Source organism: Stenotrophomonas sp. C9D9 (assembly GCF_056491205.1).
Genome location: NZ_JBSZIF010000006.1, coordinates 1,068,333 through 1,166,432, shown reverse-complemented (window position 1 = coordinate 1,166,432; position 98,100 = coordinate 1,068,333). Strand labels below are relative to the sequence as shown.

Below are 98,100 nucleotides of genomic sequence, written 5' to 3'. Positions count from 1 at the left end.
CCACAGGGCTAATTACCCATACCAGCGGCACATGGTGCCAGGCAAGTGAGGCGCCTCGTGGCGTGTTCGGCGCTACCGTCACCGTAAGCGTGGCAGACCTGAGCGGCGGTTCGTTGACTATCCGTTGGTGGGGTAAACGCCACCATCACCGCAGGGACCGGACGGCGATATGTCAATGTGGTGGCGCCCAGCTCTGGCACTGGCAATCTTCTGGTGAAGTTCACCGGCACATGGGTGACGTATCGAGAGGGTTGCGGTTGTACGCGGTAGTGGATATGTCTGGATTTTTTTGCAGCAGGTAGTAGCGTTCGGTATCGCTAATTCAATGCCAGAGGTTCTGGCAGAAAAAGCTATCCCCAGTCAGTTGCACCAGCAACACCAAATCAGGACGCTGGCGCAGGCATCATCTTGCTGAATGGGCTCCCCTCTGGGCCCACCTATCTACTCGGCGTAAAACGTTCGTCTATCGCCTGTCATGCGTGCAACTCCATCCATTGTGATCTACAGCAAGACGACAGGAGCAAGTGGAAAGGGGTCCGAGAGATGGACAACGCTGCGGCAGACGTGAATGCAAGCGTGGCGGGTCCTTCCGATTCCAACTTCTTTGCATTCGGCAGCAGCTCACAGCGATTGCAGGCATCAACCTGCAATTCCAATGGTTCGGCAGACGCGGAGATCACGTCATGATCTATCAGCTCACAGAGTCGCCCGATATGGTGATGCGGCTGCCCGACAACTGCACAGTATCCAAAGGGCATGGATTTGGGACGAGTATCAGAGCGTGGCTAGCGCTGGGGAATAAGCCAGATCCCGTTCCCCCTCCGTATGAGCCTCACTCGCCAGAGCACTATCGAGCCATCCGAGCATGGGCATGGGAGTGGATGAGCCACGGTTATACGAGAGCGGCGCTACGACGGCATAGAAAGCTGCTGCAGCTACGCAAGCAGTACGGTCGCGCATTATAAGTCCGAGGCGGCGGCGATGATTGCGTGGCGTGATGCGGTGAACCTTGCTCTCGAGCAGTTGGTGATGATTCCACCGACTGGCGTTGAGACGCCGGGGAGCAGGTGCGTGCGTTGCTGCCTCGAGCCAGAGGCGTTTCCACTGGCCAGAGAAGGCGGAGCTTCCGCTTGATGCGGGAAGTCCTGCAATCGTGATCTAGGCTACTTGCTGCAGCAAGTCCTCGCGGTTGTTCCGCGGCGTGTTCACCGCGGCTCGACACGGTAGAAGCCTCCATCGCCGGTGGCTCACTGGCCAGTAGCATCGCCATGGCGTCGTCGGGGCTTGCGGCCATCCACTCATCGATCTGGCCAGCCTGCAGCCAGACCGGCATACGGTCGTGAATGTGGGCCGAGACGCCGCCGCTGTCGCCGGTGATGATGGTGAAGGTTCCCAAGTTGCCGTCGGGCAGTAGGGGGCTGGTGTCCTCCCACAGGCCGCGGCCAGCAGCGGGCCGGTGGCGTGGATGAACCAGGGGTCTTTCTTCCCGTCCTCGGGGTCACCGCCAGTAGTAGCCGGCCATGGGGATCACGCAGCGGCGCTTCTTGCCGACCGGAAGGCTGGCTTGGTGGCCACCGTCTCGATTCGGGCATTGATGGTCGAGCCCTGCAGGCCCTTGGCCTTGGCCCAGAACGGCAGCAGGCCCCACGCCAGCCGGGTGACCTGCCGGCCTTCGCCGCGATCGAGGATCACCGAGGCGCGCTGTGTCGGCGCCAGGTTGTAGCTGGACTGGATCTCGGGCAGCCGGGGGCAAGGTCAGCCAGCCCCGGCTGGCCGAAGTCCGATCACGGGGAGCTGGACGACGCCGCACATGGCCGAGGGTAGCCCTGCCGGCCGTGGCCGGGGCGTGATCCCGACGGTTCAGTCGTCTAACGCTTCCTTGTCGCAGCCTTTGCGACCGCCAGCCGTATCCTTCCGGCCATGCTTCCCCTCGCACGGCTACCAAGGCTTCCGCGCTGCCCCGATCCCCACCGGCTGGGTCCAGCTGGGCGATACTTGGGTGCTGTGGTGGAGCGGCCGGCAAATCGCCAACGTCAGACGCGGAAAGGATGGTGCTGTGCGCGTGCGTCTGGATGCCCGGAAGATGTGGCAGATAAGGAAGTTCCGAGCCGCCAGCATCGCCCAGGGCAAGCGCTACGCCGAGCGGTGGTGTGCGGTCAGGCTCTACCCGGAGATGCGCCTGCGCGCGGCTGTGGCCCGGCTGCTCGGACACCACGCCAGCCAAACCAACCCCTCGAACCGCTTCCCGGCCTGCCAACCCGCGAGCAGCAGGATCAGGCCCGGCGCACTGGCCGAGGCAACCGCCCTCGCCACAGCGCGGGTCAAGGGGGGGGGGGGGGGGGGGCGTTAAACGCCGGCGACCAAACCTGCCCAAGCCCACACGCAAGGCGTGGGTGAGGGCAGGGCTGCAGCAGATGCGGGGGAAGCGCGGGGCGTGTAGGCGTGCATCCGGCCCGCACTTCACCACGTTTCCATCGCGCAGGCCGTCGAGGTAATCGGCCCAGACCTGCATGATCCGCACGCGCTCCTGCAGGTGCGATGTGCGGGGGTTTGCTATGCCCGGCCGTTGGGATCCTTCACCGCGTGCGCAAGCTGGTGCTCGATGATGTCTAGGGGCGGAAGTGCAGGAAAAAAGTCTGCATCCAAGATGGTGCGAGCCGTCGCGCGGAAGCCGTGGCCGGTCATCATCGTGCGGTCGATAACCCATGTTGCGCAGCGCTGCGGTAACGGCGTTCTCCGACATTCGGACGCTTTGCATCGCGCGGCACCAGAGAACACCCGCTTGCTGCCGGCCGGAGTGATCGGCTTGATGTCCTCCAGGATCTGCAGCGCCTGCCTGGACAGCGGCAGGCCAAGTGCGCAAGAGCGCATCTTCATCTTGCTGCAGGGATGGTCCACACGGCCGCTTCGAGGTCGAATTCCTCCCATTCCGCATGCCGCAGTTCGCCAGACGCAGGAACACCAGCGGCGCCAGCCGCAGCGCCGAGAAGACGGGTGATGGCAGACCCGCTGTATGCCTCGATGGAGCGCAGCAGGCCTCCCAACTGCACGGGGTCGGTAATCGCTGCGTGGTGGGCTTCTTTCGGCGGCGCGAGCGCTCCCTTCAGGTCGGCAACCGGGTTTCGCTCGGCCCGGCCAGTGGCCACGGCGTACCGCATGATCTGGCCGCAGTTCTGCATGATCCGGTGCGCAGACTCGATCGCGCCGCGCTCCTCGATGCGCCGGGCCACCCGGAGGAAGTGCGGACAAGAGGAAAAGTCGGCGACAGAACGCGACCCGATCCACGGGAATACGTCGTTCTTCATCCAGGCCTCGACCTTCTCCGCGGGATAACTGGGCACCCAGGGGCGCGCGGCCAGCCACTCATTGGCGATGGTCTCGAAGCTGTCCGAGCCGAGGGCGGAATGGGCGAGGGCAGCGGCCTTCTTCTGCGCGCCCGGATCGACGCCTCGGGCCAACAGCCGGCGGGCTTCGTCGCGGGCCTCGCGCGCGCGCGCCAAGGAGACATCCGGGTACAGGCCGATCGACAGCAGCTCTCCTTGCCGGCGATGCGGTTACTTCCAGCGCCAGCTGCGCGCGCCGGTCGGGGTGAGATAGAGGTACAGGCCGCCACCGTCGGTGATCTTCTGCGGCTTGTCGCTGGGCTTGGCGCGCCTGATGGCTGTCGAAATCTGAGACAGAGGCATTGGGGGTATCGCTCAGTGGGTGCGGTCGGATACCCCTTAAATACTCCCACCGTCTCATGGATTGAAACGGATTGCCCCGGTCTGCTGCGGACAATAAAAAAGCCCGGAAACCCTTGTGATGCGGGGGTTTCCCGGCTTCTACGGTCCTTGACGAACCGTTCGTTGGTGGAGGTGGGCGGAATTGAACCGCCGTCCGAAGGCACTCCATCCCCAGCACTACATGCTTAGCTCACCGTTGGATCTCGTCCCCGAACAGCACGGTGCGCGAAAGCGCATCCCGGGAACCAGCCTGTTGTGTTCTAGTGCCGGACTGACAGGCAGCCACCCAGCGCGATTCCATGATAGTGACTTACACCGCGAGCATGGACACAAGCGGTTTCGAGGCTTAGGCCTTAAGCGGCCAGAGCGTAGTTGTCGTCGTTGGCAACTAGAGTTTTGCAGCTGGATTTACGAGGAAAGCTAGCCCCTGCGGCATGCGCCAGGCGACTTGACACCCCCCGTCGAAACCAATCACCCCCGGTTTCTACAGTGCTGCAAGGTACAGGGCCGTTCCGGTGTCGCCACGGGCAGGGCCTGCCCAACGATGCGAATGTTACGGCAATCTTGCTGAACAGTGTGCACGCAGTGGCTTCACGTAGAGGCAGCAGTGCATTCCCAGAAGAGAGCCACGCGGCGGGTCGCCTGGCACATTGCCATGCCTGGTTCGACATGTTCGAATCCGTGGGTGCCTCTCCAGGATTGCGCGATGGCCGTTTTCATCAGTTCCGGCAGGATGCGGTTGCGATGGATGGGGATGGTGGCCGTGGGGGCCCTGGCACTGCAGGCCGAGACTGTCGCGGCCGCAGAATCCTCGCGTGCGTCGGTGGAGGTGGCGTACAGCCCCCCGCTGGACCTGTTCGACCTACGACAACCTTCCGGATTGGCTGCCGAGCTATACCACTGCGGCCTACCAGCAGGAATGGCAGCGGCACTTTGGTCTGGACGAGCGTGATCGCCACTTGCTCGCCGGCTACGCTGCATTCCGCCGGCGTACGTCACCATTGGCAACGGGACGATGAGGGCCAAAGGGCACGCCGGCTGATCGCCTGTTCGCGGGCTCCGATACCCGCACGGGTGATTCATATACGCGCCATTTCCTCGCTGCGGCCTCTTTCGATGCCGCCACTGAGAGTGCGATCGCCGCCCAGACTCCGACGATCAGGCGCTGCTGAGGCAGTATTACGCGCGCTTCGCGCCGCGTGCACGGCGCCTGTTGACGGCGGCGCAACCGTTCACGAGCAGCAGGACGCGCTGCCCGTCAGCTCACGTCGCCTCCAGTGGGCAGGCTTGCGGATGAAATGAAAGCCTTCTTCAAGGTGGATGCTCCCCCGACCTTCCAGGTTCGTTTCCTCGGTGGCCGGATGCCACGCAGACGCAGGCAAAGCTCCGTGGCGGTTACATTTTCCTGTTCTCGACGTTCGAATGCCGAAAAAGAACTGGGCACCGATCGTGATGCATGAATACGGCCGATTTTCTTTCCGCGGGACAACCATTGAAGCAGCGGCAGCTGTTGCGCTGGGGCGTTTGCTGCGCTATGTCCGGAAGCATTGACGTTGCCCAATCCGTTGAATGCCCTGGAGGAGCCGCTGGCCATCTACTGGGGCCAGTATCGGTTCCAGCATCAGGTGCGTGGCGGAGAGACGCTGTCGGGCGGCGTCCTCGTGGTACATCCAGCCGCGTGCGGATCGTGCGGCGAAGGCATTTGCCATTGCGTTTCCGGCGGGACGGCCCGCACGACGCCTGGAGGTCGGCCCGCTGCTGGATGCGGCGGCATCGGTGTGTGCTTACGCCAAGGTTGGAGGGGCATAGCGTTGGGGTGCTGTGGCAGGGCCAAGGCAGGATCGATGGCATCGGGACTTCGGCGTGACCTGCGCGCGGGCCGTAATGTGCAACTCTGTTGCAGTGCGCCGGTCATAAGCGGATTGGTAACTCATTGGCACGAATTTGCGACACACTGGAAGAACCACCATCCGAGCCAGGACAGACGCGGAGACTGTGGGTGACCGAGGCCAGAACAACGCAGCCTGCGACAGCTGGTCGGAACCGCGGGGCTTCGACTACCGGGGGCGGGCGTTGCCCCCCGGCTGGGTCTGGGCCGTGCTGGGCGTGCTGCTGGCGGACCACTTGGTTGACCCAAAGTTGCCGGCCACGGCCACGGCGACTGGGGTTTGGGTGAGCAGGCGAGCGCGGTGGTGGTGCATTGGCCGCAGCGCGACCGCACCCACTGGCTGGGCTGGCGCCTGCCGGCGCTGGGGCGGTGATGGCGGCAGGACCCACTGGGGGGCCGGAGGTGCTGTCGCAGTGGTTCGAACATGGCCTGGCCGTGGTCCTGATGTCGCTGGCCAGTCTCAGCATCGGTGTGCATGTCGGCAGTCACGGCAGCTGGCGCGCCAGTTGCAGGGCGCCGATTCGCTGGATGACGCCCAGCTGGCCCTGTTGCCGGCCGACGCGGCCCGGATGGCGCAGCAATGGCGCGCGGGCGATGACCGTCATGCGCTGGAACTGGCGGTGGTGATGCACCTGGCCGTGATGCACACGGGCTGGCACCACGCATGCGCGGGCGGGGGCCTGCTGGCAGGCTGACCGCAGGCAGCTCCAGCGCCGACGCGACTACGAGCCCGACAACGACTTGCGCAGGTGGACCCGCTCGTGCCCGGGCGGGCAATCGGAAAGCGCCGATAGACGGTGTAGCCCTGCCGCAGGTAGAAGGTTTCGGCCTGCCGAGTCTCGAAGGTATTCAGCATCACGTTGCGGGCGCCATGGTGGCGCGCGGCGGTTTCTGCCTCCGCCAGCAGGCGCTGGCCAATGCCTTGGCCGCGCAGTTCCAGGGGAGAGAGGGTCCACCCACAGCACGTGCACCTGCAGCCAGCCGGCGCAGACGTCAGCCAGCACGCCACCGGGCAGCGCGCCGTGCTGGTCATGCCAGGCCGGCGGACCGGAATGTCATCGAACGCATCGCCGCCCTTGAGCCTGGTTGAAGGCCAACAGGCACGCGCACAACGTGCGCGATTCATGGCGCTGGCGGTCACCGATGGCGCCGATGGGGGCGGTCATGCGTCACGGTTGCCGCGACGCATCACACGCTGTTTCTCGATCGCCCGAGTCGCGGTCCTTGGCAGCAGCGCTTGTCGTGGGTCTGCTTGCCCTTGGCCAGCGCGACTTCGCAGCTTGATCTTGTTCTTGCTCCAGTACATCGCGGTGGGCACGATGGTGTAGCCATCGCGCTCGACCTTGCCGACCAGCTTGTCGATCTCGCTGCGGTGCAGCAGCAGCTTGCGCTCGCGCCGAATCATTGGCCACCACGTGGGTGGAGGCCTGGATCAACGGGGTGATCTGCGCGCCGATCAGGAAGATCTCGCCGTGTTTCACATAGGCGTAGGCGTCGATGATGTTGCCGCGGCCCGCGCAGGATCGACCACTTCCCTCCCTGCAGGGCCAGCGGCCTCGAAGAGCTCTTCGATGTGGTACTCGTGGCGGGCACGCTTGTTCAACGCGATGGTTTTGTTGGCCGTCGCGCTCTTTGCTTTATCCTTGCCGCTGTTCTTGCTCATTTCCGGTATTCTCCCGATTCGGGCCCGCCCGGTCGATTGCCGAAACGTCCTGTATTCATGCCTACTATCCGCCGCAGCGCCCTGGTCGAACGTTCGCGCCACGCGCAGTGTTCGACCTGGTCAACGACGTCCAGGCCTATCCGCGCCGTTTCCGCTGGTGCTCGGCTGCCCAGATCCTGGAGCAGGGCGAGGACCGCCTGGTGGCGCGCCTGACGTGGGGCCTGGGCTTGTTTCATACCTGGTTCCAGACCGAGAACACCCTGCAGCGCCCGCACAGCATCGACATGCAGCTGCGCAATGGCCCCAGTTCAAGCAGCTGCACGGCCGCTGGGAATTCCATGCACTGGCCGAGGATGCCTGCAAGGTCACCCTGACCCTGGAGTTCAAACCCAGCTCACGCCTGCTCGGTCGGCACTGGCGATCGGCTTCCAGGGGCTGGCCGATCGCATGGTCAACGATTTCGTCCGCGTCGCCGACGAGGGCTGAGCGATGATCGAGGTCGAGGTGGTGCTGGCCTGGCCAGCAGCGCGTACTGTCGCGCCACCAGGAGCTGGAAGAGGGGGCGACCGTGGCCGACGCCATCGCCGCCGCCGCGTTTGAAGGCAGTGCCGATTGTCCGGCCGCCGCCGTGCATGGCGTGCTGGAGCAGGCACGTCCACGCAGGCGCTGCTGGACGGGGAAGGTACACATCGAGCTGCTGCGCCCGCTGCTGGCCGACCCCAAGGACAACCGCCGGCGTCGCGCGCTCGGCGGTTGATCCCGGCAACCCGTCCTTGCGGACGGGCAGGGGCCTCAGCGGCCCTTCTTCTTCTTGTCCTTCGGCAGGTTGCGGCCGAACTGGCGCACGGTCTGCTGGCCAGGGCCTTGTCGTTGCCCGGGAAGTAGTCGCCTTCCCAACGGGTCACGGCGTCATTCTCGAAGAACGCCACGCAGTTCTTCACTTCGGTACGGCCGAGGGCGGTTCACGCGCTGGCTGGAGGTGTAGTCCCAGCCGCGGCGCTGGGCGTGGAACGGGTCGGGAATGGACGGGGTGCCCAGCAGCGCGGTGACCTGCTGCTTGCTTTGCCCGACCTGCAGCTTGGCCACGGCATCTTCCCGGGATCAGAGTTACCCTGATAGATCGGGGTTGCTTGTAATGATGCGCCGCACCCGGCAGTGGACAGAGGCGACGGCAGCGACCGACGGGAGATTGCGCATCGGGACTGGCGGTTGGGGAAATCAAACCGATGATACACTCCCGACATGCCACCGCGACCCAATCCGAGGCAGCTGGCGCTAAATCGCCAATGAACGGAGACCTATGGAAACCCACGACCTGCGTAAAGTCGGCCTGAAGGTGACCCATCCGCGGATGCGAGCTGGCGCTGCTCGAGCAGCGCAATGCCCAGCACCACATGACCGCCGAAGACATCTACCGCCAGCTGCTGGAGCATGGCGACGAGATCGGCCTGGCCACGGTCTACCGGGTGCTGACCCAGTTCGAGGCCGCCGGCCTCGTGCTCGAAGCACGATTTCGAGGGCGGGGAGGCCGTCTACGGGCTGACCGTGGCGGCCACCACGACCACATGGTCGACGTGGACAGCGGCAAGATCATCGAGTTCGAAAGCCACGAGATCGAGGAGCTGCAACGCAAGATCGCGGCCGACCACGGCTACGAGCTGGAAGAGCACTCGCTGGTGCTGTACGTTGCAAGAAGCGCAAGTAAGCCGATCCGGCCAGCTGGATGCGACGAAACCCCGGGCTTGCCCGGGGTTTTTCGTTGGGTGGGGTCAGATCCCTTTCCCCTGGGAAAGGGATCTGACCCCAGGGGTTTCGGATGCGCCCAGCAACACCTCCAGATCCACCGCCTCGGCCATGGCCCGGTTACCTGCATCGCCCGGATGCAGGTGGTCGCCGGAGTCGTAGGCGGCGGCCATCCGTGATGGATCGGCCGGGTCGCGCAGCGCCGCATCCAGGTCGATCACCGCATCGAACGGGCTGTCGCTGCGCAGCCAGGCATTGAGCTGTTGGCGCAGGGCCTCCTTGTCCGGCTGGTAGTAGTCGTCCAGCGGCGTGCCGGGCAGGGCGTCGGCGAAGGCGTCAGGGTGGCGACGAGGATGCGTAGACCCCGCCGATGGGCCTGTTCGGCCAGGGCGCGATAGCCGGCCTGCAGTTCGGCCAGGCTGGGCCGGGGCTGCGCGCGGGCAAAGGCGGTGCCGGGCCAGCTGATGTCGTTGATGCCGATCAGCACGATCACACTGTCCACGCCGGGCTGATCCAGTGCGTCGCGCTGCAGGCGGGCCAGAACCGACTCGCCCATGCCGTCACGCAGCAGCCGGCCGCCGGAGATGCCGGCGTTGACCACCGCCACGCCCCGCGGTGCCAGGCGTGCGGCCAGGTGGTCGGTCCAGCGCAGGTCCTGGTCGAGGCTGGCGGTGGCGCCATCGGTGATCGAATCGCCGATCACCACCACGCTGCGCGCGCTGGCGCTGGCCTCGACCTCGATACCGGTCAGGAACAGGCGGGCGGTAGTGGAACTGGCACCCTGCAGGTCGCGCGCCAGGGTCTGGTTGCCGCCGGCGATCCAGCTGGTCTGGCGCCCCTCCCAATGGAAGGTCTGCAGTGGCGTCGGCCCCGGCACAAAGACATTGACCTGCAACGCCTGGCGGTCTTCCGTGGCCACCGCCAGTGGATCGCTCAGCCGTTCCTGACCGGGCTCGATCGATACGCCGGGCTGGCCGTCGAAGCTGAGCGGCTGCGGGGTGACACCCGCGTGTGCGGCCACGCTGGCCGCCCCGATCCGCAGCGGCTCGGTGCCGTAGGCATTGCTCAGCCGCACCCGCAGCCGGGGCCCGCCCAGGCTGATGCGCGCGGTCTGGCGGAAGGTCTGGTCCTGCAGCGTGGCCGGAACCAAGGGTCGGGAACAGGAAATCGGCGCCCCAGACCGGTTGCGGACTGGCCTGCCAGCTGGCGACCCAGTGCGGGTCCGGGGCGGCGCTGGCTGCGCTGGACAGGGCGATCAAGGCGGTCGCGGTGAGCTGGCTGAAGCGGTTCATCGGGCAATCCCGGGAGGAGGGACGGCCATGGTGATTCTCCATCGATCTGTGAACTAGACTGCGCATGGATAATCATCTGTGAACTGGATTCATCGCCATGGCGCGACCCGACATCGAACCGATCCGGCGAACTGGAAGTGTTCGTGCGGGTGATCGAGACCGGTGGCTTCTCCGCCGCCGCACGCACCCTGGACATGACGCCGTCAGCGGTGAGCAAGCTGGTGGCCCGGCTGGAGCAGCGGCTGGGTACGCGCCTGCTGCAACGCTCCACCCGCCAGTTGCAGCTGACCCCGGAAGGCTGCGCGTTCTACGAGCGCGGCCTGCGCGTGCTGGCCGACCTGGAGGAGGCCGAGCGCTGTGCCAGCGCCCATGCCGAGCCGCGTGGGCGGTTGCGGGTCAATTCCAACGTGCCATTCGGCCAGCATTTCCTGTTGCCGCTGCTGCCGGCGTTCCTCGAACGCAACCCGCAGGTAGGCGTGGACCTGACCCTCAACGACGAGGTGATCGACCTGCTTGAGCAGCGCACCGACGTGGCGGTGCGGGCCGGTCCCCTGAAGAGCTCCAGCCTGGTGGCGCGGCGGCTGGGTGCGACGCGGATGATGATCGTGGCTGCGCCCGCCTACGCGCTGCAGCACGGGCTGCCACGCACGGCTGAGGAGCTGCAGTCGCATAACCGGCTGGATATCGGCCATGCGCGGGCGATGCAGGGCTGGCCGCTGTTGCAGGACGGTCGCGAACGCATGCTGCTGCCCAGTGGCAATGCGCGCGCCAGCAACGGCGATGCACTGCGCCAGCTGGTGCTGGGTGGGCTGGGCATGGCGCGGCTGGCAGCGTTCCAGGTGCAGCAGGATATTGCCGCCGGGCGCTTGTTGCCGGTGCTGGAGGAAGCCAACCCCGGTGACCTTGAAGAGGTGCACGCCGTGTTCCTGGGGCAGGGCGGCTACCTGCCGCTGCGGGTGCGCGCCTTCCTCGATTTCCTGGTGGAAAAGGTCGATCTGACGCGGCCACGGGGGTAGTGCGGGCCGCTGGCCGCAACCTCACGATCTTCGCCGACCCCCATCGGGTTGCCGGCCAGCGGCCGGCTCTACCGCGCGGAAGCCGGGCCCATGCTCGGCTCGGCCCGCGTTACACCTGCAGCAGCTTGCGGGCGGCGGCGCGCGCTTCCTTGCTCACTTCCACGCCACCGAGCATGCGCGCCAGTTCTTCCTCGCGCGCCTTGCTGTCCAGCTTTTCCACTGCGCTCTGGGTCATGCCTTCCACCGGGGCCTTGCTGACCCGGTAATGGGCATGACCCTTGGAGGCGCAAAGTGTACCTGTGGCAGGTGGGTCACGCACAGCACCTGGCGCTTTTCGCCGAGGGGCGCGCGAGCTTTCTGGCCAACAATGTCAGGCCCCTGCACCGCCGATGCCGGAGTCGACCTCGTCGAACACCATGGTCGGCACCGCATCCAGGTCCAGCGCAGCCACTTCAATGGCCAGCGAGATACGTGACAGTTCACCGCCCGAGGCCACCTTGCGCAGTGCGCGCGGCGGCTGGCCGGCGTTGGCCGCCACCAGGAATTCCACGCGCTCGGCACCCTGCGGGTCGGGCTTGCCGGCGTCCTGCGGTTCCAGCTCGATCAGGAACTGGCCGCCGCCCATGCCCAGCTCGGCGATGATGCCGGTGGTGGTGGCCGACAGTTCGGCAGCGGCGCTGCGACGGCTGGCGGTCAGCACCTCGGCCTGTACGCGCCAGGCGGCGGCGGCCTTGTCGATCTCGCCGGCCAGGCGCTGCAAGCGTTCGTCGGCGCCGCCGCGCAGCTGTTCCACTTCGGCATGCATGCGCTCGCGCTGCGCGCCCAGCTCGTCCATCGGCACGCGGTGCTTGCGGGCCAGGTCGTGCAGGCGGCCGAGGCGACGCTCGTTCTCCTCGAACTGCTCCGGGTCGGCATCAAGGTCGTCGTGCACCCGGTCCAGCAGCGACAGGGCTTCGTGCAGCTGGATCGAGGCATTCTCGATCAGGCCGTCCACCTCGCCCAGGCGCGGGTCGTGTTCGATCAGGCGCGACAGTTCGTGGCGCACCTGCTGCAGCAGGTCCAGCGCGGAGCTGCCGTCGTCGCCATTGAGCTGGTTGCTGGCCGCCTGGCAGGCGCTCAGCAGGGCGCTGGCATGGGCCTGGCGGCGGTGGCTGGCACCGAGTGCGACGATCGACTCCGGTTCCAGGTCTTCGCGGTCCAGTTCGCGCAGCTGGTGTTCCAGGAAGCCGATCCGGTCACTGACGTCGCCCTGTTGCGACAGCGCCAGCGATTCATCGACCAGCGCCTGCCATGCGGCAGCGGCGCGGCGCACCTGGCGGCGCTCGTTCTCGTTGCCGGCATAGGCATCCAGCAGGGCCAGCTGCGATGGGCGCGCCAGCAGGGCCTGCTGTTCGTGCTGGCCGTGGATTTCCACCAGCAACGAAGCCAGGTCACCCAGCTGTGCCAGGGTCACCGGGCGGCCATTGATCCAGGCCCGCGAGCCGCCGTCGGCGCGGATCACCCGGCGCAGCTGGCATTGTTCCTCGTCGTCCAGCTCGTTGTTGGCCAGCCACTGGCGCGCGGCCTGCAGCTGGTCCAGCGCGAACTCGGCCGAAAGCTCGGCGCGCGCAGCGCCATGGCGGACCACGCCACTGTCGGCGCGCAGGCCGGACAGGAAGCCCAGCGCGTCGACCATCAGCGACTTGCCGGCGCCGGTCTCGCCTGAAACCACGGTCATGCCTGCGCCCGAACTCCAGTTCGGTGGCGCGGACGACGGCGAAATCCTTGATCGAAAGATGTCTGAGCATGGGTAAGGGGGTGTCAGCAGCCGCGCAACGCTAGCACGCGGGCGAGGGAGGTCCGAATGACTTGCCAAGGTGATCCGCCGCCATTATCTAGTGTCCGTGTCTCACAGGTTGATTCCATGCACGGTTCTCCCGACCAGCTTGCCCCGCGTGCGCGCCATCTGCTGCGCACGCTGATGCGCGCGTTACATCCAGGACGGTGAGCCGGTCGGCTCGCAGACGCTGGCGCGCGTGGCCGGCCTGGAAGTCAGCCCGGCCACCATCCGCAACATCCTGGGTGACCTGGAAGACCTGGGGCTGCTGGCCTCGCCACACACCTCGGCCGGGCGCATCCCGACCGCGCATGGTTACCGGGTGTTCGTCGACAGCCTGCTGCAGATGCAGCCGCCGGGCGAGGGCGAACTGGCCCGCCTGCGCCAGGAGCTGGCCGGCGGCGGCAGCACCCAGGCCCTGCTTGGCAGCGCCTCGGAGCTGCTGTCGGCGATGAGCCACTTCGTCGGCGTGGTCAGCGCGCCGCGGCGCGAGCAGTTCGCGTTCCGGCAGATCGATTTCGTGGCGCTGGACGGGCGCCGGGTGCTGGCGATCCTGGTGTTCGCCGACAACGAGGTGCAGAACCGGGTCATCGAGACCCGCCAGGAGTTCGCGCCGGGGCAGCTGGAACAGGTCGCCAACTACCTCAATGCGCATTTCGCCGGCCTGCCGATGGCCGAGATCCGCACCCGCCTGCTGCTGGAGCTGCGCGATGCCCGCTCGGAGCTGGAGCAGCTGCTGGCGCACAGCATCGAACTGGCCGAGCAGGCCCTGCAGCCGGCGGCCGATGACATGCTGGTGGCCGGCCAGACCCGCCTGATGGGGGTGCAGGACCTGTCCGACCTGGAACGCCTGCGCGAGCTGTTCGAGCTGTTCTCCAGCAAGCGCGAGATCCTGCAGTTGCTGGAGCGCACCATCCAGGCCCCGGGGGTGCGCATCTTCATTGGCGAAGAGACCGGGATGATGCCGTTGCAGGGGGTCTCGCTGGTCACCGCCCCGTACACCGCCAATGGCCAGGTGCTGGGCGTGCTGGGCGTGATCGGCCCCAAGCGGATGGCCTACGACCGCATGATCCCGCTGGTCCAGGCCACCGCCGATGTGCTTGGCGCGGCCTTTTCGCCGGCCGGGCGCACTCCCGGAACATCCGACGCTTGAAACGCAGCATCCCGCCCACACTAGGGTGGGTGGAGGCGGAGACTGACCGCCAGGGACCCAGACATGAACCACGAACATCCAGATATCGAATCCCAGCAGACTGCCGCCGATGCGGCCGCCGCCGCCGGCGTCAACGACGAAGTGGAGCGCCTGCGCGCCGAAGTCGAGCAGATCAAGGCCGATGCGCTGCGTGAGCGCGCCGACCTCGAGAACCAGCGCAAGCGCGTTGCCCGTGACATCGAGCAGGCCCGCAAGTTCGCCAACGAGAAGCTGCTGGGCGAGCTGCTGCCGGTATTCGACAGCCTGGATGCCGGCCTGAAGGCTGCCGGCGATGACCCGCATCCGCTGCGCGAGGGCCTGGAGCTGACCTACAAGCAGCTGCTGAAGGTTGCCGCCGACAATGGCCTGGTCCTGCTGGACCCGACCGGCCAGCCATTCAACCCGGAGCACCACCAGGCGATCAGCCAGGTGCCGGCCCCGGGCGCCGCTCCCGGCACCGTGGTGACCGTGTTCCAGAAGGGCTACCTGCTCAACGAGCGCCTGCTGCGGCCGGCGCTGGTGGTGGTGGCCGCCGACTGATCGATCGGACCGGGCGATGCCCGGTCCCGGTCGTGCCGGGCCATGCCCGGCAAGGTTTTCCAGGCGCTGAACACAGCGTTCGGGAGATGGCTTGAATGTTCCACGAGCCTCCCCCACATCGTATTCATCCACCGGCCGAACGGCCGGACTGACCCCAACAAGCATCCTCAGGAGTCTCCCCCATGGGCAAGATCATTGGTATCGACCTCGGCACCACCAACTCGTGCGTGGCGATCATGGACGGCGGCAAGGCCCGCGTCATCGAGAATTCGGAAGGCGATCGCACCACCCCGTCGATCGTCGCCTACACCAAGGACGGCGAAGTCCTGGTGGGCGCCTCGGCCAAGCGCCAGGCCGTCACCAACCCGAAGAACACCTTCTACGCGGTGAAGCGCCTGATCGGCCGCAAGTTCACCGATGCCGAAGTGCAGAAGGACATCGCCCACGTCCCGTACGGCATCCTGGCCCATGACAATGGCGACGCCTGGGTGTCGACCAGCGATGGCAAGAAGATGGCCCCGCAGGAAATCTCGGCCAAGGTGCTGGAAAAGATGAAGAAGACCGCCGAGGACTTCCTCGGTGAGAAGGTCACCGAAGCGGTCATCACCGTGCCGGCCTACTTCAACGACAGCCAGCGCCAGGCGACCAAGGACGCCGGCCGCATTGCCGGCCTGGACGTCAAGCGCATCATCAACGAGCCGACCGCGGCCGCGCTGGCCTATGGCCTGGACAAGGGCGACAACAAGGATCGCAAGATCGTGGTGTACGACCTCGGCGGCGGCACCTTCGACGTCTCGGTGATCGAGATCGCCAACGTCGACGGCGAGAAGCAGTTCGAAGTGCTGGCCACCAACGGCGACACCTTCTTGGGCGGCGAAGACTTCGACAACCGCGTCATCGAGTACCTGGTTGAAGAGTTCAACAAGGACCAGGGCATCGACCTGCGCAAGGATCCGCTGGCCCTGCAGCGCCTGAAGGATGCTGCCGAGCGCGCCAAGATCGAGCTGTCCAGCGCCCAGCAGACCGAAGTGAACCTGCCGTACGTCACCGCTGACGCCTCGGGCCCGAAGCACCTGAACATCAAGCTGACCCGCGCCAAGCTGGAAGCACTGGTGGAAGACCTGATCAAGAAGTCGATCGAGCCGTGCCGCGTCGCCCTGAACGATGCCGGCCTGCGTTCGAGCGACATCAGCGAAGTGATCCTGGTCGGTGGCCAGACCCGCATGCCGAAGGTGCAGCAGGCGGTGACCGAGTTCTTCGGCAAGGAACCGCGCAAGGACGTCAACCCGGACGAAGCCGTGGCACTGGGTGCTGCGATCCAGGGCGGCGTGCTGGGCGGCGACGTCAAGGACGTGCTGCTGCTGGACGTGACCCCGCTGTCGCTGGGCATCGAGACCATGGGTGGCGTGTTCACCAAGATCATCGAGAAGAACACCACCATCCCGACCAAGGCCTCGCAGGTGTTCTCCACCGCCGAGGACAACCAGTCGGCCGTGACCGTGCACGTGCTGCAGGGTGAGCGCGAACAGGCCCGCTTCAACAAGTCGCTGGCCAAGTTCGACCTGTCCGGCATCGAGCCGGCCCCGCGCGGCCTGCCGCAGGTGGAAGTGTCCTTCGACATCGACGCCAACGGCATCCTGCACGTGTCGGCCAAGGACAAGAAGACCAACAAGGAACAGAAGGTCGAGATCAAGGCCGGTTCGGGCCTGTCCGAGGAAGAGATCGCGCGCATGGTCGCCGACGCGGAAGCCAACCGCGAAGAAGACAAGAAGTTCCAGGAGCTGGTGCAGGCCCGCAACCAGGCCGACGCCCTGATCCACGGCACCCGAAGTGCCATCACCGAGCACGGCAGCAAGGTCGGCGGCGAAGTGATCGGCAAGGTCGAGGCGGCCCTGGCCGACCTGGAAACCGCGATGAAGGGTGACGACAAGGCGCAGATCGAAGCCAAGTCGAAGGTGCTGGAGGAAGCTGGCCAGTCGCTGTTCGCCGCTGCTTCGGCCGACCAGGGCGGTGCCCCGGGTGCCGACGCCGGCAACGCCGGCAAGGCGCAGGACGACGTGGTCGACGCCGAGTTCACCGAAGTCAAGGACGACAAGAAGTCCTGATCCGGACCGACACGGGACGCTGGCCATCAGCGTCCCGTTGTCGCATCAGGGTCCTGACCGCCCACCGGCGTGTCGGGGCGCCCGACGCAAGAGCGGACCTGGTTCCGCTCTTCCGCTTTGACGAATCCCGACTTTCCGGAACCCGATTCACGATATGAGCAAGCGCGATTACTACGAAGTGCTGGGCGTTGCCCGCACCGCCACCGACGACGAGCTGAAGAAGGCCTACCGTCGCTGCGCGATGAAGTTCCACCCTGACCGCAACCCGGGTGATGCGGCGGCCGAAGCCTCCTTCAAGGAGTGCAAGGAAGCCTACGAAGTGCTGTCCGACGGCAACAAGCGCCGCATGTACGACAGCCACGGCCACGCCGCGTTCGAGCACGGCATGGGCGGCGGTGGTCCGGGCGGCCCGGACATGAACGATATCTTCGGCGATATCTTCGGCAACATCTTTGGCGGTGGCGGCGGTGGTCCGCGCCAGGCCCGTCGCGGTGCCGACATCGGCTACGTGATGGAGCTGGACCTGGAAGAGGCCGTGCGCGGCGTCGAGCGCCGCATCGAGATCCCGACCCTGGCCGAGTGCGGCGACTGCGATGGCAGTGGCTCCGAAGATGGCAAGGTCGAGACCTGCAACGTCTGCCATGGCCGTGGGCAGGTGCGCATCCAGCGCGGCATCTTCGCCATGCAGCAGGCCTGCCACAACTGCGGTGGCCGTGGCCAGATCATCGCCAAGCCCTGCAAGACCTGCCACGGCAACGGCCGTGTCGAGGAAGACAAGGTGCTGTCGGTGAAGGTGCCGGCGGGCGTCGATACGGGCGACCGTATCCGCCTGCAGGGCGAAGGCGAGGCCGGTCCGGCCGGTACGCCGCCGGGTGACCTGTACGTGGAAGTGCGCGTGCGCGAGCATGCGATCTTCCAGCGCGATGGCGACGACCTGCACTGCGAGGTGCCGATCCGCATCTCGCAGGCGGCGCTGGGTGACACCGTACGCGTGGCGACCCTCGGCGGCGAAGCGGAAATCCGCATCCCGGCCGAGACCCAGACCGGCAAGCTGTTCCGCCTGCGTGGCAAGGGCGTACGTTCGGTGCGCAGCCGCAGCGAGGGCGACCTGTACTGCCGCGTGGTGGTGGAGACCCCGGTCAACCTCACCAACGAACAGCGCAAGCTGCTGGAACAGTTCGAAGCCACCTTCGTCGGCGAGGAAGCGCGCAAGCATTCGCCGAAGTCGGCCACCTTCATGGATGGCGTTAAGGGCTTCTGGGACCGGATGACGTCCTGAGTTTTTCGACGGAAGCGATGAGCTATAGCGCCGGGCCATGCCCGGCGTTGTCGTTTGTGGTGCAGTAGATCCACGCCATGCGTGGATGCCGTTCAAGGGATCATCGGAAAAATGCCGCCGGCGTCTGCCCCAGCTGCCGCTTGAACATGCTGGTGAACGCGCTCGGGCTGTCGTAGCCCATCGCCAGCGCCACATCGATGACCTTGTCGCCGACCGCCAGTCGCTCCAGGGCGGCCAGAAGCCGCGCCTGCTGCCGCCACTGCCCGAAGGTCATGCCCAGTTCGCTGGCGAAATGGCGCTGGATGGTCTTCACGTCCACCTGCAGCGCCTGCGCCCAGTCCTGCAGCGTGGCATCGTCGCCAGGATGCTTCTGGATGTGCTGGCAGATCCGCTGCAGGCGCGGGTCGGTGGGCGAGGGCAGGTGCAGCGGCAGCACGTCCATGCGGTGCAGTTCGTCCAGCAGCAGGCGCACCACGCGGCCGTCGCGGCTGTCGTCCACGTGCGCGGACTCGATCAGGCTGGCGGCCAGCAGCAGTTCGCGCAGCAGCGGCGCCACCTGCACTGCGAACGCCCCATCCGGCAGTTGCGGTGCAAAGTCCGGTTCCACGTACAGGCTGCGCATGTGCACTTCGGCGATGCAGTCCACCGCATGCGCCATGCCGGCCGGAACCCAGATCGCGCGGGTGGAGGGCACGACCCAGCGGCCGCCGTCCGCGCGCACCACCATCAGACCGGACATGGCGAAGACCAGTTGGTGACGGCGATGCCGGTGGGGCGCGATGTGGGTGCCGGGCGGGTAGTGGCGGGCGCGGCTGGTCACCGGGCGATGTACCGGCACCTCGTTCCACGGCGCGGTCTCGCGGATCGGGCAGGGAGTGTCCTTTTTGCGATATGCCATGACCCGAACGCGGCAGAAGGGAGTGGGGGCCCACCGTAGCATGCGTGGCTCGCCCCCAACCTGACTGTGTCCATGTCGACCCTGGCTTCTCCCGCAACGACCTCACGCCCGGTGGCTCCCGGCGTGCTGGCCGCCATCTCCACCTCGCATGTCGTCAACGACATGATGCAGTCGCTGATCCTGGCCATCTATCCGGTGATCAAGGGCGGCTTCAACCTCAGCTTCACCCAGATCGGCCTGATCACGCTGACCTACCAGCTCACCGCGTCGATCTTCCAGCCGTTGATCGGCATGGCCACCGACCGTCGCCCGGCACCCTATTCGCTGCCGATCGGCATGGCCTCGACCCTGTGCGGCATGCTGCTGCTCGGCTTCGCGCCGAACTACGCGGTGGTGCTGATGGCGGCGGCAATGGTCGGCATCGGTTCGGCCATCTTCCATCCCGAGGCCTCGCGCATTGCGCGGTTGGCTTCGGGCGGCCGTCACGGCTTCGCGCAGTCGGTGTTCCAGGTCGGCGGCAATTTCGGTACGGCGTTGGGCCCGCTGATTGCAGCGGCGGTGATCGTGCCGTATGGCCAGCATGCCGCATCGTGGTTTGCCGGCGCCGCCCTGATCGGCATCGCTCTACTGACCTATGTCGGCCGCTGGTACGCGTTGCATCTGGGCACGCCACGACCGGTCAGCACGGCTGCGATGGTGCCGCGGCATCCGCCGCGCACCGTGGCCAAGGTGCTGGCGATCCTGCTGGTGCTGATCTTCAGCAAATACTTCTACATGGCCAGCATCGGCAGCTACTTCACCTTCTACCTGATCCACCATTTCGGCATTCCGGTGGCACAGGCCCAGTTGCACCTGTTCGCGTTCCTGGTGGCGTCCGCCGCTGGCGGCTTCCTCGGCGGCCCGCTGGGTGACCGCATCGGCCGCAAGCCGATCATCTGGACCTCGATCCTCGGCGTGGCCCCGTTCGCGCTGATGCTGCCGCATGCGGACCTGCTGTGGACCACGGTGCTGGCGGTGCTGATCGGCTTCGTGCTGTCCTCGGCGTTCTCGGCGATCGTGGTGTACGCGCAGGAAATGATGCCGCACCGCATTGGCATGGTGTCCGGGCTGTTCTTCGGCTTTGCATTCGGCATGGGCGGGCTGGGTGCTGCCGTGCTCGGCCTGCTGGCGGACAAGACCAGCATCGAGTACGTCTACCAGCTGACCGCGTTCCTGCCGTTGCTGGGCATCGTGGCGGCGTGGCTGCCGCCGTCGCGGCCTGCGCACTGAGGGGTTTCGGTTTGCAGGGCTTGCAGCCCTGCACCTGCCGAAGCCAAGGCAACGTCAAAAGCGGGCTATCCGTGGGTTGGCGGGGTGGGTCCGGTTGAGGGGGACGCTGCAAGTACGTCCATGTAAGCTCGGTCGCCGCATCCATGCGGCTCACGCCCCCTCAACCGGACCCACCCCGCCTTCGACAGTTTTCCGTGATCTGTCGGAACAGCTCTTGGGGGTCAGATCCGTTTTCCGAAGGAAAACGGATCTGACCCCATTTTTGTCTATCGATATCTGAAAGATGTGTCGACCAAGGTCGACACCTACCAACAGACATCCGGAGTCTGTCAGAGGTGGGGCGGTGTGGGTGGGCAGGACCGTTGGCGCCATGGATGGCGCCATCGAGCCCCATGGATGGGTTTACGGCGTGTCCTGCCCACCCACACCGTCCCGCCAACTCACGGAATGCCGCTTTGGCTTTTGACGTTGACGTTGACGTTGATTCTGCAGGTGCAGGGCTGCAAGCCCTGCCGAAACCCCCTTGGGCGTAGAATGCGGGCATGAGCGAATCTCTCGATAACCACCTCGTCCACGGCCGCCGCCAGCGGCCCGACGGCCCGTCGCCGATCGATGTCATCTCGGTCCAGTCGCAACTTGTCTACGGCCACGCCGGCAACAGCGCCGCCGTGCCGCCGATGCGTGCACTCGGCGTGCGCGTCGCGGAAATCCCGACCGTGTTGCTGAGCAATGCGCCGTTCTACGACACCACCCGCGGCCGCGTGCTGCCCGCCGACTGGTTCGCCGACCTGCTGCTCGGCGCCCGCGAACGCGGCCTGCCGCAGCGGGCGAAGATGCTCGTCTCCGGCTACTTCGGGCAGCACCGCCAACGGTGCCGCCTTCGCCGACTGGCTGGACAACATCCTGCCGGCCTGCCCGCAGCTGCGTTACTGCCTGGACCCGGTGATCGGTGACACCCATACCGGCCCCTACGTGGAACCGGGCCTGGAAGCGATCTTCGCCGAGCGCCTGCTGCCGCATGCCTGGCTGGTGACGCCGAACGCCTTCGAGCTGAATCGCCTGACCGGCATGCCGGCACTGGCCGAGGCCGATGCCATTGCCGCCGCGCGCACGCTGCTGGACCGTGGCCCGCATTGGGTGATCGCGCACAGCGTGGGCGGCAACCCGGGTGAACTGGTGACCCTGGCGGTCGGTCGCGAGGAAACCTGGCGCTGGACCTCACCGCTGCTGCCGGTGGATGTGGCCGGCACCGGTGACGTGCTGATGTCGCTGGTGGTGTCGTTCCTGCTGCGCGGTGAGTCGATGCAGCAGGCGATTTCGCGTGCCATCGCTGGCACCCATGCGGCGCTGGAGGCGACCCTGGACAACGGTTTCGAGGAGTTCGACGTGATCGCTGCTGCGCCGGCGGCGCTGGCCGAAGGAACGCGCTTCCGCGCTGAACGCGTGGCATGAGCGGCCTGGATCCACGCACGCCGCGCACGGTCGGCATCATCGGCAGCGCCGGTGCCTATGGGCGCTGGCTGACCCGCTTCTTCCAGCAGCACCTGCAGCTGCAGGTGATCGGACATGATCCGGCGGACCCGGACTCGCACACGCCGGAACAGCTGCTGGCGCAGGCCGATGTACTGGTGTTCTCGGCACCGATCCGGCACACGCCGGCATTGATCGCCGAGTACGTGCGGAAGTCGGCGGGCCGCGAGCAGGGCAGGCTATGGCTGGATGTGACCTCGGTAAAGGAGGCACCGGTGCAGGCGATGCTGGCCTCGCAGGCCGAAGTGGTCGGCCTGCACCCGATGACCGCGCCACCGAAGGCGCCGACGCTGAAGGGCAGGGTGATGGTGGTCTGCGAAGCGCGCCTGCAGCACTGGCAGCCGTGGGTCGATACGCTGTGCACGGCGCTGCAGGCCGAGTGCGTGCGCGCCACGCCGCAGCACCACGACCAGATGATGGCGCTGGTGCAGGCGATGGTGCATGCCACCCACCTGGCGCAGGCAGGCGTGCTGCGCCAGTACCAGCCGCAGCTGGGCGATCTGGCCGCGATGATGCCGTACCGTTCGGCGTCGTTCGAGCTGGATACGGCGATCATCTCGCGCATCCTGTCGCTGAATCCGGCGATCTACGAAGACATCCAGTTCGGCAACCCGTACGTGGCACCGATGCTGGAGCGGCTGGTGGGGCAGCTGCAGGCCCTGCAGGTGCAGGTCGGGCAGGGCGACGACCGCGCACGTGCTGCATTCCGTCAGCACCTGCTGTCGGCCAATCACGCTGCCTTCGGCGAGCAGGCGCTGGCGGACGGCAACTACACGTTCGAACGCGTGGGGTACCTGCTGGCCGACCTGACCGAGCGCAACGCGCTGTCGGTGCACCTGCCGGAGGACCGGCCTGGCTCGCTGCGCGAGCTGCTGAACGTGTTCGAGCAGCATGGCATCAGCCTGGCTTCGATCCATTCCTCGCGTACGCCCGGCGGTGAAGTGCACTTCCGCATCGGATTCGTGGCCGGCAGCGACCCGGCGGCGATCACCCGGGCGGCAGCCGACGTGGACGCCAGCGGCATCGGGCGGGTGCTGGGCTGAATTCATCCACAGGCGGTGTGGATGGTTTCTGAGCAAACGTGTGGATAACCCTGCGCAGCCCTTGTCAGGCAAGGCTGTCAAGATGCTTGGCGAAAAATTGATCACGCCTTTTTGTAGCGTCGAGCCGTGCTCGACTGCTTTTCGCAGCCGCGCCCGTCAGGCGCAACGATAAACCCAGTGCCCACCAAGGTGGGCACCCACCAGGCAGGGTGGCAGCGCTAGATCATCAACCGCAGTTCGCCGCCGCTGGTAGTGAATTCCCGGCCATTGCGTACCAGATGACGCCCGTCATCCAGCTCGTAACGCGGCGTGGCTTCAGAGTGATGCCCGCTGCCATTCGCCTCGGGCTTGAACTCGATGATGATGTGGCTTTCGCCGTTGCTGTCGACTGCAGGGAACTGACGGAATGACATCACGTACCTCCTTCAGCGGATGCTGCTGATGCGAGGCCAGCTTGGTCCGGCCGATGTTAGCCGGCCGTCATCAATCGATGAACTGCAGTCGTGCCAGTTCAGCGTACAGTCCGCCTTCGGCCAGAAGCTGGGCATGGGTGCCTTCGGCGACGATACGGCCCTGGTCCATCACCACGATGCGGTCGGCCTTGAGCACGGTGGCCAGGCGGTGGGCGATGACCAGCGTGGTGCGGCCAGCCATCAGACGCTCAAGCGCCTGCTGCACACCATGCTCGCTCTGCGCATCCAGCGCGCTGGTGGCTTCATCCAGCAGCAGGATCGGCGCATCCTTCAGCAGTGCGCGGGCAATCGCCACGCGCTGCTGCTGGCCACCGGACAGGCGCGCACCGCGTTCGCCCAGCTCACTGTCGTAGCCCTGCGGCAACGCACGCAGGAAGCCATCGGCCTCGGCCGCACGCGCGGCAGCTTCGACCTCGGCGTCACTGGCCTGCAGGCGGCCGTAGCGGATGTTGTCGCGCGCACTGGCCGCGAACAGCGTCGGCTGTTGCGGCACCAGCGCCAGTTGCGCGCGCAGCTCGGCCGGATCGACCTGGCGCACGTCGATGCCATCGACGCAGATGTGGCCGCTGGCCGGATCGTGGAAGCGCAGCAGCATCGACAGAACCGTGCTCTTGCCCGCGCCCGACGGGCCGACCAGCGCCACGGTCTCGCCCGGGCGCACATGCAGGTTGAAGTGGTCCAGCGCGGCCTGGTCCGGACGTTGCGGGTAGTGGAACACCACGTCGTCAAACTGGATTTCGCCGCGCAATGGTTGCGGCAGAACGTGGGGCTGCGCTGGCGCGCGGATCTCGATGTCTTCCTGCAGCAGCTCGCCAATGCGGCCCATCCCACCGGCTGCACGCTGCAGTTCGTTCCACACTTCGGCCAGCGCACCCACCGAGCCGCCGCCGATCAGCGCGTACAGCACGAACTGGCCCAGCGTGCCAGCACTGAGGCGTCCGTCGATGACATCGTGCGCGCCCAGCCACAGCACGCCAACGATGGCGCCAAACACCAGCAGGATAGCGCTGGCGGTGACCAGTGACTGCGCACCGATGCGGCGGCGCGCGGCACCGATGGCATCGCCGAGTGCCTTGTCGAAGCGCCCGCGTTCATAGGGCTCGCGTGCATGCGCCTGCACCGTGCGTACGGCGCCCAGCGTCTCGCTGGCCAGGCTGTTGGCATCGGCGATGCGGTCCTGGCTGCTGCGTGCAACCGTGCGCAGCTTGCGCGCACCGATGATGATCGGCAGCACCGCCAGCGGGATGCCGAGCAGCGACCATGCCGCCAGCCGCGGGCTGGTGACGAACAGCATGGCCAGGCTGCCGACCACGGTGACGCTGCTGCGCAGCGCGACCGACATGGTCGAGCCGACCACGCTGCGCAGCAGTTCGCTGTCAGCGGTCAGGCGGGAGACCAGTTCGCCGCTGCGGCTGCGGTCATGGAATCCGGCACCGAGCTGGATCAGGTGTGCATACAGGCGGCTGCGCAGGTCGGCGACGACCTTTTCGCCCAGCAGCGACACGAAGAAGAACCGTGCGGCCGTGGCCAGTGCCAGCACCACCGCCACCAGCATCAGCAGGGCGAAGGCGCGGTTGATCCGGCCACCGCTGGTGAAGCCGTGGTCGATCATCTGCTTCACGGCGGGGGGCAGGCTCAGCGTGGCGGCCGAAGACACCGCCAGCGCCAGCAGCCAGGCGGTGAACAGCCCGCTGTGGCGGCGCACGAACGGCCACAACGTCCGCAGGCTGCCGAGGCGGCGCAGCGGTGGGGTCGAGGCGGGGGCGTCGTCCTTGTCAGTCATCCTGGTCGTCGTCTTGTATGCGGATACGGTCACGGGTGGCGTCGCGCAGGCGGATTTTCAATGCATCGACCTGATCGGCCGGCAATTCGACCCGCAGGCACACGCCGTTGGCATCGAACTGTTCATCGCGCTTTTCGGCGCCGAAGGTGGGCAGGGTGGCGTGCAGGGTGCCCAGATCCTCGAAGCCGGCCAGCAGCTGCAGCCGGGCCATCGCCACCAGCGGCACGCGCGGGGCGGTGCGCAGGCATTCGGCGGCAGCGCCACCGTAGGCGCGCACCAGTCCACCGGCGCCGAGCTTGATACCGCCGAACCAGCGCGTGACCACCACCATCACCCGGTCGAAGCCCTGGCCGTTGATCGCAGCCAGGATCGGCCGCCCAGCGGTGCCGGCGGGCTCGCCATCATCGCTGGAACGGTAGTCCTGGCCGTGCCGGTAGGCCCAGCAGTTGTGGGTCGCGTCGGCTACCGCCACCTGTTGCAGGAACGCCAATGCTGCCGCGGCGCCATCGATCGGCGCAGCATGGGCAATGAAGCGGCTGTGTTTGACTTCCAGCGTGTGGCTGACCGGCTGGGCGAGGGTATCGGGCATTCCCGCCATTCTACGGGGTTGCCGGAGGTCACTGTCCGCTTCAGTCGTCCAGCAGCGGGCGCAGGTCGCGCGGCAGGCGCGCTTCCGGATACTGCTGCACGTAGCGCTCCAGGCTGGCGCGGGCCAGGTCGCGCTGGCCGTCGTCGCGCCGCGCGCGGATCTTCTGCAGCCACTGCCGTCGCGGCAGCTGTGCATCCGCGTCCACTTCGGCCTGCACGGCATCCGCACTGAGCCCCGCGTCGGCGCCGCGGCGCATGACGCCGGGTGCGGAGCGGCTCGGGGCCTGGCGCTTCATCGAGGTGATCTCTACCCGATCCAGCGCCTGCGCCCGTTCGGCATCGGCAGCGTTGGCTACTGGCGCCTCGGCAGTGCGTGCTTTCAGCGCCCCTGCCGGGGCTGGCGCCAATGCCGGTGCAGGTACCGAGTAAGCGGCGGGTGCGGGTGGCGCGGGCGGTGCTGCTGCCGGCGCTGCGGCCGGAGCGGGCGGGAGCGCGGCAAAGGACGTATCGGTGGCCGCATCCGCCGCCACCGAACGAGCAGCCTGGGCAGGTGCTTCAGCGGTTTCGGCCGGCGCAGGCTTGGGTGCGCGCGCGGCGGACGGTGCCGGAGGGGCGGCAACAGGGGCTGCCTGCGGTACTGCGGGTTCGGCCGCGGTTTCCGAAGCGGCAACCGCGCTGTCAGCTGCACTGCTCTCAGCGACCTGATTGGCGGCCGCGACGTCTGCCGCAGCCGGTACCGCAGCAACAGCGGCCTCGCCTGCCGGAACCGGTGGCGGTTCCGGGCGCAGCTGCCAGGCAATGCCGATGGCGAACACCATCGAGGCGGCGATGCCGAACACCGCCGGCCAACGCGGACGTGTGCGCTGCGTGCGTGGCGCGTCCGGCGAGGCGACGGCCTCGGCAGCCGGTGCGTCCACGGCAGCGCGCGCCGCGGCCAGGATGGTGGCGTCCAGTGCAGCCGGTGGGGCCTGTTCGACGCGGCGGCCGAGCAGGCGCGCCAGCTCGCGTTCTTCCGGCGTCAGCGGTTCGTCTCGGTTCATGCGTTCAGTCCCGCACGCAGCTTGTCCATCGCATAGCGCAGCCGCGATTTCACGGTTTCCCGGCCTACGCCGGTGATCTGGCCGATCTCCTCCAGGCTCAGTTCCTGATCCAGCCGCAACTGCAGCACTTCGCGCTGCTCGGGCGGCAGTTGCTCCATCGCCAGCTGGATGCGGCGACGTTGTTCGAATTCGGAAAGCTCGGCTTCCGGGGTCTGCCCGTCCTCGATCGCGGCCAGGCGCAGGTCGGCGTCGGCCGGTGCGGCGGGACGATGGCGGGCGGCCCGCCAGTGGTCGTTCAGGCGGTTGTGGGCGATGCGGAACAGCCAGGTGCTGAATGCGGCTTCAGGTTGCCAGCCGGCACGGGCGCTGATCACCCGCTGCCAGACATCCTGGAAGATCTCCTCGGCCAGCGCGTTGTCGCGCAGTTGCCGCAGCAGGAAGCCGAACAGGCGCTTGCGATGGCGCGCATACAGGCTTTCGAACGCGCGCAGGTCGCCACCGGCCCAGGCCAGCATCAAGGCTTCATCGGTTGGCAGTGCGCTGGCTTCCACGGCGTACAGGGTAAGGCCTGCAGGCGGTGGCGCATAGCCGGTGACGGGGGCGGGCAGGGCGAGGTTCATGGCGTGGAAGCGGCTACGGACAGCAGGAAAAACGTACGGGCGCACGATTCGGGGTTTACGGGCTTCCATCGCCCCCCGGGTGGCGCGCTATGCTCGGCGGCTCAGGGGAGGCGACGCACAGACGGCGCCAAGAGATTGTCATTTGTCCACGCACGTTGAACCGGCGGAAGAGCCACCACACGAGGCCGTGCTGAGCACGGCGCTGGTGCGCGCATTGCATGCGCTGCTGCCGGATTCGGCCGTGGTCCGCGTTGGCTGGGACGACCCGCAGCTGGGCCGCGGCCAGGGCGGCTGGCCGGCTGTCGTGGTGGCTGGGGCGGTCACGGCGCCGGGCGCTGGCGACGGTTGCCATGGCTGGGAATACGACGGTGCCCGCCTGCAGTTGTCGGTGGAAGGTGCCGTGCCTTCCGCGGCGTGGTGGGGGCTGGCCCGGCAGGCCATGGAGCTGGCGCTGCAGCGCGGTCGCCAGGCCGGGCAGATCAAGGCGCTGGAAGAGGCTGAGCGGCTGCAGCAGGCGCTGTTCCAGATCGCCGATCTGGCCGGCGCCGACCTGGAGATGTCGGAGATGCTGCGCCACGTGCACGGCGTGCTTGGCACGCTGATGTACGCGGAAAACTGCTACATCGTCGAATACGACGATGTCCGCGACCAGATCCGCTTCCTGTACTTCGCCGACCAGGTCGACGACTTCGTCGCCGATCCGTCGCAGAGCCATGATGCCGGCGAGATGCCGCGCAGCCTGACCGTGGCGTTGCTGCGCCACGGCAAGCCGCTCAGTGGCCCCTCGCGCGAGCTGCTGGCGCGCGTGGTCGAGCAGGAGCACGACCCGCAGCGTGGCCCTGAAAGTCTGGACTGGCTGGGCGTGCCGATGCTGCGCGATGGCCGGGTCTGCGGTGCCATCGTGGTGCAGAGCTATGAGCTGGCGGCCCGCTATGGCGAGGCCGAGCGGGCGCTGCTGGGCTTTGTCGCGCAGCATGTGCAGACCGCGATGGACCGGCGCCAGGCGCAGGTCCGGCTGGAACAACAGGTGGAGCGGCGCACGCTGGAGCTGCAGCGCGCCAATCGCAGCCTGCAGGATGAAGTGGCCGAGCGCCGCCGCGCCGAACAGCTGCAGACCGCGCTGTACAACATCGCCGAGATGGCGATGTCGGCCGACAGCCTGGCCCAGTTCTACGGGCAGGTGCATGGCGTGGTCGGGCGCCTGCTTGACGCGCGCAATTTCTATATCGCGCTGGTGAACGGGGCCGGCAATGGCCTGGACTTCGTCTATTCGGTGGACGAACACAACGCCAGCCGCGCGCCACGCCCGTTCAGCCGCGGCCTGACCGAGTATGTCGTGCGCAACCGGCGCCCGTTGCTGGCTTCGCGGCAACAGATCGACGCACTGCTGGCCAGCGGCGAAGTACGCGAATCGGGCGCACGTTCGCATTGCTGGCTGGGCGTGCCGCTGCTGCGCGACGACGAGGTGGTCGGTGCGATCGTGGTGCAGAGCTACAGCGAGAACAGTACGTTCAGCGTGCACGATCAGCGCCTGCTGACTTTCGTTGCGCAGAACATCGGAACCGGGCTGGCGCGCCAGCGCGACCAGCAGCGGCTGCGTTCGGCGCATGCAGAGCTGGAGAAGCGCGTGGAGGAACGCACCCGCGAGCTGGCCGAGGTTAACGAAAAGCTGCTTGGGCAGATCGGTGAGCGCCTGCGTGCCGAGCAGCGCCTGACCCATCAGGCCATGCACGATGCACTGACCGGCCTGCCCAACCGCCTGCACCTGCTCGATCGCCTGCAGGATTCACTGGCGTTGGCCAAGCGTGAGGGTGGGCCGGTGTTCGCCGTGCTGTTCCTTGACCTGGACCGCTTCAAGCTGGTCAACGACAGCATCGGCCACGCCGCTGGCGACCGCATGCTGGTGGAGGTGGCCAAGCGCATCGTATCGATGGCCGGCACCGACGACGTGGTGGCGCGGCTGGGCGGCGATGAGTTCGCGGTGCTGCTGCAATGCCCGCAGGGGCTGGCACAGGCGCTGGATTTCGGCCAGCGGCTGTTGCTGGCACTGCAGGAATCGATGTGGATCGCCGGGCGCGAGCTGTTCCCGTCCGGCAGCCTGGGCATCGCCTTGTGGAACCCGCGCTACCGCACCGGCGAGGAGCTGCTGCGTGACGCCGATGCGGCGATGTACCGGGCCAAAGCGCAGGGCCATGACCGCTGCGCGATCTTCGACGAAGACATGCGCGAGCAGGCCATGCGCAGCCTCGATCTGGAAGCCGACCTGCGCCGTGCGATCAACAACCGCGACTTCGTCCCGTTCTACCAGCCGATCGTGCGCCTGTCCGATGGCGAGGTGGTGGGGCACGAGGCCTTGCTGCGCTGGCAGCACGAGCGTCGTGGCCTGCTGCTGCCCGGGGCGTTCCTGGAGCTGGGCGAGGAAAGCGGCCTGATCGAACAGGTCGACTGGCTGATCTACGAACAGGTCATCGCGGGACTGGCCGAAGGCGGCCACGGCTATGTCTCGGTGAACGTATCGCCACGCCATTTCCGTTCGGCCGAATTCAGTGGCCGCCTGTTCGGTCTGCTCGACGCATGCGGCGCTGATCCGCGCCGGCTGCGCCTGGAGATCACCGAGGTGGCGCTGCTGGACGATGGCCCGCACACGCTGCGCATCCTGCAGGGCCTGCGCGAACGTGGCATCCAGGTACAGCTGGACGATTTCGGTACCGGTTTCTCGGCGCTGTCCTACCTGCACCGTTTCCCGATCAGCACGTTGAAGATCGACCAGAGTTTCATCGCCGGCCTGCATGGGCCGGAAGTGCAGAGCACGCGCGCGCTGGTGGAAGGCGTGCTGTCACTGGCCCGGACCCTGGGCATCGAAACCATCGGCGAAGGCATCGAGACCGAGGCGCAGCGGCAGACGCTGCGCGAACTCGGTTGCGACTACGGCCAGGGCTACCTGCTGGGCCGTCCGGCACCGTGGAGCGCGCGGTGGCCTGAGCCACCGCGCCGGGGCGCCTCAGCGCAGGGCGGAGCGACGCTTCTCGTCGATCCACTTCGAGGCCTGCGCCGGCTGGTAGTTCTGCATCCACTCCAGCATTTCCTCGATGTCCGAGCCGTACCACAGGTCCTGGCGCTGGTCCGGATGCAGGAAGCGTTCTTCCACCATGCGATCGATCATGCCGATCAGCGGGGCGTAGAAGCCTTCCACGTCGAGGAAGGCGCACGGCTTGTTGCCGATGCCCAGCTGGCGCCAGGTGAGCATCTCGAAGATCTCTTCCATGGTGCCGAAGCCGCCGGGCAGGGCGACGAAGCCATCGGCGAGGTCGAACATGCGCGACTTGCGCTCATGCATCGAACCGACGATCTCCAGTTCGGTCAGGCCGCGGTGGGCCACTTCCCAGTCGGCCAGCTGGCGCGGGATCACGCCGGTCACCTCGCCGCCGGCGGCGAGCACGGCATTGGCCACGGTTCCCATCAGGCCGACGTTGCCACCGCCGTACACCAGGCGCAGGCCGTCGCGGGCGATGCGATCACCCAGGGCAATGGCGCGTTCGGTGTAGGCCGGCTTGCTGCCAGCGTTGGAACCACAGTAGACGCAGATCGACTTCATGGGGGGGTCTTGTCTCTTGGTGCGGAAACGAAAACGCCCCGCCGGCAACCGGGTCAGCGGTTGCGGGCGGGGTGCGGGTGGATTATCGCCGCTTCTGTAGCGCCGAAGCGAAGCGGCCGCTTACGCCGCCGCAGCCTGCTCGCGGCGCGGGCCTTCACGCAGGGCGCGGCCCACCATGCCGACCAGCAGGTCCAGTTCGTCGCTGTCCATGCCGAAGTGCGGGGTGAAGCGCAGCGAGTTCTCGCCGCCGTGGATCACGTTGATGCCGTGCTGGCGCAGCCATTCCTCGGTGGAGTTGGCGCCGTAGCACTTGAACTGCGGCGCCAGCTCGCACGAGAACAGCAGGCCGGTGCCCTGCACCTTGGTGATCAGGCCGCCCAGCTCGCTCTTGAGCTGTTCCAGCTTGCGCACGGCCTCGGCACCGCGTTCGGCGATGTTGGCGCGCACCTGCGGGGTCAGCTGCGCCAGGGTGGCGCAGGCCACGTCCAGCGCGCGCGGGTTGCTGGTCATGGTGTTGCCGTAGATGCCCTTGCGGTACAGCTGCGCGGCATGCTCGGTCACCGCCAGCACCGACAGCGGGTACTGCGCGGCGTTGAGCGCCTTGGAGTAGGTCTCCATGTCCGGCGGATCCAGGCCTTCGAAGCCCGGGTAATCGACCACCGACAGCACGCCATGCGCGCGCAGGCCAGCCTGGATCGAGTCGAGCAGCAGCAGGCTGCCGTGCGCACGGGTCAGTTCGCGGGCCACGGCATAGAACGCCGGCGGCACCGAGCGGCCCGGGTCGCCTTCGCCCATTACCGGTTCCAGGAACACCGCCTCGATGAACCACTGGTTGCGTGCAGCGTCCTCGAACACCTTGCGCAGGCCGGCCTCATCGTACGGCGCCACGGTGATCACCGAATCCTCGCCGCGGTAGCTGGCCAGGTGCTGCATGTAGCTCTTGCGGCTGGAATCGGAATACAGGGCAGGGCGGTCGGTACGGCCATGGAAGCTGCCCTTGACCACCACGCGCTTGATCGTGGCGCCGGCGTGGCGCGCGCCGGGGTCGGTCTGCAGCTTGGCGTTGACGTCGGCGATGCGCGCGGCCAGGCCAACCGCCTCGGAGCCGGAATTCAGGCACATGAAGCGCGCGAACGGGCAGCCGCCACGGCGGTGGCCGATCTCGGCGCGCAGGGCGGTGATGAAGCGCTGCTGCGACAGGCTGGGGGTCATGATGTTGGCCATCACCTGCGGGCGGGCCATCGCCTCCAGCACGGCGTCCGGGGTGTGCCCGAAGCCGAGCATGCCGTAGCCACCGGCGTCGTACAGCACCGCACCCTTCAGGGTGACCACCCACGGGCCGCGCGCGGCCAGCGCCACGTACGGAGTCACTGCATCATCGGCATAGAAATTGACGAAGCCGTCCTGCATCGCGTCGATCTGCGCCTGTTCGTCCTGCGCCAGCAGCGGCCCCAGGTCGGCCTGCACGCGCGCGAATTCCTCGGCGGCGGCATCCACTGCGGCGATCAGCTGCGGGTGGCGGGCGGACAGGGCGGTCAGGGTGGCATCGTCCAGGCCGGTGGTGAGGCGGGTGCCGGGCTGGGTGCGCAGGGGGGCGAGGCGTTCGATGAAGCTCATTGCAGATCTCCTGAAACGATGGGTCGCACGGGCCTTCAAAAGCAAAACGCGCGTCATCACGCGCGCTTGGGGGCAGGCTCGTGCAGCGGACTTCCGACTCGATGCTAGCACTTGTTTTTTTGCGCGATAACCCCGCAAAAACCTGCTGCATAGCAGCATTTTGCGCGACGTTCGCCGCGAAGCGCGCCGGCTCGCAGACGCTGGACGTACAATGCGCGCCATTGTCGACCTGTTGCCGCCCACTGCCTTGAAGAAGTCCGATTTCAACTACGACCTGCCGGCTGAACTGATCGCGCAGGCTCCCCTGGCCGAACGTTCCGCAAGCCGCCTGCTGCTGGTGCCTCCGGCGCCCGATGCCTTCACCGATCTGCAGGTGCGCGACCTGCCGTCGCTGCTGCAGCCGGGCGACCTGCTGGTGTTCAACGACACCCGGGTGATCCCGGCGCGCCTGTTCGGGCAGAAGGCCAGTGGCGGCCGCGTCGAGATCCTGATCGAGCGCCTGCTCGGCGCCCAGCAGGCACGCGCGCAGGTCGGCGCCAGCAAGTCGCCGAAGGCCGGCAGCCGCATTGCGCTGGATGCCGGTGGTGAAGCCGAGGTGCTGGGTCGTGACGGCGAGTTCTACGTGCTGCAGTTCCATGTGCCCGAGTCGCTGGAGCAGTGGTTGCTGCACGCCGGCCGCCTGCCGCTGCCGCCCTATATCCAGCGCGAGCCGGGCGTGGACGACCGCGAGCGCTACCAGACCGTGTTCGCGCGTGAAGTGGGCGCGGTGGCTGCGCCGACCGCCGGCCTGCATTTCGACGAGCCGTTGCTGGCCGCGCTGAAGGAAAAGGGCGTGGACTTCGGCCACGTCACCCTGCACGTGGGGGCGGGCACCTTCCAGCCGGTGCGTGCCGATGACCTGAAGGACCACGTGATGCACCGCGAGTGGCTGAACGTCGGTGCCGAACTGGTGCAGCAGGTGCGGCGCACGCGCGCCGCCGGCGGCCGGGTGATCGGCGTCGGCACCACCGTGGTGCGCGCGCTGGAAAGCGCGATGCGCGATGGTGAGCTGTTGCCGTTCGCGGGTGAAACGCAGATCTTCATCACCCCGGGCTACCGCATCCGCAGCGTCGACGCGATGGTGACCAACTTCCACCTGCCGGAAAGCACGCTTCTGATGATGATTTCCGCGTTCGCCGGCAAGGAGCGCGTGTTCGAGGCTTACCAGCACGCGATCGAGCAGCGCTACCGCTTCTTCAGCTACGGCGACGCGATGCTGCTGTTCCCGCAGGCGGGGTAGGGCACCTGCATCCGGTTGTGGTGGGTGCGCACCGTTGGTGCGCACTTGCCGGAACCTGGGTGGCAGGAAAGCCACGCATGGCATGGCTCTACTGCCGGTCCGTTCAGGCCTGAATGGGCGGTCGCCCTGGTTTTGGGAGACAATGGGCGACTATTTGCCTGAATGACCGCTCCATGTCCCGACTGCAGTTCCAGCTCAAGACCCGCGACGGCCGTGCCCGCCGTGGCCGCCTGACCTTCCCGCGTGGCACGGTGGAAACGCCGGCCTTCATGCCGGTGGGAACCTATGGCTCGGTCAAGGGCATCCTGCCGGACCAGGTGCGTGCGCTGGGCGCCGAGATCATCCTCGGCAATACCTTCCACCTGTACCTGCGGCCGGGCCTGGACATCATCGCCGACCACGGCGGCCTGCACGGCTTCTGCCGCTGGGATGGCCCGATCCTGACGGACTCCGGTGGCTTCCAGGTGTTCTCGCTGGCTCACCGCCGCAAGATCACCGAGCAGGGCGTGACCTTCGCCTCGCCGACCGACGGCGCCCGGGTGTTCCTGGGCCCGGAAGAGAGCATGAAGATCCAGAAGGTGCTCGATTCAGACGTGGTGATGATCTTCGACGAGTGCACCCCGTACCCGGCCACCGAGGATGTCGCCCGCCGTTCGATGGAGCTGAGCCTGCGCTGGGCGCAGCGCAGCCGCAACGCGCATGACGAGCTGGGCAACGACGCGGCCCTGTTCGGCATCGTCCAGGGCGGGGTGCACACCGACCTGCGCAGCCGCTCGGCCGAGGCCCTGCAGGCGATCGGCTTCGACGGCTACGCCATCGGCGGCCTGGCCGTGGGCGAGCCGGAGCACGAGCGCAACGCCATGCTCGACCACCTGGACCCGGAACTGCCGGGCGACCGCCCGCGCTACCTGATGGGCGTGGGCCGGCCGGAGGACCTGGTCGAGGGTGTCGCACGTGGCGTGGACATGTTCGACTGCGTGATGCCCACCCGCAACGCCCGCAACGGCCACTATTTCACCTCGTTCGGCACCGTCCGCATCCGCAACTCCCAGTACGCGCGCGACATGGACCCGATCGAGCCGGGCTGCGGCTGCGTGGCCTGCACCGGCGGCTACACCCGGTCCTATCTGCGCCACCTGGACCGCTGCAACGAGATGCTGGCGCCGATGCTGGGCACCCTGCACAACCTGTTCTATTACGAAAAGCTCATGGCCGACATCCGTGCGGCGATCGAGGCGGGAACCTTCCTGGCCTTCCGTGAGTCTTTCTACGCGGCACGCGGGGCGGTAGCACCGCCCCTGTAACCCGAACACCCCCTGCCAAACGGCCCAAGGACGAACGCCCGGGGCCGTGGCATACTTCAAGGCTGACCCAGATCCGCGGTCGACACCCCGTGCCCGTGAAAGGGCCGGAGCGCCGCCCAACCAAAGGACCAACGATGAACCTGCTTGCCTTCCTGATTCCCGCCGCCCACGCCCAGGCCGCCGGCGGCCAACCGCAGGGCATGGGCCTGACCACGCTGCTGTTCCCGATCATCCTGATCGCCATCATGTACTTCCTGATGATCCGCCCGCAGATGAAGCGGCAGAAGGAGCACAAGTCCATGCTGGAGAAGATCAAGCGTGGTGACGAAGTGCTGACCAACGGTGGCATCGCCGGCAAGGTCACCGACATCGGCGACAACTTCATCACCATCGAAGTGGCCGAGAACGTGCGCATCCGCGTGCAGAAGGGCGCTGTCGGCAGCGTGCTGCCGACCGGCACCCTGGATTCGGCCAAGTAAGCCACTCCCTTTCCGAAGCACAACCGCGGCGCCGGGGATGGCGCCGCGCGGGACCCAAGCAATGCTCGAATTTCCACGCTGGAAGTACGTCGTCATCCTGATCGTACTGGCGCTCAGTGCGCTGTACGCGCTGCCCAACATCTACCAGAAGGACCCGGCCCTCCAGATCACCGCCAACCGTGGCGGCCAGATCGACGATGCGCTGCGCGACCGTGTGCTGGCCGACCTGAAGACGGCCGGTATCACCACCATCGGTGTCGAGAAGGAAGGGGAGAGCCTGATCGTCCGCCTGCCGGACCTGAAGGCGCAGTCCGCTGCCAGCGACGCCCTGCGTGACACCGTCGGCGAGAAGTACACCGTGGCCCTGAACCTGGCCTCGACCGTGCCGGACTGGCTGGCCAAACTCGGTGGCCGCCCGATGGTGCTGGGCCTGGACCTGCAGGGCGGCGTGCACTTCGTGCTGCAGGTCGACCAGAAGGCCGCCCTCGACAAGCGCCTGGACGCCTACACCGAAGACGTGCGCAGCACCCTGCGTGACGCGCGCATCGCCTACCAGTCGGTGGAACGCCGCGCTGACAACAGCATCGTCGCCAACCTGAGCCCGTCCGCCGGCGATGACGCCGCGCAGCGTGCGCGTACCGCCCTGGTCAAGGCGCAGCCGACCCTCGGCTACGACGTCAGCGGCAACCGCATCACGGTGACCGTGCCGGATACCGAGATCGCGCAGATCTCCAATGGCGCCATCGAGCAGAACATCAACACCCTGCGCAACCGCGTGAACCAGCTCGGCGTGGCCGAGCCGATCATCCAACGCCAGGGTGCCGACCGGGTGGTCGTGCAGCTGCCGGGCGTGCAGGACACTGCCGAAGCCAAGCGCATGATCGGCGCCACTGCCACCCTGGAATACCGTGCGGTGGTTGAAGGCAACGCGCAGGACGCCATCACCGCCGGCCGCATCCCGCCGGAAGCGAAGGTCTACCAGCGTCGTGACGGCGGTGGTCCGATCCTGCTGAACAAGCGCGTGATCGTCACCGGTGACCAGATGGTCGGCGCGCAGGCCGTGACCGATTCGAACAGTGGCTCCCCGGCCGTCAGCGTGACGCTGAACAACGTCGGTGGCCAGCGCATGTTCGACTTCACCAGCGCCAACGTGAACAAGCCGATGGCGGTGGTCTACACCGAGCGCGTGCCGACCGTGACCGTCGTCGACGGCCAGGAAGTGCGTGGCTTCAAGGTCAACGAGGAAGTGATCTCGGTGGCCAACATCAACGGCGTGTTCGGCAAGAACTTCCAGACCACCGGCCTGCAGAAGAAGGAAGCCGAGGACCTGGCCAAGCTGCTGAAGTCGGGCTCGCTGGCCGCGCCGATGGACTTCGTCGAAGAGCGCGTGGTCGGCCCGAGCCTGGGTGCCGAGAACGTCAAGAACGGTATGCGCGCGGTGGTGTTCGCGTTCCTGTTCACCCTGGTGTTCTTCAGCGTCTACTACCGCATGTTCGGTGTGATCACCTCGATCGCGATGCTGTTCAACCTGCTGATCGTGGTGGCGGTGATGTCGCTGTTCGGCGCGACCATGACCCTGCCGGGCTTCGCTGGCCTGGCGTTGTCGGTCGGCCTGTCGGTGGACGCCAACGTGCTGATCAACGAGCGTATCCGTGAGGAGCTGCGTGCCGGCGTGCCGGGCAAGACCGCGATCGTGACCGGTTACGAGCGTGCCTCGGGCACCATCCTCGACGCCAACCTGACCGGCCTGATCGTCGGTGTGGCGCTGTTCGCATTCGGTACCGGTCCGCTGAAGGGCTTCGCGCTGACCATGATCATCGGTATTTTCGCCTCCATGTTCACCGCGATCACCGTGTCGCGTGCGCTGGCGACGCTGATCTACGGCCGCCGCAAGAAGCTCCAGAACGTGGCCATCTGACGGGACGACACGCACATGAAACTGTTTCCGCTGCACATCCTCCCGAACGACACCAAGATCGACTTCATGCGCTGGCGCCATGTCGCGATGGTCGTCACGGTCATCGTGTTCCTGGCCTCGGTCGCCATCATCGGCGTCAAGGGCTTCAACTACGCCCTGGACTTCACCGGCGGCACCCTGATCGAAGCCCGCTTCGACAAGGCCGTGGACGTCGAGCAGGTCCGCACCAAGCTCGAGCAGAGCGGCTTTGAGGGCGCGCAGGTGCAGAGCGTCGGTGGCAACACCGACCTGCTGATCCGCCTGGCCCCGCATGGCGAGCACGCTGCCGGTACCGGCGACGCCGCGCACGAGGACAAGGCCACCGCCGCCGCCGTGGTAAAGGCACTGTCCACCGCCGACAATCAGGCCACCGTGCTCCGCAACGAGTTCGTGGGTCCGCAGATCGGCAAGGACCTGGCGATGAATGGCCTGTATGCCACCATCTTCATGCTGGCCGGCTTCCTGATCTACATCGCGGTGCGCTTCGAATGGAAGTTCGCGGTCACCGCCAGCATCGTGGCGATGTTCGACCTGATCGTGACGGTGGCTTACGTGTCCCTGCTGGGCCGTGAGTTCGACCTGACCGTGCTGGCCGGCCTGCTGTCGGTGATGGGCTTTGCGATCAACGATCTGATCGTGGTCTTCGACCGCGTCCGTGAGAACTTCCGCAGCCTGCGCGTGGACTCGATGGAAGTGCTGAACCGTTCGATCAACCAGACGCTGTCGCGTACGGTGATCACCGCGGTGATGTTCTTCCTGTCGGCACTTGCCCTGTACATGTACGGCGGCAGCTCGATGGAAGGCCTGGCCGAGACGCACATGATCGGTGCGGTGATCGTGGTGCTGTCCTCGATCCTGGTGGCGGTGCCGATGCTGACGATCGGTTTCCTGCGCGTCAGCAAGCAGGACCTGCTGCCGAAGGCCAAGGACGTCGAGGCCCTGGCCCGTCGCCCGTAATCATTCGCGCTGCACGCAACACACAGAGAACCCCGCGCAAGCGGGGTTTTTTGTTGGCAGGGCTTGCAGCCCTGCACCTGCGGTAGTGCCGGCCGCTGGCCGGCAGCAACAGCAACAGCAACAGCGTGCATTCCGTGGGATGGCGGGGCGGTGCCGGAGTGCGGGGACGCCGCAAGTACGTCCCTGTAGGCTTGGCAGCCGCATCCATGCGGCTGACACCCCGCACTCCGACACCGCCCCACCTCTGACAGATTCCTGCGGCAGTTGGTAGGTGTCGACCTTGGTCGACACATCGGTCAGATATCGAGCAATCCAGATGGGGTCAGATCCGTTTTCCAGAGGAAAACGGATCTGACCCCAAGAACTGTCCTGACAGATCGCGGAAAACTGTCGAAGGCGGGGTGGGTCCGGTTGCGGGGGTGTCCGCGGCATGGATGCGCGGCCAAGCCCCCATGGATGGGTTCACGGCGACCCCCGCAACCGGACCCACCCCGCCGATCCTCAGGAATCCAGCTTTTGACGTTGCTTCCGCCCTGGCCGTTGCTTCGGCCGGTGCAGGGTGCAACCCTGCAAAACAAACTCCACCCTACGCCGCCGTCGGTTGTGCATTCGTGCCCCGCGCACTACGATCCTGCGGTTCGCGCGCGCAGGCGCGCACCCGTATTCCTGCTGAGCGCCCCGTGCGCCGCATCTGCCAACCCGAGGTATCCATGGTCATCAAACCGCGCGTCCGCGGCTTCATCTGCGTCACCACCCACCCGACCGGCTGCGAGGCCGCGGTCAAGCAGCAGATCGACTACATCCGCGCGCGCCCGCCGATCCAGAACGGCCCGAAGCGCGTGCTGGTGATCGGCGCCTCCACCGGCTACGGCCTGGCTGCACGCATCACTGCCGCCTTCGGCAGCGGCGCCGCTACCCTCGGCATCTTCTTCGAACGCCCGGGCAGCGAGACCAAGCCGGGTACTGCGGGTTGGTACAACTCGGCTGCGTTCCACAAGTACGCCGAGGAAGCCGGCCTGTACGCCAAGAGCATCAACGGCGATGCCTTCTCCGATGAAGTGAAGGCGAAGACCATCGAAATGATCAAGGCCGATCTCGGCCAGGTCGACCAGGTCGTCTACAGCCTGGCGGCGCCGCGCCGCAAGCACCCGAAGACCGGCGAGATCATCAGCTCCACGCTGAAGCCGATCGGCGAGCCGATCACCCTGCGTGGCCTGGATACCGACAAGGAAGTGCTGACCGAGACCCACCTGCAGCCGGCGACCCCGGAAGAAATCGCCGGCACCGTCGCGGTGATGGGGGGCGAGGACTGGCAGATGTGGATCGATGCGCTGGCCGATGCCGGCGTGCTGGCCAACGGCTGCACCACCACTGCCTTCACCTACGTGGGCGAAGAGATCACCCAGGCGATCTACTGGAATGGCTCGATCGGTGCCGCCAAGAAGGACCTGGACACCAAGGTGCTGGGCCTGCGCGAGAAGCTGGCCAGGATCGGCGGCGACGCACGCGTATCGGTGCTGAAGGCGGTAGTCACCCAGGCCAGCTCGGCGATTCCGACCATGCCGCTGTACCTGTCGCTGCTGTTCAAGGTGATGAAGGAAAAGGGCACTCACGAAGGCTGCATTGAACAGCTCGACGTGCTGTACGACATCCTCTACGGCGGCAAGGCCGAGGGCGTGGCGGTCGATCGCCTGCGTCACGATCTGGTTGACGGCGAGGGCCATACCGTCGCGCTGGTCGACGAGGAAGGCCGCCTGCGTGCCGACTACAAGGAAATGGCTGCGGACGTGCAGGGCAAGGTGGTGGCGCTGTGGCCGCAGGTCACCAACGAGAACCTGTACGAGATCAGCGACCTGGCCGGCTACAAGGCTGACTTCCTGCGCCTGTTCGGCTTTGGCGTGGAAGGCGTCGACTACGAGGCCGACGTCAATCCGGACGTGAAGATCGAAAATCTGGTCGACATGACCTGATCAACGAAAAGGCCGGCGAATGCCGGCCTTCTCGTTTGGTAGTGCCGGCCGCTGGCCGGCAACCCCGGGTACCAGAGGCTGCCGGCCAGCGGCCGGCACTACCCTCGGTCACCCGAACTCGAAGCCCATCTCCGGCAGCGCGGGGCCGACGAAGTCGCCCTGCACGTAATCCACGCCGGCACTGAACAGCAGCGTCATCGAATTGGCATCGCTGACGAACTCGGCAATGGTGCGGATGCCGGCTTCCTGCGCGCGCGCGGTGATCTGGCTGATGCGGTCGATGTTCTCACGCGTGGCCGCCAGGTCGCTGGTGAAACCGCGGTCCAGCTTGAGGAACTGCGGCTGGAAGTGGGCCAGCAGCTGGAACGAATCCAGTCCCGAACCGAACTGCTCCAGGCCGATGCGGCAGCCCAGCGGTGCCACTTCGGCAAGGAACTGCTGCGCACTGCGCAGGTGGGTGAATACCTTCGCCTCCGGCGCATGCAGCCAAAGCCGTTCGCCGGGCACGCCCTGTGCCTGCAGTTCGCGGCGCAGGGTGGCGATCATCTGCGTATCGTCGAACGACTCCGGCGTCACCTTCACCAGCACCTGGGTGGCGTTGCCTTCGCGTGCGCGCTGGCCAAGCACCGCGATGGCCTGCGAAACCACCCAGCGGTTGATGTCGGCCAGCAGGCCGTGTTCCTCGGCGATGCCCAGGAACGCGGTCGGGCTCAGCAGCTCGCCGTTGTTCTCCAGGCGCAGGTAGGCCTCGTACAGCTCCAGCGGCTCGCCCTGCAGGTTCAGCACCGGCTGGTAGTGCAGCTGGAAGCCGTCGCCGGCCAGCGCCTCGCGGATGCGCGCAACCCAGCGCTGCACACGTTCCTCCTCGACGCGGTCGGCGGCAGCCGGGTCGAAGATGCGGCAGGTGTTGCCCAGCTCCGCGGCGGCCTGGGTGCACTCGCTGGCGCGCGCCAGCACCTGGCCGATGCTGGCGATCTTCTCGCCCACCTGCACGCCACCGATGCTGACCGTCACCGTGGCCGAGCGTGCGCCGATGCTGAAGACGTGTGCCGCGTAGGCTTCGCGGATGCGCTCGGCCAGCGCCACGGTCTGCGCGTAGGGCCCGGCCTGCAGTACAGCGAAATTGTGCTCGCCGAAGCGGGCCAGCTGTGCGTCCTCGCCGACCACCTCGGCCAGCAGGCCAGCGAGCGCGCCGATCAGGGTGTCGGCCGACGCCAGGCCGATGTCCGGCAGCAGGCGCGCGTAGTGGTCCGGCTCGATCAGCAGCAGGCCGAACTGGCCCTCGCTGCGCCCGGCCTGGGCCACCGCGCTTTCCAGCTGCAGCATGAAAGTCGGGCGATTGAGCAGGCCGGTGACCTGGTCGCGCTGACGCAGGTCCTCGACCTCGCGTGCCAGCTCGGGGTCGAATTCCATGCGACGGCGGAGCACCACCTGCAGGCAGGACTCGCCCTCATATGTGGCAGCGGCAAACTCCATGGTCGCCGGGAACGCACTGCCGTCCTCGTGGCGCGCGTCGAGCTGGTACTGCGGCGGCGGCGCCTCGCCACGGCTGAGGCCCTTCAGCAGCTGCTTGAAGCCCTCCACGTGCTGGGCGGCGACCATGTCCAGCAGCGAAATGCCTTCGATGTCGTCGAAATGCTCGTAGCCGAACATCTCCAGGTAGGCGTCGTTGGCGCGGATGTGCATGCCTTCATGCACGTAGGCGATGGGGTCGCGCGAGGAGGCGATCAGCGCGTCGCAGCGGCGCTCGGTCTCGCGCATCTGCGCCTCGATGCGGCGCAGGCCGCGACGCGCCTGCAGGTCCACCCACTGGTCGCGGACCACGGCGAGCAGGTGCTCGGGGCGCTGGCGCAGGGCGAGGGCGCGGATGCCATGGCTGCTGGCCTGCACCAGTTCGTCCTCGTCGATGCGCTCGGCCAGCAGCACCAGCGGGATGTCCTTGCCGCTGGCGGCGATGTGCTGGGCCGCCAGCTGCAGCGGGATGCCCTGCGAAGGCGAGGCCAGCACCAGGTCGATGGCCTGGCTGGTCAGCACCTGGGCCAGCTCAGCCGCGTCCTGCGGGCGCCACGGGCGTACCGCGATGCCGCTGTTGCGCAGGGTGCTGACGATGGCTTCGGCATTCTCGCCGCTGTCATCGACGATCAGCAGGCGGATGGTGATGTCGTTCGCGTTCTGCATGCACTGCTCCCCAATCTGCGAATCTAGATACACGATGCGCGGCGAACCGTCCATGCGCGCACCCCTTGCGCGCGTCGAACGGCGAAGTGGTTCACACCACGCCGCCCGCTGCATGGCCGCTGGCCCAGGCCCATTGGAAGTTGTAGCCGCCCAGCCAGCCGGTCACGTCCAGCACCTCGCCAACGAAGTGCAGGCCGGGTACGCGCTTGGATTCCATCGTCGAGGATGACACTTCGGCGGTGTCCACGCCGCCCAGGGTGACCTCGGCGGTGCGGTAGCCTTCGGTGCCGCTGGCCACCAGCGGGAATGCGCCCAGCAGCTGCGCGGCCTGGCGCAGCACCGGCTCGTCCAGCTGGCGCACCGGGCGGTCGGGCAGCCAGTGCTCGCACAGGCGCTGCGCCAGCCGCTTCGGCAGTACCTCGCCCAGTACCGTGCGCAGCTCGGCGGCGGGCCGGTCGCGCTTCATCTGGCGCAGCCACTCGCCCGCATCCTGGCCCGGCAGCAGGTCCAGCTCCAGCGCATCGCCGGGCTGCCAGAACGAAGAGATCTGCAGGATGGCCGGGCCGCTCACGCCACGGTGGGTCAGCAGCATGAAGTTCTGGAAACTCTTTCCGTTGCAGCGCGCCTCGATCGGCAGTGCGACGCCGCTGAGGTCGGCCAGCCGCTCCTGGTGCTTGCCGCTGAGGGTCAGCGGCACCAGGCCGGCGCGGGTCGGCAGGACCTGGTGGCCGAACTGGCGGGCCACTTCATAGCCAAAGCCGCTGGCACCCATGCTGGGAATCGACAGGCCACCGCTGGCAACCACCAGCGAGGCGCAATGGAACTGGCCCTGCGTGGTGTGCACCCGGAAACCATCGCTGCCGTGCTCGATGCGCTGCACGCTGCAGTCGGTACGGATCTGCACGCCCGCCGCCTGGCATTCGTCCACCAGCATCTTCACGATCTGCTTGGACGAGACATCGCAGAACAGCTGCCCCAGTTCCTTTTCGTGATAGGCGATGCCGTGCTTGTGCACCAGCTCGATGAAGTGCCAGGGCGTGTAGCGGGCCAGCGCCGACTTGCAGAAGTGCGGGTTGGCCGACAGGAAGTTGGCCGGGGTGGTGCCGGTGTTGGTGAAATTGCAGCGGCCACCGCCGGACATCAGGATCTTCTTGCCGACCTTGTTGGCATGGTCGATCACCTGCACCTGGCGGCCGCGCTGGCCGGCAGTGATCGCGGTCATCAGCCCGGCCGCGCCGGCACCAATGACCACCACATCGCAGCGGATGGTGCTCATGCCTTGGCGCGCTTGCGCCAGTTCGGGATCACGTCGAGCTGGATCTGGTCGTTGAGCAGCTGCACTTCGCCGTCCTGGATCAGCACGCTCCAGCGCATGGCACGCTGGATCTGCTGGCCCCACTGTTCAACGAAGGCACCGTCGAGGTCGACCACCGAGAGATTGTCGAAGCGCGCCAGGCCCTTGCCCTGCTTGCCCCACCAGATCTCCGAGGCGTTGCCGCCGTAGTTGACCACCTGCACCTGGCGGCTGCGGTTGCTGGCCTTGCGGATGCGCGATTCGTCCGGATGGCCCAGGTCGATCCACTGCAGGATGTCGCCGGTGTAGTCGTGTTCCCACAGATCGGGTTCGTCATCGGTGCTCAGGCCGCGGCCGAACTCCAGGCGGTCGCCGGCGTTCAGCGCGAAGGCGAGCAGGCGCACCATCAGGCGCTCGTCGGTCTCGGACGGATGCTGGGCCAGGGTCAGGTTGTGGGTCGCGTAGTAGCCGCGATCCATGTCGCTGATCTGCAGTTCGGCCTTGCGGATGGTGGCGGTAAGAGCCATGGGGGATCCGTGGACTAAAGACGACAATGATAGAGGTTTGCTCCAGGGGTGTCCGTTGCCGGGCTGTCTGCACAGCGTCAACGGTGGCACTCTTGCGCTCTTTTCCGTGGCCGGAGTGGACGCCATGACCTTGCCCAGCCGCCTGCAGCTGCCGCCCGGCCACTGGCCCAGCCTGCTCGATGGCTTGTGCGCGCGTTTCCCGCGCATCGACCGCGTGCAATGGCAGGACCGTTTCGCCCGTGGCCGCGTGCAGGATGCGCAGGGCAGGGCACTGGCGCCGGACATGCCCTGGCAGGTGGGGCTGGAAATCCAGTACTTCCGCGAGGTGGCCGACGAGCCGGTGATCCCCTTCACCGAAACCCTCGTCCATCTGGATGCGCACCTGCTGGTCGCCGACAAGCCGCACTTCCTGCCGGTGACACCCGCGGGTGGGCATGTGCGCGAGACGCTGCTGGCGCGGCTGGTCGCCCGCACCGGCAATGCCGATCTGGTGCCGCTGCACCGGCTGGATCGGCTGACGGCCGGGTTGGTGCTGTTCTCGACCCAGCGTGCGTCGCGCGATGCTTACCAGCGCCTGTTCCGTGAGCGGCGCATCGAAAAGACCTATGAGGCCCTGGCACCAGCGCTGCCCGCGCGGGAGTTCCCGTTGCAGCGGGACAGCCGCCTGGTGCCGGGCGAGCCGTTCTTCCGCATGGCCGAAGTGTCCGGCGAGCCCAATGCGCGCAGCCGGATCGAGCTGATCGAGGCCGAAGGGCCGATCTGGCGCTACCGGCTGCTGCCGGAGACCGGCCGCAAGCATCAGTTGCGCGTGCACTTGGCGATGCTGGGGGCGCCGATCGTGGGTGACGATCTGTACCCGCAGCTTCGGCAGCGTCCGCCGAACGTCGCCGAGGCGCCGCTGCAGCTGCTGGCGCGGGCCCTGGCCTTCGACGACCCATTGAGCGGCGAACGACGGGTGTTCAGCAGCGGCCGCAGCCTGAGCCTGCCGACCGGGGGCGGCTAGGCGTTCAGCGGGCCGGGCGTCGCGCCAGCCAGCGGTCCAGCTCGGCGGCGAACAGCTGCCGGTCACGGGGTCCCAGCGGCGGCGGTCCACCGGTCTGGACCCCGGCGCCGCGCAGTTCCTCCATGAAATTACGCATCGACAGCCGCTCGGCCATGTTGTTAGGTGTGTACAACTGGCCGCGCGGGTTCAGCGCGACGGCATTCTTCTCCAGCACCAGCGCGGCCAGCGGGATGTCCTGGGTGACCACCAGGTCGCCCGCGGCGACCCGCTCGACGATGGCGCTGTCGGCCACGTCCAGCCCCTGCGGCACCTGGATCGAGCGCAGCCAGCGCGAGGGCGGGGTACGGATCCACTGGTTGGCGACCAGGGTCAGTTCGATCCCGACCCGTTCAGCTGCGCGGAACAGGATGTCGCGAATGACGGTGGGACAGGCGTCGGCATCCACCCAGATGCGGGGGGAGGCGTGTTCAGCGGGGGTTTCAGCTTCAGTCATTTACCCAGTGTAGGGTAGGAAAAACCTGAATGGGGACTCGGAGTTAGGCGCGAAAGGCTGCCAACCCTTGTCACGCCTAGCGGGTGACGTATTCCCATGAACGTCGGGACTATCGCTTTTTGCAGAAAACACGCGTATCGTGCGACCCACTGTGTTTGCTAGGGTCACCGTGAATCGTGGCCTGGTGCAGTTGATCTCACGATCCGCTCATCGATCCGCTTTACCAACGCCTGCAACTCAGTCTCGGCCCCGATACCCGGTGGCTGCGATTTTTTTCAACATGTGTTTCAGGAGTTAGTAAAATGTCTGAACGTCAGACCGGCACCGTCAAGTGGTTCAACGACGCCAAGGGCTTCGGCTTCATCACCCCGGAAAGCGGCCCGGACCTGTTCGTGCACTTCCGCGCGATCCAGGGCACCGGCTTCAAGACCCTGCAGGAAGGCCAGAAGGTTACCTTCATCGCCGTCCAGGGTCAGAAGGGTATGCAGGCTGACCAGGTGCAGGCGGTCTAATCCGTCTGCTACCGTTGGGTAGCCAGAACGCCGGAAGCGAAAGCTTCCGGCGTTTTTTATTGCCCGCCGTTCTGTAGAGTCGAGCATGGCGTGACTCTACAAAGGACATGCAGCCGGCGCGGTACGATGCGCGTCTCCCCAAGGGATCACCCCCCATGCGCATCGTCCACCACCTGGAAAACTCCCGTTCGCTGCGCGTGCTGTGGATGCTGGAGGAGCTGGGGTTGGACTACGAACTGCGCCGCTATCCGCGCGATCCGAAGACGCTGCTGGCGCCGCCGGAACTGCGCAACGTGCATCCGCTCGGCAAGTCGCCGGTACTGCAGGATGGTGAGCTGGTACTGGCCGAGTCCGGCGCGATCCTCGACTACCTCGCTGACCGTTACGACACGCAACGCCAGCTGTCGCCGTCACCGATGCCGGCCGACGGGGCCGAACGCATCGCTTACCGTTACTGGCTGCACTACGCCGAAGGCTCGGCGATGCCGCCGTTGCTGCTGACCCTGGTGATGGGCCGCATCCGCAACGCGCCGATGCCGTTCTTCGCGCGCCCGATCGCACGCAGCATTGCCGACAAGGCCGAGCGCGGCTTCATCGGTCCACAGCGGCGGCTGCACCTGGAGTGGATGGAGCGCCGTCTGGCCGAAAGCCCGTGGTTCGCCGGCGAGCGCTTCAGTGCGGCCGACATCCAGATGAGCTTCCCGATCCAGGCCGCTGCCGCGCGTGGCGGTGGTCTCGACGACAAGCCGGCGCTGCGCGGCTTCCTCAAGCGTATCGGTGAGCGCCCGGCCTACCAGCGTGCCGAGGCCCACGGCGGCCACCTGCAGGCGCTCAGCGGCAATTGAGGCGGGCGGCCGTCGCCCCCATCTTCAGCACCATGGATACCGACAGCCCCCGTTTCGACAACCGCCTGCTGCATACCCTCCCGGGCGACCCCGAGTCCGGCCCGCGTCGCCGCGACGTGCTGGGCGCGGCCTGGTCACCGGTGATGCCGACCCCGGTGGCGGCGCCCACGCTGCTGGCCTGGTCGCCGGAGGTGGCCACGCTGCTGGGTTTCGATGCCGCTGACGTCGAAAGCGAAGGTTTCGCGCGTGTATTCGGTGGCAACGCACTGTATGCAGGCATGCAGCCATGGGCCGCCAACTACGGTGGCCATCAGTTCGGCCACTGGGCCGGGCAGCTCGGCGACGGCCGCGCGATCTCGCTGGGCGAGCTGGTCGCACCGGATGGCCGCCACTGGGAGCTGCAGCTGAAGGGGGCCGGACCGACGCCGTATTCACGCGGCGCCGATGGGCGCGCAGTGCTGCGCTCGTCGATCCGCGAATTCCTGTGCAGCGAGGCGATGCACCACCTGGGTGTGCCAACAACCCGCGCGTTGTCGCTGGTCGGTACCGGCGAGGACGTCGTGCGTGACATGTTCTATGACGGCCACCCGCGTGCCGAGCCTGGTGCCATCGTGTGCCGGGTCTCGCCGTCGTTCCTGCGTTTCGGTTCGTTTGAACTGCCGGCCTCGCGCGGTGAAACCGCCCTGCTGCAACAGCTGGTGGACACCTGCATCGCCCGTGATTTCCCCGAGCTGGAGGGTCAGGGCGAGGCGCTGTACGGCGACTGGTTTGCGCAGGTCGCGGTGCGCACCGCCGAGATGATCGCGCACTGGATGCGCGTCGGCTTCGTGCATGGCGTGATGAACACCGACAACCTGTCCGTGCTCGGCCTGACGCTGGATTACGGCCCCTATGGCTGGGTCGAGGACTTCGATCCGGACTGGACACCGAACACCACCGACGCACAAGGTCGTCGCTACCGCTTCGGTACCCAGCCGCAGGTGGCGTACTGGAACCTGAGCCGACTGGCGCAGGCGTTGTCGCCATTGTTTGCCGATGTGGCACCGCTGCAGGCGGGCCTGGCGGCGTACCAGTCCACCTTCGTGGCCTGCACGCGCCGCGATGCCGCAGCCAAGCTGGGCCTGGCCGCGGCCGACGATGACGACCTGCAGCTCTACCTGCGCTGGCAGCAGCTGATGCAGGACGGTGCCATGGACATGACCCTGGCCTGGCGCGCGCTGATGCGTATCGATCCGGCGGCACCGGATGCGGCGCTGCTGGACGCGGTGTACTACGACCAGGCGCGCCAGCAGGCGGTGCAGGCGCCGTTGCAGCACTGGCTGCAGGATTACGCGGCGCGCCTGCGCCGCGATCCGCTGTCGGCCAGCGAACGCCAGGCGAAGATGGCCGCGGCCAATCCGCTGTATGTGTTGCGCAACTGGCTGGCGCAGGAAGCCATCGATCGTGCAGAGCAGGGCGACCTCGATGGCGTTCACGCACTGCAGGACGTGCTGCGCGACCCGTACACCGAGCGCGCCGGGCTGGAGCACTTCGCCGGCAAGCGCCCGGCGTGGGCGGACAATCGGGCCGGTTGCTCGATGCTGTCCTGCAGCTCCTGAGGGTGGGTTTCGGCAGGGCTGCGCCCTGCACCCGCAGAGGCCAGGTCAACGACCAGAGCAAAAGCTGGATTCCGTGGTTTGGCGGGGCGGTGTCGGAGTGCGGGGACGCCGCAAGTACGTCCCTGTAGGCTTGGCAGCCGCATCCATGCGGCTGACACCCCGCACTCCGACACCACCCCACCTCCGACAGATTCCCGCTGCTGTGGGTGGGTGTCGACCTTGGTCGACACGGTAGATCCACGCCATGCGTGGATGCTTTTCGTTCAATTCTCGAAATATTTGATTTCGATAGAGACCCATCCACGCATGGCGTGGATCTACGACAGATCGCAGAAAACTGTCGAAGGCGGGGTGGGTCCGGTTGCGGGGGCGTGAGCCGCATGGATGCGGCGACCGAGCCTACATGGATGTATTTACGGCGTCCCCCGCAACCGGACCCACCCCGCCATCCCTCGGAATGCGGCTTTTGCTTTCGCCTTTGCTTGCGCGGTGGCCTCTGCAGGTGCCGGGCGCAGCCCGGCCGACACCCCCATCAGGCAGGCGGCGCCCGGAACAGGTACCCTATGCCGCCATCAGATAGCCAATGTGACATGACCGACGCCATCGTCGCTCCGCAGTGGGCCTCCCGCCTGCGCGACATCGCCGACTTCCCCAAGCCCGGCATCCTGTTCAAGGACATCATGCCGCTGCTCGCCCACGGCCAGGACTTCCGCGGCGCGATCACCGCGATGGCCGACCGCTGGCGCGACCAGAAGCTGGACGCAGTGGTCGGCATCGAATCGCGTGGGTTCATCCTCGGTGCCGCGATGGCGCTGGAGCTGGGCGTCGGCTTCGTACCGGTGCGCAAGCCGGGCAAGCTGCCGGGCCAGGTGCTGCGCGAGGAATACACGCTGGAATACCGCAGCGACTGCATCGAAGTGCATGCCGATGCGCTGCCGGCCGGCGCCCGCGTGGCGATCATCGATGACGTGCTGGCCACCGGCGGCACGCTGGTCGCTGCGCTTTCGCTGGTGCGCCGCCTGGGCGTTGACGTGGTCGGTGCCGGCGTACTGGTCGAACTGGACGGCCTCGGTGGTCGCGCCCGCTGGGAATCGGACCTGCCGCTGCACACCGAACTGGTGTTCTGATCGAAGGGCGGGTGCCAACCAAGGTTGGCATCTACCAGAGCGAATGGCCTGGAGCCGGTAGTTGCCAACCTTGGTTGGCATCGCCTTTCGCAACCGACGCCATGGACGGGCCAACCAAGGTTGGCCGCTACCAGGTCATGTCGTTGCCAACCGTGGTTGGCAACGCTGCTTCAATCACATCATCCGCACGCGGAAACGACGGCCCTTGATCTTGCCGGCTTCCAGCTTGGCCACGGCCTTGTTGGCCTGCTCACGCGCGATCGCCACATAGGAGCGGGTCGGGAAGATCGCGATCTTGCCGATGAACTTGCTCGACAGCCCGGCGTCGCCGGTCAGTGCGCCGAGGATGTCGCCCGGGCGCAGCTTGTCGGTCTTGCCGCCGTCGATGCGCAGGGTGCGCATCGCCGCCTGCGGCAGCTCGGCCGGGCGCGAGGTCGCCAGCGGCGTCTTCTGCCAGTCCAGCGGCTGCCCCATCTGCGCTTCGATGGCTTCGGCGCGGGTCTTCTCGCGGCCGGCCACCAGGCTGATCGCCAGGCCACTGGCACCGGCACGACCGGTACGGCCGACGCGGTGCTGGTAGCTCTCCACGTCGGTCGGCAGCTCGTAGTTGATCACCGCCGCCAGCTCTTCCACGTCCAGGCCGCGTGCGGCCACGTCGCTGGCCACCAGCACGTTGCAGCTGCGGTTGGCCAGCAGCAACAGCACTTCCTCGCGGTCGCGCTGTTCCATGTCGCCATGCAGGGCCAGTGCCGAGAAGCCGAACTGCTGCAGCGAGTTGGCTACTTCGTCCACGTCCTTGCGGGTGTTGCAGAACACCACTGCCGATTCCGGCGTGTACTTCAGCAGTAGGCCAGCCAGCGCCTTCTGGCGGTGCGCCGGTTCCACCTCGCAGAACAGGTGGCGGATGGCAGGGGCCTGGTCGGCACCTTCCACGGTCACTTCCACTGCGTCGCGCAGCAGGTCACGCGCCATGGTGCGGATGCTGTCGGGGAAGGTGGCGGAGAACAGCAGGCTCTGGCGATCCTTGTGGGTGCGGCCGGCGATCTCGCGGATCGGCTCCTCGAAGCCCATGTCGAGCATGCGGTCGGCCTCATCCAGCACCAGCGTGCGCACCGCGCCCAGGTTCAGCGCACGCTTGCGTGCCAGTTCCTGCACGCGGCCGGGCGTGCCGACCACCACATGCGGATCGTGGCCTTCCAGCGATGCCAGCTGCGGTACCAGCGGTACGCCGCCAACCAGCAGCAGCAGCTTCAGGTTGGGAATGCCGGTGGCCAGCTTGCGGATCTGCTTGCCGACCTGGTCGGCCAGTTCGCGGGTCGGGCACAGCACCAGCGCCTGCACGCGGATCAGGCTGGGGTCGATGGCCTGCAGCAGGCCCAAGCCGAAGGCGGCGGTCTTGCCGCTGCCGGTCGGCGCCTGTGCGATCACATCGCGGCCATCGAGGATGGCCGGCAGGCTCTGCGCCTGCACGGGGGTGAGGGTGGTGTAGCCGAGGGCATCCAGGCCGGGCTGCAGGGCCGGGCTCAGCGGCAGGGTCGAGAAGTCAGTCATGGCGCATTGTACCCGTCCGGAAGGCTGGTCCCCTCGGCCTTTTTCACCCGCTCAGGGCGTGCGATCCAGTAGATCCACGCCATGCGTGGATGACACTGTCCATCCTTCAGTGCAGCCCGAGGGCCACCAGCCGTACGGCCATCGCCTGCAGCTGCTCCTGGGTGGCCGGTTTTCCGGCGACCCGGGGTTCCAGCAGCAGCTGATGGAACCACGGGTTGGCGTGCCGCGTGTCGAAGTCGAACGAACAGGTTGCCTGCTCGCCCATCTCCGCCTGCACGATCCCGATCAGCATGTCTTCGGCTTCATCGACATTGCCTGGCCCGTAGCGGTCATCCAGCAGGCGCAAGGGGATCTGCAGCAGGGCGGCGGAGGCGGGCATGCCTCAAGTCTAGCGGCCCATGTCGGGCCTGCGCAGGAGAAGGTTCAGGCCGAGTCAACATGGAACTGAACCAGGCCACAGTGCAGGCACTCGAACATATAGAAGCCGATATCTGCACCGGGCGTGTAGTCGCTGGCCAGATCCCACCAGGCCGCCTCGTCGGCGTCGTTGATCGCGCACCATGCCGCGATGCTCGCTGCCGAGGCCTGAGTCACCTGCTCCAGGGTGGCGTCGCCCAGGAATCGGCAGACATCGCTGCAATGTGCCAGCCACGTTTCCCCCTGGAAACTGGCATAGCCCGGCGTGCGCAGGGACAGCTCTTCCAGCGCGGCTTCAGGGACGCTTTCGTCGATATCCAGGCGGCAGGCAAACGCCACATGCAACGCCGACGCGGCGCGGCCATCGGCAATGCACCAAGGGCAGATCTGCTCTGAGTAATCTACGCGCCCTGCGTGGATGGCATCGTGCAGATACACATACCCACGCGCCTGCTGGCAGACCCTGCAGGTGGTAGTGGAGGGCGCCACGTTGCCCGTCGCAACCGGGTCCGGATGGTAACGGAAGCTCGGAAGGTGATGGATGGTCATGTCGTCCGTGTCGACCAGCGCAGGGTGCGTTCTTTTACGATCTGCGGATGGATTCGGCAAGCGGGGAGTGGCGATCAGCCAAGCACCGCCAACACACCCTGATGGATCGCCAGGCCACCGAACAGCAGCCAGGCGAACAGGATCAGCGCCAGCAGCAGCGGCTTCAGCCCGGCCTGGCGCAGCGCCGAGACGTGGGTGGTCAGGCCCAGCGCGGCCATCGCCATCGCCAGCAGCACGGTATCCAGCTGCACCAGCCCCGCCTGCAGGCCGGCCGGCAGCAGGTGCAGCGAGTTGAACCCGGCCACCGCCACGAAACCGAACGCGAACCACGGCACCACGATGCGCGCCTTGCTGCCATCGGCACTGGCCTTGCCGCCACGCGCCAGCCACAGCGACAGCGCGACCAGGAACGGCGCCAGCAGCATCACCCGCACCATCTTGGTGATCACCGCGGTATCGGCCGCCGTTTCGTTGACCGCGCGGCCGGCCGCCACCACCTGTGCCACTTCATGCACCGTCGCACCGGTGAACAGGCCGTACTGCTGCGCGTCCATCGCCAGCCAGCCGTGCGATTGCACCAGCGCATACAAGGCGGGGTACAGGAACATCGCCAGCGTGCCGAACACCACTACCGTAGAGACCGCGACGGTGACCTGCGCAGCGCGGCCGCGCACCACCGGTTCGGCGGCCATCACCGCCGCCGCGCCGCAGATCGCACTGCCGGCGCCGATCAGCATGGCCGCTTCGCGCTCCATCTTGAACACGCGCATGCCCAGCCAGCAGGCCAGGCCGAAGGTGCTGGCGACCACCAATACGTCCATCAGCACGCCTGTGACGCCGACATGGCCGATGTCCTGGAAGGTCAGGCGCAGGCCGTACAGCACGATGCCGGCGCGCAGCAGCCAGTGCTTGGAGAAGCCGACACCGGCCGCGCTGCTCGGTGCCAGCCGCGGGTAGAAGGTGTTGCCGACCACGATGCCGGCGACGATGGCCACGGTCAGCGCGCTCAGGCCGTGCGCCTGAAGCCAGGGAAGCTCGGCCAGGTACAGCGACGCCGCGGCGATCAGGCCCACCAGCAGCAGGCCGGGCAGGCGCGGCTGCCAGCGTTGGCGCAGGGCGGGCAGGGACCAGGAGGAGAGAGCGGGGGCGTTCATGGCAAGGGTAGGGCTGGAGTGATAGGGCAAGCGTGCACCTGGGACGATGACCTGTAAAACGAATAATATGGGTGAAACCTACCCATCAAGAAGGTAAGCGCCATGCGCCTGACCTTGCGCCAGTTGCAGGTCTTCGTCGCTATCGCCGACCACGGCAGCACCACTGCCGCCGGTCAGGCCATCGCACTTTCGCAGTCGGCCAGCAGCGCCGCCCTGCAGGAGCTGGAAGCGCACTTCGGCACGCCGTTGTTCGACCGCATCGGTCGCCGCCTGGCCCTGAACGGCCACGGCCGCGCGCTGCTGGAACCGGCGCGCACGTTGCTGGTCAATGCTGCCGACCTGGAGCGGCAGCTGGCCGCTGGCGGCGACCCGTCGCAGGGTGCACCGCTGCGGCTGGTGCTGGCGGCCAGTACCACCATCGGCAACTACCTGTTGCCGCCGCGCATCGCCGATCTGCTGCGGCAGGCGCCGCAGGCCGAAGTCGACCTGCGCATCGACAACAGTGCCGGCGTGGTTGCCGCCGTGCAGCGCCTGGACGTCGACGCCGGCCTGATCGAAGGCCCGTGCCATGAACGTGGCCTGCAGGTGACCGCCTGGCAGCAGGATCCTCTGGTGATCGTCGGCGCCGCCGACGCTGCCGCGCGCTGGTCGCTGGACGAACTGCGCCGCGCCCGCTGGCTGCTGCGCGAGCCCGGCTCCGGCACCCGCGAAGCCGTGGAGCAGGCGCTGTTGCCGCACCTGCGCGGCTTCGCGCAGACCCTGCAGCTGGGCAATACCGAAGCGATCAAGCAGGCCGCCATCGCCGGCCTCGGCCTGGCCTGCCTCTCCCGCCACGCGCTGGAAGAGCCCCTGGCCCTCGGCCGCCTGCGCGTGTTGGAGACCCCGCTGCCCGCCCTGCAGCGCACCCTGTGGCTGGTACGCCACCCCGGCAAGCAATGGCTGCCGGGGTTGCAGGCGTTGCTGGGGGAGGTGGGGTAAGCCATCAGATTCCCAGTCGATTCCCTCCATCGACCCTTCTTGTAGCGCTCATCCACGCATGGCGTGGATCTACCGTGTCGACCAAGGTCGCCACCCACCAGAGCAGAATGCCGTTCCGACAGACCAGCTTCTGCCGTTGCCGTTGAGGTTGCCGGCCAGCGGCCGGCACTACCGCGGGTGCCGGGTGCAACCCGGCCGACGCCCCCAACCCGTACAATATCCGGATGCCTCTGATTACTCTGCAGAACGTCGACTTCAGCGTCGGCGGCCCGTTGTTGCTGGAAAAGGCCGAACTGTCGATCGAGCCGGGCGAACGCATCGCCCTGATCGGCCGCAACGGCGCCGGCAAATCCACCCTGCTCAAGCTGCTGTCCGGCGACCACAAGCCCGATGACGGCGAAGTCCGCGTGCAGCAGGGCGTGCGCGTCACCCGCCTGGAGCAGGAAGTGCCACACGGCGCCGCCGGCTCGGTGTTCGACGTCGTCGCCGATGGCCTCGGCGAACTGGGCCAGTGGCTGGCCGAGTTCCACCACCTCAGCCATGCCGAGGTCTTCGACGGCGAAGCGCTCGGCAACGTGCAGGCCAAGATCGACGCCGCCAACGGCTGGGGCCTGGACCAGCGCGTCAGCGAAACCCTGACCAAGCTCGACCTCGACGGCGAGGCCGAGTTCGGCCGCCTGTCCGGCGGCATGAAGCGCCGCGTGCTGCTGGCTCGTGCGCTGGTGTCCAGCCCGGATGTGTTGCTGCTGGACGAACCGACCAACCACCTGGACATCGAAGCCATCGACTGGCTGGAAGCGTTCCTGAAGGGCTGGAGCGGCAGCGTGGTGTTCGTCACCCATGACCGTCGCTTCCTGCGTGCACTGGCCACCCGCATCGTCGAGATCGACCGCGGCCAGGTCACCAGCTGGCCGGGCGACTGGGCCAACTACGAGCGCCGTCGCGAGGAACGCCTCAATGCGCAGGCGCAGGAAAACGCCCGCTTCGACAAGCTGCTGGCGCAGGAAGAAGTCTGGATCCGCCAGGGCATCAAGGCGCGCCGTACCCGCGACGAAGGCCGCGTACGTCGCCTGAAGGCGATGCGCACTGAACGTTCGCAGCGCCGTGACCTCAGCGGCAACGTCAAGATGGAAGCCGCGCAGGGCGTCAGCTCCGGCAAGAAGGTCATCGACGTCAAGGACATTTCGTTCGCCTTCGGCGAGCGCACCATGGTCCGCGATTTCACTACCACCATCCTGCGTGGCGACCGCATCGGCCTGATCGGTCCCAACGGCAGTGGCAAGACCACGCTGCTGAAGCTGCTGCTGGGCGAACTGCAGCCGGCCAAGGGTGAGGTCAACGCCGGTACCAACCTGCAAATCGCGTATTTCGATCAGTACCGCGCGGTGCTGCGCGAAGACTGGAGCGCGATCGAGAACGTCGCCGAAGGCCGTGATTTCCTCGAGTTCAACGGCAAGCGCAAGCACGTGCATGCCTACCTGCAGGACTTCATGTTCACCCCCGAGCGCGCGCGCGCGCCGATCACCCGCCTGTCCGGCGGCGAGCGCAACCGCCTGCTGCTGGCCAAGCTGTTCGCGCAGCCGTCCAACCTGCTGGTGATGGACGAACCGACCAACGACCTCGACGTGGAAACCCTGGAGCTGCTGGAAGAGCTGCTGGGCGAGTACACCGGCACCCTGCTGCTGGTCAGCCACGACCGTGACTTCATCGACAACGTGGTGACGTCCACGCTGGTGATGGAAGGCGACGGCGTGATCGGTGAGTACGTCGGTGGCTACAGCGACTGGCAGCGCTATGCAGCCAGCGTGGCTGCGCCTGCCGCGGCCCCGGCAGCCAAGCCGGCGGCTGCTGCACCGGCCGCCACGGCCGCTGCTCCGGCTGCGCCCAAGCGCAAGCTGGCCTACAAGGAAGCGCGCGAACTGGAGCAGCTGCCGAAGACCATCGAGAAGCTGGAAGGCGATGTCGAAGGGCTGACCTCGGCGATGAACGACCCGTCGTTCTACACCCGCAGCAGTGCCGAAGTGACCGCGCACACCCAGCAGCTGGCCAAGGTGCAGGCCGAGCTGGATGCCGCGTACGCGCGCTGGGAAGAACTGGAAGGCTGAGCGTCTGCCACGGCCGTCTCGCCCGGCGGGCGGCTGTGGCTTTTGATCTGATTCCGCCTTGAAGCGAGCCGAGCACCGCAGGTCCGGCGAGGGCGAAGAGGCGCGGGTGTCTGAGCGCAGCGAGTTCCCGCGGCGTCCCTCGGTGGGCCGAGGAGCGCAGGGTACCGGTGCGTAGCATCGGCTCGCGGGCGGCGGAGCGTTTCTTTTGGTTACTTTTCTTTGCGCGCACCGCACTGCAGGAGCAGGGTGGAACGGCATAGCCGGCCCGCAGGGTGACGCACAAGGATGTGCGTCATCAAGAAAAGTAACGCCCATGAACGCATCAGATTGCAGCAGTCATGATCCGCGCAGAGCGGTCATTTGACCCCGTGCAGATCCCGCAGCTGGCTCGGCCGGCTGCCGAAATACGCGGCCAGATCGGCGATGTCCTGATCACTCAGGTCCTTCGCCTGCGGCGTCATCAGCGCATGCTGGCGGTCACCGGCGCGGTAGGCCTGCAGCGCATGCGCCAGATAATCGCCGTACTGGCCACCCAGTTTCGGATAGGTCGGATCGATCGGCGCATTGCCGTCGGCCCCGTGGCAGTCGATGCAGCTCTGGTTGGTGGCCTTGCCCTTCACCTTGGCGCGGGCTTCACCGGCGGCTTCGCGGCCTGCCGGCAGGCCAGCGGAGGACGAAGAACCGTGTTCGCCGCTGGCATGGCCCGGGTCGGCGGCGGATTTCTCGCTGTTTTCCACCTGCGACTGTGAACAGGCCGCCAGCAGCAGGGCAACGGACAGGGCGATGGCGTGACGCATCGGATGCGCGGCTTTCGACATGGGCGGGCCTTACTTGACGGTGGACAGGTAAACAGAGAGATCGGCGATCTCCTGTTCGCTGAAACTCATCGACTGCGCCTGCATCGTCGGATGCCGGCGCTTGCCCTGGCGGTACTCGGTCAGGGCCTGGGCCAGGTACTGCTGGGTCTGGCCGCCGATCTTCGGCACCCGGTAACTGGGGTAGGCGTTCTTGTAGCCGGTGATGCCGTGGCAGCCCTGGCAGGTGTAGGCCAGCACGCGGCCATTGTCGAAGTTGCCGGTGGGTGCGACGGGCGCCGGCGCAGCGGCGGGAGCCGGGGCCGGGGAGGGTGTGGCAGGAGCAGGAGCGGGCTGTGCGGCGGCCCCAAGGGGCAGGAGGACGGCCAGAGCGAGACAAGCGGCGAGCGGCTGCGGGCGCATGGTGTCGTTTCCGGGGATTCGGGTCTGGTCGTTCCGGCGTGGGGTACGGAACGCCCCGAGTATAGCCTCAGGTTTCATCTAGCTGAAATGGGGGTGGGCCGACCAGCGGCGTGAAGACACCATGACCTTTGGGATATGGTGTTGCCGTGAAGTGGTGCATTACTTTGCTACCACACCTGTCCACGCATCCTCCAGGGATCTGACGATGTCGCACCCAACCTTCCTGTCCGGCCGTCGCAGCGGAATCTGCGCTGCCGCACTGCTGATCTCCACCTCCCTGCTGCTGGGCGGTTGCGCCGCAGGGCCCAATTCCGAAGCCAAGGCTGCCGAGACCAAGGAGGAGAAGAAGGTCGACGCCGTCCCGGTCGAAGTCGCGGTGGCCAGCCATCGTGCCGTCGCGGCCAGCTACACCGGTACTGCGGCGCTGGAGCCACGCGCCGAGTCGCAGGTGGTCGCCAAGACCTCCGGCGTAGCCCTGGCGGTGCTGGTCGAGGAAGGGCAGCGGGTCACCGCCGGCCAGCCGCTGGTGCGGTTGGACCCGGACCGCGCGCGCCTGGCCGTGGCACAGAGCGAAGCGCAGATGCGCAAGCTGGAAAACAACTACCAGCGCGCACAGAAGCTGGTTGGCCAGCAGATGGTCAGCGCCGCCGATGTCGACCAGCTGCGCTACGACCTGGAAAACGTCCGCGCGCAGTACCGCCTGGCCACGCTGGAGCTGTCCTACACCACGGTGGTGGCGCCGATCTCCGGCGTGATCGCTTCGCGCTCGATCAAGACCGGCAACTTCGTGCAGATCAACACGCCGATCTTCCGCATCGTCGACAACTCGCGGCTGGAAGCCACCCTCAACGTACCCGAGCGCGAGCTGGCCACCCTGCGCGCCGGCCAGCCGGTGACGCTGGCGGCCGATGCGCTGCCGGGGCAGAGTTTCACCGGCACCGTCGATCGCATCGCGCCGGTGGTGGATTCGGGCAGCGGCACGTTTCGCGTGGTCAGCGCCTTCGACGGCGCCGCACACGCGCTGCAGCCCGGCATGTTCGGTCGCATCCGCATCGACTACGACCAGCGTGCCGATGCGCTGGTCGTACCGCGCCTGGCGTTGCTCGACGACGGTGAGCCGGCGGTGTTCCGCGTGCGCGAAGGCAAGGTCGCACGCGTTCCGGTCAAGCTGGGTTACGCCGAGGGCCCGTGGGTGGAGATCCGTGATGGCCTGGCGGCCGGTGATCAGGTGGTCACCGCCGGCAAGGTCGCCCTGCGCGACGGCACCACGGTGCAGGTGATTGCCGACCCGAAGGCGAAGACGGTCGCTGCGGCCGCCAAGCCGGCAGACAAGGCCGGGAGCAAGCAATGACCGCGCCGGGCCACGACCACGGTGCCTCGCCGGCGAGCGACGGCGCCGCCGCCAGCATGCGCGGCGGCCTGGTGGAATTCGCCACCCGCCGCCGCGTGACCATCGCCATGTGCACGGTCACGCTGCTGCTGTTCGGCCTGATCGCGCTGGGCAACCTCAAGGTCAACCTGCTGCCCGACCTGAGCTATCCGACGCTGACCGTGCGCACCGAATACACCGGTGCAGCGCCGACTGAAATCGAAACCCTGATCACCCAGCCGGTCGAAGAGGCGGTTGGCGTGGTCAAGAACCTGCGCAAGCTGAAGTCGGTCTCGCGCACCGGCCAGAGCGATGTGGTGCTGGAATTCGCCTGGGGCACCAACATGGACCAGGCCAGCCTGGAGGTGCGCGACAAGATGGAAGCGCTGAACCTGCCGCTGGAGGCCAAGGCCCCGGTGCTGCTGCGCTTCAATCCGTCCACCGAGCCGATCATGCGCCTGGTGTTGTCGAACAAGGCGGCGCCGACCAGCGATGCCGATGCGGTGCGCGAGCTGACCGGCCTGCGCCGCTATGCCGATGAAGACCTGAAGAAGAAACTGGAGCCGGTCACTGGCGTGGCAGCAGTGAAGGTCGGCGGTGGCCTGGAGGACGAGATCCAGGTCGACATCGACCAGCAGAAGCTGGCCCAGCTGAACCTGCCGATCGACACCGTCATCAAGCGCCTGAAGGACGAGAACATCAATATTTCCGGTGGCCGCCTGGAGGAGGGTTCGCAGCGCTTCCTGGTGCGTACCGTCAATCAGTTCGCCGACCTGGAGGAAATCCGCAACCTGCTGGTGACCACCCAGGCCGCCAATGGCAGCGCGGCGGATTCGGCGCTGCAGCAGATGTTCAACATCGCCGCGTCGACCGGTTCGGCGGCCGCCATCGCGGCGGCGTCGGCGGCACAGAGCGCATCGTCCGGTGGTGGCTCCAGCGTGGTTGCCAACGGCGTGCCGGTGCGCCTGAAGGACGTGGCCACGGTGCGCCAGGGCTACAAGGAGCGTGAAGCGATCATCCGCCTGGGCGGCAAGGAATCGGTCGAGCTGGCCATCTACAAGGAAGGCGACGCCAACACCGTGTCCACCGCCGAAGCGCTGCGCAAGCGCCTGGAGCAGATCAAGGGCACGTTCCCGTCGGACGTCGAGCTGACAACCATCGAGGACCAGTCGCGCTTCATCGAGCACGCCATCGCCGACGTCAAGAAGGATGCCGTGATCGGTGGCCTGCTGGCGATCCTGATCATCTTCCTGTTCCTGCGCGATGGCTGGAGCACGTTCGTGATCAGCCTGTCGTTGCCGGTCTCGATCATCGCCACGTTCTTCTTCATGGGCCAGCTCGGCCTCAGCTTGAACGTGATGTCGCTGGGTGGCCTGGCATTGGCCACCGGCCTGGTCGTGGATGACTCGATCGTGGTGCTGGAGAGCATCGCCAAGGCCCGCGAGCGTGGCCTGGGCATCCTGCAGGCGGCGATTGCCGGCACCCGCGAAGTGAGCATGGCCGTGGTCGCCTCGACCCTGACCACCATCGCGGTGTTCCTGCCGCTGGTGTTCGTCGACGGCATCGCCGGGCAGTTGTTCCGCGACCAGGCGCTGACCGTCGCGATCGCCATCGCGATCTCGCTGCTGGTGTCGATGACCCTGATCCCGATGTTGAGCTCGCTGAAGGGACGGCCGCCGCTGGCGTTCCCGGAAGAAGCGCCGAACGCAGCGTGGCAGCCGCAGAAGCGCTGGCAGAAGCCGGTGGCGCTGGGTCGCCGTGGCGTGGTCGCCAGCGTGCGCTGGAGCTTCTATGCGCTGGCCTGGCTGGTGGTGCGCCTGTGGCGCGGCGTGGTCGCGGTGATCGGCCCGGTGATGCGCAAGGCCAGCGACCTGGCGATGAAGCCCTATGCCGGCGCCGAGCGTGGCTACCTGCGCCTGCTGCCGAGTGCGCTCGCGCATCCGGGCAAGGTGCTGGGCGTGGCCGCCATCATTTTCGTAGCGACCATGGCGCTGGTGCCGATGCTTGGTGCGGACCTGATCCCGCAGCTGGCGCAGGACCGTTTCGAAATGACGGTGAAGCTGCCGGCCGGCACGCCGCTCAAGCAGACCGATGCGCTGGTGCGCGAGCTGCAGCTGGCACACGGCAAGGGCGAAGGCGTGGCCTCGCTGTATGGCGTAAGCGGCAGCGGCACCCGGCTGGATGCCAGCCCGACCGAAAGCGGTGAGAACATCGGCAAGCTGACCGTGGTGATGGAAGGCGGCGGCAATGCGCACACGGAAGCGGCGATCACCGAGCGCCTGCGCGGTACCATGAGCCAGCACCCGGGTGCCCAGGTCGACTTCGCGCGGCCGGCATTGTTCAGTTTCTCCACGCCGCTGGAAATCGAGCTGCGCGGGCAGGACATGGCCACCCTGGAAGTGGCCGGCCAGCGCCTGGCAGCGATGCTGCGCGGCAATGCCCACTACGCCGACGTGAAGTCGACGGTGGAAGAGGGCTTCCCGGAAATCCAGATCCGCTTCGACCAGGAGCGTGCCGGTGCGCTGGGCCTGACCACCCGCCAGATCGCCGACGTGGTGGTGAAGAAGGTGCGCGGCGACGTCGCCACCCGCTACAGCTTCCGCGACCGCAAGATCGACGTGCTGGTGCGTGCGCAGGAAGGCGACCGCGCCAGCGTGGAGAGCATCCGCCGGCTGATCGTCAACCCGGGCAGCACCCGCCCGGTCACGTTGGACGCGGTAGCCGACGTGGTCGCCACCACTGGCCCCAGCGAGATCCACCGGGCCGACCAGACCCGGGTGGCGGTGGTGTCGGCCAACCTGCGCGACATCGACCTCGGCGCGGCCATGCGTGAAGTGCAGCAGATGGTGGCCGAGCAGCCGCTGGGCGCGGGCGTCGGCCTGCATATCGGCGGCCAGGGCGAAGAGCTGGCGCAGGCGGCGAAGTCGCTGATCTTCGCCTTCGGCCTGGCGATCTTCCTGGTCTACCTGGTGATGGCCTCGCAGTTCGAATCGCTGCTGCACCCGTTCGTGATCCTGTTCACCATCCCGCTGGCGCTGGTCGGCGCGATCCTGGCGCTGATGCTGACCGGCAAGCCCATCTCGGTGGTGGTGTTCATCGGCCTGATCCTGCTGGTCGGCCTGGTGACCAAGAACGCGATCATCCTGATCGACAAGGTCAACCAGCTGCGCGAGGCCGGCGTGGCCAAGCACGAGGCACTGGTGGAAGGTGCGCGCTCGCGCCTGCGGCCGATCATCATGACCACCCTGTGCACGCTGTTCGGCTTCCTGCCGCTGGCGGTGGCAATGGGCGAGGGCGCCGAGGTGCGTGCACCGATGGCGATCACCGTGATCGGTGGCCTGCTGGTGTCGACGCTGCTGACCCTGCTGGTGATCCCGGTGGTGTACGACCTGATGGATCGTCGCGGCGACGCCTACTACCGTGAGCGCGGCCGCAAGCACGCCGGTGAGGGCCTGCACGGCGACGAGGGCGGCACGGCGGGTGTGGAGGAACCGGCATGAGTGTTGCCGAGTTCTCCATCCGCCGCCCGGTCACCACCATCATGTGCTTCGTGTCGCTGGTGGTGATCGGCCTGATCGCTTCGTTCCGGCTGCCGCTGGAGGCGCTGCCGGACATCTCCGCGCCGTTCCTGTTCGTGCAGATTCCGTACACCGGCTCGACCCCGGAAGAAGTGGAACGGACCATCATCCGCCCGGTCGAGGAATCGCTGGCGACGATGACCGGCATCAAGCGCATGCGCTCGTCGGCCACCTCCGAGGCGGCGCTGATCTACATCGAGTTCAGCGACTGGGACCGCGACATCGCCATTGCCGCGTCCGACGCGCGCGAGCGTATCGACGCGATCCGCAGCGACCTGCCCGACGACCTGCAGCGCTACAACGTGTTCAAGTGGTCCAGCAGTGACCAGCCCGTGTTGAAGGTGCGCCTGGCCAGCACCACCGACCTGACCACCGCCTATGACATGCTCGACCGTGAGTTCAAGCGGCGCATCGAGCGCATCCCGGGTGTGGCAAGGGTCGACATCACCGGTGCGCCGCCGAACGAGGTCGAGATCGCCATCGATCCGAACCGGCTCAACGCGCATGGGTTGAGCATCAACGAGCTGAGCGAGCGCCTGCGCACGCTGAATTTCTCGATCTCGGCCGGGCAGATCGACGACAACGGCCAGCGCGTGCGCGTGCAGCCGGTGGGCGAGATCACCGACCTGCAGGAAATGCGCGACCTGGTGATCAACGCCAAGGGCCTGCGCCTGGGCGATATCGCCGATGTCCGCCTGAAGCCGGCGAGGATGAACTACGGGCGCCGCCTGGACGGCAACCCGGCGGTGGGCCTGGATATCTTCAAGGAGCGCAGTGCCAACCTGGTGGACGTCTCGCGTGCGGCGCTGGCCGAAGTCGAGGCGATCCGCGCGCAGCCGTCCATGCGCGACGTGCAGATCAAGGTGATCGACAACCAGGGCAAGGCGGTGACGTCCTCGCTGCTGGAGCTGGCCGAGGCCGGCGCGGTTGGCCTGATCCTGTCGATCACGGTGCTGTTCTTCTTCCTGCGCCATTGGCCGTCGACGCTGATGGTGACCCTGGCCATTCCGATCTGCTTCACCATCACCCTCGGCTTCATGTACTTCGTCGGGGTGACACTGAACATCCTGACCATGATGGGCCTGCTGCTGGCGGTGGGCATGCTGGTCGACAATGCCGTGGTGGTGGTGGAGAGCATCTACCAGGAGCGCGAGCGCATGCCGGGGCAGCCACGGCTGGCCTCGATCATCGGCACCCGCAACGTGGCCATCGCGCTCAGCGCCGGTACGCTGTGCCACTGCATCGTGTTCGTGCCGAACCTGTTCGGCGAGACCAACAACATCAGCATTTTCATGGCGCAGATCGCGATCACCATCTCGGTCTCGCTGCTGGCCTCGTGGCTGGTGGCGGTCAGCCTGATCCCGATGCTGTCCGCACGCATGGCCACGCCCAAGCTGGTGCACTCGCAGACCGGCCTGATCGCGCGCCTGCAGCGGCGCTACGCGCAGCTGCTGGACTGGTCGCTGCATCACCGCGGTTGGAGCCTGTTCGGCATCCTGCTGGTGGTGCTGGTCAGCCTGGTGCCGATGAAGCTGACCAAGATCGACATGTTCGGTGGCGAGGGTGGCAAGGACATCTTCATCGGCTACATGTGGAAGGGTGCCTACACCTACCGCCAGATGTCCGAGGAAGTGGCGCGGGTGGAGAACTGGATCGACCAGAACCGCGAACGCCTGCACGTGAAGCAGGTGTACTCCTGGTACAGCGAGCAGGAAGGCAGCTCCACGGTCGTCACCCTGGACAAAAAGCACGCCAAGGACATCAAGGCGCTGCAGGAGGAACTGCGCAAGGGCCTGCCGAAGTCGGCCCGCACCGATTACTTCGTCGGCAACCAGGGCGGCGATGGCGGCGGCAGCAACCAGGGCGTGCAGGTGCAGCTGGTGGGTGATTCCAGCTCGATGCTGCAGGAGATCGGCCAGGAAGTGGTGCCGTTGCTGGCGCAGCGTGCCGAACTGCGCGACGTGCGCATCGACAACGGCGAGAAGGGCGGCGAGCTGAAGGTGCGTGTCGACCGCGAGCGCGCCGCGGCATTCGGCTTCAACGCCGAGCAGGTGGCCAGCTTCGTCGGGTTGGCGCTGCGCGGCGCACCGATGCGCGAGTTCCGCCGCGGTGACAATGAAGTGCCGGTGTGGGTGCGCTTCGCCGGCGCCGAGCAGAGTAGCCCGGAAGACCTGGCCGGTTTCAGCGTGCGCACCGGCGATGGCCGCAGCGTGCCGCTGCTGAGTCTGGTCACCGTGGACGTCGGTTCGTCGGCCACCCAGATCGGACGCACCAACCGCCAGACCACGCTGACCATCAAGGCCAACCTGGCCGAGAAGGTCACCGCACCGGACGGGCGCAAGGCGATCGAAGCCGTGCTCAAGCCGATGAACTTCCCGGCTGGTTATGGTTTCACCTTCGACGGTGGCGACTACGGCAATGATGACGAAGCCATGCAGCAGATGGTGTTCAACCTGCTGATCGCGCTGGTGATGATCTACGTGGTGATGGCGGCGGTGTTCGAGTCGCTGCTGTTCCCGGCGGCGATCATGAGCGGCGTGCTGTTCTCGATCTTCGGCGTGTTCTGGCTGTTCTGGATCACCGGTACCTCGTTCGGGATCATGTCCTTCATCGGCATCCTGGTGCTGATGGGCGTGGTGGTGAACAACGGAATCGTGATGATCGAGCACATCAACAACCTGCGGCGCAGCGGCATGGGCCGCACCCAGGCGTTGGTGGAAGGCTCACGCGAACGCCTGCGCCCGATCATGATGACCATGGGCACGGCAATCCTGGCGATGATCCCGATCTCGCTGACCGATACGCAGATGTTCGGCAATGGCCCGGAGTATTCGCCGATGGCGCGTGCGATTGCCGGCGGCCTGGCGTTCTCGACGGTGGTCAGCCTGCTGTTCCTGCCGACGATCTACGCGGTGCTCGATGACCTGCGCACTGCCGTGACGCGGCTGATCCGCCGTGCGCGCGGCCTGGAAATGGTAGCGCCGGGCGCTGCCCGGCTGTAATGCGCGACAACGTGTTGTGGTGTGGGGGAGGCCGGTCGTAGTGGGGCGGCCTCCCCCTTTTTTTTCGCCGGGCCATGCCCGGGGGGACCATCAGCCCGCCACCTTGCCCCAGACCTTGAACGTGGTCAGCCACAGGCCCAGCATGCTGCCCAGGTTGGTCAGCATGAAGGTCAGCACCACGCGGGTGACACGGTTGCGGTACCAGCCCTTCAGGCTCTGCGCATCGTCGCGCAGCTTCAGGAAGTCCTCATACGCTGGCTTGCGCAGCCGCGCTTCCACCAGTGCTGAGAACGCGCCGGTCGGGATGCTCAGGCGGAACGGCTTGAACGGGGCCACCGCGATCGCGGTGAGGATGCTCAGGGGATGGCCGCCGGCCAGCAGGCAGCCCAGGCCCGCCAGGCCGCCGGTATACATCGCCCAGGTTGCCAGCAGTTCGGTGCCCACGCCCAGGCCGCCGCGGTAGAAGCCCACGCCGATGCCGGTCGCTACGATCGCCAGGATGCCTAGCGTGAACCACGGAATGTTGCGCTTCTTCGGCACCGCCTCCAGCTCGGCACGCAGCGGCGCCGGCGCCTCGGTGTCGGTTTCCAGGTAGCGGGCCAGCCCGGCCAGGTGACCGGCACCGACCACCGCCAACACCTCACGCTGCTGCGGATCGTGTTCTTCGCGCAGGCGCGTGGCCATGTAGCGGTCACGCTCGCCGATGATGGTCTCGTACAGCGCCGGGCTCTCGCTGGCGAACTCGCCGAAGCTCGATTCCAGCATGTCGCCCTGCTTGAGCTTCTCGATCTCGTTCTCGCCCACTTCCTCGGACGAGAACAGGCCGGCGCCAAGCCCGGCGACCAGCTTCAGCTTGCCGAAGAACCCCAGCCGCTGCGAGGCACGGCGGAAGGTCAGGCCGACCTCGCGGTCGATCAGGTGCACGGGCAGGTTGCGCTCGCGCGCCAGTTCCACCGCACGCTTCAGTTCGGCACCGGGCTCGATGTCGAGCTGCTCGGCCAGGCGGCGCTGGTAGGCGGACAGAGCCAGGTTGGCGGCGAACAGGGCGACGCGGCCCTTGCGGATCACCTCGACCAGGTCGAGCTTGGCCAGTGTGTCCGGGTCGCTCAGCGCCTGCAGGCGCTGCGGATCCAGCTCGACGGCCACCGCATCGAAGCGGCCGCTGTCGATGGCCTTTTCAACGGCCTCGACGCTGGCGCGTGAGACGTGGGCGGTGCCCAGCAGGGTGTAACGCACGCCGTCGCGTTCGACGACGCGCACCGGCTGGCCGGCGAACAGGTCGTCGCCGGTTTCGGGAAGGGTTTCAGTCATGGGTTCATTCATTGGAAGGTGCGGTGTCGGCGCCATCGCCGAGCGCGCGCTGCATCTGCACGGTATCCAGCCAGCGGCCGTGCTTGCGGCCAAGGCCACGGAACACGCCCACCAGCTCGAAGCCGAAGCGTTCGTGCAGCTTGATCGACGCGGTGTTGGTCGGTTCGCCGATCACCGCCACCATCTGCCGGTAGCCACGCGTCACGCAGGCATCAATCAAGGCCTGCAGCAGGCCAGTGCCGACGCCTTTGCCTTGGAATGCGGCATCGACGTAGACCGAGTTCTCCACGGTCCACTGGTAGGCGACGCGGGTGCGGTAGGTATTGGCGTAGGCATAGCCGGCGACCTGGCCGTCGATCTCGGCGACCAGGTAGGGGAAGCCGCGATCGACGATGTCGCGCATGCGGCGCAGCATCTCGGTCGCGTCCGGGATGTCGTACTCGTAGGTGTTGACGAAGTCGGTCACTTCCACCGCATAGATCGCGGTGATCGCGTCGATGTCGGCCGGGCCGGCATCACGGATGAGGACGGCCATGCGCGGGCTCCGGCTCAGTCGATGTAGCGCTTGAGCAGGTCGCCGTAGGCATCGATGCGGCGATCACGCAGGAACGGCCAGATGCGGCGCACATGCTCGCTGCGCTGCAGGTCGACGTCGCACAGCAGCACGGTGGCGTCGGTGCCGGCCTCGGCCAGGAATTCGCCCTGCGGGCCCAGCACGTGGCTGTTGCCCCAGAACTGGATGCCCGACGCGCCCAGCGGCGAGGCTTCGTGGCCGACGCGGTTGCAGCTCAGCACCGGCAGGCCGTTGGCCACGGCGTGGCCACGGTGGCTCAGCACCCAGGCGTCGCGCTGGCGGGTCTTCTCGTCCTGCACATCGTCCGGGTCCCAGCCGATCGCGGTCGGGTACAGCAGCAGTTCGGCACCGGCCAGCGCCATCAGGCGTGCCGCTTCCGGGTACCACTGGTCCCAGCACACCAGCACGCCAAGGCGGCCCACCGACGTATCGATCGGCGTGAAGCCGATGTCGCCCGGGGTGAAGTAGAACTTCTCGTAGAAGCCCGGATCATCCGGGATGTGCATCTTGCGGTACTTGCCGAGCAGGGTACCGTCCTTCTCGAACACCACGGCGGTGTTGTGGTACAGGCCGGCAGCGCGGCGCTCGAACAGCGAGCCGACCAGCACCACGCCATGCTTCTTCGCCAGCGCGCCCAGGCGCTCGGTGCTCGGGCCCGGAATCGGCTCGGCCAGGTCGAACTCGTCCACCGACTCGTGCTGGCAGAAGTACGGGCCGTTGTGCAGTTCCTGCAGCAGCACCAGCTTGGCACCCTGGGCAGCCGCCTCGGCCACGCGTGCTTCGATCACCGCCAGGTTGGCGGCGGCATCACCGTGGTTGCGCTCCTGGATCAGGGCGACGGTAAGGGGGCTGCGCGAGTTCATGCGGGGCGTTCCTGCGGGGGAAAACCTGCATGTTAGCGCGGATGGACGGCGACGGCGTGTTGCGCGCTGAATGGGTGCTGGTAGTGCCGGCCGCTGGCCGGCAATCCCGTGGATCCATCAGGCATTGCATGGTTGCCGGCCAGCGGCCGGCACTACCGCTTACGCCTTCAACAGCCCGGCCGGCAGCTGCATGGTGATGCAGTGCAGGCTGCCGTTCTGCCAGATCAGCGAGCGGCAGGGTACCTGCACGATCTCGCGGCCCGGGTGTGCCTGGGCCAGTACATCGCGGGCCAGGTCGTCGGCCGGGTCGCCGTAGGCCGGCATCAGCACCGCGCCATTGACGATCAGGTAGTTGGCGTACGACGCAGCCAGCCGGCGGCCTTCGTCGATCACCGGCTGTGCCCACGGTAGCGGGAACAGGCGGTACGGCTGGCCATCCTTGGTGCGCAGCGCGGCCAGCTCATTGCCCATCGCCTGCAGTTCGGCGTAGTGCGAGTCGCTCTCGTCGTCGCAGGCCTGGTAGACGATGCTGTCAGCCGAGGCGAAGCGGGCGAGGGTATCGATGTGGGCGTCGGTGTCGTCGCCTTCCAGGTAGCCGTGGTCCAGCCACAGCACGCGGTCCTGCTGCAGCCAGTCGGCCAGGTCGGCGCTCAGGCTGGCGCGGTCGCGGTCCGGGTGGCGCTCGTGCAGGCACTTCCAGGTGGTCAGCAGGGTGCCTTCGCCGTCGGTCTCGATGCCGCCGCCTTCCAGCGCGAACGGAATGCTGCGCACCGGTGCGTCATTGAACACGCCGGCCTGGTCGAGCACGCCCACCAGCTGGTCATCCAGGGTGGCATCGAACTTGCCGCCCCAGCCGGTGAAGCGGAAATCCAGCAGCTGGAAACCGCCGTCGGCACGGCGCAGGGTGATCGGGCCGGAGTCGCGCAGCCAGGTATCGTCGTAGGCCGCCGTGGTGAAGTGGACCTTGTCCATGTCGATGCGGTTGGAACGCAGCCGCATCTCCGCATAGGTCTCCACATCATCGTCGGCCACGCAGATCAGCACCGGCTGGAAGCGGGTGATGGCCGCGACCAGGGCGATGTAGGTCTCTTCCACCTGGCCCAGGCGGTCGGCCCAGTCGGTGTCGGCGGTGGGCCAGGCAATCAGGACGCCGCTCTGGGCTTCCCACTCGGCAGGAAAACGAAGGGTCTGGTTCATGGTCTCGCTACACAGGCCCGCCCACGGCGGGTAAAGGGATCAACGGATCGGCGGTTTCGGGCCGATTTCGTTCGGGTCCGCCTGGTTGGCCACCACGTTGATCACCTTCTGCTTCTCGAAGTAGACGGTGAACTGCGGGTACACCCAGCGGTTGATGGTCGGCCACTGCCGCTTCTGCCCGCCACGCGGCTGCAGCTGCTCGTTGGGCGCGCCGAACTGCGCCTGCACCTGCTGCATGCTCTGGCCGCGCACGGGCACGGCACCGGCCGGCTTCTCGCGGGCACGATCGACAAGCAGGGTATCGGCCAGTGCCGGTGTGGCGGCGGCCAGGGTGGCCATCATGGCCAGGGCGGACAGGTAACGCTTCATCTCGATCTACTCCCCAGTGGTCAAGAAAGGCGATTACAGCAAAAACGGCAGGAAAAAGCCGCATAAACAAAAAACCGCCCGAAGGCGGTTTCTTGCATCGGGTCGGCCCCGCGTAGGGCCAGCCGCAGCCGGAAGGCTGTGAGGCTTAGCGCTGACGCGCCTTGAAACGCGGGTTCGACTTGCAGATGACGAAGATCTTGCCACGACGACGCACGACCTTGCAGTCACGGTGACGGGCCTTCGCCGACTTCAGGGAGGACAGGACTTTCATGGCATACCTCGGCGTAAACAGTAGTTGTTCGGGTGGAGCGTGGCCGCGATATGCGAAAGACAATCGGCAGTTGACGCTCGTTCAAGCCCGCCATTCTACCGGGCTTTTCCTCATGGTTTCAAGTGGTTGCACAAAAGATCCCGCTGGGGGCGTCTGGCAGGGGCTAGAATGGCCTCTTCACACGCTCTGGGACCCCCATGAATCCACTCGCTCCCGTCCTGACCATCGACGGCCCATCCGGGGCCGGCAAGGGTACCATCAGCCGCATCATCGCGCGCAGGATGGGCTGGCATTACCTGGATTCGGGCGCGCTGTACCGGGCAGTGGGCGTCGCCGCAAGCTGGGCCGACATCGATACCTCCGACGCCTCGGCGCTGGTCCGCTGCACCTTCGACACCCACGTTCAGTTTGTCGAGCAGGGTGATGCCATGCGGGTCATGGTCAACGGCACCGATGCCACCGACGAACTGCGCCTGGAGACCACCGGTGCGCTGGCCTCGGCCATTGCTGCCATTCCGGAGGTCCGGGCTGCCCTGAAGGAGCGCCAGCGCGCATTCAGGGAGCTGCCGGGGCTGGTTGCCGATGGCCGCGACATGGGCACGGTGATCTTCCCGGACGCCTCCTACAAGGTCTTCCTGACCGCCAGTGCCGAGGAGCGCGCCGAGCGCCGGCATAAGCAGTTGAAAGACAAGGGGGTTTCTGTTAACTTTGATGACCTCCTGCGCGAGATCATGGCCCGCGACGCCCGTGATGCTCAGCGTACCGTGGCGCCCCTGAAGCCGGCAGACGATGCTGTCCTCATCGACACCACAGGCATCGGCATCGATGATGTCGTTGCCAGAGTGATGGATCTGCTTCCGGTTCCGGCTGCCTGATCCGTTCGCGCGGGAGCGCTGCCAGCAGCATCGGCGGTGGTCGCGCATAGCAGTGCTGTACCAGCTCCGTCGCGCAATGATGCGTGGCGGTTTTCCTACTACACACGACCTGCTTTTCCGGGGTCGACCAACAGGCGGGCGGTCGCCATTCCCCTGAAGGGGACGCCACCGACCCATGTGTCCAACAGAGTAAATCTAATGACCGAATCATTTGCCGAACTGTTTGAAGCCAGCCAGGCCAACCTGGCCAAGCTGAAGCCGGGCGCCATCGTCAGCGGTACCGTTGTTGAAGTCCGCGGCGACGTCGTGGTGATCAACGCTGGCCTGAAGTCCGAAGGCATCGTGCCGATCGAACAGTTCCGTAACGACGCTGGCGAAATCGACGTCGCCGAAGGCGACATCGTCAAGGTCGCCCTCGACTCGATCGAGAACGGCTTCGGCGAAACCGTCCTGTCGCGCGAGAAGGCCAAGCGCGCGATGGTGTGGGACGAGCTGGAAGAAGCGTTGGAAAAGAACGAAACCATCACCGGCCGCATCAGCGGCAAGGTCAAGGGTGGTTTCACCGTGGACATCAAGGATGTCCGCGCCTTCCTGCCGGGTTCCCTGGTCGATGTGCGCCCGGTGCGCGATCCGGCCTACCTGGAAGGCAAGGAACTCGAGTTCAAGCTCATCAAGCTGGACCGCAAGCGTAACAACGTCGTGGTCTCGCGCCGCGCTGTCGTCGAAAGCGAGCACTCGGAAGAGCGCGAGCAGCTGATGGACAAGCTGCAGGAAGGCGCGATCCTGAAGGGTGTCGTCAAGAACCTGACCGACTACGGTGCATTCGTGGACCTGGGCGGTATCGACGGCCTGCTGCACATCACCGACATGGCGTGGAAGCGCGTGCGTCACCCGTCGGAAGTCGTGAACGTCGGCGACGAGCTGGACGTCCGCGTGCTGAAGTTCGACCGCGAGCGCAACCGCGTTTCGCTGGGCCTGAAGCAGCTGGGCGAGGATCCGTGGGACAACATCGGCCGTCGTTACCCGGCCAACAGCCGCGTCTTCGGCAAGGTCTCCAACGTCACCGATTACGGTGCGTTCGTTGAGATCGAGCCGGGCGTCGAAGGCCTGGTGCACGTCTCCGAGATGGATTGGACCAACAAGAACGTCAACCCGTCCAAGGTTGTCCAGGTTGGTGATGAAGTCGAAGTGATGGTGCTGGACGTCGATGAAGAGCGTCGCCGTATCTCGCTGGGCATGAAGCAGGTTGCCGCCAATCCGTGGGAAACCTTCGCTGCCACCCACAAGAAGGGTGACAAGGTGTCGGGCCAGATCAAGTCGATCACCGACTTCGGCATCTTCATCGGCCTGGACGGCGGCATCGACGGCCTGGTCCACCTGTCCGACATCAGCTGGAACACCACCGGCGAAGACGTCGTTCGCAACTTCAAGAAGGGCGATACCCTGGACGCCGTCGTCCTGGCTGTCGATCCGGAGCGCGAGCGCATCTCCCTGGGCGTGAAGCAGCTGGAGCAGGATCCGTTCGGCCAGTACATGGCTGCCAATCCGAAGGGCTCCAAGGTTGAAGGCGTGGTGAAGGAAGTCGACGCCAAGGGCGCGATCATCGAGCTGGCTGACGGCATCGAAGGTTACGTCTCGGCCCGCGACATCGCCAACGAGCGCGTTGACGACGCCACCCAGCACCTGAAGGTCGGCGACAAGGTCGAAGCCAAGTTCGTGGGCATGGACCGCAAGGGCCGTACCCTGCAGCTGTCGATCAAGGCCAAGGACGACGCGGAAATGCGCGAAGTGCTGGAGGAATACCAGTCCTCTTCGGCTTCCAGCGGCACCACCCAGCTGGGCGCGCTGCTGCGTGCACAGCTGAACGGCAACAAGTCCGAGTAATCGGCCTTACGCTGTTCGTTGTTTCCTGGACGGCCCGGGCATTGCCCGGGCCGTTTCAGGCTGAGATGCCCCTGATGTGAGCCGGTAATGACCAAATCCGAACTGATCGAAATCCTTGCGCGCCGCCAGGCGCACCTGAAGGCCGATGATGTCGATCTGGCGGTGAAGTCGTTGCTGGAAATGATGGGCGGATCGCTGGCCGCCGGGGATCGCATCGAAATCCGCGGTTTTGGCAGCTTCTCGCTGCACTATCGTCCGCCGCGCCTGGGCCGCAACCCGAAGACCGGCGAATCGGTTGCCCTGCCGGGCAAGCATGTCCCCCATTTCAAGCCGGGCAAGGAACTGCGCGAGCGGGTCAGCAGTGTGCTGCCGCTGGACGCCGATCCGGCCTGAGCCTTCCGTCGCGCCACCGCGTGCGAATCCAGCCGCGAGTCGGATAAGCTACGGACTCCTGCCACTGGAGCTGTTGCATGAAGGTTTTTCGTCTGCTGGTCCTGCTGGCGGTGCTGATCCTTGGATTGATCATCGGTGCGGTCAACATGACCGCGATGTCGATCAACCTGCTGTTTACCCAACTGCACACCTCGGTGGGCGTGGCCCTGATCGCCGCGCTGCTGGTCGGTGTCGTGGTCGGTGCCGGGCTGGTGCTGGTGAGCGTGGTCATTCCGCTCTATGGCCAGCTGCGCCGCGCCAACAAGTCCGCTGTCGCCTCGCCGGCACCGGTTGCTTCCCCCCAATCTTTTGATGGACGTTGATCGAAGATGGATTTCGTCACCGAGTGGTTCTGGTTCTTCCTGTTCGTTCCGCTGGCCGCCCTGGCCGGGTGGGTGATCGGACGGCGTGGTGGTCAACGCCACGGTGACAGCCAGGTCAGCCGCCTGTCGAGCACCTATTTCCGTGGCCTGAACTACCTGCTCAACGAGCAGCCGGACAAGGCCATCGAACTGTTCCTGCACATCGCCGAGCTGGACAAGGAAACCTTCGAGACCCAGGTCGCGCTGGGCCATCTGTTCCGCCGCCGTGGTGAAGTCGACCGCGCCATCCGCCTGCACCAGGGGCTGGTCAATCGCCATGACCTGAGTGATGCGCAGCGCGTACAGGCCCTGCTGGCCCTGGGCGAGGACTACATGAAGTCCGGCCTGCTGGATCGCGCCGAGACCGTGTTCACCGAGCTGGCGCAGCTGGATCAGCGTGCACCGCAGGCGCTCAAGCACCTGATCGGCATCTATCAGGCCGAACGCGACTGGGAAAAGGCGATCGACAACGCGACCCGTTTCGAGGACGTCACCGGCGAGCCGATGGGCAAGCTGATCGGGCAGTTCGAATGCGAACTGGCCGAACGTTTCCGTGGCGCCGGCAAGCTGGAAGAGGCGAGGGCGGCGATCGCCCGGGCCTACCAGGCCGACGCGATGTCGGTGCGCGCCGGCATCATCGAGGGCCGGCTGGAAACCGACGCGGGCAATCCCGAGGCCGCCGTCCGCGCCTTCGAGCGTGCCGCGCGCAACGACCCCGAATACCTGCCGGAACTGCTGCCGGCGCTGATGCAGAACTATCGCAAGGTTGGCGATCTGGCAGGCGCACGCGCGTTCCTGTCGGAGATGACCGAGCACTACCGCGGAATCGCCCCGGTACTGGCGCTGACCCGGCTGATGGAAGAGCAGGAAGGCGTGGCGCCGGCCCGTGCCTACCTCGGCCGCCAGCTCAAGGATCGCCCGTCGGTCCGTGGCGAATCCGCGCTGATCGACCTGACCCTCGCCGAGGGAGCCGATTCCACCGCCACCCTGCATGACCTCAAGCACATCACCGACCAGCTGCTGGTGCGCAACCCGGCCTATCGCTGCACGCGCTGCGGCTTCGGTGCGCGTACCCACCACTGGCAGTGTCCGAGCTGCAAGGAGTGGGGGACGGTCAAGCCGCTGCTGAACTACGCGGTGCTCTGATCCATGCCCTGGCTTGTAATGGGCGCGCTGCTGGGGCTCGCCCTGCTGAGTGCGTTGCTGACCTGGGCTGCACGCGGCTATGCGCTGCGCCAGCAGTTGATGGACCAGCCCGGCGAACGCCGCAGCCATAGCGTCGCCACCCCACGCGGTGGCGGCATCGCCATCGTCATCAGCCTGCTGGTGACTGCCGGCGTGGCCATCTGGGCCTGGCCCGAAAGCACGCCGACGGTGCTGGTGGCCAGCCTTGGGCTGGTGCTGGTGGCCGGCATCGGCTGGTGGGACGATCACAGGCCCCTGCCGGCGATGCGTCGCCTGCTGGTGCATTTCATCGCCGCAGCGCTGCTGGCCGGCCTGGTCAAGATGAATGGTGGCAGCTGGCTGCTGGCGGTGCTGGTGCTGCTGTTCACCGCCTCGCTGATCAACATCTGGAATTTCATGGACGGCATCAATGGCATTGCTGCCAGCCAGGCCGTCGTGGCGATGCTGGGGCTGGCGCCGGTGCTGCCGTGGCCGTACTCGCTGGCCGCCGTGGCCCTGGGCCTGGCCTGCCTTGGATTCCTGCCGTTCAACTTCCCTCGGGCCCGGATCTTCATGGGCGATGTCGGAAGCGGCGCGCTGGGGTATGCGGTCGCCGCCGTGCTGGCGCTCGCCAGCGTGCGCACCGATATCAACTGGATCCTGCTGCTGGTGCCGGTTTCGCCGTTCCTCGTGGACGCCGGCTTCACACTGCTGGCGCGCATCATTTCCGGACAACGCTGGATGGAACCCCATACCCAGCACGTCTACCAGCGCGCGGTGCAGGCAGGAGCCAGTCACCCCCAGGTGACAGGGATGTACTTTGCTTTGGGCCTGTTCAGTATTACAGTGTTCAATGTCTGCTCCAATTTGCAGCCGAGGTGGGAGGCTGCCGTGGCGATCACGTGGTTCATCGCGTTGAGCGTCCTCTGGCTCCTCCTGCGCAATGGAATGCGCCACCGACAAGGAAATACCTGACTTATGGCTTCACCCTGGCGGGACAGAATCCTCGGCCTGATGCCGCGTTCGGCCATCGTCTGCCACGACCTCTTCATGGTCTGGGCATGCTGGCAGTTGCTCCATGCAGGGCGCTACTCGATCCTGCCCAACGCCCCGGCACTGCCCCTGTGGAACGTCGATACCACCCTGGTCCTGTTGCTGCAGGGCCTGGTGTTCTGGCGCGTGGGCCTGTACCGCGGCCTGTGGCGGTTCGCCAGCGTCAGCGACCTGCTGAACATCTTCAAGGCCAGCTTCATCGGCATGGTGGCGATCGTCCTGGTGCTGATGTGGAAGCGCTTCGACGGCGTGCCGATGTCGGTGCTGGTGATCTATCCGTTCGCGCTGTCGGCACTGCTCGGCGCGCCGCGCCTGCTGTACCGCGCCTGGAAGGACTACCAGGCACTGCAGTCCGATTCCAGCGCCCGCCGCGTGCTGATCCTCGGCGCCGGCCAGGCTGCCGAAACCCTGGTGCGCGACCTGCGCCGTTCCGGCAACTTCGAGCCGGTCGGCCTGCTCGACGATGCACCGCACCTGCGTGGTGCCAAGCTGCAGGGCCTGCCGATCCTCGGCACCCTGGATGACGCGCCGACGGTGGTCCGCGAGACTGCTGCAAAGCTGCTGGTCATTGCCATGCCGTCGCTGGACGCCGCGGGCATGCAGCGTGTCGTCGCGATTTGCGAAAGCACCGGCGTGCCGTTCCGTACCGTGCCCAAGCTCAGTGACATCCTGCAGGGCCAGTCGCTGCCGGGCCAGTTGAAGGAAGTGGCGATCGAGGATCTGCTGGGCCGCAAGCCGATCATGCCGGACTGGAACCTGATCCGCGGCTGGTTGGGCGGGCGCACCGTGATGGTCACCGGTGCCGGTGGTTCGATCGGCTCGGAGCTGTGTCGCCAGTGCGCGCGGCATGGCGCCGGTCGCATCATCCTGCTGGAGATCAGTGAACTGCTGTTGCTGACCATCGAAGGCGAGCTGCGTCGCAGCTTCCCCGATGTCGAGATCGAGGCAGTGCTGGGCGATTGTGGTGACCCGGCGGTGATCCGCCATGCGCTGTCGCTGCACCCGGTCGATACGGCTTTCCATGCGGCCGCCTACAAGCATGTACCGGTGCTGGAGCGCCAGCTGCGCGAAGCGGTGCGCAACAACATCCTGGCGACCGAGAATGTGGCCCGCGCCTGCCTGGAAGCGCGCGTGGAGCATTTCGTGTTCATCTCCACCGACAAGGCGGTCGACCCGGTCAATGCGCTGGGTGCCAGCAAGCGCTACGCCGAGATGATCTGCCAGAGCCTGGACCAGAAGTCCACGCATACCCGTTTCGTCACGGTGCGCTTCGGCAACGTGCTGGCGTCGGCTGGCAGCGTGGTGCCGCTGTTCCGCGAGCAGATCCTGCGTGGCGGGCCGGTCACTGTCACCGACCCGGAAGTCAGCCGTTACTTCATGACCATCCCCGAGGCCTGTCAGCTGATTCTGCAGGCGGCCGCCTCGGCGTCGCATGGCGCGATCTACACCCTCGACATGGGCGAGCCGGTGCCGATCCGCGTGCTGGCCGAACAGATGATCCGCCTGACCGGCAAGCAGCCGTACAAGGATATCCAGATCATCTATACCGGCCTGCGTCCGGGCGAGAAGCTGCACGAGACGCTGTTCTATTCGGACGAAGACTACCGCTCGACCGCGCACCCGAAGATTCTCGAGGCCGGCGTGCGTACATTCTCTCGGGATATGGTGCTGGGCAACGTCCCACGCCTGCGTGAGGCGATTGCCAGCTACGACACCGCCAGCATCCAGGAAATCCTGTTTGCGACGATGCCGGAGTTCTCGCCAATCGAACAGGATGCTTACATTTCATCCGCTAAAGTCGTGCCTTTTCCGGCACGTGAGGCCAACAGGCACCAATGAGCAAGCGAATTCGCAAAGCAGTTTTCCCGGTGGCAGGGCTGGGGACGCGTTTTTTGCCAGCAACCAAGACTGTGCCGAAGGAGATGCTGCCGATCATTGATCGGCCGCTGATCCAGTACGCCGTGGATGAGGCGATCGAAGCCGGCTGCGACACGCTGGTGTTCATCACCAACCGCTACAAGCACGCGGTCGCCGACTATTTCGACAAGGCCTACGAGCTGGAGCAGAAGCTCGAGCGCGCTGGCAAGCAGGAACAGCTGGAGTTGATCCGGCACGTGCTGCCCAACGGCGTCCGCGCGATCTTTGTCACGCAGGCCGAGGCCCTGGGCCTGGGGCACGCGGTGCTGTGTGCCAAGGCGGTGATCGGCGACGAGCCCTTCGCCGTGCTGCTGCCCGACGACCTGATCTGGAACCGCGGTGCCGGCGCGCTGAAGCAGATGGCCGACCTCAACGAAGCCAGTGGCGCCAGCGTGATCGCGGTTGAAGACGTGCCGCACGAGAAGACTGCCAGCTACGGCATCGTCGCCACCGAGGCATTCGATGGCCGCAAGGGCCGTATTTCGCAGATCGTCGAGAAGCCGAAGCCGGAGGACGCGCCGAGCGACCTGGCCGTGGTCGGCCGTTACGTGCTCAGCCCGAAGATCTTCGAGCTGCTGGAGCAGACCGGCAGCGGTGCCGGCGGCGAGATCCAGTTGACCGATGCGATCGCGCAGCTGCTGAAGACCGAAGAGGTCGATGCCTACCGCTTCGAGGGCACCCGCTTCGACTGCGGCACGCATCTGGGGCTGGTGGAGGCGACGATCCGCTTCGCGCTGGACAACCCGAAGCTGGCGGGCCCGGCGCGGGAGAAGCTGGCGGCGATGTTGGCGGAGTAAGGTTTATCAAGCGCTCCGCCAGCGCCTTCCTGCCAAAGTGGGGGAGGCGCGGGCAGGCCGCTGCAGGACACGCCGTAAACCCCCCTCCGGGGTCCGGCCCAGCCGCTGGCGGCTGTGCGTTCGGGCGCTTGCGAAGCAGTGCTTCGCAAGCAAAGCGCCCTCACCCATGGGGGCTCGATGGCGCCATCCATGGCGCCAACGGTCCTGCAGCGGCCTGCCCACGCCTCTCGACAGTTTCCTGCGGGCGCGGACGGGAAGGGCGGAATCAAGGTCAAGAGCAAAAGCAAAAAGGCAGCCGGTGGCTGCCTTTTTTGTTTCCGCGAGCGTCGAGTCGGGGTCGGATCCCTTTGCGTAGCAAAGGGCTCTGACCCCAGCTCTTGATCCTGCCTTTGCTCACCCCTCCGCCGCGCGGAATGATGGATGGCGCGGGTGGGGGTGAGGCTGACCGGGACTGTCAGCGGCATGGATGCCGCTGCCAAGCCCCCAGGGACGGGTTCACGGCGTATCCCGGGCAGCCTCACCCACCCGGGCCCCACAGCCAACCAGCAATCAGCCGGCAAAGCCTTGAACCTTACAGCGCTTCGAAAATACCCGCCGCGCCCATGCCGGTGCCGATGCACATCGTCACCATGCCGTACTTCTGCTGGCGACGACGCAGGCCGTGCAGCAGGGTCGCGGTACGGATTGCGCCGGTCGCGCCCAGCGGGTGGCCCAGGGCAATCGCGCCGCCCAGCGGGTTCACCTTGCCCGGGTCCAGGCCGCAATCGCGGATCACGGCCAGCGACTGCGCGGCGAACGCTTCGTTCAGTTCAATCCAATCCAGCTGGTCCTGGGTCAGCCCGGCCTGCTTCAGTGCCTTCGGAATCGCGGCAATCGGGCCGATGCCCATCACTTCCGGGCGCACGCCGGCCACCGAGAAGCTGACGAAACGGGCCAGCGGGGTCAGGCCGTAATCCTTGATCGCCTGTTCCGAGGCCAGCAGCACGGCGCCGGCGCCATCGCTCATCTGCGAGGAGTTGCCGGCGGTGACGGTGCCGCCGAACTGCCCGTTGCGGAACACCGGGCGCAGCTTGGCCAGGCCTTCAGCCGAAGAATCCGGGCGGGGGCCTTCGTCGGTGTCGGCGATCTTGTTGCGGGTGATGATGCGCTGGCCGTCGGCCAGGTCCGGCAGGTGCGAGACGATTTCGTACGGGCTGATCTCGTCCTTGAACTCGCCGTTCTGGATCGCGGCCATGGCCTTCTGGTGCGAGGCCAGGGCGAAGGCGTCCTGGTCTTCGCGCGAGACCTTCCACTCTTCAGCCACCTTCTCGGCGGTGATGCCCATGCCGTAGGCGATGGCGACGTGGTCATTGTCGAACACGCTCGGCGCCATGGCGATCTTGTTGCCCATCATCGGCACCATCGACATCGACTCGGTGCCACCGGCCAGCATCAGGTCGGCGTTGCCCAGGCGGATCGCGTCGGCGGCCTGCGCCACGGCCTGCAGGCCGGAAGAGCAGAAGCGGTTCACGGTCTGCGCCGCGATGGTGTTCGGCAGGCCGGCCAGCAGCACGCCGATGCGCGCCACGTTCATGCCCTGCTCGGCTTCCGGCATGGCGCAGCCGATGATCGCGTCATCGATGCGGTTGACGTCCACGCCCGGGGCCTGGGCGACGACGCTGCGCAGCACGTGCGCAAGCATGTCGTCGGGGCGGGTGTTGCGGAACATGCCCTTGGGCGCCTTGCCGACCGGGGTACGGGTGGCGGCGACGATGTAGGCGTCCTGGATTTGCTTGGTCATTGCAGTGATCTCTCGAATTTTTTAGCCGGAGTGCCGACCAACGGTCGGCACCCACCAGAGGCAGAGGAGTGCCGACCAAGGGTCGGCACCCGCCATCAATCAGTTACGCAGCGGCTTGCCGGTCTTCAGCATGTGCGCGATGCGGGCCTGGGTCTTTTCCTGCTGGGCCAGTTCGACGAAGTGCTTGCGCTCCAGGGTCAGCAGCCACTCTTCGTCGACCAGGGTGCCGCGGTCGACCTTGCCGCCGCACAGCACGGTGGCGATGCGCTCGGCGATCTCGTAGTCGTACGGGCTGATGAAACGGCCTTCCAGCATGTTGACCAGCATCATCTTGAAGGTGGCAATACCGACGTCACCGGCGACCTGGATGCGGCGTGCCGGCAGCGGCGGACGGTAGCCCGCTTCGGCCAGGGCGCGCGCTTCGGCCTTGGCGATGTGCAGGGCCTCGTAGCTGTTGAATACCACCTTGTCGGTGCTGCGCAGCAGGCCCAGTTCCTTGGCGTTGACCGCCGAGTTGGACACCTTGGCCATCGCCACGGTCTCGAAGGTCTTCTTCAGTTCGGCAAACACGTCGCCGCCCGGGCCCGCGGCCTGCGAGGCGCGCACGGCCAGTTCCTTCAGGCCACCACCGGCCGGCAGCAGGCCGACGCCAGCTTCGACCAGGCCGATGTAGCTTTCCAGGAAGGCCACGGTCTTGGCGCTGTGCATCTGGAACTCACAGCCGCCACCCAGGGCCAGGCCGCGCACGGCAGCCACCACCGGCACCAGCGAGTACTTGATGCGCTGGCTGGTGCGCTGGAAGTTGGCAACCATTTCTTCGAACTGGTCGACCTTGCCGGCCTGCAGCAGGCCCAGCGCGCCGGCCAGGTCGGCGCCGGCGGAGAAGGGTTCCTTCTGCTGCCAGATCACCAGGCCCTGGAAGTCCTTCTCGGCGCGGCTGACGCATTCCTGCAGGCCATCCAGCACGTGGTCGGACACGGTGTTCATCTTGGTCTTGAAGCTGACCACGGCGATGCCATCACCGTCGTGCCACATGCGCAGGCCGTCGTTCTCGAACACGGTCTCGCCCGGTGCGAACTTTTCGCCCAGCAGCGGATCCGGGAAACGCTGGCGCTGGTACACCGGCAGCGACGAGCGCGGCAGCTTGGCGTTGCGCGACGGGCTGTAGCTGCCTTCGGCAGCATGCACGCCGTCGCGGCCATCGAACACCCAGTCCGGCAGCGGGGCGTTGCTCATGCTCTTGCCGGCGACGATGTCATCGGCGATCCACTGCGCGACCTGCTTCCAGCCGGCGGCCTGCCAGGTTTCGAACGGGCCCAGCGACCAGCCGTAGCCCCAGCGGATGGCCAGGTCGACGTCGCGCGCGGTCTCGGCGATGTCGGCCAGGTGATAGGCGCTGTAGTGGAACAGGTCGCGGAAGGTCGCCCACAGGAACTGCGCCTGCGGGTGCTGGCTCTCGCGCAGCTTGGCGAACTTCTCGGCCGGGTTCCTGATCTTCAGGATCTCGACCACTTCCGGTGCAGCGGCGCGGTCGGCCGGGCGGTAGTCCTGCTTCTCCAGGTCCAGCACCACGATGTCCTTGCCGACCTTGCGGAAGATGCCGGCGCCGGTCTTCTGGCCCAGCGCGCCCTTGGAAATCAGCGCGTCCAGCCACTTCGGCGACTTGAAGAATTCATGCCACGGGTCATTCGGCAGGGTGTCGCCCATGGTCTTGATGACGTGGGCCATGGTGTCCAGGCCGACCACGTCGGAGGTGCGGTAGGTGGCCGACTTCGGGCGGCCGACCAGCGGGCCGGTCAGGCCGTCCACTTCATCGAAGCCCAGGCCGAACTGCTGGGTGTGGTGGATGGTGGACAGGATCGAGAACACGCCGATGCGGTTGCCGATGAAGTTCGGGGTGTCCTTGGCGTACACCACGCCCTTGCCCAGGGTGGTGACCAGGAATTCTTCCAGGCCTTCCAGCACGGCGGCGTCGGTGGTGGTGGCCGGGATCAGCTCGGCCAGGTGCATGTAGCGCGGCGGGTTGAAGAAGTGCACGCCGCAGAAGCGGTGGCGCAGCTGCTCGGGCAGCACGTCGGCCAGCTTGTTGATGCCCAGGCCCGAGGTGTTGGAGGCCAGCACCGCGTGGTCGGCCACGAACGGCGCGATCTTCTTGTACAGGTCCTGCTTCCAGTCCATGCGCTCGGCGATGGCCTCGATGATCAGGTCGCAGTCCTTCAGCTGCTCCAGGCCGGACTCGTAGTTGGCCGGGGTGATGGCTTCGGCCAGCGACTTGCTGGCCAGCGGTGCCGGGCTCAGCTTGCCCAGGTTGGCGATCGCCTTCAGCACGATGCCGTCGGCCGGACCTTCCTTGGCGGGCAGGTCGAACAGCACGGTGTCGACGCCAGCGTTGGTGAGGTGGGCGGCGATCTGGGCACCCATGACGCCGGCACCCAGCACGGCGGCGCGGCGGACTAGCAGGGAATTGGACATGGTGTAGGGCCTTTGTTGGTCAGCAGTTACTGGGTGGAATCAAAGGGAAGCGGGCAGGGCGCTGGCGCGAGCGGCGGCGCGGAACCCGGCTTCGGCGAAATGGATCAGTTCGTGGGCGGCATGGGCACGATGCGCCGCTTCGGTGACACCGGCGGGACGCTTGATCAGCCCGAAGTCGGCCATGGCATAGGTGAGCGAGCCGGCCAGGAAGTCCAGGCGCCAGTACAGCTCTTCCTTGCTCAGGTCGGGCACGCACTCGCCGATGGCTTTGCCGAACGCGCGCAGCACGTGGCCGTAGTGGTCGGACAGGAACTTGCGCAGGTTGTCGTTCTTCTCGGCGTAGGCGCGGGCGATCACGCGCACGAAGGCGCCGCCGTTCTGGCGGTCCTGGGCCAGCGCCAGGGCCGGCTCGACGAAAGCGGCCAGCACCGGGCGCAGCTGCCCGGGGTGTTCGCTGCGGGCACGTTCGAGCTGTGACAGGCGGGCGCCGGTCATCTCGTCCATGCGGCGGCGGAACACCTCGTTGACCAGGTTTTCCTTGGAGCCGAAGTGGTAGTTGACCGCAGCGATGTTGACGTCGGCCTGGCTGGTCACCTGGCGCAGCGACGTGCCGGCGAAGCCGTGCTGTGCGAACAGCTCCTCGGCCGCGCCGAGAATGCGGTCCTTGGTCGAGAAGTGGGCGGGTTTGGCCATCGGCGGGCAGACCTTAATCAAACGATTGTTTGATACTAGGACCAGACGGTACCGTATGGCATTTTGCAGTGCAGCAAAATCCTGTCGCCCGGTTACAAGGGATTCAGTAGTGCCAGCCCATGGCTGGCAACGCATGATCCTGAATGGGCAGGCTCCGGCGCTCGATATCCCGCATCCTGCCTGCCAGCCATGGGCTGGCACTACTGCACGGGATCTTTTACAATTCGCCTACGTTTATCAGGCTAAGCCCGCGTCCCGACGCGGGTTTTTTTCATGTTACCCTTCGGGCCATCAGCGGCCCGATTCCATTGGAGACATCCCATGGCGCTGGAGCGCACCCTTTCGATCATCAAGCCGGACGCCGTTGCCAAGAACGTCATCGGCGAAATCTACGCCCGCTTCGAGAAGGCCGGCCTGAAGGTCGTGGCCGCCAAGTACAAGCAGCTGTCGCGCCGTGAAGCCGAAGGCTTCTACGCCGTGCACCGCGAGCGTCCGTTCTTCAACGCGCTGGTCGAGTTCATGATCTCCGGCCCGGTGATGATCCAGGCCCTGGAAGGCGAGAACGCCGTCCTGGCCCACCGCGACCTGCTGGGCGCCACCAACCCGAAGGAAGCCGCTGCGGGCACCATCCGCGCCGACTTCGCCGAATCCATCGATGCCAACGCCGCCCACGGCTCGGACTCGGTCGAGAATGCCGCGATTGAAATCGCCTACTTCTTCGCCGCCACCGAAGTCGTTTCGCGCTGAGAGTAATGCCGTGAACGAGGTCGTACAGTCCCCCGCCATCCAGCCGCTGCCGAAGTCGGCACCCACGGCTGGCAAGCAGAACCTGCTCGACCTCGATCGCGCGGGCCTGGAGAAGTTCTTCGTCGAGGTTCTTGGCGAAAAGAAGTTCCGTGCCCATCAGGTGATGAAGTGGATCCACCATCGCTACGTCACCGACTTCGATGAAATGACCGACCTCGGCAAGGTCCTGCGCGCCAAGCTGCAGGCCCATGCCGAGGTGCTGGTTCCGAACATCGTGTTCGACAAGCCCTCCGCCGACGGCACCCACAAGTGGCTGCTGGCGATGGGCGTGGATGGCAAGAACGCCATCGAGACCGTGTACATCCCGGACAAAACCCGTGGCACGCTGTGCGTGTCTTCGCAGGTCGGTTGCGGCCTGAACTGCACGTTCTGCTCCACCGCCACCCAGGGCTTCAACCGCAACCTGACCACTGCCGAGATCATCGGCCAGGTGTGGGTTGCCGCACGCCACCTGGGCAACGTGCCGCACCAGATGCGCCGCCTCACCAACGTGGTGATGATGGGCATGGGCGAGCCGCTGATGAATTTCGATAACGTCGTGCGCGCCATGAGCGTGATGCGCGACGACCTGGGCTACGGCCTGGCCAACAAGCGCGTGACCCTGTCGACCTCCGGCCTGGTGCCGCAGATCGATCGCCTGTCCGCCGAAAGCGACGTGTCGCTGGCGGTGTCGCTGCACGCGCCGAACGATGCGCTGCGCGAGACCCTGGTGCCGCTCAACAAGAAGTACCCGATCGCCGAGCTGATGGCCTCGTGCGCACGCTACCTGCGCGCCAACAAGCGCCGCGAATCGGTCACCTTCGAATACACCCTGATGAAGGGCATCAACGACAAGCCCGAGCATGCTCGCGAGCTGGCCCGCCTGATGCGCCAGTTCGACAACGCGGTGCAGGCCAAGGATTCGGGCAAGGTCAACCTGATCCCGTTCAACCCGTTCCCGGGCACCCGCTACGAGCGTTCGGAAGAGGCGCACATCCGTGCCTTCCAGAAGATCCTGCTCGACAGCAACGTGCTGACCATGGTCCGCCGCACCCGTGGCGACGACATCGACGCCGCCTGTGGCCAGCTCAAGGGCCAGGTGATGGACCGCACCCGCCGCCAGGCGGAGTTCAACAAGACGCTGCAGGCGGGGAAGGGGAGCGATGCCGCGGCCTGACCGCCTCTGGCTGGTCCTTCTCGCAGGCGTGCTGGCCGTTGCGGTCGGCGGCTGCAAATCCCATCCCAAGGCCAAGCTCGGGCCGAGCCAGGCGCCGGTCTATTCGGTGGGTGATCCGGAAAGCGTGCGGCGCGAAGTGCGTTGGCGCGATCTGTTGACCCTGGCGACCCGCGACATGCAGGTCGGCAATCTCGACGCTGCCGAGCGCAAGGTGCGCGAAGCACTGAAGCTGGCGCCCGAGGCTCCGGATGCGCTGGTGCTGCAGGCCGGCATCGATGACCGTCGTGGCCGCACCCGCCAGGCGGGCGAGAATTTCCGCAAGGCCGCCGAACTGGCGCCGCAGCGCGGAGACGTGCTCAACAACTACGGGGCTTGGCTGTGCCAGCAGGGCCAGTCGGCCGAATCGCTGGCCTGGTTCGACCGGGCGCTGCAGGCGCCGGGCTATGCCACCCCAGGCGAGGCGCAGGCCAATGCCGGCAGCTGCGCCCTGGACGCGGGCCAGCTCGAACGTGCCGAACGCGACCTGCGTGCGGCCCTCGTCGCGGCGCCTGCCAACCCGGTCGCGCTGGAGTCGATGGCCCAGCTGAGCTTCCGCCAGGGCCGCTTCATGGAGGCCCGGGCCTTCGCCGAACGTAGGATTGCGGCTGCACCCGCAACACGTTCCGTGTTACAACTTGCGTCTCAAATCGAAGCGAGGCTGGGCGATCGGGCGGCATCTGATCGTTATCTGCAGCGGATTCGACAGGAATTTCCGCAGGAAGCGGGCTCCTAACTCCAGGGTTGATGCATTGTGATTGATGACCAGACTGTGAGCGCTCTCGAGACTGCGGCCGGCTGCGGCACCCGCCTGCGCCAGGCCCGCGAAGCGGCCGGACTGACCCTCGAAGATGTCGGCTCGCGCCTGCGCATGCCGGTCCAGGTGGTCAAGTCGCTGGAAGAGGAACAATGGCAGAAGCTGGGGGCGCCGGTGTTCGTGCGCGGCCAGCTGCGCAGCTACGCGCGCCTGCTGGACGTGGACGTGGGCCAGCTGCTGGAACAGGCCCAGGTCGGCCCGGTGGTTCCGCCCACCCTGGTCAGCCATACCCATACCCCGCGTGCGCGCCGCATCGCCGAGAACCTCGGCCGGCGCGTGCTGTACGTCGGCATCACCGCCGTGCTGGCGGTGCCGGTGTGGTTCGCCACCCGTGGTCACTTCGACGGCAGCGCGACCCCGTCGCCGAGCACCGCCTCGCTGGACGTGATCCCGGCCGCCGTGCCGGTCACCCCGTCCGCGGCCGGTGCCGAGGCTGTCGCGCCGGCCGAAGCGACCACTGCCCCGGCCAGCAAGCCGGCGGCGACCCCGTACGTGGCCTCGCTGGCCCCGGTGCCGCGCCCGGCGCCGGCACCTGCGGCGGCCGGCAACGCGCTGGAAATGCAGTTCAGCGGCGACAGCTGGGTCGACATCGGCGGCCCGGACGGCAGCACCGTCGAGAAGGCGCTGATCAAGTCCGGCGAGACCCGCAGCTTCACGCCGGGCCAGGTGACCCGGGTGACCCTGGGCAACGCCTCGGCGGTCCAGGTTCAGCAGAACGGCGCTATCGTCGATCTGACCCCCTACCAGCGAGCCAACGTGGCACGCTTTCAGGTATCCTCTGAAGGCTCCGTAGTCCCGGTTTCGCACTGAGGCGCGGTTTCACCACCTTCGATTAATCCCAATGGTCCCTCCCGACGGGCGGGGCGAGAGTACGCATGGCGATCGACGATCTGCTCGACGAGCACGAACAAAGTGAACGCGTCCGCAGCTGGCTGCGGAAGAATGGCGCCAGCATCCTCGGTGGCGTAGTCATCGCCATCGGTGCCATTGCCGGCTGGCAGTGGTACCAGAAGGATCAGGGCGGCAAGCTGGCCTCGGCCAATGTCGAGTACCAGAAGGCCCTGCAGGGCCTGCAGCAGAACAAGCTTGACGACGCCGCCAAGGCGGTCAAGGCGCTCGAAGCGGGCCCGTCCAGCATCTACGGCGACCTCGCGGCGCTGCAGCTGGCCAAGGCCCAGGTCGACGCCGGCAAGAACGAAGAAGCACTGGCCACCCTGCGCAATGTGAAGGTCGAGGGTGACCTGCAGCGCGTGGTCGACCAGCGTGTGGCCCGCCTGCTGGTGGCTACCGGCAAGAGCGACGAGGCGATCAAGCTGCTGGGCAGCGCCACCGACAGCAGCAGCCTGGAAATCCATGGCGATGCGCTGATGGCGCAGGGCAAGCGCGATGACGCCCGTGCACAGTACGAGAAGGCGCTGAAGACGCTGGACGTGGCAGCGCCGCAGCGGCGCCTGCTGGAAACCAAGGTTATGGACGCCGGCGGCACCGTCGCCGCCCCTGCGGAGTCGGTTTGATGAGTCAGAAGGTCATGATCACCCGCGTCGCCACCGTGCTCCTGATGGGCATGGCCCTGACCGGCTGCAGCACCATGAAGGGCTGGTTCGCTGGCAAGGACGCGGCCGCGAAGAAGGCACAGGAACCGGCTGAGCTGGTCAAGTTCGAGCCGACCCTGAAGGTCAGCAAGGCCTGGTCGGTCAACCTCGGCAAGGGCGAGCGCCGCATCGGCGTGCGCCAGGGCCCGGCAGTGGCCAACGGCCACGTGTTCGCTGCGGCGATCACCGGTGGCGTGCACGCCATCGACCTGCAGACCGGCAAGAAGGTCTGGACCTGGGAGCCGAAGAAGGAAAAGAAGAAGGCCAAGCTGCGCCTGTCCGGCGGCCCGGGTGTCGGTGAGAACCTGGTCGTGATCGGCACGCTGGATGGCCAGGTCATCGCGCTGGACATCAACGATGGCAGCGAAAAGTGGCGGGCCCGTGTTCCGGGTGAAGTCATCGCCGCGCCGGCCGTTGCCCAGGGCATGGTCTACGTGCGCAGCAACGACGGCCGCGTCACCGGCTTCGATGCCGGCAACGGCACCCAGAAGTGGTTCAACCCGAGCGAACTGCCGGCGCTGACCGTGCGCGGCAACGCGCCGGTGGTGACCGGCCCGGGCGTGCTGTTCATCGGCAAGGACGAGGGCGCGGTTGCGGCCCTGGCCCAGCAGGATGGCCGCACCCTGTGGGAACAGAACCTCGGCAACGGCGAAGGCCGCACCGAGCTGGAGCGCATGGCGGACGTTGACGGTGCTCCGGTGCTGGAGGGCAACACCCTCTACGTGAGCAGCTTCAAGAACCAGACCATGGCCATCGAAGGCCCGACCGGTCGCCCGCTGTGGGCGCGCGACCATGGCGGTGCCGGTGGCGTGGCGGTGTCGTCGGGCAATGTGTTCGTCACCGACAACAAGGGCGGCGTGTTCGGCCTGGACAAGGCCAGCGGCGCTGCCATGTGGTCGCAGACCGCGCTGGCCCGTCGTTCGCTGACCGGCCCGGCGCTGCACGGCGACTACGTGGTGGTCGGCGACTACAAGGGATACGTGCACTGGTTGCAGGCGTCCGATGGTGCGATGGCGGCACGGGCAAAAAGTGGCGGCGACGCCCTGCTGGCCCAGCCGGTCGTCGCAGACGGGGTGCTGCTGGTGCAGAACGTTGATGGCAAGCTGACCGCCTTCCGGTTGGCAAATTAAAAATTGGAGTAATCGCGATGCTGCCTTTGGTCGCCCTGGTTGGACGGCCGAATGTCGGCAAGTCGACTATTTTCAATGCGCTTACGCGCACCCGTGACGCGCTGGTCCATGACCAGCCCGGCGTCACCCGCGACCGCAATTACGGTGTCTGTCGTCTGGACGAGGACAATCATTTCCTCGTCGTCGACACCGGCGGTATCGCGGAAGAGGAAGAGGGACTGGCAGGGGCTACCACCCGCCAGGCCCGCGCCGCTGCGGCGGAAGCCGACCTGATCCTGTTCGTGGTCGATGCCCGTGAGGGAACGTCGGCGATGGACGACGAGATCCTGGCCTGGCTGCGCAAGCTGTCGCGCCCGACGCTGCTGCTGATCAACAAGATCGACGGCACCGACGAGGACACCGTGCGTTCGGAGTTCGCCCGTTACGGCTTCGGCGAGATGCTGACCGTGTCGGCCGCGCATCGCCAGGGTCTGGACGACCTGCTGGACGAAGTGATCCAGCGCCTGCCGGAAGAAGGCAGCGGCGAAGAGCTGGACAACGATCCGAACCGCATCCGCATCGCCTTCGTCGGCCGCCCGAACGTGGGCAAGTCGACCCTGGTCAATCGCATCCTCGGCGAGGAGCGCATGATCGCCTCCGACGTGCCGGGCACCACCCGCGATTCGATCGCCGTGGACCTGGAGCGTGATGGCCGCGAATACCGGCTGATCGATACCGCCGGCCTGCGCCGTCGTTCGCGCGTGGACGAGGTCGTCGAGAAGTTCTCGGTGGTCAAGACCATGCAGTCGATCGAGCAGTGCCAGGTGGCCGTGCTGATGCTCGATGCCACCGAAGGCGTGACCGACCAGGACGCCACCGTGCTCGGTGCCGTGCTCGACGCCGGCCGTGCGCTGGTGATCGCCATCAACAAGTGGGATGGCCTGACCGAGTACCAGCGCGAGCAGGCTGAAACCATGCTGTCGCTGAAGCTGGGCTTCGTGCCGTGGGCCGAGTCCGTGCGCATCTCGGCCAAGCATGGCTCGGGCCTGCGCGAGCTGTTCCGTGCGGTGCACCGCGCCCACGAATCGGCGAACAAGACCTTCACCACCAGCGAAGTGAACAAGGCGCTGGAAGTGGCGTACGAGACCAACCCGCCGCCGACCATCCGCGGCCACGTCTCCAAGCTGCGTTATGTGCATCCGGCCGGGGCCAACCCGCCGACCTTCATCGTGCACGGCACGCGCCTGAAGGAGCTGCAGGAATCGTACAAGCGCTACCTGGAGAACTTCTTCCGCAAGCGCTTCAAGCTGATCGGCACGCCGGTGAGCTTCATCTTCCGCGAGGGTACCAACCCGTACGAGGGCAAGAAGAACGTCCTCACCGAGCGGCAGGTCAAGGCCAAGCGGCGCTTGATGAAGCACGTCAAGGGCAAGTGATGCAGAAGAAGGCGGCCGCAGGGCCGCCTTTTTCGTTGTGGTGCATGGGCGGCCGCCTTGCTCAGGCGTGGCCCCACGGCAACAGCACGCCACGGAACCTCATCTGTCCCGACGACAGGCGGTCATACGCCTCGGTCGCGCGGTCCAGGTCAAAGGTCTCGACCATCGGCTTCACCTTGCCGGCGGCGGCAAGCTGCAGCACTTCGCTGAGATAGTGCTGGCCACCATGGGTGGCGCCGATCACGCGCTGGCGCATCATGTGGAATGGCACGCCTTCGGACGAGATCGAGAAGGGCTGGCTGAAGTCCAGGCCGCACAGCACAACGCGCCCGTCGACACGCAGGCCGGTCATCGCTTCTTCGGCCGAGCTGAATTCATTGGTGGTCACCAGCAGTACGTCGGCGCCACCGATGGCCTTCAGCTCCTTGCCGTTGGCCACGACCTGGTCAGCGCCCAGCTGCTGGGCGAGCGCATGCTTGTCTGCGGAATGGGTGATGGCGATGGTCTCGAAGCCGCAGGCCTTGGACAGCTGCAGGGCGACGTGGCCCAGGCCACCGATACCCAGTACCGCGATCTTCTCCCGTGGCTGGGGCGCCGCATCACGCAGCCCGCTCCAGGTGGTGTAGCCGGCACACATCATCGGCGCCGCGTCCACGTAGGAAAGGCCGTCAGGCAGCAGTACCGTGCCTTCGGCGGAGATGGCGATGTACTGTGCGTGTCCACCCTGCGCGGCGAAGCCGGTGGTGCGGGGTGCATCGCAGTTCATCGCGGTCTGCCCGGACAAGGGGCGGCTCTCGCGGCAGTAGGGGCATCGGCCGCATGCGGATTGGACCCATGAGGTGCCCACGCGATCGCCCACCCGGCGCGTGTGCACGCCCGCGCCCACTTCCACGACCTCGCCGACCACTTCATGCCCTGGTGTCTGCGGGTAGATGTCGCCGCCATAGCCCTGGGTTGCCCACACGTCCGTGTAGCACATGCCTGATGCGTGGACCTTGACCAGCACCTGGCCCGGTTCGATCACGGGCATCGGGACGTCCTGTACCTGCCACGGCGCATTCGGCCCGGTCATCACAACCGCTTTCATCGTTTTCATCGTCTTGATCCTGTCCCGGTGGGTGAGCGCCGAGGGCGTGTGCCCGCGGACACCCCGGAGCGTAGAATCGGTTGACTATCAAGACAATCGCTTCAATATTTAACGACATGGTGAGTAGTATTCAACAATCCGGCGGAGGTGATCTGGCCGCCTTCACTGCGTTCCTGGCGGTGGCAGCGCATCGGAGCTTCCGCAGCGCGGCGGCGGAGTTGAACATCACGCCGTCGGCGATCAGTCATGCGATCAAGGCGCTCGAGCAGCGGCTGGGTGCGCGCCTGTTCAATCGCACCACGCGCAGCGTCTCGCTGACCGACGCCGGGGAGCGGCTGGCGGAAAAACTGCGTCCGGCCATGGCCTCGATCGAAGAGGCCCTGCAGTCGGTGGATACTGAGGCTGGCACGCCGCGCGGTACGGTCCGCATCAACGCCAGTGAAGGCGCCATACGGCTCGTGCTGAAGCCCGTGCTTGCGCGGTTCCTGCGCCAGTACCCGCAGATCCACCTGGATATCGTCAGTGACGGCCGGTTGGGCGATATCGTTTCGGAGGGATTCGATGCGGGTATCCGCCTGACCGAAGCCGTGCCCCAGGACATGGTCGCGATTGCAGTGACCGCGCCCATGCGGTTCGCGGCGGTTGCCTCGCCGGCGTACCTGCAGGCGCGTGGGCGGCCACTGCGGCCGCTGGATCTGCATCAGCACGACTGCATCCGTTTCCGCTTCGAAAGTGGGGCGATCTACCGGTGGGAGTTCGAGCATCAAGGCACCACCGAGCGGGTGAACGTCTCCGGGCCGATCACGCTGACGGACCAGCCGTTGATGGTCGACGCGGCCATTGAAGGTATCGGCATTGCCTTCGTTCCCGAGCATCTGGCACTGGAGCCATTGGCCGATGGCCGCCTGCTGCGGCTGCTCGAGGACTGGTGTCCCGAGTTTCCCGGTCTTTCGCTGTACTACCCGGGCCATCGGCATGTGCCGCCCGGGCTGAAAGCGCTGATCGGTCTTCTTCAGGAACAGCACGGCGGGCGCGGGTAGTCCGGGTAGCGCCGGGCATTGGTCAAGGCAAGGCAGAGCGGCCTGCGTGATAATGCGGCCATGAGCATCCAAGAGCTTTCCCCGCGCAGGCACGCGAGCGCCTGGCCCATGGCGCGGTGCTGATCGATGTGCGCGAGGCGCACGAACGGGCCGGGGGCATGGCCGAAGGCGCGCATGGCGTGGCCAAGGGCGAGCTGCAGGCCGACCCGGCCGCGCATCTGCCGCGGCACGACCAGGAAATCCTGCTGATCTGCCAGAGCGGCAAGCGCTCGGCCGATGCCGCGCAGTTCCTGCTGGAGGCCGGCTACACCCGCGTCGCTTCCGTGATGGGCGGCACCGTGGCCTGGCGCGAGCAGTCGCTGCCGCTGGTACAGCCCCTGGCCAGCGCTGCCGACCGCGACTTCTACGATCGCTATTCGCGCCACCTGCTGCTGCCACAGGTGGGCGAGGCCGGCCAGCGCCGGCTGCAGCAGTCGCGCGTGCTGGTGCTGGGTGCAGGTGGCCTGGGCGCGCCGGCGGGCTTCTATCTGGCCGCGGCCGGGGTAGGGCATCTGCGCTTCGCCGACCATGACCGCGTGGAACGCAGCAACCTGCACCGGCAGATCGTGCATACCGAGGCCAGCGTCGGCCAGCTCAAGGTCGATTCCGCGCGCGAGCGGCTGCTGGCGCTGAACCCGTCGATCGAGGTCGAGGCGGTGCCGGAACGGGTCACGTCCGAGAACGTGGATGTGCTGCTGGAGGGCGTGGACGTGGTGCTGGATGGGTCGGACAACTTCCCGCTGCGCTACCTGCTCAACGACGCCTGCATCAAGCACGCCAAGCCACTGGTGTATGCCGCCATCGAGCGCTTTGACGGCCAGGTAAGCGTGTTTGACGCCGGCCGCCAGCGTGGCGTGGCGCCGTGCTACCGCTGCCTGTTCCCGGAGCCGCCGCCGCCGGAGTTCGCGCCGAACTGTTCCGAGGCGGGTGTGCTGGGTGTGCTGCCGGGCCTGGCTGGTGTGCTGCAGGCCACCGAGGTGCTGAAGCTGCTGCTGGGCATCGGCGAGCCGCTGGTGGGGCGCCTGCTGCGCTTCGATGCGCTGGGCATGCGCTTCCGCGAGACCGGCATCCGGCCGGACCCGTACTGCCCGGTGTGCGCGCCGGGCGTGCCGTTCCCGGGGTATATCGATTACGCCGCGTTCTGTCGGGGTGGATGAGCCTAGCCGGGCGTCATCCACGCATGGCGTGGATCTACTAATGCGTCGGTAGATCCACGCCATGCGTGGATGGATGTATCGGGTTTCGGGATGATGCTGGGGGTCGCTCCCAGCATCGTTCCACATCCAAGACAATCCGGCGCAACATGCGTGCTATTGCCGTCATCGGCATTGCTCTATTGTTGAACCCGATTCTGGATCTTGGGGAAAACACCGCATGGCGGTAGAAGCAGCGACCAGCGAGCTGGTCAAGGTCGTCGCCCTGTTGGGCGCGGCGGTGGTGATGGTGCCTTTGTTCCGCCGGGCCGGCCTGGGCTCGGTGCTGGGCTACTTCGCTGCCGGCCTGGCGATCGGACCGTTCGGGCTGGGCTGGTTCTCCGACCCCCAGGCGATCCTGCATACCGCCGAGCTCGGCGTGGTGATGTTCCTGTTCGTGATCGGCCTGGAGATGCGGCCCTCGCACCTGTGGAGCCTGCGCAAGGAAATCTTCGGGCTGGGCACGCTGCAGATCGTCACCTGCGCGGTGGTGCTGACCAGCATCGCCAAACTGTTCGGCCTGCCGTGGCAGGTGGCCTTCATCGGCGCCACCGGCTTCGTGCTGACCTCCACTGCGGTGGTGATGCAGCTGCTGGCCGAGCGCGGTGACATCGCGCTGCCGTCGGGGCAGAAGATCGTCTCCATCCTGCTGTTCGAAGACCTGTTGATCGTGCCGTTGCTGGCGCTGGTGGCGTGGATGGGTCCGAGTGCGGGCAGCGCCGATGGCGAGGGTTCGCGCTGGCTGTCGGTGGCGATCGGTGTGGGTGCCATCGTCGGCCTGGTGCTGGTCGGCCGCTTCCTGCTCAACCCGCTGTTCCGCGTGCTGGCCGAATCGAAGGCGCGCGAGGTGATGACTGCCGCCGCGCTGCTGGTGGTGCTGGGTGCGGCGCTGCTGATGCAGCTGTCCGGCCTGTCGATGGCGATGGGCGCGTTCCTGGCCGGCGTGCTGCTGAGCGAGTCGACCTTCCGCCACCAGATCGAGGCGGACATTGAACCGTTCCGCGGCATCCTGCTCGGCCTGTTCTTCCTCAGCGTGGGCATGGCGCTGGACCTGAGCGTGGTGGCCGCGCACTGGCAGCTGATCCTAGGCCTGGTGCTGGCGCTGATGGCGGCCAAGGCGCTGTGCATCTACGTGGTGGCGCGCGTGATGGGCAGCGACCACGCGCAGGCGCTGGACCGTGGCGTGCTGATGGCGCAGGGCGGCGAGTTCGCCTTCGTGTTGTTCTCCGCCGCCGCATCGGCCGGCGTGATCGACCTGGAGATCAATGCCAACTTCACCGCCGTGGTGGTGTTGTCGATGGCACTGACTCCGCTGGTGGTGCTGGTCTACAAGCGCATCGCGCCGAAGCCGACGGTGAACATGGACGGCGTGGACGAGGCCGACGGCCTGTCCGGCAGCGTGCTGCTGATCGGTTTCGGTCGCTTCGGCCAGGTCGCCAGCCAGTCGCTGCTGGCGCGCGACGTGGACGTGACCATCATCGACAACGATGTGGAGATGATCCAGAGCGCGGCGCGGTTCGGTTTCAAGATCTATTACGGTGATGGCACGCGTCTGGATGTGCTGCATGCCTCGGGCGCCGCGACCGCGCGTGCGATTGCGGTGTGCGTGGACAAGGCCGAGGCGGCCGACCGCATCGTTGAACTGGTGGCGCATGAATTCCCGCAGGCCAAGTTGATGGTGCGCTCGTTCGACCGCGAGCATTCGCTGCGGCTGATCCATGCCGGTGTCGATTTCCAGATTCGCGAGACCTTTGAATCGGCAGTGCTGTTTGGCCAGGCCGCGCTGGTGGAACTGGGGGCGGATGAGGACGACGCGGTGGAGATTGCCGAGCAGATCCGTCGCCGCGATGCTGAGCGCTTCGAGCTGGAGATTGCCGGTGGTGGTCTGAATGCCGGCGCGCGGATGATCTACGGCAACAGCCCGCAGGGCGTGCCGACGCCGACGCCGTTCACCGCGCCGAAGCGGGAGAGCAAGACGCTGAACCCGCAGGATGTGCCGGAAGAGGAAGAATAAAGCCCGGTAGTGCCGGCCGCTGGCCGGCAGATACGGGAACGTTCCGACGTCATGAGGTTGCCGGCCAGCGGCCGGCACTACCAGGTGGGGAATTACCCAAGCCGTGGCGGTGGGCGAGGGGGCCTGAATCGGGGACAATAGCGTCCCCGCCGCCCCACGCCTGCTCCCGATGACCGATTCCGCCCCCCAGCTTCCTGCCCGCATCCTTGATGGCCGCCGCATCGCCGAGGACCTGCTCGACAGCCTGAAGGTGCGCGTCGACGCGCGCGTGGCTGCCGGTGGCAGCCGTCCGGGCCTGGCCGTGGTGCTGGTCGGTGGCGACCCGGCCTCGACCGTGTACGTGCGCAACAAGCGCCGTGCCGCCGAGAAGGTCGGCATCGAAGCACATGACTACGACCTGCCGGCCGGTACCACCGAGGCCGAGCTGCTCGACCTGATCGACCAGCTCAATGCCGATCCGAAGATCAACGGCATCCTGATCCAGCTGCCGCTGCCGGGCATCCCCGACGCGCGCCGGCTGATCCAGCGCATCGACCCGCGCAAGGACGTGGACGGCTTCCACCCGGAAAACGTCGGCCACCTGGCCCTGCGCGAGTTCGGCCTGCGCCCGTGCACCCCGCGCGGCATCACCACGCTGCTGGGCCACACCGACCAGCCGGTGCGTGGCCGCAACGCCACCATCGTGGGCGTGAGCAACCACGTCGGCCGCCCGATGGGCCTGGAACTGCTGATTGCCGGCTGCACCGTGACCAGCTGCCACAAGTTCACCCCCAAGGACGTGCTGGAGCAGGCCGTGCGCAACGCCGACATCCTGGTGGTGGCGGTGGGCCGTCCGGGCATCGTGCCGGGCGAGTGGGTGAAGCCGGGCGCGGTGGTGATCGACGTGGGTATCAACCGGTTGGATGACGGCCGGTTGGTGGGCGATGTCGGGTTTGAAGCGGCGGCCCAGCGGGCCAGCTGGATCACCCCGGTGCCGGGTGGCGTGGGCCCGATGACCGTGGCCACGTTGATGCAGAACACGTTGGAAGCGGCGGAAGCGCTTAGCTGACGGCGGCTGGGGCTGGTCTCAGATGTCTGAGGGATAGTGCGGACCAACGGTCCGCACCCACCTAAAGCGGCTGGATCTGGCCCTTGGGTCTGCTCGCGAGATGGGCTGCTGGTGGGTGCCGACCGTTGGTCGGCACAATGCCAGAGGGCTGGGGCTCCTGCTGGGGCACTGGTGTCTGAGAGAGAGTGCGGACCAACGGTCCGCACCCACCACAGGCAGGCCGACGACCGGCTGTTGGTAGGTGCCAACCTTGGTTGGCACGATCCGTCCGGCGCTGGACTCCAGATGGGGTGAAGGCCTCTCCCTGTTTGTGCCAACCAAGGTTGGCACCTACCAAAGGCGGTTCCAGTGCGGACCAACGGTCCGCACCCACCGAGGGTAGGTTCCAGACCCTGAGAGCAGGTTGCAGCCCCCCTGAACCAATCGCCGCCCGCGCGACACTGCGTCGCATCTACCCCCTGCCACACGGCGCGAAAACAGGGTAAAATGTCGCGCTTCCCCACATCTCGGGTATGCCGATGCTGCGCATCCAGGCTGAAGCACTCACTTACGAC

General features: G+C 66.7%; 74 protein-coding genes, 1 other RNA gene and 14 pseudogenes (1 of these 89 cut by a window edge). 49 read left to right on the top strand and 40 right to left on the bottom strand.

Annotated elements, in window-relative coordinates; all coding sequences use genetic code 11:
- Positions 1–892: 892 nt before the first annotated feature.
- The 6 genes and pseudogenes from ACXI0D_RS20955 to ssrA form a co-directional block, all read right to left on the bottom strand.
- Positions 893–1,396 (bottom strand): SOS response-associated peptidase family protein, encoded by a 504-nt coding sequence (locus ACXI0D_RS20955; protein ID WP_479643101.1) that lies wholly within the window; start codon positions 1,394–1,396, stop codon positions 893–895.
- Positions 1,397–1,527: 131 nt separating this feature from the next.
- Complete coding sequence (locus ACXI0D_RS20950; RefSeq protein ID WP_479643100.1) at positions 1,528–1,692, bottom strand: SOS response-associated peptidase family protein; 165 nt, start codon at positions 1,690–1,692, stop codon at positions 1,528–1,530.
- An 861-nt stretch (positions 1,693–2,553) separates the two neighbouring features.
- The gene (locus ACXI0D_RS20945; RefSeq protein ID WP_479643099.1) at positions 2,554–2,877 is read right to left on the bottom strand and encodes a hypothetical protein; all 324 of its coding nucleotides are present in this window, start codon (positions 2,875–2,877) and stop codon (positions 2,554–2,556) included.
- The gene (locus ACXI0D_RS20940; protein ID WP_479643114.1) at positions 2,874–3,341 is read right to left on the bottom strand and encodes a tyrosine-type recombinase/integrase; all 468 of its coding nucleotides are present in this window, start codon (positions 3,339–3,341) and stop codon (positions 2,874–2,876) included. The genes ACXI0D_RS20945 and ACXI0D_RS20940 overlap by 4 nt, the downstream gene beginning before the upstream one ends.
- 135 nt (positions 3,342–3,476) lie before the next feature.
- Positions 3,477–3,686, bottom strand: a pseudogene (locus ACXI0D_RS20935) (Arm DNA-binding domain-containing protein); the annotation flags it as partial.
- A gap of 163 nt (positions 3,687–3,849) precedes the next feature.
- Positions 3,850–4,204: a transfer-messenger RNA gene (gene ssrA, locus ACXI0D_RS20930) on the bottom strand.
- Positions 4,205–5,749: 1,545 nt separating this feature from the next.
- Between ssrA and ACXI0D_RS20925 the strand changes: the two are divergent.
- Positions 5,750–6,292 (top strand): annotated as a pseudogene (locus tag ACXI0D_RS20925) (hypothetical protein); the annotation flags it as partial.
- Between the two features lie 174 nt (positions 6,293–6,466).
- Here ACXI0D_RS20925 and ACXI0D_RS20920 read toward each other — a convergent pair.
- The 3 genes and pseudogenes from ACXI0D_RS20920 to ACXI0D_RS20910 form a co-directional block, all read right to left on the bottom strand.
- Positions 6,467–6,646, bottom strand: a pseudogene (locus tag ACXI0D_RS20920) (GNAT family N-acetyltransferase); the annotation flags it as partial.
- Between the two features lie 129 nt (positions 6,647–6,775).
- Complete coding sequence (locus ACXI0D_RS20915; RefSeq protein ID WP_479643098.1) at positions 6,776–7,018, bottom strand: SsrA-binding protein; 243 nt, start codon at positions 7,016–7,018, stop codon at positions 6,776–6,778.
- Between the two features lie 72 nt (positions 7,019–7,090).
- Positions 7,091–7,276 (bottom strand): hypothetical protein, encoded by a 186-nt coding sequence (locus ACXI0D_RS20910; protein ID WP_479643097.1) that lies wholly within the window; start codon positions 7,274–7,276, stop codon positions 7,091–7,093.
- Positions 7,277–7,333: 57 nt separating this feature from the next.
- Between ACXI0D_RS20910 and ACXI0D_RS20905 the strand changes: the two are divergent.
- Positions 7,334–7,762, top strand: a pseudogene (locus ACXI0D_RS20905) (type II toxin-antitoxin system RatA family toxin).
- Between the two features lie 3 nt (positions 7,763–7,765).
- Positions 7,766–8,033: pseudogene (locus ACXI0D_RS20900) on the top strand (RnfH family protein).
- Between the two features lie 35 nt (positions 8,034–8,068).
- Here the strand turns inward: ACXI0D_RS20900 and ACXI0D_RS20895 are convergent.
- Positions 8,069–8,473 (bottom strand): annotated as a pseudogene (locus ACXI0D_RS20895) (outer membrane protein assembly factor BamE).
- 197 nt (positions 8,474–8,670) lie between these two features.
- Between ACXI0D_RS20895 and ACXI0D_RS20890 the strand changes: the two are divergent.
- Positions 8,671–8,901, top strand: a pseudogene (locus tag ACXI0D_RS20890) (transcriptional repressor); the annotation flags it as partial.
- A gap of 144 nt (positions 8,902–9,045) precedes the next feature.
- Here ACXI0D_RS20890 and ACXI0D_RS20885 read toward each other — a convergent pair.
- Positions 9,046–10,311 (bottom strand): annotated as a pseudogene (locus ACXI0D_RS20885) (SGNH/GDSL hydrolase family protein).
- A 97-nt stretch (positions 10,312–10,408) separates the two neighbouring features.
- Between ACXI0D_RS20885 and ACXI0D_RS20880 the strand changes: the two are divergent.
- Positions 10,409–11,327, top strand: a pseudogene (locus tag ACXI0D_RS20880) (LysR family transcriptional regulator).
- A 109-nt stretch (positions 11,328–11,436) separates the two neighbouring features.
- Here ACXI0D_RS20880 and recN read toward each other — a convergent pair.
- A pseudogene (gene recN, locus ACXI0D_RS20875) lies at positions 11,437–13,114 on the bottom strand (DNA repair protein RecN).
- A gap of 116 nt (positions 13,115–13,230) precedes the next feature.
- Here recN and hrcA point away from each other — a divergent pair.
- From hrcA to dnaJ, 4 genes and pseudogenes are all read left to right on the top strand, one after another.
- Positions 13,231–14,296 (top strand): annotated as a pseudogene (gene hrcA / locus ACXI0D_RS20870) (heat-inducible transcriptional repressor HrcA).
- Positions 14,297–14,359: 63 nt separating this feature from the next.
- On the top strand, positions 14,360–14,875 hold the full coding sequence (gene grpE, locus ACXI0D_RS20865; RefSeq protein ID WP_014036851.1) for a nucleotide exchange factor GrpE: 516 nt from the start codon (positions 14,360–14,362) through the stop codon (positions 14,873–14,875).
- Between the two features lie 182 nt (positions 14,876–15,057).
- Positions 15,058–16,980 (top strand): molecular chaperone DnaK, encoded by a 1,923-nt coding sequence (dnaK, locus tag ACXI0D_RS20860; RefSeq protein ID WP_049446494.1) that lies wholly within the window; start codon positions 15,058–15,060, stop codon positions 16,978–16,980.
- Between the two features lie 154 nt (positions 16,981–17,134).
- Entirely contained in the window at positions 17,135–18,259 is a 1,125-nt protein-coding gene (gene dnaJ / locus ACXI0D_RS20855) for a molecular chaperone DnaJ (protein ID WP_014036853.1), read from the top strand.
- A 100-nt stretch (positions 18,260–18,359) separates the two neighbouring features.
- Here the strand turns inward: dnaJ and ACXI0D_RS20850 are convergent, their stop codons facing one another.
- Positions 18,360–19,157 (bottom strand): AraC family transcriptional regulator, encoded by a 798-nt coding sequence (locus ACXI0D_RS20850; RefSeq protein WP_075674721.1) that lies wholly within the window; start codon positions 19,155–19,157, stop codon positions 18,360–18,362.
- 72 nt (positions 19,158–19,229) lie between these two features.
- On the opposite strand from ACXI0D_RS20850, the gene ACXI0D_RS20845 reads away from it, so the two are divergent.
- From ACXI0D_RS20845 to ACXI0D_RS20835, 3 genes and pseudogenes are all read left to right on the top strand, one after another.
- Entirely contained in the window at positions 19,230–20,426 is a 1,197-nt protein-coding gene (locus ACXI0D_RS20845; protein ID WP_479643096.1) for an MFS transporter, read from the top strand.
- Positions 20,427–20,968: 542 nt separating this feature from the next.
- Positions 20,969–21,878 (top strand): annotated as a pseudogene (pdxY, locus tag ACXI0D_RS20840) (pyridoxal kinase).
- Positions 21,875–22,999 carry a prephenate dehydrogenase gene (locus ACXI0D_RS20835; RefSeq protein WP_479643095.1) on the top strand — a complete coding sequence of 375 codons (1,125 nt, stop codon included), beginning with the start codon at positions 21,875–21,877 and terminating at the stop codon, positions 22,997–22,999. The pseudogene pdxY and the gene ACXI0D_RS20835 overlap by 4 nt, the downstream one beginning before the upstream one ends.
- A gap of 218 nt (positions 23,000–23,217) precedes the next feature.
- Here ACXI0D_RS20835 and ACXI0D_RS20830 read toward each other — a convergent pair whose 3' ends face one another.
- From ACXI0D_RS20830 to ACXI0D_RS20810, 5 genes are all read right to left on the bottom strand, one after another.
- The gene (locus ACXI0D_RS20830; protein WP_049442817.1) at positions 23,218–23,412 is read right to left on the bottom strand and encodes a hypothetical protein; all 195 of its coding nucleotides are present in this window, start codon (positions 23,410–23,412) and stop codon (positions 23,218–23,220) included.
- A gap of 70 nt (positions 23,413–23,482) precedes the next feature.
- Positions 23,483–25,255 (bottom strand): ABC transporter transmembrane domain-containing protein, encoded by a 1,773-nt coding sequence (locus tag ACXI0D_RS20825; RefSeq protein WP_479643094.1) that lies wholly within the window; start codon positions 25,253–25,255, stop codon positions 23,483–23,485.
- On the bottom strand, positions 25,248–25,844 hold the full coding sequence (locus ACXI0D_RS20820; protein ID WP_479643093.1) for an IMPACT family protein: 597 nt from the start codon (positions 25,842–25,844) through the stop codon (positions 25,248–25,250). Before ACXI0D_RS20820 ends, ACXI0D_RS20825 begins: the two co-directional genes overlap by 8 nt.
- A gap of 40 nt (positions 25,845–25,884) precedes the next feature.
- Positions 25,885–26,883 (bottom strand): hypothetical protein, encoded by a 999-nt coding sequence (locus ACXI0D_RS20815; protein WP_119007827.1) that lies wholly within the window; start codon positions 26,881–26,883, stop codon positions 25,885–25,887.
- On the bottom strand, positions 26,880–27,398 hold the full coding sequence (locus tag ACXI0D_RS20810) for an RNA polymerase sigma factor (RefSeq protein ID WP_229298213.1): 519 nt from the start codon (positions 27,396–27,398) through the stop codon (positions 26,880–26,882). Before ACXI0D_RS20810 ends, ACXI0D_RS20815 begins: the two co-directional genes overlap by 4 nt.
- A 247-nt stretch (positions 27,399–27,645) precedes the next feature.
- Here ACXI0D_RS20810 and ACXI0D_RS20805 point away from each other — a divergent pair.
- Positions 27,646–30,471, top strand: a pseudogene (locus tag ACXI0D_RS20805) (bifunctional diguanylate cyclase/phosphodiesterase); the annotation flags it as partial.
- A 33-nt stretch (positions 30,472–30,504) separates the two neighbouring features.
- Here the strand turns inward: ACXI0D_RS20805 and ACXI0D_RS20800 are convergent.
- Both ACXI0D_RS20800 and ACXI0D_RS20795 read right to left on the bottom strand, forming a co-directional pair.
- Positions 30,505–31,098, bottom strand: coding sequence for an LOG family protein (locus ACXI0D_RS20800; protein ID WP_014036864.1), 594 nt, complete (start codon positions 31,096–31,098; stop codon positions 30,505–30,507).
- A gap of 120 nt (positions 31,099–31,218) precedes the next feature.
- A complete protein-coding gene (locus ACXI0D_RS20795; RefSeq protein ID WP_479643092.1) occupies positions 31,219–32,715 on the bottom strand; it encodes an aminotransferase class III-fold pyridoxal phosphate-dependent enzyme in 1,497 nt (498 codons plus the stop codon).
- 211 nt (positions 32,716–32,926) lie between these two features.
- On the opposite strand from ACXI0D_RS20795, the gene queA reads away from it, so the two are divergent.
- The 6 genes from queA (at position 32,927) to fabV (ending at position 40,661) form a co-directional block, all read left to right on the top strand.
- Positions 32,927–33,994 (top strand): tRNA preQ1(34) S-adenosylmethionine ribosyltransferase-isomerase QueA, encoded by a 1,068-nt coding sequence (gene queA / locus ACXI0D_RS20790; RefSeq protein ID WP_119007830.1) that lies wholly within the window; start codon positions 32,927–32,929, stop codon positions 33,992–33,994.
- Positions 33,995–34,167: 173 nt separating this feature from the next.
- Complete coding sequence (gene tgt / locus ACXI0D_RS20785) at positions 34,168–35,298, top strand: tRNA guanosine(34) transglycosylase Tgt (RefSeq protein WP_006434331.1); 1,131 nt, start codon at positions 34,168–34,170, stop codon at positions 35,296–35,298.
- Positions 35,299–35,432: 134 nt separating this feature from the next.
- Entirely contained in the window at positions 35,433–35,777 is a 345-nt protein-coding gene (yajC, locus tag ACXI0D_RS20780; protein ID WP_014036867.1) for a preprotein translocase subunit YajC, read from the top strand.
- Between the two features lie 61 nt (positions 35,778–35,838).
- Positions 35,839–37,695 (top strand): protein translocase subunit SecD, encoded by a 1,857-nt coding sequence (gene secD, locus ACXI0D_RS20775; RefSeq protein WP_049442810.1) that lies wholly within the window; start codon positions 35,839–35,841, stop codon positions 37,693–37,695.
- A 15-nt stretch (positions 37,696–37,710) separates the two neighbouring features.
- Positions 37,711–38,691 carry a protein translocase subunit SecF gene (gene secF, locus ACXI0D_RS20770; protein ID WP_101765305.1) on the top strand — a complete coding sequence of 327 codons (981 nt, stop codon included), beginning with the start codon at positions 37,711–37,713 and terminating at the stop codon, positions 38,689–38,691.
- A gap of 710 nt (positions 38,692–39,401) precedes the next feature.
- Entirely contained in the window at positions 39,402–40,661 is a 1,260-nt protein-coding gene (fabV, locus tag ACXI0D_RS20765) for an enoyl-ACP reductase FabV (RefSeq protein WP_101765306.1), read from the top strand.
- A 108-nt stretch (positions 40,662–40,769) separates the two neighbouring features.
- Here fabV and ACXI0D_RS20760 read toward each other — a convergent pair whose 3' ends face one another.
- From ACXI0D_RS20760 to ACXI0D_RS20750, 3 genes are all read right to left on the bottom strand, one after another.
- Positions 40,770–42,839 carry an EAL domain-containing response regulator gene (locus tag ACXI0D_RS20760; protein WP_479643091.1) on the bottom strand — a complete coding sequence of 690 codons (2,070 nt, stop codon included), beginning with the start codon at positions 42,837–42,839 and terminating at the stop codon, positions 40,770–40,772.
- A gap of 91 nt (positions 42,840–42,930) precedes the next feature.
- Positions 42,931–44,115, bottom strand: a complete 1,185-nt coding sequence (locus ACXI0D_RS20755; RefSeq protein ID WP_049442808.1) for a BaiN/RdsA family NAD(P)/FAD-dependent oxidoreductase — start codon at positions 44,113–44,115, stop codon at positions 42,931–42,933.
- On the bottom strand, positions 44,112–44,660 hold the full coding sequence (locus tag ACXI0D_RS20750; protein ID WP_049442807.1) for a YaeQ family protein: 549 nt from the start codon (positions 44,658–44,660) through the stop codon (positions 44,112–44,114). Before ACXI0D_RS20750 ends, ACXI0D_RS20755 begins: the two co-directional genes overlap by 4 nt.
- 124 nt (positions 44,661–44,784) lie before the next feature.
- Here ACXI0D_RS20750 and ACXI0D_RS20745 point away from each other — a divergent pair, with 124 nt between their 5' ends.
- On the top strand, positions 44,785–45,663 hold the full coding sequence (locus ACXI0D_RS20745) for a pseudouridine synthase (RefSeq protein WP_479643090.1): 879 nt from the start codon (positions 44,785–44,787) through the stop codon (positions 45,661–45,663).
- Positions 45,664–45,667: 4 nt separating this feature from the next.
- Here the strand turns inward: ACXI0D_RS20745 and ACXI0D_RS20740 are convergent, their stop codons facing one another.
- Positions 45,668–46,156: a YaiI/YqxD family protein gene (locus tag ACXI0D_RS20740; protein ID WP_119007832.1), complete on the bottom strand. Its 489-nt coding sequence runs from the start codon at positions 46,154–46,156 to the stop codon at positions 45,668–45,670.
- Positions 46,157–46,458: 302 nt separating this feature from the next.
- Between ACXI0D_RS20740 and ACXI0D_RS20735 the strand changes: the two genes are divergently transcribed.
- The 4 genes from ACXI0D_RS20735 (at position 46,459) to ACXI0D_RS20720 (ending at position 50,238) form a co-directional block, all read left to right on the top strand.
- The gene (locus tag ACXI0D_RS20735; protein ID WP_005416210.1) at positions 46,459–46,668 is read left to right on the top strand and encodes a cold-shock protein; all 210 of its coding nucleotides are present in this window, start codon (positions 46,459–46,461) and stop codon (positions 46,666–46,668) included.
- Between the two features lie 155 nt (positions 46,669–46,823).
- Positions 46,824–47,513, top strand: coding sequence for a glutathione S-transferase family protein (locus ACXI0D_RS20730; protein WP_049442804.1), 690 nt, complete (start codon positions 46,824–46,826; stop codon positions 47,511–47,513).
- 32 nt (positions 47,514–47,545) lie between these two features.
- The gene (locus ACXI0D_RS20725) at positions 47,546–49,111 is read left to right on the top strand and encodes a protein adenylyltransferase SelO (RefSeq protein ID WP_049442803.1); all 1,566 of its coding nucleotides are present in this window, start codon (positions 47,546–47,548) and stop codon (positions 49,109–49,111) included.
- Positions 49,112–49,701: 590 nt separating this feature from the next.
- Entirely contained in the window at positions 49,702–50,238 is a 537-nt protein-coding gene (locus tag ACXI0D_RS20720; protein WP_479643089.1) for an adenine phosphoribosyltransferase, read from the top strand.
- 174 nt (positions 50,239–50,412) lie between these two features.
- Here ACXI0D_RS20720 and dbpA read toward each other — a convergent pair whose 3' ends face one another.
- From dbpA to ACXI0D_RS20700, 4 genes are all read right to left on the bottom strand, one after another.
- Positions 50,413–51,789, bottom strand: a complete 1,377-nt coding sequence (gene dbpA, locus ACXI0D_RS20715) for an ATP-dependent RNA helicase DbpA (RefSeq protein ID WP_479643088.1) — start codon at positions 51,787–51,789, stop codon at positions 50,413–50,415.
- A gap of 106 nt (positions 51,790–51,895) precedes the next feature.
- Positions 51,896–52,168, bottom strand: a complete 273-nt coding sequence (locus ACXI0D_RS20710) for a hypothetical protein (RefSeq protein ID WP_014036880.1) — start codon at positions 52,166–52,168, stop codon at positions 51,896–51,898.
- 44 nt (positions 52,169–52,212) lie between these two features.
- The gene (locus ACXI0D_RS20705; RefSeq protein ID WP_147416513.1) at positions 52,213–52,815 is read right to left on the bottom strand and encodes a CbrC family protein; all 603 of its coding nucleotides are present in this window, start codon (positions 52,813–52,815) and stop codon (positions 52,213–52,215) included.
- Between the two features lie 14 nt (positions 52,816–52,829).
- A complete protein-coding gene (locus ACXI0D_RS20700; protein WP_049442800.1) occupies positions 52,830–53,909 on the bottom strand; it encodes a YeiH family protein in 1,080 nt (359 codons plus the stop codon).
- Between the two features lie 102 nt (positions 53,910–54,011).
- Here ACXI0D_RS20700 and ACXI0D_RS20695 point away from each other — a divergent pair, with 102 nt between their 5' ends.
- Together ACXI0D_RS20695 and ACXI0D_RS20690 are read left to right on the top strand one after the other, a co-directional pair.
- Positions 54,012–54,887 (top strand): LysR substrate-binding domain-containing protein, encoded by an 876-nt coding sequence (locus ACXI0D_RS20695; RefSeq protein WP_049442799.1) that lies wholly within the window; start codon positions 54,012–54,014, stop codon positions 54,885–54,887.
- Positions 54,888–55,111: 224 nt separating this feature from the next.
- Entirely contained in the window at positions 55,112–56,992 is a 1,881-nt protein-coding gene (locus ACXI0D_RS20690; protein ID WP_101765312.1) for an ATP-binding cassette domain-containing protein, read from the top strand.
- Positions 56,993–57,348: 356 nt separating this feature from the next.
- Here the strand turns inward: ACXI0D_RS20690 and ACXI0D_RS20685 are convergent, their stop codons facing one another.
- Together ACXI0D_RS20685 and ACXI0D_RS20680 are read right to left on the bottom strand one after the other, a co-directional pair.
- Positions 57,349–57,810: a c-type cytochrome gene (locus tag ACXI0D_RS20685; RefSeq protein ID WP_005416218.1), complete on the bottom strand. Its 462-nt coding sequence runs from the start codon at positions 57,808–57,810 to the stop codon at positions 57,349–57,351.
- 9 nt (positions 57,811–57,819) lie between these two features.
- Complete coding sequence (locus ACXI0D_RS20680) at positions 57,820–58,209, bottom strand: c-type cytochrome (RefSeq protein WP_049442797.1); 390 nt, start codon at positions 58,207–58,209, stop codon at positions 57,820–57,822.
- Between the two features lie 205 nt (positions 58,210–58,414).
- Here ACXI0D_RS20680 and ACXI0D_RS20675 point away from each other — a divergent pair, with 205 nt between their 5' ends.
- From ACXI0D_RS20675 to ACXI0D_RS20665, 3 genes are read left to right on the top strand one after another with little or no spacing between them, the layout of a single operon-like run.
- Entirely contained in the window at positions 58,415–59,560 is a 1,146-nt protein-coding gene (locus ACXI0D_RS20675) for an efflux RND transporter periplasmic adaptor subunit (protein WP_014036886.1), read from the top strand.
- Positions 59,557–63,078 carry an efflux RND transporter permease subunit gene (locus ACXI0D_RS20670; protein ID WP_182474447.1) on the top strand — a complete coding sequence of 1,174 codons (3,522 nt, stop codon included), beginning with the start codon at positions 59,557–59,559 and terminating at the stop codon, positions 63,076–63,078. Before ACXI0D_RS20675 ends, ACXI0D_RS20670 begins: the two co-directional genes overlap by 4 nt.
- Entirely contained in the window at positions 63,075–66,158 is a 3,084-nt protein-coding gene (locus ACXI0D_RS20665) for an efflux RND transporter permease subunit (RefSeq protein WP_479643087.1), read from the top strand. Before ACXI0D_RS20670 ends, ACXI0D_RS20665 begins: the two co-directional genes overlap by 4 nt.
- A 90-nt stretch (positions 66,159–66,248) precedes the next feature.
- Here the strand turns inward: ACXI0D_RS20665 and ACXI0D_RS20660 are convergent, their stop codons facing one another.
- The 6 genes from ACXI0D_RS20660 to ykgO all read right to left on the bottom strand — a co-directional run bounded on the left by ACXI0D_RS20660 (position 66,249) and on the right by ykgO (position 70,743).
- A complete protein-coding gene (locus ACXI0D_RS20660) occupies positions 66,249–67,469 on the bottom strand; it encodes a TraB/GumN family protein (RefSeq protein ID WP_101765314.1) in 1,221 nt (406 codons plus the stop codon).
- A gap of 4 nt (positions 67,470–67,473) precedes the next feature.
- A complete protein-coding gene (locus ACXI0D_RS20655) occupies positions 67,474–68,004 on the bottom strand; it encodes a GNAT family N-acetyltransferase (protein ID WP_049442793.1) in 531 nt (176 codons plus the stop codon).
- Positions 68,005–68,018: 14 nt separating this feature from the next.
- Complete coding sequence (locus ACXI0D_RS20650) at positions 68,019–68,906, bottom strand: carbon-nitrogen hydrolase (RefSeq protein WP_049442792.1); 888 nt, start codon at positions 68,904–68,906, stop codon at positions 68,019–68,021.
- A 159-nt stretch (positions 68,907–69,065) separates the two neighbouring features.
- Complete coding sequence (locus tag ACXI0D_RS20645) at positions 69,066–70,103, bottom strand: agmatine deiminase family protein (RefSeq protein ID WP_032130076.1); 1,038 nt, start codon at positions 70,101–70,103, stop codon at positions 69,066–69,068.
- Positions 70,104–70,142: 39 nt separating this feature from the next.
- Complete coding sequence (locus tag ACXI0D_RS20640; protein WP_424143753.1) at positions 70,143–70,445, bottom strand: hypothetical protein; 303 nt, start codon at positions 70,443–70,445, stop codon at positions 70,143–70,145.
- A gap of 172 nt (positions 70,446–70,617) precedes the next feature.
- Complete coding sequence (ykgO, locus tag ACXI0D_RS20635) at positions 70,618–70,743, bottom strand: type B 50S ribosomal protein L36 (protein ID WP_005409283.1); 126 nt, start codon at positions 70,741–70,743, stop codon at positions 70,618–70,620.
- A 197-nt stretch (positions 70,744–70,940) separates the two neighbouring features.
- Between ykgO and cmk the strand changes: the two genes are divergently transcribed.
- The 8 genes from cmk to galU all read left to right on the top strand — a co-directional run bounded on the left by cmk (position 70,941) and on the right by galU (position 79,227).
- Entirely contained in the window at positions 70,941–71,618 is a 678-nt protein-coding gene (gene cmk, locus ACXI0D_RS20630) for a (d)CMP kinase (protein ID WP_014036894.1), read from the top strand.
- A 198-nt stretch (positions 71,619–71,816) separates the two neighbouring features.
- Positions 71,817–73,502 carry a 30S ribosomal protein S1 gene (gene rpsA, locus ACXI0D_RS20625; RefSeq protein ID WP_005416230.1) on the top strand — a complete coding sequence of 562 codons (1,686 nt, stop codon included), beginning with the start codon at positions 71,817–71,819 and terminating at the stop codon, positions 73,500–73,502.
- Between the two features lie 87 nt (positions 73,503–73,589).
- The gene (locus tag ACXI0D_RS20620) at positions 73,590–73,895 is read left to right on the top strand and encodes an integration host factor subunit beta (RefSeq protein ID WP_049445746.1); all 306 of its coding nucleotides are present in this window, start codon (positions 73,590–73,592) and stop codon (positions 73,893–73,895) included.
- Positions 73,896–73,972: 77 nt separating this feature from the next.
- On the top strand, positions 73,973–74,257 hold the full coding sequence (locus tag ACXI0D_RS20615) for a lipopolysaccharide assembly protein LapA domain-containing protein (RefSeq protein ID WP_014036895.1): 285 nt from the start codon (positions 73,973–73,975) through the stop codon (positions 74,255–74,257).
- A gap of 6 nt (positions 74,258–74,263) precedes the next feature.
- Complete coding sequence (lapB, locus tag ACXI0D_RS20610; RefSeq protein ID WP_005416232.1) at positions 74,264–75,442, top strand: lipopolysaccharide assembly protein LapB; 1,179 nt, start codon at positions 74,264–74,266, stop codon at positions 75,440–75,442.
- 3 nt (positions 75,443–75,445) lie between these two features.
- Positions 75,446–76,435 (top strand): MraY family glycosyltransferase, encoded by a 990-nt coding sequence (locus tag ACXI0D_RS20605; protein WP_049445748.1) that lies wholly within the window; start codon positions 75,446–75,448, stop codon positions 76,433–76,435.
- 3 nt (positions 76,436–76,438) lie between these two features.
- Positions 76,439–78,352: a polysaccharide biosynthesis protein gene (locus ACXI0D_RS20600; protein ID WP_049445750.1), complete on the top strand. Its 1,914-nt coding sequence runs from the start codon at positions 76,439–76,441 to the stop codon at positions 78,350–78,352.
- Entirely contained in the window at positions 78,349–79,227 is an 879-nt protein-coding gene (gene galU, locus ACXI0D_RS20595) for a UTP--glucose-1-phosphate uridylyltransferase GalU (protein ID WP_049445751.1), read from the top strand. The genes ACXI0D_RS20600 and galU overlap by 4 nt, the downstream gene beginning before the upstream one ends.
- Before the next feature lie 571 nt (positions 79,228–79,798).
- Here the strand turns inward: galU and ACXI0D_RS20590 are convergent.
- The 3 genes from ACXI0D_RS20590 to ACXI0D_RS20580 all read right to left on the bottom strand — a co-directional run bounded on the left by ACXI0D_RS20590 (position 79,799) and on the right by ACXI0D_RS20580 (position 84,172).
- The gene (locus ACXI0D_RS20590) at positions 79,799–81,007 is read right to left on the bottom strand and encodes an acetyl-CoA C-acyltransferase (protein WP_049436339.1); all 1,209 of its coding nucleotides are present in this window, start codon (positions 81,005–81,007) and stop codon (positions 79,799–79,801) included.
- A gap of 99 nt (positions 81,008–81,106) precedes the next feature.
- Positions 81,107–83,479 carry a 3-hydroxyacyl-CoA dehydrogenase/enoyl-CoA hydratase family protein gene (locus ACXI0D_RS20585; protein WP_479643086.1) on the bottom strand — a complete coding sequence of 791 codons (2,373 nt, stop codon included), beginning with the start codon at positions 83,477–83,479 and terminating at the stop codon, positions 81,107–81,109.
- 39 nt (positions 83,480–83,518) lie between these two features.
- On the bottom strand, positions 83,519–84,172 hold the full coding sequence (locus tag ACXI0D_RS20580; protein ID WP_014646856.1) for a TetR/AcrR family transcriptional regulator: 654 nt from the start codon (positions 84,170–84,172) through the stop codon (positions 83,519–83,521).
- 321 nt (positions 84,173–84,493) lie between these two features.
- Between ACXI0D_RS20580 and ndk the strand changes: the two genes are divergently transcribed.
- From ndk to der, 7 genes are all read left to right on the top strand, one after another.
- The gene (gene ndk, locus ACXI0D_RS20575) at positions 84,494–84,919 is read left to right on the top strand and encodes a nucleoside-diphosphate kinase (RefSeq protein ID WP_008265389.1); all 426 of its coding nucleotides are present in this window, start codon (positions 84,494–84,496) and stop codon (positions 84,917–84,919) included.
- Between the two features lie 10 nt (positions 84,920–84,929).
- Positions 84,930–86,135 carry a dual-specificity RNA methyltransferase RlmN gene (gene rlmN, locus ACXI0D_RS20570; RefSeq protein ID WP_005409296.1) on the top strand — a complete coding sequence of 402 codons (1,206 nt, stop codon included), beginning with the start codon at positions 84,930–84,932 and terminating at the stop codon, positions 86,133–86,135.
- Positions 86,122–86,907, top strand: a complete 786-nt coding sequence (gene pilW, locus ACXI0D_RS20565) for a type IV pilus biogenesis/stability protein PilW (RefSeq protein WP_049445755.1) — start codon at positions 86,122–86,124, stop codon at positions 86,905–86,907. Before rlmN ends, pilW begins: the two co-directional genes overlap by 14 nt.
- A gap of 18 nt (positions 86,908–86,925) precedes the next feature.
- Entirely contained in the window at positions 86,926–87,798 is an 873-nt protein-coding gene (locus tag ACXI0D_RS20560; RefSeq protein ID WP_049445756.1) for a RodZ domain-containing protein, read from the top strand.
- Positions 87,799–87,863: 65 nt separating this feature from the next.
- Positions 87,864–88,502 (top strand): YfgM family protein, encoded by a 639-nt coding sequence (locus tag ACXI0D_RS20555; protein WP_032960761.1) that lies wholly within the window; start codon positions 87,864–87,866, stop codon positions 88,500–88,502.
- On the top strand, positions 88,502–89,710 hold the full coding sequence (bamB, locus tag ACXI0D_RS20550; protein WP_014036904.1) for an outer membrane protein assembly factor BamB: 1,209 nt from the start codon (positions 88,502–88,504) through the stop codon (positions 89,708–89,710). Before ACXI0D_RS20555 ends, bamB begins: the two co-directional genes overlap by 1 nt.
- A 17-nt stretch (positions 89,711–89,727) precedes the next feature.
- Complete coding sequence (gene der, locus ACXI0D_RS20545) at positions 89,728–91,125, top strand: ribosome biogenesis GTPase Der (RefSeq protein WP_014036905.1); 1,398 nt, start codon at positions 89,728–89,730, stop codon at positions 91,123–91,125.
- Positions 91,126–91,186: 61 nt separating this feature from the next.
- On the opposite strand, the gene ACXI0D_RS20540 is transcribed toward der, so the two are convergent.
- A complete protein-coding gene (locus ACXI0D_RS20540; protein ID WP_479643085.1) occupies positions 91,187–92,155 on the bottom strand; it encodes an alcohol dehydrogenase catalytic domain-containing protein in 969 nt (322 codons plus the stop codon).
- 185 nt (positions 92,156–92,340) lie between these two features.
- Here ACXI0D_RS20540 and ACXI0D_RS20535 point away from each other — a divergent pair, with 185 nt between their 5' ends.
- From ACXI0D_RS20535 to guaB, 5 genes and pseudogenes are all read left to right on the top strand, one after another.
- Positions 92,341–93,252: a LysR family transcriptional regulator gene (locus ACXI0D_RS20535; protein WP_458220270.1), complete on the top strand. Its 912-nt coding sequence runs from the start codon at positions 92,341–92,343 to the stop codon at positions 93,250–93,252.
- Positions 93,253–93,312: 60 nt separating this feature from the next.
- Positions 93,313–94,448, top strand: a pseudogene (gene moeB, locus ACXI0D_RS20530) (molybdopterin-synthase adenylyltransferase MoeB).
- Between the two features lie 217 nt (positions 94,449–94,665).
- On the top strand, positions 94,666–96,498 hold the full coding sequence (locus ACXI0D_RS20525; RefSeq protein WP_101765321.1) for a monovalent cation:proton antiporter-2 (CPA2) family protein: 1,833 nt from the start codon (positions 94,666–94,668) through the stop codon (positions 96,496–96,498).
- Between the two features lie 169 nt (positions 96,499–96,667).
- Complete coding sequence (folD, locus tag ACXI0D_RS20520; protein WP_014036908.1) at positions 96,668–97,546, top strand: bifunctional methylenetetrahydrofolate dehydrogenase/methenyltetrahydrofolate cyclohydrolase FolD; 879 nt, start codon at positions 96,668–96,670, stop codon at positions 97,544–97,546.
- A gap of 518 nt (positions 97,547–98,064) precedes the next feature.
- Positions 98,065–98,100 carry the beginning of an IMP dehydrogenase gene (guaB, locus tag ACXI0D_RS20515; RefSeq protein ID WP_005409308.1) on the top strand. Its footprint extends 1,422 nt past the window's final position, so 36 of the gene's 1,458 nt are visible here — the first part of the coding sequence; it begins with the start codon at positions 98,065–98,067; its stop codon lies off the right edge, out of view.

What these genes read in the sequence shown, in the direction of transcription:
- ACXI0D_RS20945 (WP_479643099.1), bottom strand. Translation starts at nt 2,877, where the DNA reads ATGAAGATGCGCTCTTGCGCACTTGGCCTGCCGCTGTCCAGGCAGGCG.
- ACXI0D_RS20915 (WP_479643098.1), bottom strand. Translation starts at nt 7,018, where the DNA reads ATGATTCGGCGCGAGCGCAAGCTGCTGCTGCACCGCAGCGAGATCGAC.
- ACXI0D_RS20910 (WP_479643097.1), bottom strand. Translation starts at nt 7,276, where the DNA reads ATGAGCAAGAACAGCGGCAAGGATAAAGCAAAGAGCGCGACGGCCAAC.
- grpE (WP_014036851.1), top strand. Translation starts at nt 14,360, where the DNA reads ATGAACCACGAACATCCAGATATCGAATCCCAGCAGACTGCCGCCGAT.
- dnaK (WP_049446494.1), top strand. Translation starts at nt 15,058, where the DNA reads ATGGGCAAGATCATTGGTATCGACCTCGGCACCACCAACTCGTGCGTG.
- dnaJ (WP_014036853.1), top strand. Translation starts at nt 17,135, where the DNA reads ATGAGCAAGCGCGATTACTACGAAGTGCTGGGCGTTGCCCGCACCGCC.
- ACXI0D_RS20850 (WP_075674721.1), bottom strand. Translation starts at nt 19,157, where the DNA reads ATGGCATATCGCAAAAAGGACACTCCCTGCCCGATCCGCGAGACCGCG.
- ACXI0D_RS20845 (WP_479643096.1), top strand. Translation starts at nt 19,230, where the DNA reads ATGTCGACCCTGGCTTCTCCCGCAACGACCTCACGCCCGGTGGCTCCC.
- ACXI0D_RS20835 (WP_479643095.1), top strand. Translation starts at nt 21,875, where the DNA reads ATGAGCGGCCTGGATCCACGCACGCCGCGCACGGTCGGCATCATCGGC.
- ACXI0D_RS20830 (WP_049442817.1), bottom strand. Translation starts at nt 23,412, where the DNA reads ATGTCATTCCGTCAGTTCCCTGCAGTCGACAGCAACGGCGAAAGCCAC.
- ACXI0D_RS20825 (WP_479643094.1), bottom strand. Translation starts at nt 25,255, where the DNA reads ATGACTGACAAGGACGACGCCCCCGCCTCGACCCCACCGCTGCGCCGC.
- ACXI0D_RS20820 (WP_479643093.1), bottom strand. Translation starts at nt 25,844, where the DNA reads ATGCCCGATACCCTCGCCCAGCCGGTCAGCCACACGCTGGAAGTCAAA.
- ACXI0D_RS20815 (WP_119007827.1), bottom strand. Translation starts at nt 26,883, where the DNA reads ATGAACCGAGACGAACCGCTGACGCCGGAAGAACGCGAGCTGGCGCGC.
- ACXI0D_RS20810 (WP_229298213.1), bottom strand. Translation starts at nt 27,398, where the DNA reads ATGCTGGCCTGGGCCGGTGGCGACCTGCGCGCGTTCGAAAGCCTGTAT.
- ACXI0D_RS20800 (WP_014036864.1), bottom strand. Translation starts at nt 31,098, where the DNA reads ATGAAGTCGATCTGCGTCTACTGTGGTTCCAACGCTGGCAGCAAGCCG.
- ACXI0D_RS20795 (WP_479643092.1), bottom strand. Translation starts at nt 32,715, where the DNA reads ATGAGCTTCATCGAACGCCTCGCCCCCCTGCGCACCCAGCCCGGCACC.
- queA (WP_119007830.1), top strand. Translation starts at nt 32,927, where the DNA reads ATGCGCGCCATTGTCGACCTGTTGCCGCCCACTGCCTTGAAGAAGTCC.
- tgt (WP_006434331.1), top strand. Translation starts at nt 34,168, where the DNA reads ATGTCCCGACTGCAGTTCCAGCTCAAGACCCGCGACGGCCGTGCCCGC.
- yajC (WP_014036867.1), top strand. Translation starts at nt 35,433, where the DNA reads ATGAACCTGCTTGCCTTCCTGATTCCCGCCGCCCACGCCCAGGCCGCC.
- secD (WP_049442810.1), top strand. Translation starts at nt 35,839, where the DNA reads ATGCTCGAATTTCCACGCTGGAAGTACGTCGTCATCCTGATCGTACTG.
- secF (WP_101765305.1), top strand. Translation starts at nt 37,711, where the DNA reads ATGAAACTGTTTCCGCTGCACATCCTCCCGAACGACACCAAGATCGAC.
- fabV (WP_101765306.1), top strand. Translation starts at nt 39,402, where the DNA reads ATGGTCATCAAACCGCGCGTCCGCGGCTTCATCTGCGTCACCACCCAC.
- ACXI0D_RS20760 (WP_479643091.1), bottom strand. Translation starts at nt 42,839, where the DNA reads ATGCAGAACGCGAACGACATCACCATCCGCCTGCTGATCGTCGATGAC.
- ACXI0D_RS20755 (WP_049442808.1), bottom strand. Translation starts at nt 44,115, where the DNA reads ATGAGCACCATCCGCTGCGATGTGGTGGTCATTGGTGCCGGCGCGGCC.
- ACXI0D_RS20750 (WP_049442807.1), bottom strand. Translation starts at nt 44,660, where the DNA reads ATGGCTCTTACCGCCACCATCCGCAAGGCCGAACTGCAGATCAGCGAC.
- ACXI0D_RS20745 (WP_479643090.1), top strand. Translation starts at nt 44,785, where the DNA reads ATGACCTTGCCCAGCCGCCTGCAGCTGCCGCCCGGCCACTGGCCCAGC.
- ACXI0D_RS20740 (WP_119007832.1), bottom strand. Translation starts at nt 46,156, where the DNA reads ATGACTGAAGCTGAAACCCCCGCTGAACACGCCTCCCCCCGCATCTGG.
- ACXI0D_RS20735 (WP_005416210.1), top strand. Translation starts at nt 46,459, where the DNA reads ATGTCTGAACGTCAGACCGGCACCGTCAAGTGGTTCAACGACGCCAAG.
- ACXI0D_RS20730 (WP_049442804.1), top strand. Translation starts at nt 46,824, where the DNA reads ATGCGCATCGTCCACCACCTGGAAAACTCCCGTTCGCTGCGCGTGCTG.
- ACXI0D_RS20725 (WP_049442803.1), top strand. Translation starts at nt 47,546, where the DNA reads ATGGATACCGACAGCCCCCGTTTCGACAACCGCCTGCTGCATACCCTC.
- ACXI0D_RS20720 (WP_479643089.1), top strand. Translation starts at nt 49,702, where the DNA reads ATGACCGACGCCATCGTCGCTCCGCAGTGGGCCTCCCGCCTGCGCGAC.
- dbpA (WP_479643088.1), bottom strand. Translation starts at nt 51,789, where the DNA reads ATGACTGACTTCTCGACCCTGCCGCTGAGCCCGGCCCTGCAGCCCGGC.
- ACXI0D_RS20710 (WP_014036880.1), bottom strand. Translation starts at nt 52,168, where the DNA reads ATGCCCGCCTCCGCCGCCCTGCTGCAGATCCCCTTGCGCCTGCTGGAT.
- ACXI0D_RS20700 (WP_049442800.1), bottom strand. Translation starts at nt 53,909, where the DNA reads ATGAACGCCCCCGCTCTCTCCTCCTGGTCCCTGCCCGCCCTGCGCCAA.
- ACXI0D_RS20695 (WP_049442799.1), top strand. Translation starts at nt 54,012, where the DNA reads ATGCGCCTGACCTTGCGCCAGTTGCAGGTCTTCGTCGCTATCGCCGAC.
- ACXI0D_RS20690 (WP_101765312.1), top strand. Translation starts at nt 55,112, where the DNA reads ATGCCTCTGATTACTCTGCAGAACGTCGACTTCAGCGTCGGCGGCCCG.
- ACXI0D_RS20685 (WP_005416218.1), bottom strand. Translation starts at nt 57,810, where the DNA reads ATGTCGAAAGCCGCGCATCCGATGCGTCACGCCATCGCCCTGTCCGTT.
- ACXI0D_RS20680 (WP_049442797.1), bottom strand. Translation starts at nt 58,209, where the DNA reads ATGCGCCCGCAGCCGCTCGCCGCTTGTCTCGCTCTGGCCGTCCTCCTG.
- ACXI0D_RS20675 (WP_014036886.1), top strand. Translation starts at nt 58,415, where the DNA reads ATGTCGCACCCAACCTTCCTGTCCGGCCGTCGCAGCGGAATCTGCGCT.
- ACXI0D_RS20670 (WP_182474447.1), top strand. Translation starts at nt 59,557, where the DNA reads ATGACCGCGCCGGGCCACGACCACGGTGCCTCGCCGGCGAGCGACGGC.
- ACXI0D_RS20665 (WP_479643087.1), top strand. Translation starts at nt 63,075, where the DNA reads ATGAGTGTTGCCGAGTTCTCCATCCGCCGCCCGGTCACCACCATCATG.
- ACXI0D_RS20660 (WP_101765314.1), bottom strand. Translation starts at nt 67,469, where the DNA reads ATGACTGAAACCCTTCCCGAAACCGGCGACGACCTGTTCGCCGGCCAG.
- ACXI0D_RS20655 (WP_049442793.1), bottom strand. Translation starts at nt 68,004, where the DNA reads ATGGCCGTCCTCATCCGTGATGCCGGCCCGGCCGACATCGACGCGATC.
- ACXI0D_RS20650 (WP_049442792.1), bottom strand. Translation starts at nt 68,906, where the DNA reads ATGAACTCGCGCAGCCCCCTTACCGTCGCCCTGATCCAGGAGCGCAAC.
- ACXI0D_RS20645 (WP_032130076.1), bottom strand. Translation starts at nt 70,103, where the DNA reads ATGAACCAGACCCTTCGTTTTCCTGCCGAGTGGGAAGCCCAGAGCGGC.
- ACXI0D_RS20640 (WP_424143753.1), bottom strand. Translation starts at nt 70,445, where the DNA reads ATGATGGCCACCCTGGCCGCCGCCACACCGGCACTGGCCGATACCCTG.
- ykgO (WP_005409283.1), bottom strand. Translation starts at nt 70,743, where the DNA reads ATGAAAGTCCTGTCCTCCCTGAAGTCGGCGAAGGCCCGTCACCGTGAC.
- cmk (WP_014036894.1), top strand. Translation starts at nt 70,941, where the DNA reads ATGAATCCACTCGCTCCCGTCCTGACCATCGACGGCCCATCCGGGGCC.
- rpsA (WP_005416230.1), top strand. Translation starts at nt 71,817, where the DNA reads ATGACCGAATCATTTGCCGAACTGTTTGAAGCCAGCCAGGCCAACCTG.
- ACXI0D_RS20620 (WP_049445746.1), top strand. Translation starts at nt 73,590, where the DNA reads ATGACCAAATCCGAACTGATCGAAATCCTTGCGCGCCGCCAGGCGCAC.
- ACXI0D_RS20615 (WP_014036895.1), top strand. Translation starts at nt 73,973, where the DNA reads ATGAAGGTTTTTCGTCTGCTGGTCCTGCTGGCGGTGCTGATCCTTGGA.
- lapB (WP_005416232.1), top strand. Translation starts at nt 74,264, where the DNA reads ATGGATTTCGTCACCGAGTGGTTCTGGTTCTTCCTGTTCGTTCCGCTG.
- ACXI0D_RS20605 (WP_049445748.1), top strand. Translation starts at nt 75,446, where the DNA reads ATGCCCTGGCTTGTAATGGGCGCGCTGCTGGGGCTCGCCCTGCTGAGT.
- ACXI0D_RS20600 (WP_049445750.1), top strand. Translation starts at nt 76,439, where the DNA reads ATGGCTTCACCCTGGCGGGACAGAATCCTCGGCCTGATGCCGCGTTCG.
- galU (WP_049445751.1), top strand. Translation starts at nt 78,349, where the DNA reads ATGAGCAAGCGAATTCGCAAAGCAGTTTTCCCGGTGGCAGGGCTGGGG.
- ACXI0D_RS20590 (WP_049436339.1), bottom strand. Translation starts at nt 81,007, where the DNA reads ATGACCAAGCAAATCCAGGACGCCTACATCGTCGCCGCCACCCGTACC.
- ACXI0D_RS20585 (WP_479643086.1), bottom strand. Translation starts at nt 83,479, where the DNA reads ATGTCCAATTCCCTGCTAGTCCGCCGCGCCGCCGTGCTGGGTGCCGGC.
- ACXI0D_RS20580 (WP_014646856.1), bottom strand. Translation starts at nt 84,172, where the DNA reads ATGGCCAAACCCGCCCACTTCTCGACCAAGGACCGCATTCTCGGCGCG.
- ndk (WP_008265389.1), top strand. Translation starts at nt 84,494, where the DNA reads ATGGCGCTGGAGCGCACCCTTTCGATCATCAAGCCGGACGCCGTTGCC.
- pilW (WP_049445755.1), top strand. Translation starts at nt 86,122, where the DNA reads ATGCCGCGGCCTGACCGCCTCTGGCTGGTCCTTCTCGCAGGCGTGCTG.
- ACXI0D_RS20555 (WP_032960761.1), top strand. Translation starts at nt 87,864, where the DNA reads ATGGCGATCGACGATCTGCTCGACGAGCACGAACAAAGTGAACGCGTC.
- bamB (WP_014036904.1), top strand. Translation starts at nt 88,502, where the DNA reads ATGAGTCAGAAGGTCATGATCACCCGCGTCGCCACCGTGCTCCTGATG.
- der (WP_014036905.1), top strand. Translation starts at nt 89,728, where the DNA reads ATGCTGCCTTTGGTCGCCCTGGTTGGACGGCCGAATGTCGGCAAGTCG.
- ACXI0D_RS20540 (WP_479643085.1), bottom strand. Translation starts at nt 92,155, where the DNA reads ATGCCCGTGATCGAACCGGGCCAGGTGCTGGTCAAGGTCCACGCATCA.
- ACXI0D_RS20525 (WP_101765321.1), top strand. Translation starts at nt 94,666, where the DNA reads ATGGCGGTAGAAGCAGCGACCAGCGAGCTGGTCAAGGTCGTCGCCCTG.
- folD (WP_014036908.1), top strand. Translation starts at nt 96,668, where the DNA reads ATGACCGATTCCGCCCCCCAGCTTCCTGCCCGCATCCTTGATGGCCGC.